Origin of the sequence: Chromobacterium sp. LK1 (assembly GCF_001043555.1) — a bacterium.
GTDB lineage: Bacteria > Pseudomonadota > Gammaproteobacteria > Burkholderiales > Chromobacteriaceae > Chromobacterium > Chromobacterium aquaticum.
This window is the reverse complement of the sequence record NZ_LDUI01000032.1, coordinates 1-112,601: the sequence shown is the minus strand read 5'-3', so window position 1 is coordinate 112,601 and position 112,601 is coordinate 1. Positions and strand designations below refer to the sequence as shown.

Sequence of the window (112,601 nt, the reverse complement as noted above, 5' to 3'; positions counted from 1 at the left end):
GCCCTGGGGCGCGCGATGTGAACACGCTCTAAGTGTATTCCCGGAGTGGTGATATTTCATGCTCAAACCGCTGGACGGTAGTTTTGGCCGCTAAATGGCGATGTTGCCGCGCCAAGCCACAATTAATTGCCAGCGTTCGCTGAAAATCGACATCATTCGTGGTAAATTCGAGTTTGTATTCAAAATACACTAGCGAGAACCGCTGCCCGTCGCCACCCCTGACGCGGTCGCGGCGCTGCCTACTCGGCGGTTTTCTCTCCCTCGCCCGGCTTGCCGGGTCCCTTCCGTTCGTTTCCGGGCTTCATGATCTGGCCTGGCACGAGCCGCGCCCCTTCCGGCGCACCACAGCACCTTTGCCGTTGTTGCGGCCGCGCGTTCATGCGCGCCTTGATTCCGGCGATTCAATAACAATGATTCGGACAAAGAAGCAGACAGTATTATGGCTAGATCACAATGGGGCTCACGCCTCGGTTTCATTCTCGCGGCAGCCGGTTCGGCCATCGGCCTGGGCGCGATCTGGAAGTTTCCCTATGTCGCGGCCACCAATGGCGGCGGCGCTTTCCTGTTCATCTACCTGGGCATCTGCCTGACGCTGGGCCTGGCCCTGATGTTGTCCGAGATGGCGCTGGGCCGGGCCTCCAAGGCCGGCGCGGTGGGCGCGTTCCGGCAGCTGGCCGGCGGCGCCTGGCCCATCATCGGCTATATGAGCGTGTTGGTGTGTTTCCTGATCCTGGCGTTTTACAGCGTGGTGGGCGGCTGGACCATAGCCTATATCGTCAAGGCGCTGGGCGGCAGCATCATGACCTCCGACGCCAAGGTGCTGGGCGGCATTTTCAGCGGCTTCATCAGCGATCCGCTGCAGCCCATCGCCTATCACGCCGGTTTCGCGCTGCTGACCCTGTGGGTGGTGGCCGGCGGCGTGCAAAAGGGCATTGAGAACCTGTCGAAATTCCTGATGCCGGCCTTGTTCGTGCTGATGCTGGTGCTGATCGCCCGCGGCCTGACGCTGCCGGGCGCGTGGGAAGGCGTCAAATACTTCGTCGCGCCGGACTTCTCCAAGGTCAGCGCCGCCATGCTGGTGGACGCGTTGGGCCTGGCCTTCTTCTCGCTGTCGCTGGGCCTGGGCATCATGATCACCTACGGCTCCTACGTGAGCAAGGAATCCAATCTGCTGGGGTCGGCGCTGTGGGTGATCCTGCTGACGGTGGCGACGTGCTTCCTCGCTGGTCTGATGGTGCTGCCGGCGGTGTTCGCCTTCGGTTTCGATCCGTCCGCCGGTCCCGGCCTGACCTTCATCACCATGCCGGCGGTGTTCGCCCATCTGCCGCTGGGCCAGCTGTTCGCGGTGATGTTCTTCTGCCTGCTGTTGCTGGCGGCGCTGACTTCCTCGGTATCCCTGCTGGAAGTGGTGACCAGCTTCGCGATCGACGAATTCGGCCTCAAGCGCGGCCAGGCGGCCTGGGTGATGACGCTGGGGATCTTCCTGCTGGGCATTCCGGCGTCCCTGTCCCTGGGCGTGTGGAGCGAGTACCAGTTGTTCGGCATGGGCTTTTTCGATCTGCTGGACTACCTAACCTCCAAGCTGCTGATGCCGCTGGGTGAACTGCTGCTGGCTCTGTTTGTGGGCTGGAAGGCGTGGCCGGTGGTGCGCCGCGAGCTGGCCGGCGACGGCGCCGGCCGCCGCATGCGGCTGATGCGCGGCTTCTGCATGGCGATGGCGCCGGCTTTGATCGGCTGGATCATGGTGGCCAGCCTGCGCGCCGGCTGATCCGGCCTGAGCGCCCGCTCAGCACGAGCCCGCCGCGAGCCGCGGCGGGCTTTGCGCTACACTTGCGGTTTTATCGCCCCATCGCAAGGAGCCGGCGTGAAGTCCTCCCTTTCCCTGGTCCTGGCAACGCTGGTGTTGACCGGCTGCGCCGCGACCGCTCCCGCGCCGGTTTCGGCGCCCGTTTCCGAACTTCCCGCGCCGATCCCGACAATGACGCCCGAAGCCAGCGCGCCGCTGGCGACGCCGGCGCCGGCTGTCGCACCGCTTCCGCCCGTCGGCAAGCCGGCCAGCCGTCCGGCGCTCACGGACGCGCAGGGCGGCGAACTGCTCAACCGCCTGCTGCCGGCAGGCATTCCGGATCGCAAGGGCTGGAACGCCGACATCATCGGCGCGTTCAACCATCTGAAGATTCCCTATACGCCGCAATATTTCTGCGCGGTGCTGGCGGTGGCCGAGCAGGAGTCCGGCTTCAGCCCTGACCCGGTAGTGCCCAATCTGTCCAAGATCGTCTGGGGCGAGATCGAACAACGGCGGCAGAAATACCTGATTCCCGGCTTCGTGGTGGACGCCGCGATGCAGAAGAAATCCCCGGACGGCCGCAGCTATAAGCAGCGGGTGGACGCGCTGCGCACCAAGCGCGAAATGAACGCGCTGTTCGAGGACATGGTGCGCGAGCTGCCGTTCGGCCAGACCATTTTCGAACACAAGAACCCGATCCGCGACGGCGGGCCGATGCAGGTCAGCGTGGCGTTCGCGGAAACCCATGTCCGCGCCTGGCCCTATCCTTATCGCTACGCCGGCAGCCTGCGCGACGAAGTGTTCACCCGGCGCGGCAGCGTGTACTTCGGCAGCGCCATCCTGCTGCAATACCCGGCGCCTTACAGCCAGATGGTCTACCGCTTCGCCGATTACAACGCCGGCCGCTACGCCAGCCGCAACGCCGCCTTCCAGCAGGCGGTGGCTCGTCTCAGCGGCCGCAAGCTGGCGCTGGACGGCGACATCATGCTGTACAGCGACAAGATGAACCGGGCCTTGTCCGGCGAGGCCAGCGAAACCCAGAAAGCGCTGCAGGCCTTGTCCGGCCGGCTAGGCATGAGCGCGGACGAAATGCTGCGCGACCTGCGCCTGGAGAAACTGTCCGGTTTCGCCCAGACCGCGCTGTACCAGAAAGTCTTCGCGCTGGCCGGCGCCAAGGCGCCGCGCGAGATCATGCCGCAGATCGTGCTGGTCAGCCCCAAGTTCACTCGTCGGCTGACCACGGAGTGGTTCGCCCGGCGCGTGGATGGCCGCTATCAAAATTGTCTGGCGCGCGCGGGGGCTTAGAACGTGTTTACGATCTAGCGAGCAAGAGCGAGACACGAGAACCGCTGGGGTTTGGTTAGCGGGTCTTAATGCCTTTGGGCTTGCCTTGCCCGGCCACCTATAGTTAGAACGTGTTTGCGATCTCGCGAGCTCGCGCGAGGCATAGAACCGATTCCTCGAACAGCCCTCCGCTTTCAAGGCGGAGTCTTCGTCCATGCACGCGAACAGGAGTTCCGATGCGCGTACGTCTGAAGCTGGCGCACAAACTGGCCTTGTTGATCGCACCGCTGGTGTTGCTGTTGCTGGGCGGCGCGCTATGGCAGGCCCATGAGCAATGGCAGCTGGCGCGCGCGCTGCAGCGCGACGAGGCGCTGGCGGGCAGCGTGCAGAGCGTGGGCGAACTGATCCAGGCCTTGCAGATTGAGCGCGGCTTGAGCAACCGCTTCCTGAGCGCGCATCAGCCGCCGCCGCCGGGCTTGCAGCAACAGCGGCAGCGGGCGGACGAGGCGCTGGCGCGGCTGCGCCGGCAGCGGGGCGAGGATATCTCCGCCAAGCTGGCCGGCTTCCTGGATCAGCAACTGCCTGCCTCGGCCGCGCTGGCCAGCCTGCGGCGCGAGGTGGATACGCGGCATGTTTCGCCCTTGCCGGCTTTCGATCGCTACACCGACATCATCGAAAACCTGTCCCGGGTGATCACCCTGTTTTATTCGCAGAGCGACGAGGTGCGCGCGCTGGTGCAGCAATGGGCGGCGCTGCATTGCCAGAAGGAGTACACCGGCCGCGCGCGCGGCTTGATCGGCGGCGTGCTGGTGGTGGGCAACTTCAATCTCACCGATTTCCGCCTGGCCAGCGGCATGGTGTCGCAGGAAGCCTTGTGCCGCGGCCTGTACCGGCAGAGCGGCGGCGACGAGGCCCTGCTGGCGCGGGCGCTGAACGCCAGCTCGCAATACGAGACCGCACGCGACGGCGTGCTGGCGCGCGGTCCCGGCGCGATGCAAAGCCTGGGCAGCGAGGAGTGGTTCCAGCTGGCCAGCGCGCGGATCGACGCCTTGTTCGGGGTGCAGGGCCAGTTGCTGGACCGCATCCGCCAGGCGCTGGCGCGGCAGGCGGACGCGGCGCGCTGGCAAAGCTGGCTGGCGATCGCGGTGTTGATAGGCGTGCTGGCGCCGATAGGCGCCGCGGTGTGGATGGCGCGCAATATTCTGAAAACATTGGGGGCGGAGCCGGATGAAGTGGCGCAGGGCATGCGCGAGCTGGCTGGCGGCCAACTGGACTTCCGCCTGCCGCTGGCCGCGGCCGACGACAGCAGCCTGGCCGCGCATATCCACCAGATGGGGCGGAAGCTGAGCGGAGTGATTCTACAGGTGCAGCAGGACGCGGACGCGGTGGCCAATGCCGCGCTGCAGTTGAATAGTGCCTCACAGGGCTTGTCCGACAGCGCCTGCCGCACTTCGGCCGACATCGAGCAGACCAGTCACGCGGTGGACGAGATCGCCGGCCAGATGTTCGCGATGGCGCGCGACGCCGGCCGCAGCGGCGATATCGCCAGCGAGGCGGCGCGTCAGGCGGAAGAGGGCAAGCGGGTGGTGGGCGAAACCATAGCGGCGATGCATGTGATCGCCCAGCGCACCGAGATCATCGACGACATCGCCTACCAGACCAATCTGCTGGCGCTGAACGCCGCCATCGAGGCGGCGCGCGCCGGCGAACTGGGCAAGGGCTTCGCCGTGGTGGCCGACGAAGTGCGCAAGCTGGCGATGCGCAGCCAGGCCGCGGCCAAGGAGATAGGCCAGGTGGCCACTGGCAGCGTGCGCTTGGCGGAAGCCGCCGGCAAGAGCCTGGGCGCCATCGTCGAATCCAGCGAACTGACCCGGGAGCAGGTGTCGGCCATTTCCAGGGAAGCCATCGTCCAGGCCCAGCACGTCGGCACCATCAATCAGACCATGCAGGGCCTGAGCCAGCTGTCCCAGGGCAATGCCGCCGCCAGCGAGCAACTGTCGGCGGCGGCGCAGGAAGTGTCGCAGCGAGCCGGCAGCCTGCGCCGGCAGATGGCCTATTTCCGCCGTCCTCCGGACGGCTAGCGCACCTCGCGCATATCGTCGCGGCGGATGCGCAAGCGCACCGGCGCGCCATCGGCCAGCAAGTCGGCCGGACCGTGGTTGAGCCGGTCCACCTGCAGCAGGGTGCCGGCGCTTTCCACCTGGTAACGGATGATATTGCCCAGCAACTGGCGTTGGCGCACCACCGCCGGCAGGCTGTCGCCGGCGTCGGTTTCGGTCAGCAACTGGATGGATTCGGGACGGATCGCCAGATGCCCTTGTATCTCCAGGCCCAGCAGCGCCCGGCTCTCGCCCGCCGACAGCAGATTGTAATTACCCATGAAGCGGGCGACGAACTCGGTGGCCGGCTGGGTGTAGATGGTCTCGGCGCAGCCTTCCTGCTCCACCTTGCCCTGGTTCATCACGAAGATGCGGTCCGACAGCGTCAGTGCTTCTTCCTGATCATGGGTCACGAAAATGGTGGTCAGCCCCAGGCGGCGCTGAATGTCGCGGATCTGCTCGCGCAGATTCTTGCGGATGCGCGCGTCCAGCGCCGACAGCGGCTCGTCCAGCAGCAGGATGCGCGGCTCCACCACCAGCGCGCGCGCCAGCGCCACCCGCTGGCGCTGGCCGCCGGACAACTGGTGCGGATAGTGGCCCTCCTTGCCGGACAGCTCCACCAGCGCCAGCGCCTCCGCCACCTTGCGGCGGATGTCGGCGGCGGGCCGCTTCTGCATCTTCAGGCCGAAGGCGATGTTCTCGCCGGCGTTCATATTGGGAAACAGCGCATAGCTTTGAAACACCATGCCGATGCCGCGCTTCTGCGGCGCGCAGGCGGTGATGTCCTCGCCCTGCATGCGGATCACGCCACCGCTGGGCGTCTCGAAGCCGGCGATCATGCGCAGCACCGTGGTCTTGCCGCAGCCGGACGGGCCCAGGAAAGTGACGAACTCGCCGGCTTCCACGCGCATATTGAAGTCATGCACCACGGTGTGCTGACCGTAGCGCTTGTGCAGATGTTGGATGTCCAGATAAGCCATGTATGAATGCGTTCCCAGGTTCAGTGAGAGGCCGCCTCGCGCAAGGCGCGGCGATGGCGGCCGGCCACCTGCAGCAGGCCCATGGCCGCCCAGGTGATCAAAAAGGCGATGATGGCCAGCGCCGCCGGCTCGTAAGCGCGGTTGGCGCCGATCAATTGCAGGTAAGGGCCGAAGGCCGGCCGCGCCAGTAGGCTGGCCATGGTGAATTCGCCGATGACGATGGCGAAGGTCAGAAAGGCCCCGGATAGCAGCGCGGACTGGATATTGGGGAAGATCACCCGCAGCAGGATCACCCGCCAGCCGCCGCCCAGGCTTTGCGCCGCCTCGGCCAGCGACCGCACGTCGATGGCGGACAGGCCGGCGTCGATGGAGCGGTACAGATAGGGCAGCGCCAGCGTCACATAGCTGCAGACCAGCAAGAGATCGGTGCCGCGCTCGCTGCCGGTCAAGGGCAGCCAGGCATCGCTGCCGAACAGGCGCAGATAGCCGAACACGATGACGATGGCCGGAATCACCAGCGGTAGCAGGGTGATGAATTCCACCAGCGGCCGCAGCCGCGGCAGCTTGAGCTGGATCCAGAACGCGGTGGGCGCCACCAGCAGGATGCCGATGACGATGGTGAGCAAGGCCATCAGCACCGAATAGGCGAAGCTCTGCTGAAAGCCTGGGTCCTGCAGCACCGCCTGGTAGGCGGCGAAGCTATAGCCCTCGCGCAGCATCTTCAGGCTGAATTCGAAGGTGGCCAACAGCGGCAGCAGGAAATACAGGCCGCCCACGACGACGGCGATCCAGGCGCCCAGCCGCGACGGCTGCTGCTGGACAGGAGGCTGGTGTTTCATGAGCGGTTCCTTTCCGCGCGGCCGCGCAGCCAGATATAGGCGGCGTTGGACAGGCCGGTGACCACGATCATGCCCAGCGCCAGCGCATAGCCCAGGTTCTGGTCGTGCAGCACGTCGCCGCGGATTTGCGCATAGAGCAGGATGGTGACGATGTTGAGCGAACTGCCGGTCAGCGCGTAGGCGGTGGCCACCGCGCCGAAGGCGTTGGCGAACAGCAGCAGCGCCGCGCCCAGGATGCTGGGCCACAGCACCGGCAGCGCGATGCGGCTCCAGTAGGCGAAGGCGGAGCCGCCCAGGCTGTCGCAGGCCTCGCGCCATTCGGTCTTGAGGCCGTCTATGGCCGGGCTGACGATCAGCACCATCAGCGGAATCTGGAAGTACAGATAGGTCAGCGTCAGGCCGCTGAAGCTGAGCACGCTGAAGCCGCCGGCGTAGAGATCGAAATCCAGGTAGCGGCGCAATAGCACCGTCACCAGGCCCATGCGCCCCAGCGTGGCCAGGAAGGCGAAGGCCAGCGGCACGCCGGCGAAATTGGACGCCACCCCGGAAAAGGTGGTCAGCGTCGGCCGTATCCAGCCGGGCAGCCGGCCGCGGATGGCGGCCAGGGCCAGCAACAGGCCGAAGACCGCGCCCAACAGCGCCGAGGCGGCGCTGATCTGCAGGCTGATCTTGTAGGCGTCGAGAATCGCCGGCTCGAACAGCCGGGCGATATTGTTCAGCGTGAAATGGCCGTCGGCGTCCTGGAAGGCGCCCAGCAGCAAGCGCGCGGTGGGCAGGAGCAGGAATAGCAGCGCGAACAGAAAGAACGGCGCCACGCCCAGCCAGGACAGCGAGACGAAGCCGCCGCCGGCGCGGCGCGGCGACGCCGGGCCGGAACGGGCGGCGAGGGGGTCGGAAGATGCGGACATGAGGGCGTGTTTCCAAAGAGAGCCCGCGCGCGGCGGAAGCGCCGCGCGCCAATCAGGGCGAAACGGCTTACTTGACGTTGCTGCCCACCACGCTGTCCCACTGCTTGGTGATCACCGCCTTATAGGCTTCCTGCTGCTCCAGCGTCGGGAACAGGGCCTTCTTGTAGGCGCTGGCGTCCGGCATCTTGCTCAGCAAGTCCTGCGGGATTTTCTTGCGCGCGGCCAGATCGTTGAAGCGGGTGGGGTGGCAATAGCCCTTGAGCCAGCCCAACTGGCCCTCGTCGGAGAACAGATACTCCTGCCACAGCTTGGCGGCGTTGGGGTGCGGCGCATAGGCGCTGATGCCCTGGGCGTAGACGCCGGCGACCACGCCGCTCTTGGGCACCACCACTTCCACCTTGGGGTTGCCCTTCAGGGTGTCGCGGTCGGCCAGCGCGTTATAGTCCCAGCGGATCACGATGGGGGTGCTGCCCTGGGCCAGCGAGGCGGCCTTGCCGATCACCGGCACGAAGTTGCCGCTCTTGTTCAATTGCGCGAAGAACTTGAGGCCGGCGTCGGCGGCCTTGGCCGCATTGCCCTTGGTTTGGGACAGGCCGGCGGCGAACACGCCCTGGATCGCCTGGTTGGCGACGCGCGGATCGCCGGCCAGCGCCACCGCGTTCTTGTATTCCGGCTTCAGCAGATCGTTCCAGTCGGTCGGGGTCTTGGCGACCAGGTCCTTGTTCACTTCGAAGGCCAGCACACCGTAGTAATCGCCGTACCAATAGCCGTCCTTGTCCTTGACGCTGTCCGGAATGGTCTTCCAGTTGGATACCTTGTACGGCTGCAACAGGCCGGCGGCCTTGGCTTGCGGGCCGAAGGACAGGCCCACGTCGATCACGTCCGGCGCCTGCGGACCCTTGTTGTTCTTGTTGGCCTTGATCGCCTCCAGTTCGTCGGCGGAGCCGGCGTCCGGATTCAGCTCGTTCACCTTGATGCCGTACTTGGCCTTGAAGCCGGCAATCATGCCGCCGTAGCCGCACCAATCGTGGGGCAGGGCGATCACATTCAGCTCGCCTTCCTTCTTGGCGGCCTGGATCAGCGCGCTCAGGTTGTCGGCGAAAGCGGTGTTGGCCAGCAAGGCCAGCGCGCCCAGCACGGCGCAGCGCAACGGTTTGTTCATGGCATCCATCCCTTTGGACTAGGTCAAATAAAGGCGATGCTGATGGTATGCCGCCTTGATGACATTCCGGTTTACGACACATGGCAGTTTGATTGCAAAAGAGTGACGAATCGGTTCCGGCCCGGTTTGCGGCGCGCGCGCGCATTCATTTCCTTGTCATTTTCGCTTGTTAAAAAGCCGGCATCGATCTGATTGCTGGACTAGTCCTGATGCTTGAAGCGAAACCGCTTTCCCAGGCCGCGCGCATCCGCGCCGCCTTATTGCAGCAAATCGACGGCGGTCTGCTGCGGCCGGGCGACCGCCTGCCGTCGGAACGCGCGCTGGCCGATCTGTTCGCCACCACCCGCATCACCTTGAAAGAGGCGCTGAGCGTGTTGGAGGCCGAAGGCCGGGTTTACCGCGAGGAAAGACGCGGCTGGTTCGTCGCCTTTCCGCGGCTGGAATACGCGCCGGTGTACGGCAACCATTTCCAGCGCATGGCCGACGCCCAGCAGCGGAGGGCGGAAACCCGGCTCTTGAGCGTGGAGACCGTGCTGGCCTCGCCCGAGCTGTGCCGGGCGCTGGAGGTGCCGCCCTTGAGCTCGCTGTGGAAAATCTGCCGTCAGCGCAGCCTGGACGGGCGGGTGGCGCTTTACGTCGAGCACTTCCTGCGGCCGGAGCGCTTTCCCGGCATTCAGGAGCAGGACCTGCGCCAATCGCTGACCGGCCTGTATCGCCGCCATTACGGCATCGAATACGCGGCGGCGGCCTTCGACATCCTGCCGGCGGCGGCGCAGGGCCGCGTGGCGCAGGCGCTGATGCTGGCCGAGGGCAGCCCGGTGCTGCTGATACGCCGCGTCAATCGCGACGCCGCCGGCGCCGCGCTGGACTGTGATTTTGAATACTGGCGTCACGACGCGGTGCGCGTCAGCGTGCGCAGCGCATGAAACCGGTGGCTCCTTCATCTCTGTTTGCAATTCAGGCGCCGACTTCACGCCAGCTTAATCATTGGCGGTTTTTGGCCGGCTTCCTGCTACAAACGCTTACATGCCGACACCAGATCGCTGCTGACAGCGCGGCGGCGCCGGGCGATGCTGAATGGATCAAGCCGTTGCCATAAACGGTGTTTTTACTGGAGAGGAAACATGCCATTCATTACCCGCCGCCTCCTGCCCGCGGCCATCGCCTTAGCTTGCCTGGGCCTCAGCGCCTGCGTGGTGACGTCGCCGCGCACCCAGATCGTCTACCGCAACCCGGCGCCGGCGCCGCATGCCTGGCGCCCGGCCGAGCATCCCTATTATCTGCACGCGATGAGCGACCTGCGCATGGCGCGCGCCTATCTGGCGCGGCCGGATTACGAGCCGGTGGCCAGCGATGAGCGCCGCGCGGTGGCGGAAATCGACGCCGCGCTCGACGAAATGCGCCGCGCGGCGATCGAAGACGGCAAGAACCCGTGGCAGGGCGAGCCGCCGGACGCCAATCTGCCCGCCAGCGACCGCTTCCACAAAGCGATGTCGCTGCTGGATTCGGCGCGCCGCGACGCCAGCCACGCCGAGGACGATCCCTGGGTGCGGGACTTGCAACACCGCATCGTTCACCACATCGACGAAGCGAAGCGCGCCACTCAACAAGCGGTGGCCGACGCGCTGCGCTAAGAGCCTGTTTACGATCTAGCGAGCTAAGGCGAGACAAGGCGAAAACGGCTGAGAAAGCGAAATGTACGCGTGGTACATGAGTATTTTGAAGCCGTACACACCGTGTAATGCCCCACGACGCGCAGCAGATCGCAAACATGTTCTAAGCCAAAAGGAGCACATCATGCAATTCACGACCGCGCGCGGCCAGCTGGCCGCCTTGATCCTGTGCGCCGCCGCCAGCCAGGCGGCCCAGGCCGCCGACCCCTGGCGCGATGGCGATCCCTGGAACTGGGAGCAGCACCACTGGCAGCCGGAGCAACACCCCTACTATCTGCACGCGATGAGCGATTTGCGCATGGCGCGCGACCTGCTGGCGCGGCCGGACTCGCCGCAGGTGAGCAATGACGAGCGCCACGCCGTCGACGAAATCAACCAGGCGCTGCGCCGGATGCGCGACGCGGCGATCAACGACGGCAAAGACCCGTTCGAACGCATGCCGCCGGACGCCAGCTGGCGGCCGGAGGATCGCTTCCACCAATCGCTGCTGTTGCTGGACAAGGCGCGTCAGGATGCCGGCCATCGCGAGGACGATCCCTATCTGCGCTCCTTGCAGCGCGACATCGTCCACCATATCGACGCCGCCAAGCGGGCGGTGAACATCGCCATTTCCGACGCGCTGCGCTGACGGCGTTCCGCGATCATTGCTCCCGCCGCGCCGTCGCGAACCACTGCAGAAATCCGGTTCGCGGCGGCGCGGCGCATTCGTTCCGCCCCTCGTCCCTTGCGCCAGGTCTGCCGCCGTCGCCGCCGCGAGCGCGGAGAATTGCGCTACCATGCCATCCCTGACATTCGCCCTTCGCAGGAGATCGCATGAGCCGCGTTTTAGTGTTGTACACCGGTGGCACCATAGGCATGACCGAAACCCCGGACGGCCTGGCGCCGTCGCCCGGGCTGCTGCCCGGCCTGCTGGAGCGCTTCCGCCGTCCCGGCCTGGATTTCGACGTGGTCGAATTCGAGGAATTGATCGACTCCTCCGCCATCGAGCCGCGCCACTGGAACCGCATCATCGCCGCGCTGGCCGAGCGTTATCACGACTACGACGGCTTCGTCGTCATCCACGGCACCGACACCATGGCCTATACCGCCGGCGTGCTGGCCTTCGCGCTGCGCGGCCTGGCCAAACCGGTGGTGCTGACCGGCGCGCAACTGCCGCTGCTGCACCCGCGCTCCGACGGCTGGAACAATGTCGCCGACGCGCTGGAAGCGGCCTGCCAGCCGGCATTGCACGAAGTCGCCATCGCCTTCGACCGCCTGCTGCTGCGCGGCTGCCGCGCCCGCAAGCTGGACGTCGAGCATTTCGCCGGCTTTGGCGCGCCCAATGCCGAGCCGCTGGCCCGCTTCGCCATCCACCCGCATTGGAACCAGGCCGACTGGCTGCGCGGGCAGGGCGAATTCCAGGCGCTGACGCTGCGCGAAGACCTGAGCATTGCCTGCCTGTTCCTGAGCCCGGGCCAGGGCGCGGCGCTGGCCGGCCGTCTGATGGCGGACCCGGCGTTGGACGCGGCGGTGCTGATGAGCTACGGCAGCGGCAACGCGCCGGCCGATCCGACGCTGCTGGCGGGGGTGCGGGCCTTGACCGCGCGCGGCGGCGTGGTGCTCAACATCACCCAGGCGCCGCGCGGCGCGGTGGAAGTGGGCGCTTACGCCGCCAGTCAGCCGCTGGCGCGCGCCGGCGCGGTGGCCGGGGCGGACCTGACGCCGGAAGCGGCGCTGGCCAAGCTGCATGTGCTGCTGTCCACCGGCCTCAGCGGCCCGCAACTGGCGGCGCAATTGGCCCGGCCCTTGCGCGGCGAGATGAGCGCGCATTAAGACGCCGTTCACTACCCGGGCTGCTTATTTTTTGAGCAGCCTTTTTTTGTGCCGGTTTTTCAGGGCCTTGCCGCGCTTGTCCACAGCTCGCCCACATGGCTTTACACCTTGGGTGTGGGCAAGCGGCGCTGGCGGCCAGCCACGGCCGGCCATGGCCGGGCTAGGCGTTTTCGTATGCCTTCATCCTGAAATGGCGTGCTGTTTTGCCTAAAAAATAAGCGGTCGAAAATGCGCTTGGCGGAACAAGGACTTGGCGGCCTTATCCACAATTGTCCCACACGGCTTTTCACGCTGGATGTGAGTAATCCAATGAATTGCCTGTTTTTTGAGCAGGTCGAGCAAATCCATTTCACGGCAAGGGCTTAGCGTCATTGTCCACAGCTGGCGCACAGGGCTGTCCCCCTGGCTTGTTGAGAACAGCGGTCCGGCTGTTGATAGCGCGGCAAGCGGCGTATAATTGAACGCTTTTCCGTATGTTCGAGAGCAGCAGGATGTCAGAAGGCGCGGCGCGGCCGTTGAAGATCGCCATCGTGGGGCCGGAGTCCTGCGGCAAGACCACGCTGGCGCGCGCGCTGGCGGATGCGTTGAACGCGGCCGGCATTGCCGCCGCCTGGGTGCCGGAATACGCGCGCGATTATTTCGCCACGCGGCCGTACCGCTCCACGCCGGAGATCATCGAGGAGGTGGCGCGCGGACAGTTGGCGGCGGAACAGTCATTGGCCGGCGGCGTCCAAGTCTTGTTGTGCGACACCACGGCGTTGAATTGCAAGATCTGGAGCGAAGTGGCGCACGGGCATTGCAGCCCCGGCTTGCTGGCGCTGTACCGGCCCGGCGATTATGCGCTGACCCTGCTGGCCGAGGCTGACATCCCCTGGGAGCCGGACCCGCTGCGCAGCCACCCGACTCAGCGTGACTGGCTGTTCGGCCTCTACCGGCAGGCGCTGCAAGACGCGGGCGTGAACGCGACGCGGGTGCATGGCGCGCACGCGCAGCGGATGGCGCAGGCGTGGACGGCATTGGCCGCCATCTGGCCGGGCGAGTTGCCTAAATTTTGAGCGGCAAGAATAAAGCGCTGGAAATTCAGCAAATTGCCGCAATTATCCACAACAGGCCCACAAGCTTGTCCTGCCTGGGCGTGGATAGTTGTCGGCGGTAGATTAAAAAATAAGCGACAGTAAAAAGGCGTGAAAAATGAAGGCGCTGCGGCTCTTGTCCACAGCCCGCTCACAGCCCTGTCCCAATCGAGTGTGCAAAAATGAACGAAACCTTTGAATTGAGCGGCGAATACATCGCCTTGTGCGACCTGCTGAAAGCCTGCAATGTCTGCGATTCCGGCGGCGCCGCCAAGCATTTCATCGCCGAAGGCAATGTGCGCGTGGACGGCCAGGTGGAACTGCGCAAAACCTGCAAGATCCGCGTGGGCCAGCAAGTCAGCGGCGATGGCTTTGCCATCCACGTCGTGGCGCCATGAACGACGACGACTTCGACCCGCCGCCGGAAGCGCCCGAGCCCCCGCCGGACGACGCTTGCTGCGGCAGCGGCTGCGACCCGTGCATCTGGGACAGCTATAACGCGCTGATGACGGAATACCGCGCCAAACTGGCCGCCTGGGAGTTGCGCGAAGCCGCGCGCCAGGCCGCCGCAAACGGACAATGAGCATGGCCAGCATCGATCTGCACTTTCATTCCCACGCCTCCGACGGCGCCTTGCCGCCGGAGCAGGTGATCGCGCGCGCCGCCGAGCGCGAAGCCACCCTGGTGGCGTTGACCGACCACGACTGCACCCACGGCCTGGCCGCGGCGCGGGCCGAGGCGGCGCGGCGGGGCCTGGCCTTCCTCAACGGCGTCGAAGTCTCGGTCAGCTGGGGCAAGCACACCGTGCACATCGTCGGCCTGGGCATAGACCCGGAACAGCCGACGCTGGCCGCCGGCCTGCAATCGATACGCGACGGCCGCGTCAACCGCGCGCGGCAGATGTCGGACGAACTGGTCAAGGCCGGCATTCAAGGCGCGTTCGACGGCGCGATGGCCTTGTGCGACAACCCGGAAATGATAGGCCGCACCCATTTCGCCCGCTTTCTGGTCAACAGCGGCCAGGTCAAGGACGTGCGCACCGTGTTCCGCAAATTCCTGACCCCGGGCAAGCCCGGCTATGTGGCGCATGAATGGGCCAGCCTGGAAGACGCGGTGGGCTGGATCCGCGCCGGCGGCGGCGAGGCGGTGATCGCCCATCCCGGCCGCTACGATATGGGCCGCACCCTGATCGAGCGGCTGATCAACGACTTCAAGCAGGCCGGCGGCCGCGGCATCGAAGTGGCCAGCGGCAGCCACAGCCTGGACGATATGCACAAGTTCGCGCTATTGGCGGACCGCCACGAGCTGTACTCCAGCGCCGGCAGCGATTTCCACGCGCCGGGCGAGGGCGGCCGCGACGTCGGCCGCACCGACGACCTGCCGCCGATCTGCAAACCCATCTGGAACGCGCTGGCCGCGCGCATCATCCGGCCCGCGGACCTGGCACAAGGCTGACCTCACATGGCACAGTTTTTCATGATCCACCCGGACAATCCGCAGGCGCGGCTGGTGCGCGAAGCGGTGAAGATCCTGCGCGAGGGCGGGGTGGTGGTCTATCCCACCGACTCCTGTTACGCGCTGGGCTGCATGCTGGGCGACAAGCCGGCGATGGAGCGCATCCTGGACATCCGCCAGCTGGACCTGCGTCATCACCTGACCCTGGTCTGCCACAATCTGTCCGAACTGGCCAACTACGCCAAGGTGGACAACAGCCAGTTCCGCATGCTGAAAGCCGCCACCCCCGGCAGCTACACCTTCATCCTGCAAGCCACCCGCGAAGTGCCGCGCCGCACCCTGCATCCCAAGCGCTCCACCATCGGGCTGCGGGTGCCGGACCACAAAGTGGCGCTGGCCTTGCTGGAAGAATTGGGCGAGCCGATTCTGTCCTGTACCCTGATGCTGCCCGGCGACGAGGAACCGTTGACCGATCCGTATGAAATCCGCGAGCGATTGGAGCACGCGGTGGACGCGGTGATAGACGGCGGCTGGTGTGGCACCGATCCCACCACCGTGATCGACATGACCGAGGGCGTGGAGCTGTTGCGCCGCGGCAAGGGAGATCCGGCGCCGTTCGGTCTGTAAGCACCGCCTTTGCCTCATCACTACACTGTTTTCAACCCACAAGAGACATCATGGGCGACATTAATCTTCTGATTCAGAAAATCACCATTTACGCGCTGCCGGTGCTGTTCGCCATCACCCTGCACGAGGCCGCCCACGCTTACGCGGCGCGCCGTTACGGCGACAGCACCGCCTATATGATGGGACGGATGACACTGAATCCGCTCAAGCACATCGACCCGATCGGCACCGTGCTGCTGCCCTTGTTGTCGGTGACGCTGGGCGGCTTCATCTTTGGCTGGGCCAAGCCGGTGCCGGTCAACTTCGGCGCGCTGCGCAAGCCGCGCGAGCATGGCCGTTTGGTGGCCGCAGCCGGGCCGGCCTCCAACCTAGTGATGATGCTGATGTGGGTGCTGCTGTTCAAACTGGCCATCGGCATGGATACCAGCTATAGCGAGCCGCTGGCGCTGATGAGCCAGGCCGGCATCAGCATCAATATCTCGCTGATGCTGCTCAATCTGCTGCCCATTCTGCCATTGGACGGCGGCCGCATCGTGGAGAGCTTCCTGCCGCCGGGCATGGCCTGGAAATATTCCAGGCTGGAGCCCTACGGCATGTGGGTGTTGCTGGCCTTGATTTTCACCGGCCTGCTGTCCACCATTTTGCGGCCGTTCTATGGCCTGATGTACGGGCTGGTGCGCGCCCTGATTTAAAGCGGCCTGGTTCATCCCCATCCTGACGCGCCGGAAATTCGTTTCCGGCGCAGTCGCGCTCATTACCTGAAACGGAATTCACATATGTTCGCCAACCGCATTCTCTCCGGCATGCGCCCCACCGGCAGCCTGCACCTTGGCCACTACCACGGCGTGATCAAGAACTGGGTGCAATTGCAAAGCACCCACGACTGTTATTTCATGGTGGCGGACTGGCATGCGCTGACCACCAATTACGACGACGTCTCCATCATCGGCAAGAGCGTGTGGGACATGGTGATAGACTGGCTGGCCGCCGGCGTGGACCCGGAGCAGGCCACCGTCTTCATCCAGTCCAAAGTGCCGCAGCACGCGGAACTGCACCTGGCGCTGTCCATGGTGACCCCGCTGTCCTGGCTGGAGCGCGTGCCCACCTACAAGGACCAGATCGAAAAACTGTCCACCAAGGATCTGGGCACTTACGGCTTCCTCGGCTATCCGCTGCTGCAAGCCGCCGACATCCTGATCTACAAGGCCGGCCTGGTGCCGGTGGGCGAAGACCAGGTGCCGCATATCGAACTGACCCGCGAAGTGGCGCGCCGCTTCAACAACCTGTTTGGCCGCGAACCCAACTTCGAAGAACTGGCCCGCGCCGCGGTGAAGAAGATAGGCAAGGCCGGCAAGGAATTCGACCGCCTGCGCACCGCCTATCTGCAAGACGGCAACGCCGAAGCCTTGGCCGGCGCGCGCGAAATCCTGGCCGCCAGCCAGAACCTGGGCGCGGCGGACCGCGAGCGGCTGTTCGGCTGGCTGGAGAACAAGGGCAAGAGCATTCTGGCCGAATGCGAGGCGATGCTGACCGAGGCGTCCAAGATGCCGGGCCTGGACGGTCAGAAGATGTCCAAGTCCTACGGCAACACCATCACCATGCGCGAAGACCCGGCCACCGTCACCAAAAAAGTGCGGGCGATGCCGACCGATCCGGCCCGCGTGCGCCGCACCGATCCGGGCAGCCCGGACAAATGCCCGGTATGGCAGCTGCACCAGGTGTACAGCGACGTCGATACCCGCGAATGGGTGAAGCAGGGCTGTACCAGCGCCGGCATCGGTTGCCTGGACTGCAAGCAACCGGTGATAGACGGCGTACTCCGCGAACAGCAGCCGATGTTTGAACGCGCCGAGCAGTATCTGAGCAATCCCAATCTGGTCAAGGAAGTGGTGGCCGCCGGCAACGCCAAGGCCGAGCAAGTGGCGCGCGCCACCATGCAGGACGTCAAGGACGCGATGGGGCTGGGCTACTGAGCGCCGTTGTCTGGATGGATGCGAAACGCCCGGCTTGCCGGGCGTTTTTCTTGGCATGGCGGACGCCGGCGGCGCGGACCACGCTGTCTTGACTTATCCATCCGCCTCGCCAACAATCCCCGCGTGCCGTCGCAATCTCGGCACAAGGGGTTTAGCAGCCCTTCTTGCATCTTGGCAGACCAAGCGACTTCGTCGTGGCTTGGTTTGTGTCGGCGCACGCATAGATGGCAGGCGCTGGCGGGGAGCCCCCCGTGGGCTGCCGGTTCCAAGATGCCGGTCTGCTAACCCTGTCAGGTGCCTGCCGCTCCCGTTTAGCAGCGGGGAGCAGGCTTAACCCATCTTGGAGGTGTAAGTCATGATTGATTCGAATCGCGTTCCGCGAACCTTGTTTTCCCTTGATCCTGACAGGCTGAAAGCCGGCTACCGCCGCGCCTAAGCGCTGACTGCTGGCTGCGCCTGTCCGGCCTGTATGTCGCCGCGCCGCATGGGAAGACGGTGGCGGTGCCTTGGCCGGGGTGCGCGGGCGTCTCAATAGCGCGCCGGCCTGGCGTGGCAGGCGGCGGGGATTCCGCCGCGGGAAAGCTTGAGCCGTCGTTTGGCGACAAACGGCGGCTTTTTGCATCGTTTCGGCCGCGCGGCTCAGGACGACGCGAGGCAGATCGTGAACAGGCTCTTAGAGCCTGTTCAAAGTCTCGCGAGCAAGGGCGAGACAAGGCGAAAACGAGCGAAAAAGCGGAATGTACAAGTGGTACATGAGCATTTTGAGCTCGGTTTCAACGCCGTATCGCCGAAGCGCAGCAGACTTTGAACAGGTTCTTAGGCAAAAGCCTGGCACACATCCACCCAGTCGGCCTGGGTGATGTGGTGCAGCTGCTGCGGCGATAGCCGCACCGCGCTGTGGACGGCGCCGGCGGCCGGCAGCACTTCGTCGTAGGCTTGCAGCGACACGTCCAGATAGATGGGCAGCTCGGTGGCGAGGCCAAACGGGCAGACGCCGCCCACCGGATGGCCGGTGATGGCTTCCACCTCGTCCGGCGGCAGCATCTTGCCCTTGCCAAAGGCGTCCTTGAACTTGCGGTTGTCGATGCGGGCGTCGCCGCGCGCCACCAGGATCACGTCGCGGCCGTCGTTCAGGCGGAAGGCCAGGGTCTTGGCGATGCGGCCGGGCTCCACGTCGTGGGCGGCGGCGGCTTCCGCCACGGTGGCGGTGCTGACTTCCAGCTCTATGATGGGGATGTCCAGCTGACGGGCGGCGAAAAACGCCTGGACGGACGCTAAGCTCATGTCTGGCCTCGAAGCGAAGGGTGGGGCGTTTCATTATTCCGCCCCATCCTTTGCTTGTGAAGCGTTTTTACTTCAGTCCTGCCGGGTGATGTCGCTGAGCTTATCGGCGATGTCCTGCGAGGTGGCGGCCTGTTCTTCCGCGGCGTTGGCGATTTCCACCACGAAATTGCGCATGGTGTTGATCTCGCCGACTATGGTTTGCAAGGCGCCCTCGGCGCGCTGGAAGTCGCTTTCCGTGGTCTGCACCTGTTCGCGGCCTTGCTCGATGGCGCGCACGTTTTGCTGCACCTCGCCCTGGATCGCGCGGATCATGTCGCCGATTTCCTGGGTGGCCTTGGTGGTGCGCTCGGCCAGCTTGCGCACCTCGTCCGCCACCACGGCGAAGCCGCGGCCCATCTCGCCGGCGCGCGCCGCCTCGATCGCCGCGTTCAAGGCCAAGAGATTGGTCTGGTCGGCGATGTCCTTGATCACGTTGACGATGTGGCCGATGGCTTCCGAGCGTTGGCCCAGCGAGACCAGGCTGTCCGCGGTCTGGCGCACCATGGCGCCCACCTGCAGCATGCCCTGGTTGGTGTCGCTGACGATGGCCATGCTTTTCTTGGCCTCGCCCAGCATCAGCTCGGAGGATTCGGAGGCGGAGGCGGTTTGCACCGCCACGTTCTGGATGGTGGCGCTCATCGCCTGCATGTTTTCCGACAACTCGTTGATGCGGACCTCCAGGAATTCGCGGCGCTGATTGCCTTGATCCTGCAGTTGCTGGGCGCGCACTTCGGCGGACACGTCCTGAAAACTGGCCATGAAGCACAGCAGTTGATCGGGATGGGCGGTGTCCCAGATTGGAAACACCTTGGTCTTGAACATGACCTCGCCCACCGGAATCATCGCGATATGCTGGTCTATCTTGCGGCTGGCCAGATCGGCCAGGATGCGGCGGTTGTGCTCCGGGTCGCGGTGGAATTGGTGGATGCTGTGGCCGTGGGCGTTCTTGACGTCGACGCCGGCGCGGAATTTCTGGTTCATCATTTCTCGATGCCGGCCCAGAATCTCGCGCGCGGTCTTGTTCATGTAAAAGATTGTGTTGTCGCGGCTGGTGTCGCACAGCATGATCAGATTGTCGGCGTGGTCCAGCACGCTTTCCAATTGGCGCACCTGGCGCGCCGCGTCCGCGGTCTTGTCGACCGCCTTCATGAAGCCGAACATCCTCATCTCCCGCCTAGGTAGTTTCACTCAAGCAACAGCTGCTTGTGGTTTGGCTGAGACGGAAGGGGAATGCAAGCCTTTTTTGATTTAAATCAAGTGCAATCGCATGATTTTAAAGGGTTAATTTATTCTCCCAGCGGTAGTTGCAGCGTCTCCTTGACCTCTTCCATCACCACATAGCTCTTGGATTCCTTGGCCGAGGGCAGTTGCAGCAGGATGTCGCCCAGCAGCTTGCGATACATCGACATGTCCGGGATGCGCGCCTTGATCAGGTAGTCGAATTCTCCGGACACCAGGTGGCATTCCAGGATTTCCGGGATACGCATGATTTCGCGGCGGAAGGCGTCGAAGATATTGCCGGATTTGGCTTCCAGCTTGATCTCCACGAACACCAGCAGCGCCGCGCCCATCGCATGCGGATTGAGGCGGGCGTAATAGCCTTCGATGATGCCGTCGCGCTCCATGCGGCGTACCCGCTCGGTGCACGGCGTGGTGGAAAGTCCCACCTTTTCAGAGAGTTCCGTCATCGAGATGCGGCCGTTTTTCTGCAGCAGGCGCAGGATTTTCAGGTCGGTTTTATCCAGCGCTTTGTCGCTGCTTGAACTTTTCTTCATGTTTTCACTATGTATATAAAAGTTTGCAGTTTAAAAATCTGTAGTCTGACGCTACTTTGGTGAAAAAACCCAGTGTTTCATTAATATACTACGCAAAATCACTATAGCCATGTAGTGCTGCAAACGGAGAGAGAAAATGAAGGTGATCGTGCTGGGCGGCGGTGTTCTGGGTGTGTCCACGGCTTGGTATCTGGCCAAGGCGGGCTGCGATGTGACGGTGCTGGAGCGCCAGGAAGGCGTGGCCTTGGAAACCAGCTTTGGCAACGCCGGCCAGATTTCCCCCGGATATTCCACCCCCTGGGCCGCGCCGGGCATTCCGCTGAAGGCGGCCAAATGGCTGTTCCAGCGCCACGCGCCGCTGGCGGTGAAGCCGGATGGCAGCCTGTACCAGCTGCAGTGGATCGCCAAGATGCTGGCCAACTGCAATGAAGACGCTTACGCGGTGAACAAGAGCCGGATGATGCGTCTGGCCGAATACAGCCGCGACAAGATGAAAGAGCTGCGCGCCGAAACCGGCATCGGCTACGAGGCGCGCCAGGGCGGCACGCTGCAGCTGTTCCGCAGCCAGGCCCAGGTCGATGGCGTCAGCAAGGACATCGCCGTGCTCAAGGAATGCGGCGTGGATTTCAAGGTGCTGGACCGGGACGGCTGCGCCGAGGTGGAGCCGGCGCTGGCCAGCGTCAAGCACAAGCTGACCGGCGGCCTGCAACTGCCCAATGACGAAACCGGCGATTGCAATCTGTTCACCGCCAGCCTGGCCGAGATGGCGCGCGCCAAGGGCGTGGAGTTCCGCTTCGGCGTGAGCGTGGGCGGCATCGAGAGCGACGGCAAGCGCATCACCGGCATCCGCGTCGGCGACGATTTGCTGACCGCCGATCACTACGTGGTGGCGATGGGCAGCTTCTCCCGCGACATGGTCAAGTCGCTGGGCATCGATATTCCGGTTTACCCGGTCAAGGGCTATTCGCTGACCGTGCCGATTACCAATCCGGCCGGCGCGCCGGTGTCCACGGTGCTGGATGAAACCTACAAGGTGGCGATCACCCGTTTCGACGACCGCATCCGCGTCGGCGGCATGGCCGAGCTGTCCGGCTACGATCTGTCGCTGAACCCGCGCCGCCGCGAGACGCTGGAAATGGTGGTGGGCGATCTGTATCCGAACGGCGGCGACATCCCGGCCGCCAGCTTCTGGACCGGTCTGCGCCCGATGACGCCGGACGGCACGCCCATCGTCGGCGGCACCCGCTTCGCCAATCTGTCGCTGAACACCGGTCACGGCACCCTGGGCTGGACCATGGGCGCCGGCTCCGGCAAGGTGCTGGCCGACATCATCACCGGCGCCAAGCCGGAGATCAGCCTGGACGGCCTGTCCATGCAGCGCTACGCCAAACAGGGCGAGACCCTGGTGGTGCCGGCCGCGCGGCCGGCCGTGGCGGGCGCTTGAGCATGCGGCCGCTGATCGCCACCATCCGCACCCAATACCTGCGCGACAACTACCTGCTGGCCAAGCGCCAGCACGGCGGGCGGGTATTGGCGGTGCTGAAGGCCAATGGCTACGGCCACGACGCGGCGCGTTGCGCCCAGGCGCTGGCCGATGTCGCCGACGGTTTCGCCGTCGCCTGCCTTGAGGAGGCGCTGCACCTGCGCGCCGCCGGCGTGAGCGCGCCCATCCTGCTGCTGGAAGGCGTGTTCGAGGCGGCCGAGCTGGCCGAAGTCGAGCGCCACCGGCTGTGGCTGGTGGTGCAGAGCGAAGAACAGCTGCGCATGCTGGAAGAGGCCCAGCCGGCCGCGCCGTTCCGCGTCTGGCTGATGCTGGACAGCGGCATGCACCGCGAGGGCTTTTTGCCGCGGCATTACCGCGCGGCCTGGGAGCGTTTGCAGGCCAGCGGCAAGGCGGAGAGCATCGTCAAGATGACCCACTTCGCCCGCGCCGACGAGCCGACGGTGCCGATGACCTTGGCGCAGATCGAAAGCTTCGACGCCGCCACCGCCGGCCTGCCGGGGGAGGAGAGCGTGGCCAATTCCGCCGGCATCCTGTGTCATCCGCGTTCGCGCCGCGACTGGGGCCGCGCCGGCATCCTGCTTTACGGCGCCAGCCCGCTGCCGGCGGGCTTCCCGCAGGGCGATGAGCTGAAACCGGTGATGCGGCTGAGCAGCCGCATCTTCGGCGTGCGCGAGCTGGCCGCCGGCGAGCCTATCGGCTACGGCAACAACTTCGTTACCGAACGGCCGACCCGGGTGGGCCTGATCGCCGGCGGCTACGCCGACGGCTATCCGCGGCTGGCCTCCAGCGGCAGCCCGGTGGCGGTGGACGGCCGCCGCTCGCGCATCATCGGCCGGGTGTCGATGGACATGATCACCGTGGACCTGAGCGAACTGCCCGCCGCCGGCATCGGCAGCGAGGTGGAGCTGTGGGGCGACACGGTGTCGGTCAACGAGGTGGCCGCCACCGCCGGCAGCATTTCCTATGAATTGCTGTGCAATATCAAGCGCGCACGCTTTGTATTCGAATAAGTTTTTTCTGATCTTCTGAAAGATATTTCAGAATCAAACGACTAAGGGATAAGCCCGGCCATTGGCCGGGTTTTTTTATTCGTATTGAATTTTCTGTTGCGCTAAGGCCGCAAGGCTGGCATCAAGTCTGGGTAATAGTGTCATTATTTGATAATTATTCTCATTAGTCTGGACGCGTCATGGAATTTCTGTTTTCCTTTATTTAAAAATAGTTACGAATCCGATGATGATTAAATACAAAAAACCATCGCCAGCTCAGTTCTGGCAGATGGCGGGGATCGTCTGCTGGGGCGTGGCGGCGCAGGCCGCGGAAGTGCCCGGCATGTCTGGCAGCATGCATCAGCAGATGGAAAACGATTCGCGGCGCCTGTTGCAGGACAACAGCCGCCGTTTCGACGCCATCATCCAGCAGCAGCGCTTGCGGCAGATGCTGCCGGACAGCAATACCATGCACCGGCCGGAAGCGGCGGAGATGGGCGAGATGGACTGCCTGCGCGTCAAGGGCGTGCGCCTGGCCGGCATCAAGCTGCTGAGCCGCAAGGAAGTGGCCTCGCTGGGCGAACTGGCCAGCGATTGCCTGAACAACGAAGAGTTGAACCGCTATAGCCGCGGCTTGACCCAGCTCTATCTGAAGAAGGGCTATATCGCCGCGCGCGTGGCGGCGGAAGGGCCGGACGAGCAGGGCGTGCTGATCTTGCGCGTGCACGAAGGACGGGTGGAGAAGATCGTCAGCGACGACCGGCGCAGCAATCCGGCCACCTTGTTTCCCGGCGTGATCGGCCGGCCGTTGAACATACACGACGCCGATCAGGGTCTGGACCAGGCCAACCGCCTGCCGTCCAGCAAGGCGACGCTGGACATCCTGCCCGGCGAAACCGTGGGCGGCTCCATCCTCAGCCTGCGCAACAATAAGGACGCGCCCTGGCGCTTGAACTTCAACGCCGACAACACCGGCCGCGATAGCACCGGCCGGGTGCAGGCCGGCGTGGGCCTGTCCTGGGACAGCCCGCTGGGTCTGTCCGATTTCGTCAGCGTGTCGGCGCAGCGCACCAGCAACGACAACGCGGTGCGGCATAGCCGCAGCGAATCGCTGTTTTATTCCCTGCCTTACGGCTATTGGACTTTCAGCGCCTTCGCCAGCCGCGCCGATTATCTGAACCCGCTGCAATTGCAGTACAGCGCGGTGAATTTGTCCGGGCGCACCGCACAGAGCGGCCTGCGCGTGGACCGGGTGCTGAGCCGCGGCCAGGACCAGACCACTTCGCTGATGGCGCAACTGACGCATAAGCGGGTGCGCAATTATTTTCTCGACAGCGAGATCGAGATCACCAGCCCGACGCTGAGCGTGGCCGAACTGGGCCTGTCGCGCTTGCAATTGCTCAGCGGCGGCGTATTGATCGCCGACGCCGGCGTGCAGCGCGGCACGCGCTGGCTGGGCGCCAGCGCGCCGGACCCGCGCGCGCCGGACGGCCCCAATCCGCAGTTCACCAAGTGGAAGGCGTCGCTGAACTGGTTTCAAAGCCTGGGCCTGCCTGGCGGACCGTATCAGCTCAATAGCGCGCTGACTGGCCAGACCAGCCGCGATTATCTGCCCGGCGTCGAACAGATGGATGTGTCCGACGCCAGCGCGGTGCGCGGTTTCCGCCGCAACACCCTGGCCGGGGAAACCGGCTGGTCCTGGCGCAATACCTTGTCGCGCCGCTTCGAACTGGCCGGCATCGGCGTGACGCCGCGTATCGGCCTGGACGGCGGCCGGGTGTTGCCGCATCGCTCGGTTCAGCAATGGCAGAGCATTGCCGGCGCCAGCCTGGGTCTGGCTTTCAGCTACCGCAAGGCCAGCCTGGACCTGGAGTACAGCCGGCCCTTGTACAAGCCGGCCGGCTGGCAGCAGGAAGGACATCAGCTATTTGCCAAACTGGCGCTGTCCTGGTGATGTCGTTGTGATTTATTTTTTGACGTGAACTTTTTTTGAAAGAAATTCGCCGCGAAGGCGACTAAGCGATATTGGCAGTATTTCATTTGAATTGATTTAAAAAGAGACGTAGATTCGAAATCAAACGTATGTTTCATTGCGGGCTAGTCCGGCTGGCAGGCTGGAAAGGCCCACGGAACATGGGTTGTCTGGATAGACGGTTTTGGACCGAATCTGCTTGTTCTCTGAATGAACGGGACTCAAATCATGAAGAAAAAAATAAATTTCGGCTTATCGGTAACGGGGAAAGTGGCCGCGGCGCTGACCCTGGCGTTTTGGGCGGTGGAAGCCGCGATGGCGGCCGGCATCGTCGCCGGCGGCAGCGGCGCGCAGCCGCAGGTGAGCAACGCCGCCAATGGCGCGGCGGTGGTCAATATCGTGGCGCCCAGCGCCGCGGGCCTGTCGCATAACCAATACCAAGATTTCAATGTCGGCAAGCCGGGCGCGGTGTTCAACAACTCCACCGCCGGCGGCCAATCGCAACTGGCCGGCCAGTTGGGCGCCAATGCCTTGCTGGGCGGGCGCGAAGCCAGCGTGATCTTGAACGAAGTGATCAGCCGCAACCCGTCCTTGCTGCTGGGCAAGCAGGAAGTGTTCGGCAAGGCCGCCGACTATGTGCTGGCCAACCCCAACGGCATCACTTGCAGCGGCTGCGGCTTTATCAACACGCCGCGCGCGTCGCTGCTGGTGGGCAACGCCAATATCGAAAACGGCGCCATCACCTCCTTGCAGGCGGCGATGAACGGCAACGCGCTCAGCGTCAACGGCGCCGGTCTGAGCGGCGTCAATGTGCTGGACCTGATCGCGCCGCGCATCGATGTGCGCGGCAATGTCGCCGCGCGCGAGCAGTTGAATGTCCGCGCCGGCTTCAACCTGGTGGATTACCAGGGCCAGGACGCCAAGGTGCTGCGCAGCGATAAGGCGCCGGAAGGCGTGGGTTCGCTGGACAGCGTGTTCCTGGGCGCGATGCAGGCCGGCCGCATCAATATCATCAGCACCGCCGACGGCGCCGGCGTCAATGTGGGCGGCAGCCTGAACGGCACGCAGGAAGTGTCGGTGGACGCGCGCCAGGGCAAACTGGCGCTGGAAGGCGCGCAGATCCGCGCCAGCGAAGGCAAGGTGGCGCTGGCCGCGCGCCAGATCGACAGCCGCGGCCGGGCGGAAACCTCCACCACCCAGGACAGCAGCCACGACGAGAGCTGGTTTATCTGGAAGACCGGTGAAACCAATACCGCCAGCAACAGCAGCGACACTCGCATCAAGCGTAGCGTCATCAGCGCGCGCGACGATGTGAGCCTCAGCGCCGGCGACGCGGCGACCTTGGCCGCCACCGACATCAATGGCCGCAATGTGGCGCTCAGCGGCAAGGATCTGACACTGGACAGCCAAGTGGCGGACAGCGCGTCCAGCAGCAGCAATCACGCCTGGAAAAACTCCTGGGCCTATAACCGTGACCAAAGCGAAACCAGCCAGCGCCAGGAAGGCGTGCGCATCCGCGCCGAGCAGGACGCCACGCTGACCGCGGCGGCGACCGCGGCGGATAACCAGGCGGTGGACGGCGCGCAGCCGCGCGGCCAGATCGCCATCCGCGGCGGCAGCGTCAGCGCCGGCCAGGACATCCGCCTGCAGGCCGACGGCGGCGTGAAGCTGAGCGGCGTGACGGAAACCGATACCCGCAACGACCGGGGCAACCGCAAGAACGACGGCGCCAGCCTGGAAACCGGCTCTTGGAACCATGCTTCCAGCGAGCAGCGCCTGGCGCAAAGCCAGCTGCGCGCCGGCCGTGATCTGGATATCCGCGCCAGCGGCGATATCGACGCCAAGGCGGCCAAGCTGGCCGCCGGCCGCGACGCCTCCCTGGACGCGGGCGGCGCGCTCGGCCTGGGCGTGCAGCAGACGACGAACCAGAACAGCCAGCGCAACGACCAGGTGTATTGGGGCGGCATCGGCGGCGGCGGCAACCGTGACAACGGCAAGACCGACACCGTCAACAACGGCAGCGATCTGACCGCCGGCGGCAAGCTGACGCTGCGCGGCGACAGCGTGGCGATCGCCGGCAGCCGCGCCCGCGGCGAGCGGGACGCGGTGGCGATCAGCCGCAACGGCGACATCAGCATCGACAGCGTGGTCAATCAATCGCAAACCCGTACCGATCAGCGCAGCGGTACTGCCTTCAACATCACCAAGAGCAGCAGCAAGGGCAATGCCAGCCAGCAGCAGGCGGTCAACGCCGAGCTGAAGTCCGACACCAATCTGAGCATCCAGTCCGCCAAGGACGTGGCGATCAGCGGCAGCCAGGTGCGCGCCGGCGGCGAATTGAACGTGGCCGCCAACGGCGACATCAAGGTGGCGGCGTCGCAGACCCGCGACACGGTGAAGAGCAAGGATACCGAGCTGGCGCTGCGCGGCGTCGGCGAGATCACCGGCGACAAGCAGTACCGCGGCGGCGTGCGCATCGAGCACAGCAGCAACAGCGTGGACCGCGACGCGACCCAGAACCAGGCGGCGACGCTGTCCGGCGACAAGGTGGCGCTCAATGCCCAGGGCGATCTGACCGTGACCGGCTCCAAGCTGAACGCCGGCGCCGGCGGCGCGGCCCTCAGCGGCCAGAACGTCAGCCTGAACGCGGCGCAGGACACGGTGAAGGAAAGCAAGAGCAGCAGCGTCACCGGCGGTGGCATCTATATTGACGCCGGCCTGGACAAGACCGGCGTGGCGCTGGGCGTGGACCAGAAGAACAGCCGCAGCCAGTCCGACAGCAGCACCGCCCAGGTCAGCGCGATCAACTCCAAGGGCGGGGTCAGCATCGTCGCCGGCAATGGCGAAGGCGACATCCGCAACCAGGGCACCCAGGTCAAGGCGGATGGCGACATCAAGCTGGCTGGCGGCCGCATCGACAACCAGGCGGCCAACAGCACCCAGAAAACCACCACCGACAGCAGTCATTGGGGCGTGGAAGTGGGCGTCAACGCCGATTACAGCGGCGTGACCCGTCCGCTGGTGGCGGCCGGCGAAAAAGTGGTCAAGGGCGATGTGATCGGCGCGGCCGGCGCCGCCGGCGATCTGGGCGCGGCCAATCTGGGCGTGGATGTCGGCGTCAAGGCCGGCGTCGGCTCGGAAACCCGCCAGTCCAGCACCGCGCAGGCCAGCAGCCTGAACGGTGGCAATATCAAGGTGGACGCCAAGGCCGGGCTCAGCGATCAAGGCACCCAGTACCAGGCCGGCAACACGGTGGAGATCAAGGCTGACAGCCACCAGTTCAGCGCCGCGGCCAATACCCAGAGCCAGAGCGGCAGCAAGACCGAGGCCGATGTCGGCGTGCGCGTCTACACCACCACCGGCGAGGATGTGAACGTCAAGGCGGCCGGCAGCGGCAGCACGGTGACCAGCGCCTCGTCCAGCTCCACCGCGGTCACCGGCGGCATCCGCGCCGGCAACGGCGTCAAGGTGGACGTGGACAACAACGCCGCTTACCAGGGCGTGGCCATCTCCGGCGGCAAGGCCGCGGCCAGCGTCAATGCCGGCGGCGACCTGAGCTTCAGTCAGGCCAATAACAGCAGCAGCAGCGAGCAGCACACCGTGGGCGGCAAGGCCAATCTGGCCATCACCACCAGCCCGATCGAGGGCGGCGGCAAGAATGTCGGCGGCAGCGGCGGGGTGGCTGTGAACGTGGACAAGCAGCAAGCCAAGTCCAGCACCGCGGTGACCGGCGGCGTGGACGCCGACGCCGGCGTGAGCTTGACGGCCGGCGGTAAGCTGGGTCTGCAGGGCGACAAGATCGCCAGCCGCGGCGATGTGACCTTGCAGGGCGACAAGGTGGAGTTCAAGGCCGCCGAATCCAGCGCCGACAAGTCCGGCAGCCAGTGGGGCTTCGACCTCAAGGCCGGCGGCAGCCAGAGCAATGGCCAGGACAAGGCGAGCAAGGGCTTTAATGTGGGCGCTGGCGGCAATTACGCCAGCACCGACGAGTCCAGCCGCAGCCAGGCCGGCGGCAGCGTGGTCAGCGGCGGCAAAGCCAGCATCGAGTCCGGCAGCGGCGGCATTCGCCTGAGCGGCGCCCAGGTGCAGGGCGACAGCGCCAAGCTGGACAGCCAGGGCGATATCCGCCTGGAGTCGGCGCAGTCCAGCAGCCAACGCAACAACTGGAGCGTGGCCGGCAATATCGGCGGCGGCAACAAGGCCAGCAGCGACAAGGAAAACGGCCAGATCAAGCCTGACAGCACCAAGAACGTGCATGACATCAAGGCTGGCCTGGAGGTGAAGGTGGATCAGCAGGACAAGCTGAGCAACGCCAACGCCAGCGTGACCGCCAAGCAGCAAGTGGAACTGAACGCCGAGGGCAACGCCACCCTGGCCGGCGCCAATGTCAGCGGCAAGACCGTCACTGGCCAGGTGGGCGGCAAGCTGGCGCTGGAAAGCCGTCAGGATCGCGACAACAGCGTGAAGGTGGACGTGGCGCTGGGCGTCAACAGCTCCAACGGCAAGGAGGACGGCCTGGTCGATCAGGTCGCCGACAAGGCCGGTCCGCTGAAGGACAAGGTGAAGGAGAAGGGCACCGAACTGGTCAACGCCGCGTCCGACAAGGTGAAGGAGAAGTACGACAGCTTCGCCTTCAACAAGGGCCTGAAGGAAGATACTACCAATGCGGTGAGCTTCAACGCCAACAGTGAAACCGTCACCCTGCCCGAGCAGCCGACTTCCGGCCCGGCCAAGTCCGGCACGCTGGACACCCTGGCGCGCAAAGGCGGCAACACGCTGAAGGACAAGCTGCTGAACGCCCAGGACAAGGGCACCGAGCTGAAGGCCGACGTGGACGTCAGCGTCAAGCGCGACAACTCGGTGGGCACGGTCACCGGCATCGCCGGCACCGACGGCGTGACGCTGCAAGTGGGCGGCAAGACCCAGCTGACCGGCGCGACCGTGTCGTCCGCCAATGGCAAGGTGGACCTGGGCGATTCCAAGGTGGAAACCGCCGACATCGCCACCGAACGCTACAACGGTGGCGGCGGGGTCAAGCTGAACAGCACCCCGTCCGGCATCCTGAAGCAGGCGGTCAGCGATGTGACTTCCGGCAAGGCGCCGCTGATCCGCGCCGAGCATCAGAATACGTCGACCGTGGTACAAGGCGGCATTCAGAGCAAGTAAGGCGTTCGATCCGAGCGAAAACCCCCGTCAGGAAACTGGCGGGGGTTTTGTTTTGGGGCTGTTCCCTTAGAACGTGTTTCCGATCTCGCGAGCCAGGGCGAGACAAGGCGAAAACGGCGGAAAAAGCGGAATGTACACACTGTACATGAGCATTTTGAAGGCGTTTTCAACGCCGTATCGCCGAAGCGTAGTAGATCGTAAACAGGTTCTCACAGGGGAATGAACTCCGTCTCCCCCGGCACCATCGGGAAGCGCTGCGCAATCCAGTCCGCGCGCGCCTGAGCCAAACGATCGCGGTTGCTGGACACGAAGTTCCAGTCCAGATAACGCGGGCTGGCCGGCGGCGTGCCGCCTAGCAGCATCACCCGGCTGTCGCTGAGCGCGAGCAGTTCGCCGCCCTGGCCGGTTTGCAGCAGGCCCAATTCGTTGACGTTCAGCGTGGCGCCGTCCACGTCCAGTTCGCCGGCGGCGACATAGGCGGCCAGTTCGTCCACGCCTTGCGGCAGCGCCAAGCGCGCGCCGGCCGGCATGGCGGCGCTGGCGTAGAACACCGGCAGCGGATAGGCGACCGGCGAGCGATGGCCCCAGCCTTCGCCGATCAGCAGGTTCAGTTCCACCCCGTTCTGGTTCCAGCGCGGCAAGTCCTCGGCCGGGTAATGGGCGAAGGCCGGCTCGCATTCCTCCAGTTCATCCGGTAGCGCCAGCCACAACTGCATGCCTTCCACCGCCACGCCTTGCTGGCGGATGTCGGCCGGCACCCGCTCGGAGTGGGTGATGCCGCTGCCGGCGGTCATCAGATTGACCGCGCCGGGCGCGATGCGCTGCACCGTGCCCAGGCTGTCGCGATGCATCATCGCGCCGGAAAACAGATAGGTGACGGTGGCCAGGCCGATGTGCGGATGCGGCCGTACATCACCGGCGCTGCCTTCGGCGGCGAAATGGGCCGGGCCCATGTGATCGAGAAACACGAAGGGGCCGACGCGGCGCGCCTGGCGGGTGGGCAGCAGTCGGCGTACCGGAAAGCCGATGTCGCGGTCCAGGCTGGCGATGGTTTGGGTGAGTAGCGGCATAATGCCTCCAGGCAATGGCATGCGGGTCAGAAGCGTCCGTCGCGGAAATCGCTGATGGCTTCTTCCACTTGCTCGCGGGTATTCATCACAAACGGCCCCCACTGGGCGATAGGTTCGCCCAAGGGCTTGCCGGCAATCAGCAACAAGCGGCTGTCGATCTCGGCGCGAACGCTGACGCCGTTGCCGCCGTTGCGATTGTCCAGCACCGCCATCTGCCTTGCCTTGACGCCGCGTTGCTGCGCACCGACGGCGACCTCGCCCTGGTAGACGTAGATGAACGCGTTGTGGCCGGAGGGTATCTCCAGCGCCTCTTCGCCTCCGGCGTCAAGATGCAGATCCAGATAGAGCGGTTCGGTGAGCTCCCGCTCCACCGCGCCGGCCTGGCCGCGCCAACGCCCGGCGATCAGCCGCGCCGCGCCGTCGGCAGGGGCTGTTGGAATCTCGGCTGCGGGAATGTCGCGATACCACGGCGCGCACAGCTTGCGTTCCGCCGGCAGGTTCAGCCACAGCTGGAAGCCATGCATCAGGCCGTCTTCCTGTTCCGGCAGCTCGGAATGGACGATGCCGCGGCCGGCGGTCATCCATTGCACGCCGCCGGGTCCGAGCAGGCCTTCGTTGCCGGCGTTGTCGCGGTGGCGCATGCGGCCTGCCAGCATATAGGTGACGGTTTCGAAGCCCCGGTGCGGATGGCTGGGGAAGCCGGCGATGTAATCACCGGGATTGTCGGAGCGGAATTCGTCCAGCATCAGGAATGGGTCCAGCCGTCGCTGCAGATCGGCGGTGAGCACGCGAAGCAGGCGCACGCCTGCGCCGTCGGTCACCGCTTGGCCGTCGACCAGGCGCTCTGCTTCCCGGCTGATGAAAGAGTGTTGCATGACCATGTCTCCCTGTGGGGCCGGACTCGCGTCCGGCGGTTGGCATGATCGGATTATTACGCGCCGCCATGGCGCTTGATAGCGCAAAGAATTGCGCGCCAGGTTCAAATAATTTGAAGACGGAGCGGCGGGTTTCAGCTCAAGGCGTTCTGCGGGCTTTGGTTGCGCAGGTAGTCTTCCAGCGCGTGGCCGGCGGACAGAATGTGAAAGCGGATGAATTCCGCGGCTTCATCTGCCTTGCCTTGGCGTGACAGCTCCAGCAGTTTGCTGTGTTCCTCGTGCGCCCGTTCCATGGTGCGGGTGAACAAGATCTGCATCCGGGTGTAGCGGTCGGTTTTATTGTGCAGTTGCTCGATCAGCGCCAGCGTGTTTGGCCGCTTGGCGGCTCGGTACAGCGCAAGATGGAAGCGAGAGTTCAATTCGCCCCAGTGGCGCACGTCGTTGTTGCGCAGCGCTTGTTCGAATTCGCGCAGGGTTTGCTGGGCCAGATCGTGATCGGCCCTGGTGTGACAGGGGATGGCGGCTTTGAGCACCGAACCTTCCAGCATCGCGCGGATTTCCAGCAGTTCCAGCACGTCTTCCAGCGACAGCTTGGACACCAGCGCGCCTTTGTGGTCGATGATCTGGATCAGGCCTTCGGCTTCGAGCTGGCGCAGCGCTTCGCGCACCGGCACCCGGCTGACGCCGTATTCATTGGACAGCGCTTCTTGGCGCAGCTGTTGGCCATCGGCGAATTCTCCGGAGAGAATGCGCTGGCGCAGGGATTCGGTTACGGCACTGGTGAGCGTCTGGCGCTTGATTGGCTGCAAGGTGGTCATGGTGGTGGGTGTCTTAGGTCAGTCAAGCGGTGTCATGCGAATGTATTCGATTATACGGAGCTTGAACTGTCAGACAAGGCCCAAAACTGACCTTAGGGGTCGCCAAAATGAAAAAACCCGGCGTTTAGGCCGGGTTTTTAAGGCTTGGGGTGGATGATGGGGCTCGAACCCACGACAACAGGAATCACAATCCTGGACTCTACCAACTGAGCTACATCCACCGCAGAAAGCGGTGAGTCAACGCCCTAGGGCGGCAACTTGAATAGGGTGGGGTGGATGATGGGGCTCGAACCCACGACAACAGGAATCACAATCCTGGACTCTACCAACTGAGCTACATCCACCACTGAAACAACGACTGCATTGTACTACAAAAATCTTGGCGCGCCCGACAGGACTCGAACCTGTAACCCCCGGCTTAGAAGGCCGGTGCTCTATCCGGTTGAGCTACGGGCGCTCGGTCGGGCTCCGTCTTACTGCTGGTCGGGGCGGCGGGATTCGAACTCGCGACCCCCTGATCCCAAATCAGGTGCGCTACCAGGCTGCGCTACGCCCCGACGACAGAGAACGCAACTATACGGATGGCGATTTAGGCTGTCAACACCCGTTTGCAATTAAATTGCGGTCGCTGAGAGGCGCAATATCGGGAAAGTGGAAGGCTGGATGGCGGTTTTCTTTATTTATCTTGATGTTAAGTAAGTTTTGTTGCGCAGCGCCATTTCAGAAGCAGCGGAAAAATGCGAGAATATGCGCCTTCTTTTTCAGCTTCTTTTATGGAATCGGCCCATGGCAGCACAACGGATTGACGGTAAAGCGGTAGCGGAAAAACTGATCGCCAAGGTGGGCGAGGGCGTGCAGGCGCGCGTGGCAGCGGGCAAGCGCGCCCCGGCGCTGGCGGTGATCCTGGTGGGCGAGGACCCGGCGTCCGCGGTCTACGTGGGCAGCAAGAAGCGCTCCTGCGAGAAAGCCGGCATCCGTTCGCTGGCCTATGACCTGCCGGCCAACACCAGCCAACAGGAGCTGCTGGACATCATCGACCGCTTGAACGCGGACGCGGAGGTGGACGGCATCCTGGTGCAATTGCCGCTGCCCAAGCAGATCGATCCGCAAGCGGTGATCGAGCGCATCGACCCGAAAAAGGATGTCGACGGCTTCCATCCCTATAATATGGGCCGGCTGGCGATCAAGATGCCGCTGCTGCGGCCGTGCACGCCGCGCGGCGTGATGACGCTGCTGGAAGAATACGGCATTGATCCCAAGGGCAAGAAGGCGGTGATCGTCGGCGCGTCCAATATCGTCGGCCGTCCGCAAGCGCTGGAAATGCTGCTGGCGCGCGCCACGGTGACGGTGTGCCACAGCGCCACCGCCGATCTGGCCGCCGAAGTGGCTGCGGCCGATATCGTGGTGGCGGCGGTGGGCATCCCCAACTTCGTCAAGGGCGAGTGGATCAAGCCGGGCGCGGTGGTGATCGACGTGGGCATCAACCGTCTGGACAGCGGCAAGCTGTGCGGCGACGTGGAATTCGCCACGGCGGCCGAGCGCGCCGGTTTCATCACCCCGGTGCCGGGCGGCGTCGGCCCGATGACGGTGGCCACCCTGCTGCAGAACACCTTGGATTCCGCCAATATGCATGCTTGAACGGCTTGCCCGTTCGGCCGAAAACGCCATCGCCGCCACCGCGGCGGTGGCGTTTTTGTTTCTCGGCGCCATTTTGGTGGCAGGCGCTTGCAAACAAAGCGAGACGCTGGCGGCCCGGCTATCGTAAAATCGACGGTTTTAGTTTGCAGTAACGACAGAATTCGATCATGAGTCAAGACAAGCAATCGGCCACGCTGTTGATCAGCGCGCCGGACAAAAAGGGCCTGGTGGCGGCGATCGCCAACTTCCTGATGACCTACAACGCCAACATCATGCACGCGGACCAGCATCAGGACACCAGTGAAAACCTGTTCCTGATGCGGGTGCAGTGGGATGTGGACGGCTTCACCCTGCCGATGGAGAACTTCGCCGCCGCCTTCCAGCCGATTGCCGACGAGCACGCGATGAACTGGAAGGTGTCGCTGTCCACCCGCAAGCCGCGGATGGCCATCTTCGTGTCGCAGTACGAGCATTGCCTGGTGGACCTGATGCACCGCTGGCGCATCGGCGAGCTGGACTGCGAGATCCCGCTGGTGATTTCCAATCACGAAACCTGCCGCCGGCTGGTGGAGTTCAACGGCATTCCCTTCCATGTGATCAAGGTCACCAAGGACAATAAGGAAGAGGCCGAGGCCGAGCAGTTCCGCCTGCTGGAAGAGGCCGGCGTCGATTTCATCGTGCTGGCGCGCTATATGCAGATCCTGTCCCAGGGCTTCGTCGAGCGCTATCCGGACCGGGTGATCAACATCCATCACAGCTTCCTGCCCGCCTTCGACGGCGCCAAGCCCTACCATCGCGCGTTTGCGCGCGGGGTGAAGCTGATCGGCGCCACCAGCCACTATGTGACCGAGGATCTGGACGAAGGCCCGATCATCGAGCAGGAAGTGACTCGCATTTCTCACCGCGACGAAGTGGACGACCTGATCCAGAAAGGACGCGACCTGGAAAAGGTGGTGCTGTCGCGCGCCGTGCGCTGGCATATGGACAACCGCGTGCTGTCCTATAACAACAAGACGGTAGTCTTTGACTGAGAGCGGACATGCGCCTGCTGATTGACGATGTGGTGGATTTGCTGCGCTTCCGGGTCAAGCCCCTGGATGCCTATCAGTATCCACGCTGGCAGACCCTGGTGTTTCTGATCTTGCTGGGCCTGGTGGCGAGCGCCGACACCGCGGAGCTGGGCGACAACCTGACCGGCCGCATGCTGTTCATGGTGCTGTTCACGCTGGCGGAAACCCTGTGTTTCGCCGCTTTCATCGGCCTGTGGCTGCGCTTCGCCAAGTGGGAAGGGCGCGAGTCCCTGTTCGGCCTGGTGGCGGTGGCCAGCGGCCTGCAGTTCATCGAGCCGCTGACCAGCTGGCTGCCGGACGATGTGGCGCTGGCGGTCAACGCGGTATTGTCCATCTTCGGCATCCTGGTCTTGGTGAATGCGCTGGCCGTGGTGTCGGGCATCCACCGGCTGCGAGTGGCGCTGGGGGTCTTGCTGTTCGCGCCGGTGGCCATGGTGCTGTTGGCTGGCGCCTTGTCGCTGGGCTCGGCCGCGGGCTGGGTGGATCTGCCCGCAGGCGTGGCGGACAGCGCGCGCGGGGCGGAGAGTTCGGCGCCGATTACCGGCATCTGAGCCGTAGCCTGAGCCGGAAAATGAAACAGGACATGCCAAGGCATGTCCTGTTTTGCATCGCGGCGGTGGCGTCAGTCCACTTTGGCGATATAGCGCGCCAGGCCCAGCAGCGCGCGCAGCGCGTCGCCCTTGGCGGTGACTTCGCCGCGCAAGCGCGCGTAGCGGCGCAGGATGGCGCGGCCCTCGATGAACAGATCCATGTCGGTGTCCGGCGAGGACACCAAGGCGATGCGTTCGATTTCTCCCTGCGGGCGCGGCTGGCCCTGAGCGATGCACAGATAGACCTTGTGCGCGTTGAACGGGGTGATGTGATCGAACAGATACAGCATGGAGTTGATGCGCAGGCCGGTTTCTTCCCGCACTTCACGGATCAGCGCCTGGGAGCGCAGTTCGCCGCGGGCGGCCTTGCCGCCAGGAAGATTGTACCGGCCGCCTCGGGCCGCCGTGACCAGCACGCCATCGGGCAGTTCGATGATGGCGGTTGCGCGCCTGGCCAGGTCGGCCGGCAGACGCTCGTTTCTTTTTTCTTCCAAAACACTCATTCTTCAAAAAAATTAGTTAGGGCCACCGCTATGGAGTGGCCCTGGATCTTATTTTTTCATTCTAAAGCACTAGACCGATCAGTCCAACACGCTGTGGTCAAGTTTTGCCCAGATATCTGTTTTGAATGGTGTTTGCGCGCGACTCATGCATAACGGCATGTGGTGTCACAGCAGCTTGACGAGCAGGCCGCCCACGCCGACCAGCAGGCAGTAGTAGCCAAACGGGCGCAAGGATTCGATTTCGCTTTTCTTGAAGTAGCGCATCAGGAACCAGGTGCTGGCGTAGGCGCAGGCGCCGGACAGCAGGCCGCAGGTCAGCAGCAAGCCGGTCGGCGCCTGGCTGTGCGCCAGCTTGGGCACTTCCAGCACGCCGGCCGCGGCGATGATGGGGGTGGCCAGCAGGAAGGAGAAGCGCGCGGAAGAGGCGTAGTCCAGGCCATGGGCGAGGCCGGCCACCAGGGTGGCGCCGGAGCGGGAGAAGCCGGGCAGCAAGGCCAGCGCCTGGCCGGCGCCTATCTTGATCGCGCCGGACAGGCTGAGCCGCTCCAGATCCAGGTGGGCTTGTTTCTTTTTCAGGCGGTCGCCCCACAGCAGGAGCAGGCCGTTCAGGCTGAGGAAGATCAGCACCGCGGTGGCGCTGGTGAACAGCGCGCGCAATTGCTTCTCCAGCAGCAGGCCGAGCAGGCCGGCCGGAATGGTGCCGGCGATCAACAGCCACAATAGCCGGGTGTCCGGGTTGGACGCCTTGCCGCCGGCCTTGAGGAAGCCGCTTATCAGTTGCAGCCAGTCGCGGCGGAAGTACAGCAGCAGCGCGGCGGCGGTGCCCAGATGCAGCACCACCATGAAGGGCAGGAAGTCCGGGCTGGTGCGGTTGATGGACCAGTGCAGCCAGTCCGGAATCAGCACGCCGTGGCCCAGGCTGCTGACGGGGAAAAGTTCGCTGATGCCTTGGATGATGGCGAACAGCAGGGCTTCGATGGCATTCATGGTGGGTCCTGTGGCGGTGGGAGGCGGCGTGAGCCGGCCTGCTTATCAACGTCGCCGCCGCCATCCGGTTGACCAGGCGCGCCCGGCGGCGGCTCAATGCCTTTGTTGCCGCTCCAGTGCTTCTTCTTCCTGCTCCAACTGCTGGCGGATGGCGGCGAAGAAGCGGTAAATGCCGTGCACGGCGTCGGACAGCGCCGCCAGGCATTGCTCGCGCTGTTCCGGCGTCAAGGCCGGCACTTGCACTTCCGGGTCCGGATTGCGCTCAAAGGCCAGGGTCAGGATGGGTTCCAGCAGCGGCGCCTGTTCCGGATCGTCGAACAGCAGGCCCCAGTCCTCGTTCAGCAACTGCATGCCCTCGGCGAAGCCCTCGGCCCAATCGTTGCCGCGGATCTCGCCGGCGGCATCCGCGTCCAGCCACGGTTGAAAGCCGCTGTCCTCGCGCAGCGTGGCGGCGATGTCCAGCCAGTGGCCGCCCAGTAGCCGGACAAACTGTTCCAGCGCTTTGTCGCTGGTGAAGGCTGCATCGTCGTCGAAGGCGTCGCCGATGATGGCGGGCAGGCATTCGGTCGGCTTGATCTGCTCGGGGCCGCAGAGCAGGGCGGCGAAAAAGCCGTCCAGGCGCTCCAGGTTCATGCCTTGCTGCGGCAGGAAACGATTCAGCGTGGCGGCCAGGCGTTGGTAGTCGGCGTCGGAAAGCGGAGTATGGCTCATGGCGGGCGGAGGCTAGGGTAAAAGCCCATTATCCGCGATCTGGCCGCCGCGCGCATGGGCGTCCGCATAATCGCGGTGCGGAGGGCTTGACGGCTCTGTTACAATTGTCCTTTTTTGACCCAACCTCATAATAGGTTTCCATCATGTTGACCGTGTATAACACCCTGACCCGCCAGAAAGAAGAGTTCAAACCCATAGAGCCCGGCAAGGTGTGTATGTACGTGTGCGGCATGACGGTGTACGACCTCTGTCATATCGGCCATGCGCGCATGCTGACGGCCTTCGACGTGATCTACCGCTGGCTGGACGCGTCCGGTTACGACGTCACCTATGTGCGCAACATCACCGATATCGAGGACAAGATCATCAAGCGCGCCGCCGAGCGCGGCATCCTGCCGCAGCAGCTGGTGGAAGAGACCATCGCCGACATGCATCAGGACGCCGCCGCGCTGGGCCTGCTGCCGCCCACTTTCGAGCCGCGCGCCACTCAGCACGTGCCGGGCATGGTGGCCTTGATCGAGAAGCTGATCGCCAACGGCAAGGCCTATGCCGCCGACAACGGCGATGTGTATTACGCGGTGCGCGAATTCGAAGGCTACGGCAAATTGTCCGGCCGCACCCTGGACAAGCTGCGCGCCGGCGAGCGGGTGGAAGTGGACCCGCACAAGCGTGATCCGCTGGACTTCGTGCTGTGGAAGGCGGCCAAGCCGGGCGAGCCGTCCTGGGACAGCCCGTGGGGACAGGGGCGTCCGGGCTGGCATATCGAATGCTCGGTGATGAGCTGTCATCATCTGGGCGAGCATTTCGACATCCACGGCGGCGGCGAGGATCTGCAGTTCCCGCACCATGAGAACGAAATCGCCCAGTCCGAGGGCGCCCATGGCCACCAGTACGTCAATTACTGGCTGCACAATGGCTTCATCAATGTCGACGGCGAGAAAATGTCCAAATCGCTGGGCAATTTCTTCACCATCCGCGACGTGCTGGGCCATTTCGACGGCGAGGTGATCCGTTTCTTCATCGTGCGCAGCCATTACCGCAGCCCGGTGAACTATACCGACAGCATCCTCGCCGACGCCAAGCACGGCCTGACCCGGCTCTACACCGCCTTGCGCGGCCTGGAGCTGCCGGCCTCCGCCGGCATAGACTGGCAAGACCCGTTCGCCGCGCGTTTCCAGGCGGCGATGAACGACGATTTCAACTCCTCGGAAGCGGTGGCGGTGCTGTATGAACTGGCCGGTGAAGTCAACAAGAGCCGCGACCCGCTGCAGGCGCGCCTGCTGAAGGATCTGGGCGGCGTGCTGGGCCTGCTGCAGCGCGACCCGGAGGACTTCCTCAAGGGCGGCGTCAGCGCCGGCGAATTGTCGGCCGAGGAGGTCGAAGCGCTGATCCAGGCGCGCAAGGACGCGCGCGCCGCCAAGAACTGGGCCGAGTCCGACCGTATCCGCGACGAGTTGACCGCCAAGGGCATCGTGCTGGAAGACGGCGCCCAGGGCACCATCTGGCGCCGCGCCTGATCCGTGGCCGCCGCCATTGACAGTGGATTTGGCACTTGTCAAGCGGCGGCAAAGCGCGGATAATCGATAGTTTCGCAAGCAGTACAGGCAAATCCCCTGTACCCGATTTGAAAGGAAGACACATGAAAACCGATATTCACCCGACTTACAAAGACCTGACCGTTACCTGCTCCTGCGGTAGCCAGTTCGTGACCAAGTCCACCATGTCCAAGGACGCGTTCGGCATTGAAGTTTGCTCCAACTGCCACCCGTTCTACACCGGCAAGCAAAAGATCGTCGATACCGCCGGTCGCGTTGACAAGTTCAACCAGAAGTTCGGCGGCTTCTTCAAGCGCTAAGCGCCGAGGATACGTTGGACACCCAGAAAAAGGCAGCTCAGGCTGCCTTTTTTCTATGATTCCGGCGCGCCGGCGGCGGCAGGGCCTGGCAGCTCCCGGCCGGCGGCGCGCGCATCCCTATCTGCAAGGTTGAGGCCATGGCGATCCACATCGTTTACCTGTCCCACGGCGGCAAGAAATACTACGACCAGACCCGCTTTTCCGTGTTGAGCCTGTTGCACCTGTTGCTGAAGCAACAGCGGCAGGACGTGAAGATCATGGTGTACACCGACGCGCCGGACAGCGTGCCCGCGCATCCGCTGGTCCGCACCGAAACCCTGAGCCGGGCGCAGTTGCAGGCTTATCGCGGCCAGTTCGACTATGTGCACCGCATCAAGCTGGAAGTGATGCTGAAAGCGGCGCGCGAACTGGGCACCGCGGTGCTGTACGTGGACTGCGACACCCGCTGGCTGCGCGTGCCGGACGACTTGTTCGCCCGGCTGGAAGCAGGCAACGCCAGCTGCATGCACGTCAACGAGGGCGTGTTCGGCCCCGGCTTCTTCCCGGACTATTTGGCCGCGGTGGACAAGCACGGCGCCGAGCTGCGCAAGATGGGGGTGGCCGATACCCAGGGCCTGGCGATGTGGAACGCCGGCGTGGTCGGCGCCTCCGCCGGCATGGTGGCTTTCTTCGAAACCGCCTTGCGCGTCAACGATTTCCTGCTGCCGCGCGTGGAAGCGCGCAACTGGACCGAGCAACTGGCGTGGTCGCTGGTGGCCTGCGACGGCCGCCAGCCGCTGGCGCTGGGGGATGCGCTGCATCACTACTGGAACTACAGTTACGAGGCGCCGCTCTACCTGGCTGAGGTGTTCGCCGGCATGGCGCCGGACTGGGATGTGGCGCGCCAGGCCGAGTTCTGCGGCGAATTCGCCTGGGACGAGGCGCGGCTGAAGACGATACAGGCCGATCCCGAGCACAAGCGCCAGCGCCGCCGCAACAAGCTGCGCAATTCCATCGCCAAGCGCAAGGTGGATTGGCGCATCCTGCTGGCCCGCCTGTGCGGCACGCTGCCGTCCGCCGACTGAGGGGAAGCTCGAACGCCAACGGCGCCCGGCCGCGATCGGGCCGCGCTCCAGGCCGGTTCGAGCTCTCCTGAAACCGTTTGAACGAGACTCATGCTTACTTATTCGGAACAATCGCAAACCCTGGCCAAGCCGACGGAAAAGCCGTGGATCTTGCTGCTGCTGTGCTTCGTATGGTTGTGGCCGGGCATCATGGGCCACGACCCGTGGAAGCCGGACGAGCCCTTCGTGCTGTCCGCGGTGCAAGGCATGCTGGACACCGGCAACTGGCTGCTGCCGACGGTGCAGGGCGCGCCTTACCTGGATAATCCGCCGCTGTATTACTGGGTGGCGGCCTTCATGGTCAAGCTGTTTTCCCCCTGGCTGCTGGCGGCGCACGACGCCGCGCGGCTGGCCACGCCGCTATTCATGTCGCTGGCCCTGCTGCTGGCCGGCATGGCCGGCCGCGACCTGATCGGCCGCCGCCACGGCCGCAGCGTGGTGATGGTGCTGATAGGCTGCGTCGGCCTGGTGGAAACCGGCCACCAACTGACTTCGGTGGTGGCCAGCTTCGCTGGCTTCGCCGCCGCCTTTTACGCCTTGTCGCTGACGCTGCGCTCGCCCGGCCTGGCCGGCGCCTTGCTCGGCACCGCCAGCGCGGTGATCTTCCTCAGCGCCAGTCTGATGGAGCTGATGCTGGTGTGGATGGTGGTGCTGTTGCTGCCGGCCTTTTCCGCCTGGCGCTGCAAGCAATACGCGATTACCGTGCTGCTGGCGCTGCTGATCGCCGCGCCCACCTCCCTGGTGTGGCCGCTGGCGCTGGCCAAGAGCCATCCGGAGGCGTTCAGCCTGTGGTGGAACGACTACTCGCTGGGCCAGCTCAACGGCTTTGGCCGGGTGCAGCTATTCCACGACTTCGGCTATTACAGCATCAACGCCTTGTGGTTCGCGTTTCCGGCCTGGCCGCTGGCCGGCTGGACGCTGTACCGCAACTGGGGGCGGCTGGACCAGGCGCGGCTGCAACTGCCGCTGATGTTCTTCGCCGTGGTGCTGATCCTGCTGACCCTGTCCAGCCGGCCCAATATGACTTACGCGATGCCGCTGCTGCTGCCGCTGTCCCTGCTGGCGGCGGTGGAGTTGGACAATCTCAAGCGCGGCGCGGCGGCCTTCCTCAATTGGTTCGGCCTGATGACCTTCGGCTTCTTCGCGCTGCTGGTCTGGGCCGGCTGGGCGGCGATGAACTTCGGCTGGCCGCAGGGCCTGGCCGGGCGCGCCCAGTACTTCAGCCCTTATTACCAGGTGCAGGTGTCCAGCCTGGCCGCGGTGTGCGCGGTGATCGCCACCCTGGTGTGGCTGTGGGCGCTGACGCGCAAGCATTTGCGCGGCCGCCAGGCCATCAGCAACTGGGCGGCGGGCCTGACCCTGCTGTGGGGCCTGGGCATGACCTTGTGGCTGCCGTGGTTCGACGCCGCCAAGAGCTATCGGCCGGTGGTGGAACGGATGATGAAGGCGCTGCCGGCCAATGCCGCCTGCGTGGCGACGGAAAGCCATAACCAGCTGGCGCTGATCAGCTGGCGCTATTACGCCGGCCTGGACCTGGTGTCCTATCCGGCCGGCAATGCGCCGCCATGCGATTATCAGCTGGTGGTGCGCGCCGAGCGCGAGGGCCTGGCCGAACCGGGCTGGGAAGTGCTGTGGTACGGCTCGCGCCCGCGCGAGGACAATATGAAGTTCGCGCTATTGCGGCGCGTCCATCCGCGCTGAGCGCGGAGGGAATGGACAAAACCCCCGAATCGGAACCGATTCGGGGGTTTTTCTTGGGCCGCGCGCCGGTTCAGCTTTGCAGTTCGTCCAGATTCTCGAACAGTTTCAGCGCTTCCGGATTGGCCAGCGCGGTGAGATTGCTGACCGGTTGGCCGTGGATCACGTTCTTCACCGCCAGCTCGACGATCTTGCCGCTGATGGTCTTGGGGATGTCGGCGACGGCGATGATCTTGGCCGGCACGTGGCGTGGGCTGGCGCCGGTCTTGATCTGCGCCTTGATCCGCTGCTGCAGGTCCTCGTCCAGCCGCGCGCCGGCGCGCAGGCGCACGAACAGCACCACGCGCTCGTCGTCCAGCCATTGCTGGCCGACGGCGATGCTTTCCAGCACCTCGTCGAACACCTCCACCTGGCGATAGATCTCCGCGGTGCCGATGCGCACGCCGCCGGGGTTGAGCACCGCGTCGGAACGGCCATAGATGATCATGCCGTCGTGGGCGGTGAGCTCGGCGTAGTCGCCGTGGCACCAGATATTGTCGAAACGGCCGAAATAGGCCTGGCGGTATTTGCCGCCGTCGGCGTCGTTCCAGAAGCCCACCGGCATCGACGGGAACGGCCGGGTGCACACCAGCTCGCCTTTTTCGCCGCGCACCGGCCGGCCGTATTCGTTGTAGATGTCCACCGCCATGCCCAGGCCGCGGCATTGCAGCTCGCCGCGGTAGACCGGCAGGCTGGCGCAGCCCAGCGCGAAGCAGGACACGATGTCGGTGCCGCCGGACACCGAGGCCAGATTGATGTCGGCCTTGATATTGGCGTAAACCCAGTCAAAGCTTTCCGCCACCAGCGGCGAGCCGGTGGAGAACACCGCGCGCAGCGAATCCAGCTTCCATTCCCGCATCGGCACGATGCCGCTCTTGCGCAGGCCGTCTATGTATTTGGCCGAGGTGCCGAAGTGAGTGAAGCGCTGCTGTTCGGCGTAGTTCCATAGCGTGCGGCCTTCGCCGACGAAGGGCGAGCCGTCGAACAGCATCAGCGCCGCGCCGGACGCCAGGCCGGAAACCAGCCAGTTCCACATCATCCAGCCGCAGGTGGTGAAGTAGAACAGGCGGTCGCCATGGTGCACATCGCCGTGCAGCTGCTGTTCCTTCAAATGCTGCAGCAGAGTGCCGCCGGCGCCGTGGACGATGCACTTGGGCTTGCCGGTGGTGCCGCTGGAATACAGGATGAACAGCGGGTGCCGGAAGGGCAGCCGTTCGAAGCTCAGCGCTTGCGCTTGATACGCGGCGGTGAAGTCCGCCAGGGTGATGGCCTTGGGCACGTTTTCCGCGAACACGCCGGTTTCGCCCAGATACGGCACCACGATGATTTGCCGCACCGAGGGCAGCGCCTCCGCCAGCGCCGCCATCTTGGCGCGGATGTCCACCGCCTTGCCGGCGTACCAATAGCCGTCCGGGCAGAACAGCAGCTTGGGCTCGGTCTGGCCGAAGCGCTCCACCGCGCCGTCCACGCCGAAGTCCGGCGAACAACTGGTCCACACCGCGCCCAGGCTGTTGGCGGCCAGCATGGCGGCGATGGTTTCCGGCATATTGGGCATGAAGCCGGCCACGCGGTCGCCGGACTGGATGCCGGCACCGCGCATCGCCTGCTGCAGCAAGGACACCTGGGTGCGCAGCTCGCGCCAGCTCCAGCGCCGCTGCAGCTTGTCCTCGCCCCAGAACAGCAGCGCGTCGCCGTCGTCGTCGCGGCGCAGCAGGTTTTCGGCATAGCTCAGCCGCGCTTCCGGGAAGAAGCGGGCGGCCAGCATATTGTCGCCGTCGCTCAGCGCGGTGGCGCCCTTGTCGCCGATCACGCCGCAGTAATCCCAGACCAAGGACCAGAAGCGCGCCGGATCGGCCACGCTGGCGCGCCACAGCTCGGCGTAGCCGTTCAGCTTGCGGTCGTAGGACAGTTCGGCCAACTTGGTGAAGGCGGTCAGATGAGCGCCGGCCAGGCGGCCGGCGGAGGGGGTCCAGATGGGCGTGTCGGGGGTCATGCTTTCTCCTGATATTTTCTCCGCGCGCCAGCCCATGGACGGGCGGCGGCTTGTTATCGTTCCAGCCCGGCGGCGCGTTTTCCGCCGATGGCGTGCGCCAGCTTGGAGGCCGGCGGCTTGCCCAGCGCGTCGGCGATGAACCAGGCGGTGTCCACCAGCGCGGCCAGGTCGATCCCGGTGTCGTGGCCTTCGCCGTGCAGCAGATAGACCACGTCCTCGGTGGCGACGTTGCCGGAAGCTCCCTGAGCATAAGGGCAGCCGCCCAGGCCGGCAACCGAAGAATCGAATGTCATCATTCCTGCGCGCAAACACGCATGAATATTGCTGATCGCCATGCCATAAGTGTCGTGAAAGTGGCCGGCCAACTGCGCCATTGGCACAGTCTTGCTCACCGCGTCCAGCATCGCCAGCACGCTGGACGGCGTGCCCACGCCTATGGTGTCGCCCAGCGAAATCTCGTAGCAGCCCATGTCCAGCAGCCGCGCCGCCACTTCCGCCACCTTGGCCGGCGCGATGCGGCCCTCGTAGGGACAGCCCACCACGCAGGACACATAGCCGCGCACCGGCACGCCGGCCGCCTGCGCGCGCGCCATCACCGGCGCGAAGCGCTGCAGGCTTTCGGCGATGCTGGCGTTGATATTGCGTTGGCTGAAGCTTTCGCTGGCGGCGCCGAACACGGCGATTTCGCGCGCGCCGGCCGCCAGCGCCGCGTCCAGTCCCTGCTCATTGGGCACCAGCACCGGGTAGGATGCCGGCCCGCTTTGGTCCAGGCCGGCCAGCACCTCGGCGCTGCCGGCCATCTGCGGCACCCACTTGGGCGAGACGAAGGCGCCCGCTTCTATGGTGTTCAGGCCGCTGGCGGCCAGGCGGCGGATTAGCTCCAGCTTGACGGCGGTGCTCACCGGCTGTTTTTCGTTCTGCAGCCCGTCGCGCGGGCCCACTTCCACAATCTTCACTTGCGGCACTTCGGCTCTCCGTTAGCGGCGGCGCGGCTGCACCGGGATGTAGATGTCCATCTGGCGTTGCGGCAACTCCGGCGCGCAGCGACCGTCGTAGCGCTCGAAAGAGCCCAGCGGCGCTTGCTCCCATTGCTTGGAGGCCGGCAGCCAGTCCTGCATGATGTAGCGCCAGGCCGCCTGGATCGCCTGGCCGAACTCGGCGTCGCTGCCGGCCGGCTGGGTGGTGAACACCGCGTACTTGGCCGGCGGCGTGCTGCGCCGCGCGCAGCCGGGCGGCAGCGGCAAGGGCTGGGCGCACTCCATCCCTATCATATAGCCGAAGCGGCCGCTGTCCGGGTCGAAGTCGTGGATCAGCCCGTATTCGGCGGCGTCGGCGCGGCCCAGCGCCGCCAGCAGCGGCTGGCGCAGCGTGGCCGCGTATTCGCCCCAGAATTCTGGAATCTGGCGCAGATTGTCGCCGTTCTCCATCCGGGTGGCGATGCTGTAGCCGGCCAGATTCAGGCCGGGATGATTGATGATGATGGGGTCCATGGGGTTCACTCCGCTTCGAAGTCGACCAACTCGTCGCCGTCGTTGACCTGCTCGCCGCTGCCGAAATAGAAAGCCTTGACCACGCCGTCCGCCGGCGCGGGGATGGTGTGCTCCATCTTCATCGCCTCCAGGATCAGCAGCGGCTCGCCCTTGTTGAGCTTGACGCCGGTGGCGGCCAGCAGCGCGACGATGCGGCCCGGCATCGGCGCTTTCAGATGGGTTTCGCCGTGCACGTCCTCGGCGGCCACCGCCAGCGGGTCCAGCCACTGCGCTTCCAGCCGGCGGCCGGCGGCGAACAGCACCCGTTGCGGGCCGCAGCGGGCGACGACGGCTTCCCGTTGTTGATCGCCCAGCCGCGCGCGCAGCGTCGCGCCGTCCAGGCGGCCGCTGGCGGAGAACTGCCTGCCGGTGGCGGTGATTTCGCAGCCGTCGCCCAGATGGCGCAGTGTCACCGGGTAGTCTTGGCCGGCGATGTGGAACACGAGCTTGCGGCTGAGCGCGCCGTTGAGCCGCCAGCCGGCGGCCACCGGGAAGCCGCCGGGCGCGGCCAGCGCCTCGGCCAGCGCCAGCAGCGCCAATTGCTCCGCGTCCGGCGCGGCGGGCGGTGGCAGCAATGCATCGTGATGGCGGGCGATCAGGCCGGTGTCCACCTGGCCGCCGGCGAAGCTGGCGTGCTGAACGATGCGGCGCAGGAAGGGGATGTTGGTGGTGACGCCGGCCACCTGGTAATCGGCCAGCGCCGCGTCCAGTCTTTGCAGCGCTTGGCGGCGGTCCTCGCCCCAGACAATCAGCTTGGCGATCATCGGGTCGTAGAAGGGCGAGATGCTGTCGCCGGCGACGACGCCGGTATCGATGCGCACGACGGCGGATTCCACCGGCGCGCGCAGGTGGTAGAGGGTGCCGGTGGCGGGCAGGAAGCCCTTGTCCGGGTCTTCGGCGTAGATGCGCGCCTCGATGGCGTGGCCGTTGATGCGCAGCTGCTCTTGGCTCAAGGGCAGCGGCTGGCCGCTGGCGACGGCCAACTGCCAGGCCACCAGGTCCTGGCCGGTGATCATCTCGGTGACCGGGTGCTCCACCTGCAGCCGGGTGTTCATTTCCATGAAGAAGAAGCGGCCGGGGCTGCCGTCGGCCAGCACTTCCATGATGAATTCCACGGTGCCGGCGCCGACGTAGCCCACCGCGCGGGCGGCGGCGCAGGCGGCCGCGCCCATCGCTTCGCGGGTGGCCGGCGGCAAGTCCGGCGCCGGCGCTTCCTCCAGCACTTTCTGGTGGCGGCGCTGCACCGAGCAATCGCGCTCGAACAGATACACGCATTGGCCGTGGCGGTCGGCGAACACCTGGATTTCCACATGGCGCGAGCGCGGCAGGTATTTCTCCACCAGCACCTTGTCGTCGCCGAAGCTGGCGCGCGCCTCGCGCTGGCAGGAGGCCAGCGCCGCTTCGAAGTCGGCGGAAGCTTCCACGATGCGCATGCCCTTGCCGCCGCCGCCGGCGCTGGCCTTGATCAGCACCGGGTAGCCGATGGCGTCCGCCTGGCCGCGCAGGAAGTCCGGCTCCTGGCGCTCGCCGTGATAGCCGGGCACCAGCGGCACCCGGGCTTGCTCCATCAGCGCCTTGGCCGCGGATTTGCTGCCCATCGCGGCGATGGCGGAGGCGGGCGGGCCGATGAAGGCGATGCCGGCGGCCTCGCAGGCGGCGGCGAAGTCCTCGTTTTCGGACAAAAAGCCGTAGCCGGGATGGATGGCTTGCGCGCCGCTGCGGTGGGCGATGTCCAGGATCAAGTCCCCGCGCAGATAGGATTCCGCCGCCGGAGCCGGGCCCAGCCGGTAGGCCTCGTCGGCCAGCTTGACGAAGCGGGCGTCGGCGTCGGCGTCGGAATGGACGGCGACGGTGGCGACGCCGAGCGCGCGCGCGGTCTTGATCACGCGGCAGGCAATTTCACCGCGGTTGGCGATGAGTATCTTATTGAACATGGCGGTCTCCCGCGCTGAAATCGCCACGGCGCATCCGCGCCTTCAGGCTATTTTGCTGCGCAGCTGCACAGCCTGAAGGCTGTTGGTCGCCGCGCTTGGCGATCAGTATTTTATTGAACATGGTGATCTTTCATGGTCGGACCCCTCTCCCCCAGCCCCTCTCCCGCGAGGGGAGAGGGGAGTGATCAAGCGTTGTTGCCGTTTCAACCGCCGAATCTTGTTTTGGTCAAAGTCACTTGTCGACGTCGCCACCCAAAGCCTCTTTACTCGCGAAGTGGGGAGAGGGGTGATCAAGCGTTGTTGCCGTTTCAACCGCCGAATCTTGTTTGGTCAAAGTCACTGGTCGACGTCGCCACTCAAAGCCCCTCTCCCCTTGTGGGAGAGGGGTTGGGGAGAGGGGGCGTCCAGGCCTGCTTCCAGCCAGCTCGGCGCGCGTTTTTCGAAGAAAGCGGCCAGGCCCTCGCGCGCCTCGGCGCCGGCGCGCACGCTGGCGATCTGGCCGGCGGTATCCTCCAGCAATTGATCATCCCAGGGCGAGCCCTCGCGCAGCATGGCCAGCAAGTCCTTGGCCGAGGACAGCGCCTGCGGCGCGCCCTGGGCCATCGCCTCGGCGATGTCGGCCACGCGCGCGTCCAGCGCCTCGGCCGGCACCAGCTCATGCACCAGGCCGATACGCAGCGCGGTGGCGGCGTCGATGCGCTCGGCGGACAGGAAATAACGCCGCGCCTGACGCCAGCCTATCGCGTCGGCCACATAGGGGCCGATGGTGGCCGGCACCAGGCCCAGCCTCACCTCGGTCAGGCCGAACTTGGCGGCCTCGGTGGCGATGGCCACGTCGCAGACCGCGGCCAGGCCGGTGCCGCCGGCCAGCGCCGCGCCGTGGATGCGGGCGATCACCGGCTTCTTGCTGCGGTAGATGCTCTTGAGCATGGCCGCCAGCCGCTGCGCGTCGGCCAGGTTCTGCTCCTCGCCGTAGCCGGCGGCGCGGCGCATCCAGTCCAGGTCCGCGCCGGCGGAAAAGCTCTTGCCGCGGCCGGCCAGCACGATGGCGCGGCAGTCCGCCTGCAACTGCAAATGGGTGAAGGCGGCGGTCAGCTCGGCGATCAGGGTTTCGTTCATCGCATTGTGAACGTCCGGCCGGTTCATCCAGATCGTCGCGGTCTTGCCGCTGTGTTCGATTTCAAGCGTGGAGTAACTCATCGGTATCGCCTTTCGCCGTCACATCCGGAACACGCCGAAGCGCGTGTTTTCAATCGGCGCGGACAAGGCCGCCTCCAGCGCCAGGCTCAGCACCTCGCGGGTTTGCGCCGGGTCTATCACCCCATCGTCCCACAAGCGCGCGCTGGCGTAATAGGGGTGGCCCTGACGTTCGTACTGCTCGCGCACCGGCGCTTTCAGCGCTTCTTCCTGCTCGGCGCCAAAGGCGTCGCCCAGCTGTTCCTTCTTCACCTGGGCCAGCACGCCGGCCGCCTGCTCGCCGCCCATCACCGAGATGCGGCTATTCGGCCACATCCACAGGAAGCGCGGCGAATAAGCGCGGCCGCACATGCCGTAATTGCCGGCGCCGAAGCTGCCGCCTATCAGCACGGTGAACTTGGGCACGCGGGCGCAGGCCACGGCGGTGACCAGCTTGGCTCCGTCCTTGGCGATGCCGCCGTTCTCGTACTTCTTGCCCACCATGAAGCCGGTGATGTTCTGCAGGAACAGCAGCGGAATGCCGCGCTGGCAGCACAGCTCGACGAAGTGCGCGCCCTTGAGCGCGGACTCGGAGAACAGGATGCCGTTGTTGGCGATGACGCCGACGCGGTAGCCGTTCAGCCGGGCGAAGCCGGTGACCAGGGTGGCGCCGTAGTTCTGCTTGAACTCGTCGAACTCGGAATCATCCACCAGCCGGGCGATGATCTCGCGCACGTCGAAGGGTTTTTTCGGGTCCGCCGGGATCACGCCGTAGATTTCCTCGGCCGCGTAGCGCGGCGGGCGCGGCTCGGCGCGGTCCAGCTCGCCCTGCTTGCGCCAGTTGAGGCCGGACACGATGCGGCGGGCGATGGACAGCGCGTGGGCGTCGTTTTGCGCCAGATGGTCGGCCACGCCGGACACGCGGGCGTGCACATCGCCGCCGCCCAGCTCCTCCGCCGTCACCACCTCGCCGGTGGCCGCTTTCACCAGCGGCGGGCCGCCCAGGAAGATGGTGCCTTGTTCCTTGACGATGACGGTTTCGTCCGACATTGCCGGCACATACGCGCCGCCGGCGGTGCAGCTGCCCATCACCACCGCGATCTGCGGAATGCCGGCGGCGGACAGATTGGCCTGGTTGTAGAAGATGCGGCCGAAGTGCTCGCGGTCCGGGAACACCTCGTCCTGCAAGGGCAGGAAGGCGCCGCCGGAATCGACTAGATACACACAAGGAAGACGGTTGTCGCGCGCAATCTCCTGAGCCCGCAGATGCTTCTTCACCGTCATCGGGTAATAAGTGCCGCCCTTGACCGTGGCGTCGTTGGCGATGATCAGGCAATCGACGCCGGCGACGCGGCCGATGCCGCTGATCAGGCCGGCGCCGGGCGCGTCGTCGTCGTACATGCCGAAGGCGGCCAGCTGGGACAGCTCCAGAAAGGGCGCGCCGGGGTCCAGCAGCAGATCAATGCGCTCGCGCGGCAGCAGCTTGCCGCGGGCGGCGTGCTTGGCGCGCGCCTTGTCGCCGCCGCCCAGCGCGGCCTTGGCCACCTTGTCGCGCAGGTCGGCCACCAGCGCGTGCATCTTGTCGGCGTTGGCCTGGAAGTCCGCCGCGCGCGGCGAGAGTTTGGATTCGAGGATGGGCATATCGTTTTACCTTGTCATTCGCCGTCGACGAAGCGTGCGGTCAGTGAGCATTGGGCTTGCCGGGTGGGGCTGAAGCGCAACGCGGCATCAGGCACTGTATCCGCCGCGATTACCGGGTTTCCGCCATCAGTTCGCGGCCTATCAGCCAGCGGCGGATTTCGCTGGTGCCGGCGCCGATCTCGTACAGCTTGGCGTCGCGCAGCAGGCGGCCAGTCGCGTATTCATTGATATAGCCGTTGCCGCCCAGGCACTGGATGGCGTCCAACGCCATCTGAGTGGCGCCCTCCGCCGCGTACAGGATGGCGCCGGCGGCGTCCTTGCGGGTCTGGCGGCCGGTTTCGCCGCGGTCCAGCGCCTGGCCCACCGCGTAGACATAGGCGCGGCTGGCGGACAGCTTGACGTACATATCCGCCAGCTTGCCCTGCATCAGCTGGAAATCGCCGATGGCCTGGCCAAACTGCTTGCGGTCGTTCAGGTAAGGCACCGTGATGTCCATGCAGGCCTGCATGATGCCCAGCGGGCCGGCGGCCAGCACCGCGCGCTCATAGTCCAGGCCGCTCATCAGCACCTTGACGCCGTTGCCTTCGCCGCTCAGCACATTGGCGTCCGGCACGAAACAGTTGTCGAAGAACATGGGGTAGGTGTTGGAGCCGCGCATGCCCAGCTTGTCCAGCTTGCTGCCGTGGCTGAAGCCGGCGAAGCCGCGCTCCACGATGAAGGCGGTGATGCCCTTGGCGCCGGCGCTGACGTCGGTCTTGGCGTAAACCACCATCACGTCCGCGTCGCCGCCGTTGGTGATCCACATCTTGCTGCCGTTGAGCAGGTAGCCGCCGTCGGCCTTGTCGGCCTTCAGCTTCATGCTGACCACGTCGGAGCCGGCGTTGGGCTCGGACATCGCCAGCGCGCCGATGTATTCGCCGGACACCAGCTTGGGCAGCAGCCGGTGCTTCTGTTCGTCGTTGCCGTTCTTGTGGATCTGGTTGACGCAGAGATTGGAGTGCGCGCCGTAGGACAGGCCCACCGAGGCGGAGGCGCGGCTGATTTCCTCCATCGCGATCATATGAGCCAGATAGCCCATCTGGGTGCCGCCGTACTGCTCGTCCACCGTCATGCCCAGCAGGCCCAGATCGCCGAACTTGCGCCACAGATCGGCCGGGAACAGATTGTCGCGGTCGATGTCGGCGGCGCGCGGGGCGATTTCGCTTTGGGCGAAGTCGCGCGCGGTTTCGCGCAACATATCGTAGGTGTCGCCAAAGGCGAAGCGCAGGCTGCTGTACATGGTTTCTCTCCTCTGATGGGCGCGCGTGATTCGCGTGATATGCTCTATCATTACTTACGTTTACGTAAACGTCAACATGGCAACGACGGAAACCGGCGCGAAACCGTTATCATGGCCGGGTTTGCATGCAGAGAACAGACATGACGATATGGGTGGACGCGGACGCCTGTCCCAAGGTGATCCGCGAAACATTGTGCCGGGCGGCACAGCGCACCGGCGTGGAGCTGGTGTTCGTCGCCAATCAGCTATTGACGGTGCCTAAGGCGCCGAATATCCGCGCCTTGCAAGTGCCGAAAGGCTTTGACGTGGCCGACAACGAGATTGTCCGTCGCATCACGGCGAACGATCTATTGATCACCGGCGACATCCCCTTGGCGTCCGAGGCCTTGGGCAAGGGCGCGCAGGCGCTGAACTGGCGCGGCGATGTGTATTCGCCGGACACCATCGCCGCGCAGCTGACGATGCGGGATTTCATGGACACGCTGCGCGCCAGCGGCGTGCAGACCGAAGGCCCGCCGCCCTTGAGCCAGGCGGACCGCCAGGCTTTCGCCCGGCAACTGGATATCTGGCTGGCCAAACGAAAATCCTGACAAAGCCCCCGCGTGCGGGGGCTTTAATACGATTGGCTCTTCCCTATGCTTCCCGTCCCATATCATCTTCGCCACTTTGCCAACTGGTTGGTGCTGACGTTACACGATTTATGCGATAACAATATCGGCACAGGCTATGAATAAAATATTGCTGGCCTGAATGAGTCGATGTAGCTGGGAAGCTATGCAATCGCTAGAGATGCTAAGGGGAGACTCACATGCGTGCTTTACCTCTGATTTGCTTTCTCACCATCACAGTATCAAGTTCTTACCCTGCTTTGGCGCAAGCCTATAAGTGCAAAACGGAGGGAGGTACGGTTTTATATTCTGATAGGCCTTGCAACGGAGAGAGCCATCCCATTACCTTGCATGATAGCCATTTAGGCTTACCACCGCCGATTGAGAAGAATACTGTTCGTTCCCCGAGTGCTAATGCAAACTCAAACGAAAGTGATTTAAATAAATTACATAAAAACATGTGTAATCAGGTTGTTGCCATGTATGAAGGTGCTGAGAAAAAAATAAAATCGGACAGTTTTAGCGAATACACTGATGGGGTAAAAACAAAGAAACGCCTGATGTCTGCATATATCCAATGTGCGGCTGAAGCACAGAGTGGTAACTAAGCTACCGAGCTTTGTCTTGTGTTATCACCAACTGACCGCTTCCTCATATCACTCCATGTTCACGATATGAGGAGCGGTCAGCTTACATGCCGATAGGCCCTAGCCTTTTTTCTTCCGCCGTGGCTTCCTCTGCAAGGTGTTCAATTCGTCCAGGCTGAGATGGAAGCGTTGCACCGCCTCCACATGCTTAGGCAGGTCAAGCTGTTGCACTCCCAAGTTCAGCAGTATCTCCAGATAGTTGAAGAAGCTTTTGCACATGCTGCGGCGGTGGCCGCGCTCGCTGAAATCCATGTCGTTAGTGATGCGGAACAGCAGTCCGCGCCCGGAATGCTGGCGGTTGAGCTTCAGCAACTGCGCCAGATGGGCGGCGTACTGGCGACCCAAGGCGCAGGCTTCGAACTCATCCTTGGCCTCGGCCGGCTGCCAGTAATGCGGATAGGTGCGGCCTTCGATACGGCGTATGAAGGGCAGGCTGAGGTCTTTGGCGTGGGGACCGGCAAACCGGTAGCGCGAGCGCGGGCCTAGCGGTGGGAGTGGGGATACGGAGTCCAGACGGATGTCTTGGGTTTCAGCAGAGGACGGAGAGAGTTCGATGCCTAGCACCGGATGGACAGGCTTTACCATTTGCAACCTCCTGAGCAGAAGGGCCTAGCCGCAAGGCGGCAAGGCGGGCACATGACAAGGTTAGTCTCACCGGCTTTCAGTCCAGCGCGCCCAAGGGCGCCCTTGCCACGGCCCGCCCAGATTTAGGCAAAGCAATAGCAATCGGACACGAAAAAGCCGCAAAACGCGGCGTGTCCGCTGAAAGTAAAACGGGAGACTAATCCCGGCGCTGTTTGTGTAGCAGCGCGGTGGCCATTGTTGGCGAGTGGGTGAAGGGCGTCAAGTCTTCGAGGTCTACAAGAGGCTTTCAGTGGTTTTCAACACGGACTGTGTGGTAGGGCTGGATGCGAAGCACACTACGTATCCGATGTGCCCCGGTCCCTTCAAGCCTGCCGTCGGGTGGCAGGCCCGAGGTTTTAAGCGGCTGCTTGTTCGAGCACCGCGACGTTAGCGCGGTGCGAGTTCAGCCGCGCCTCGGGCCTGACGGGACCCGGCGGGAAGCCGCAGGCCAGGCTTGCAGGGCGGCCTTTGGGGTGAAGGGGAATTTGGCCGAGCAAATTCCCCTTCCTGCCCGCCGGGCAGCCCCGGCAATCAAAATCATCATCCGCGCAGCGGATTCAATCAAACAACAACGCCCCCAAAACGGGGGCGTTGCGGCGAGCGGCGCGGGAATCAGGCCTTGCCCAGGTGCGGCTCGGCTTCGAACTCCGCTTCCTTGCTGCTGCCCGGCTGACGTATGGTCAGCGAGAACAGCAGCGCGACGATCAACAGCGCCAGGATCAGATGGAAGGTGGCCAGGAAGCCGCCGAACAGCGAAGCGACGATGGAGCCGACGATGCTGCCGATGCCGAAGCCCAGATAGATCACGCCGTAGTTCTTGGTCAGATTGTTGAGGCCGAAGAAATCGCTGACCAGCGAGGGGTAGACGGTGATGGTGCCGCCGAAGCTGAAGGCGACGCAGGCGATGGCCAGGAAGAACAGGGTGGCGTTCAGGGGCACAAACAGCAGGGTCAGCATGCCGGCCAGCGCGGCAATCTGGGCGATGGTGATCACCCGGATGCGCGGCATCTTGTCGGAGAGAATGCCCAGCACCAGGCGGCCGGACAGATTGGCCACCGCGATCACCGCTACGGCGTTGGCGGCGGTCAGCGCCGGCAGGTGCACATAGCTTTCGCCGATGTCCTTGGCCACGCCGATCACGTACAGGCCGCTCATGCACACGGTCAGGAACATCAGCGCCAGCATCCAGTACTGCGGTTGGCGCATCGCCTCGGCCAGGGTGTAGTCATGGCTGGCGTTCTGCTGCGCGGCGGCTTGCTGCTGCGGCGCGTCGCGCATCAGCAGGCTGCCGGCCACCACCATGGCCATGGCGATCAGGCCCCACAGCTCAAAGGTGGTTTCCAGGCTGAAGCGGGCTAGCAGCGCCAGATTGATGTATTTGAAGCCCAGGCTGCCCAGGCCGTAAGCGCCGATGGCGCAGGCGGATACCAGGCCCTTACGCTCCGGAAACCATTTGACGCAGTTGGACAGCGTCAGCAGGTAGCCGGCGCCGTCGGCCAGGCCCACCAGCACGCCGGCGCACAGATAGAGCATGACCAGATTATTGGCTTGGGCGGTGAGGAAGAAGCCCAGGCCCAGCATCAGGCCGGCGCCCAGGGTGACGCGCTGCACGCCGAAGCGTTCTTGCAGTTTGCCGGCCAGCGAGGAGGCCACCGCCAGCGCCAGGCTGAGCAGGCCGAAGGCGAAAGCCACCTGGCTGACCGGCTCGGACAGCTTGGCGGAGAGTTGGGCGTTGAACAGGCTCCAGGTGTAGACGGAGCCCAAAGCGAATTGGGTGAGGACGGTGCCGGCCAGGGTACGGTAGCGGATGGAGTTTGAGGCGTTCATGGCGCTGCTCGCTTAAAGTCATTACTGTTGGTGTGACTATAAGCCTGTGCTTATGTAGGGGGCGCGGCGGCGGCATGAGATGCAGGCGGCGCGGAATGAAGTGCAGACGGCGGCGAACCAGTTGCAGGCCCTGAAAATGGCGCGCGTGGGCGCTTGGCATTTACGCTACGATGCTGGCTTGCCAATGGAATTGGCGGGGAGAGTGGTTGGGTGGACTTTCAGTTTGAGTTTGATGGCAATGGCGTAGACGAGGGGCTGCCTTTGCTCTATTTGTGGGAAATCGGCGGTCTGCGTTATATCGGGAAAGCGAGTAGGGGAAGCCGACGACCATTGAAGCATTACTCGAGAAATGTACGTCGCTTATTGGCCGGCCTGCCATACCGGCGAAGTAAGCCGGAGGGCTTTAGAAACGTGCATCGAGCATTGCATGCCGCAGTATTGCAGTCGCTGCCGATCAAGCTGGTGTTGTTGAAGAATGTTGAATTGGCGCGGATCAATGAAGAAGAGCAGGTGGCAATTCGACAGTACGGCTGTGAATTGAATCAGTAGTCGCCGCCGGCAGCCCTATTGGGCTGCTTTGGCTGTCTTGTTTTTCAAAGATGCATTAACTGCCGGAAGGCCTTGATATTGCTGCGGCTGACCGGAATCTCGGCTTTCAGGTCGTACAGCTTGATGATGTAGGTGCTGTTGAGCCAGGGCGCGATCTCGCGGATTTTGTGGATGTTGACGCAGTAGGAGCGGTGGCAGCGGAAGAAGCTGTCGGCCGGCAGGCGGGCGACGAATTCGCTGATGCTCATCGACATCACGTAGCGGTCGTGCGCGGTGTAGACCAGGGTGACTTTCTCGTCGGCCTCGGCGTAGTAGATCTGCTCGCAGGGGGTGACGATGATGCTGTCGCCCTTGACCAGGTTGACGGTGCGGCTGGCGGCCGGGGCTTCGGCCGGCGCGGCGGCGGCCGGCGGCGTCTGCGCTTCCAGCTTGGCCAGCAGATTGATGATGCGGGCCTCGTTGTAAGGCTTCAGGATGTAGTCGAAAGCCTCCACCTCAAACGCTTCCACCGCAAACTCCTTGTAGGCGGTGACGAAGACGATGCGCGGCGGCCGCGACGATTTGTGCAGGTTCTTGGCCAGCAGCAGGCCGTCAATGGATGGGATGTTGATGTCCAGGAACACCACGTCCACTTCGTGTTCCTGCAGGAATTTGAACGCTTCCAGCCCGTCTTCCACGCTGGCGACGATGTCGATGCGGCTGTGCTCGCGGATCAAATAGGCCAGCTCTTCGCGCGCCAGGTATTCGTCTTCCACGATCAGGGCTTTCAGCATGTCGGCTCCTCGGCGGCGGGCAGGTCGAAACAAACGGCGGTGCCGGGCTCCAGCCGGGTCAGCCGCAAGCCCTCGCCGTACAGCAGTTTGAGCCGCTGGTTGACGTTGCTCAGGCCGATGCTGCGGCTGGACAGCGTGCCGGCGGCCACGCCGTCCAGCACTTCCTGGCTGACGCCGTAGCCGGTGTCGCGCACGCAGACATGGACCTTGCCGCCGTCGCGCTTGACCGCGATGCTGACCCGTCCCGGCTCCTTGCGCGGCTGGATGCCGTGCAGGATGGCGTTTTCCACCAGCGGCTGCAACAGCAGGCTGGGGATGCGCACGTGCACGTCGTCGATGTCGAAGTCCACCGTCAGCTTGGCGCCGAAGCGCGCTTGTTCTATCGCCACGTAGTCACGTACTTGCTGCAGTTCTTCCTGGATGTCGATCAGCCGGTCGCCCAGCGACAGGTTGTAGCGCAGGTAGTCCGCCAGGTTGGCGATCAGCTGGCGCGCCTGCTGCGGCTGGATGCGGATCAGCGAGGAGATGGCGTTCAGGGCGTTGAACAGGAAGTGCGGGTTGATCTTGCTTTGCAGCGCGCTGAATTCCGCCTTGCGCGCCATTTCTTCCAGCTGTTTGACCCGCGACACTTCCATCTGGGTGGAGATCAGCTGGGACAGACCCACCGCCACTTCGCGCAGCGGCGTGCTGATGCCGTGGCTCTTGCGGTAGAAGATTTTCAGGGTGCCGCTGACGCCGGCCTTTTCGCGCAGCGGGATGATGATGACGGAGTGGAAGTCCGCCAGGTGGTATTGCTGCAGATTGTTCTCGATGATGATCTGGTCGCCGGCGATGGCCTGGCGGGTGATGGCGCCGATGGCGGAGTGCTCGTCCATCTCGTAGTAGTCCTTGCCCAGGCCGACATAGGCCAGCACGTCCGAGGTGTTGGTGATGGCCACCGCGTCGGCGTCCAGCTGGTCGCGGATCACGGTGCAGACCTGGACCATGGCGTCGCGGTCCAGGTTCTGGAAATAGGGCAGGGTGCGGTTGGCGATGGTCAGCGCCAGCTTGGCCTGACGCGCGGCCAGCAGTTCTTTTTCGTCGTTCAGGTCTTGCACCAGCTTGATGATCAGGCCGACGCAGACGGTGCCGACAATCATCGGGAAGGCGATGTGGCGGACGATGGGCACGCCCACCGCCGGCTCGGTCAAGAGCAGGATCAGGCCCATGGTCAGCCCTTCGCACAGCATGCCGGCCAGGATGCCGTACAGCCACAGCCGCCCCCGGTCGGCGCGGCAGTGTATCCAGGTGGCCAGCAGGCCGGCGCAGACGCTGGAGATCAGGCAGGGCAGCGAGGTGTAGCCGTTGATGTCTATCAGGTAGCGGTGCAGGCCGGAGACGATGCCGGCTGGTATCCCCACCCAGGGGCCGAACAGGATGCCGCCGGACAGGATGGCGATGATGCGCACATTGACCAGGGAGCCGTCCACCGGAATGCCGGTATAGGTGCTGAACACGGCGAACAGGCAGAACAGCAGCGACACCGCCGCCAGTTCGGCCGGGCTGTGGTCCTGTTTGCGCAGCAGGTGTTGAAACGGGCGGGTGCGGGTGAGGAAGAACAGCGCCATCAACATCAGCGCCGCCCGTTCGAACACCGCCAGCAGCATGGCTTGGTTTTCTATCATGGCGTCGGGAGTGGGGCGGCCGCGCCCGCTGGGGCCGGCCTCAAGCCCTGATTTTAAGCCATGCGGCGCGCTTTGGCCGCAGGCGGGCGCAGATTAGGCGGGCGTCATGACGCTGGAGGCTCCAAGGCCGCCAGCAACTCCGCCAGCTTGCGGTCCAGCGCGTCCTGGCTGCGCTGGTTGAGGCCGGACAGGATGGCGTGCTCGTTGGCCACGTGGGCGGTGACGGCACGGTCTATCAGTTCCAGCCCGCGCTCGGTCAAGCGCACCAGGGTGCTGCGCGCGTCCTCGGCGCAGGCGGCGCGTTCGATCCAGCCCTTGCTTTCCAGCACTTTCAGCCGGTGGGTCATGGTGCCGGAGCTGATCATCAGCGAGGAGAACAGCGCGGTGGGCGCCAGGCTGTGCGGCGCGCCGGCGCGCCTGAGCGTGGCCAGCACGTCGAACTCCCAGCCGCTGAGCCCGAATTGCTCGAAAGTGGCATCCAGCCTGTGCTGCAGCAGTACGGAGCAGCGGCGCAGCCGGCCGATCAAGCCCATCGGCGCCACGTCCAGGTCCGGCCGTTCCCGGTGCCATTGCGCCAGGATGGCGTCCACGGCGTCGCCGGCATTCTGTTGCGTCATGCGCATTCCTTTATCTTGAATTCAAGATTTTATTTGTCTTGAATTCAAGGCAATGTTATCTTGAATTCAAGTCAGTTTTCGATGCGATTATAAGCGATTGCGAAAGGAATGCCCATGTCTGCGCGCCTGATGGCCTCCCGTTGGAGCGATGTGTTGTTGACCGCGCTGGCTCCGGCGATCTGGGGCTCCACCTATATCGTCACCACCCAGCTGCTGCCGCCGGACCGGCCGTTCACCGCCGCCTTGCTGCGGGTATTGCCGGCCGGCTTGTTGTTGATCCTGGCCAGCCGCCACTTGCCGCGGCGCGGCGAGTGGGGCCGTCTGCTGGTCTTGTCCGCCTTGAACATTGGTGTGTTCCAGGCGCTGTTGTTCGTGGCCGCCTACCGTTTGCCGGGCGGCCTGGCCGCGGTGCTGGGCGCCACCCAGCCGCTGCTGGTGATGGGCCTGGCCTGGGGGCTGGACGGCCGCCGCCCGGCGCGGACGGCGGCCTGGGCCGGCATCGCCGGGGTGGCGGGCATGGCGGCCTTGCTGTTGTCGCCGGGCGCGGTCTGGGACGGCGTCGGCATGTTGGCGGCGCTGGGCGGCGCGGTGGCTATGGCCAGTGGCACTTATCTGACCCGGCGCTGGCGGCCGAGCGCGCCGCTCGCCGCCTTGACCGGCTGGCAACTGGCCCTGGGCGGGCTGATGCTGGCGCCGCTGGCCTGGGCGCTGGACCCGGCCTTGCCGGCGCTGGGCGCGACGCAGTGGCTGGGTTACGGCTATCTCTGCCTGTTCGGCGCCTTGCTGGCCTATTTATTGTGGTTTCGCGGGCTGGCGCGGCTGTCGCCGGTGGCGGTGTCCTCGCTGGGCCTGCTCAGTCCGCTGACGGCGGTGCTGTTGGGCTGGCTGCTGCTGGGGCAGGTCTTGGGGCCGCTGCAGCTGGCGGGCCTGGCCACGGTGCTGGCCAGCGTGCTGGCGGTGCAGCGCAGCATGGCCGCGCCGCCGCCGGCGGAGAAGCAGATCATGGCCGGCGCGGCGCGCGCGCGGTCTTGAGCGGTAATGGAATCAATCAGCAGCAATCAAATAAGGAGTCTGTTCATGAAGAGCGCTTTGCAAACCCTGCTGGAGCAGCGTGTGTCGGCCAATCACTTCGATCCCTCCCATGTGTTGGCGGACGCGGAGATCGAGCAATTGCTGAACGCCGCCACCCGCGCGCCGTCGGCCTATCATTTGCAGAACTGGAAGTTCGTGGCGGTGCGCAGTGCCGAGGCCAAGCGCCGTTTGCAGGCGGCCAGCTACGGCCAGCAAAAAGTGGCGGATGCGGCGGTGACCTTCATTTGCTGCGGCACCTTGAACGCGCATCGCGGGCTGGAGGCGTCGCTGCGGCCGGCGGTGGAGGCCGGCATTCTGCCGCCGGAGGTCGGCGACAGCTGGCAGCGCGCGGCGGAGAGCGCCCACCGGGACGACGCGCGCGCGCAGCGCGACGAGGCGATCCGTTCCGCCTCATTGGCGACGATGATCTTGCTGCTGGCGGCGGAGGCGCGCGGCCTGGCCAGTTGCGCGATGGGCGGTTTCGACGCGGCCGCGGTGGCGCGGGAGTTTGGCCTGGGCGCGGACGAGTTGCCGGTGATGCTGGTGACGGTGGGGCGGGCGGCGGCCGGCAATTGGCCGCAGAAGCCGCGTCGGCCGGTGGCCGAGGTGATGGTGTGGGCTTGATGGCCTGCTTGATCGTGAACTGGTTTTGAGAGCCAGCTCAATATCCGCCGCATTCGCGCAGGCGGGACTTTGAGCCGGTTCGCCGCGATCGGAACGTGTTTACGATCTCGCGAGTTAAGGCGAGACGAGGCGCTGTGGCTGAGAAAGCGGAATGTCCGCGTGGTACATGAGCATTTTGAAGGCGTACTCACCGTGTAAGGCTCCACGACGCGCAGCAGATCGTAAACAGGTTCTCAGGCGCTGCGCGCGGCCGGCGGCTGCGCCAGCACCGCGCGGCAGTGGTTTTCCAGGCGGGTGATTTCTTCCAGTACGGCGTCGATGTCGCGGCGCTGTTCTTCCAGCAGGCGGCGGCGTTCCAGCACCAGATCCAGCAGTTTTTGCGACTGGCTGGCCTCGTCGTGGGCCTGTTCGTACAGGTCCAGGATTTCGCGGATGTCGGACAGCGACAGGCCGATGCGCTTGCCGCGCAGGATCAGCTTGAGCCGGGCGCGGTCGCGGCGGTTGAACACCCGCTGGCGGCCGTCGCGCTGCGGTTCTATCAGGCCCTGTTCCTCGTAGAAGCGGATGGTGCGCAGGGTGACGTCGAAATCGCGCGCCAGGTCGGAGATGCTGAAGAATTCGGGTTCGGTCATGGTGTGTTCCAGGGCAAGCGGCGATTGTAGCTTTTTTTTAACGCGTTCTCAGCCCTAGCATGATTTACGTTTACGTAATCGTCAACTTGTGGGATGAATGAAAAAAACAACAGCAATGCGTACCGTCCACCAGGAGAGAGAGATTCGATGACCTTGCCCAGCTATGTCCACGGCGCCAGCCCGCAGCCCTTGATCGGCCAGACCATAGGCCAGTTGTTCGACCAGACCTGCCGCGAGCACGCCCGCCGTGAAGCGCTGGTGGTGCGCCACCAGCAGATACGCTGGAGTTACAAGGAATTGCACGAACAGGTGGAGCGGCTGGCTTGCGGGCTGATCCGGCTGGGGCTCAAGCCCGGCGACCGCATCGGCATCTGGTCGCAGAACAACGCGGAATGGGTGTTGACCCAGTTCGCCACCGCCAAGGCCGGCCTGATCATGGTCAATATCAATCCGGCTTATCGCCGCTCCGAGCTGGAATACGCGCTGAGCAAGGTGGGTTGCCGCGCATTGATCCTGTCGCCCAGCTTCAAGAGCAGCGATTATCTGGCGATGGTGGCGGATCTGCTGCCGGAGCTGGCCGCCAGCGAGCCGGGCCGGCTCAAGTCCGCGGCCATGCCGCAGCTGGAAATCGTCATCCGTCTGGGGCAGCAGCGCACGCCGGGCATGCTCAATTTCGCCGATCTGATGGCGGCGCCGTCAGCCGAGGAAAAGCAGGGCCTGCAAGGCCTGGGCGAGACGCTGCAGTTCGACGACGTGATCAATATCCAGTTCACCTCCGGCACCACCGGCAGCCCCAAGGGCGCCACCCTCAGCCATCACAACATCCTGAACAACGCATACTTCGCCGGCGCGGCGATGGCCTTCGGCCCGGACGACCGGCTGTGCATCCCGGTGCCGCTCTACCATTGCTTCGGCATGGTGCTGGGCACCTTGCTGTGCCTGAGCCACGGCGCGACCATGGTGTTTCCGGCGGAGAGCTTCGACGCGCAGGAGGTGTTGCGCACGGTGCAGGAGGAGGGCTGCACCGGCCTGCACGGGGTGCCGACGATGTTCATCTCGGTGCTGGACCGGCCGGACTTCTCCGATTATGACGTGTCCACGCTGCGCACCGGCATCATGGCGGGCAGCCCGTGTCCGATCGAGGTGATGAAGCGGGTGACCAGCCAGCTCAATATGAGCCAGGTGACCATAGGCTACGGCATGACCGAAACCAGCCCGCTGAGCTTCCAGAGCGCCACCGACACGCCGCTGGACAAGCGCGTGGCCACGGTGGGACGCATCCATCCGCACGTGGAGGTGAAGATCGTGGACGTGGAAGGCCGCATCACGCCGCGCGGTCAGAGCGGCGAATTGTGCACGCGCGGTTATTCGGTGATGCCGGGCTATTGGGGCGACCCGGCCAAGACCGCGGAGGCGATAGACGCCGCCGGCTGGATGCGCACCGGCGATCTGGCGGAGATGGACGCGGACGGCTATGTCAACATCGTTGGCCGGGTCAAGGACATGGTGATCCGCGGTGGCGAGAACATCTATCCGCGCGAGGTGGAGGAGTTTCTCTACCGCCACCCCAAGATTCAGGACGTGCAGGTGATCGGGGTGCCGGACGAGCGCTTCGGCGAGGAGTTGTGCGCGTGGATCCGGCTGCGCGACGGCGAAAGCGCCGATGCCGACGATATCCGTGCTTTTTGCCAGGGGCAGATCGCGCATTACAAGATTCCGCGCTACATCGAATTCGTCGATAGTTTCCCGATGACCATCACCGGCAAGATCCAGAAGTTCGTGATGCGCGAGAAAATGAAGCAGAAGCTGGGGCTGGCGGACGGCAAAACCGCCTGACCCGTCTCAAACAATGGGCGCAAAAGCCCCGGCTCGCCGGGGCTTTTTGGCTTACAATGCCGCCAGACTGATCTTTAAGCTGAGGAATCCATCATGACTACCGTATTCAACGACGCCGATCTGCTGCGTCTGGAAAACCTGCTGACCCCCTTGTCCGCCAGCGGCAGCACCATGCGCCCGGACGAAGTGCAGGGCTTTTTCGCCGCGCTGGCGTGCGGTCCGGACGCGGTGGACGCCGATTTCTGGCTGGAGGAAGTGCTGGGCGACGCGCCGGCCTTCGAGAACGCGGACGACGCGGCGGAACTGAAAACCCTGCTGCAGAAGCTGTACGACGCCACCGCCGCCGCGCTGGCGGCCGGCGATGAGCTGGACCTGATCCTGTACGCGGAAGACGACAGCGACAGCGACGAGCCGGATTACTGGCCGTGGGCCAACGCCTTCCTCTACGCGCTGGACGTGGTGGACACCGATTGGTTCGAAGTGGCCGACGAGGACGAGGGCTTCGAAAGCCTGATGATGCCGATGCTGGTGTTGGGCGGCGCTTTCGAGCAGGAAGACGGCGAAGACCTGCTGACCTTCAGCGATGAGGAAGTGGAAGGCTACAAGGAAGAGCTGCTGGAAGCGCTGGGCGCGGTTCATACCTACTGGCGCGCCAAGGCGCAGGCGCCCAGCACCGTGCGCCGCGAAGGCGACAAAGTGGGCCGCAACGATGCCTGCCCGTGCGGCAGCGGCAAGAAGTACAAGGCCTGCTGCGGCCGCAACTGATTCCGCCAGCCGGAAGCAGGATCAAAAAAGGAAGCCCGCGGGCTTCCTTTTTTCATGCGCGCCGCGGCGATCAAACCGAGGCCGCGGCCTTGCGCTGCCGCGCGCGGGCGGCTTCCTGGGCGTTGAGGCGGTCGATGTAGTCGAACACGTCCAGCAGCGAGGTGGTCATCGCCAGCACTTGCCCCAGGGTATTGAAGAAGCCTTCCCAATAGCCGCTGGCGGCGCTGTCGTCGCTGAAGTCGATGTCGGCGGCGATCTGGCCCAGCAGGGTATGGGTTCCGCAACCGGGGTTGTCCTGCAGATACTTGATGAAATGTCCGGCGAACTCGCGGCCCAGCAGGCGCGCGGCGTGGCGGTCGTCCGTGGGCGGCACTTGCCAGCAATGGAAGCCGCGGCGGTTGGACGCGCTGGCGGCGAAGGGCAGCTCCGCGCGGGGCACGGGGTCCGGGTCCGGGCGGTAATGGCGGCGGGATGGGGTTGTGATCGACATGATCTCCTCCGTGTAGCGGTTTTTCATCGCCACCTCCGCGGCCAAGCAGAGGTGGCAGACCGAACAGGGTTGGCCGACCGGACTACACGACTCCGGCACACCCGCGAGGGTGTCCCCACCCGGCCCGCCATTGTGAGCGCGCACGAGTGCAGCGATCCCGGCGCAAAGGTCAAGCGCGTGATCGCAGTGTAGTTTGTCGGACGGCCAAGTCCGGTGCCGCGAGGAACGGCACGGCAGCGATTGTGCACAGCCGGCGATGGACCGGTCAAGGCGCAGTCTGGGCGCAAACGCCCGTCAATGCTCGCTTACGCGGCCGGTATCGGCGCTGGGCGGCAAATAGCCTGCCGGCAAGCCCGGATGGATGCGGCGATGAAAAAGCGGCGCGCTCCCGTGGAGAGACGCGCCGCGTGCCTGGCGGTGAGCTTAGCTGTTCAGCGCCGGGTAGTCGGTATAACCGTGAGCGTCGCCGCCGTAGAAGGTCGCCGGGTCCGGCGGGTTCAGCGGCGCGCCGCTTTGCAGGCGCTCGGCCAGGTCCGGGTTGGCGATATAGCTGCGGCCGAAGGCGGCGGCGTCGATATAGCCCTGGCGGATCAGGGTTTCCGCTTTTTCCGCGGTATAGGCGCCGGCGCCTATGATCACGCCCGGATAACGCTGGCGCAGCGCCTGGCGGAAGCTCTCGTCCAGCACCGGGCCGCCGGCCCAGTCCGGTTCCGAGATGTGCAGGAAGGCCAGCTTGCGCTTGGCCAGTTCCTCGGCCAGATAGAGCGCCATCTCCAGCTGATCGGTATTGCTGATGCCGTTGAAGATGCCCAGCGGCGAGATGCGGATGCCCACGTGATCGGCGTCCCATTCCGCCACCACCGCGTCCACCACTTCCAGCAGGAAGCGCGCGCGATTGGCCACGCTGCCGCCGTATGCATCGGTGCGGACATTGGCCTGCGGCGACAGGAACTGGTCCAGCAGATAGCCGTGGGCGCCGTGGATTTCCACCAGGTCGAAGCCGGCGCGGCGCGCGTTGTCGGTGGCGCGGCGGTAGTCTTCCAGGATGTCGGCCAGCTCGGACACTTCCAGCGCGCGCGGGGTGTCGCACTGCTCGCGCACCAGGCTGCCGTCGGCGGCGCGGATATTGGTGCGGCTGTCCGCCTGGATCGCCGACGGCGCCACCGGCGCTTCGCCGTCCGGCTGCAAGGAGCGGTGAGAAATGCGGCCGGTGTGCCACAGTTGCAGCGCGGTCAGGCCGCCCTTGGCGTGCACCGCGGCGTTGACCTTGCTCCAGGCGTCCACTTGCGCCTCGCTGTAGATGCCGGGCGCGCCGGCATAGCCCTTGGCGGTGGGGGATATATGGGTGCCTTCGGCCACGATCAGGCCGGCGCCGGCGCGCTGGGCGTAATAGGTTTCCGCCAGCGCGGTGGGCACGTCGCCCGGTTCGGTGTTGCGCAGCCGGGTCAGCGGCGCCATCGCCACGCGGTTTTTCAGGGTCACGGCGCCTACGCGCAGCGGGGTGAACAGTTTGTCAGCTTGCATTGCGGTTTCCTTGGCTCATTGCGAATAAAGACGGGCGGGCGCGATCACTGATCGAAGCCGAAACCCTGTTTGCGCGCCACCGGCGCGACCTGCGGGAAATACACCTGGCGGTAGTACTGCGCGGTGTTGGCCGACCAGGGCTGGCCGTCGGCGCGCTGGATGGTTTGCCAATAGTCCATGATGGCGGCGTCGTATTGCGCGATCATGGCCGGCAGTGCCGCCGCCTGGTAGCGTTCGCGGTGCACGAAGCTGGCGCGCGGCAGCCGCGGTTTGATCGTGCTGTCCTGATCGGCGTAGCCCAGCACCACGCCGACCAGCGGGAAGGTCAGTTCCGGCAGCTCCAGCAGTTCCACCATGGCCTGCGGGTCGCGGCGGATGCCGCCGATGGGCACCACGCTGAGGCCGGCGGAGCGGGCCGCGGTCATGATGTTGCCCAGCGCGATGCCGGCGTCCACCGCGCCGACGGCGAAGGCTTCCACGCTATTGTGTATCACTTGCTCGGCGCCGGCCTTTTCCACGCCGATGCGGGTCTTGTAAAAGTCCGGGACGATGGCGACGAAGACCGGCGCCTGGGCGATCCAGGGCTGGCCGCCGGCGATCTCGGCGATTTTCCGGCGACGCTCCAGGTCCTGTACCACCACCAGCGATACTTGCTGGCCATTGATGGAGGTGGGGCTTTTCCAGGCGGCGTCCAGCACCGCGTCCAGCACCTCGGTCGGGATGGGCTTGTCCTGGTAGCTGCGCACGCTGCGGTGTTCCCGCATCAGTTGCAGTGTCGAGTTCATGCTCGGTGTTCCTTAAAGTAGACCAGTCGTCTAGTTGTTGCTTCAAAATAACCCGCTCCGGGGAGCGGGGTGTGTTCGGCGCTGTTCCGTCTTGTTTACGGAGCGCGCAAAATCTGTTGCGTGTGCGCCATCGCCGCCAGCAGCGGCGCGCGCGAATGTTGGGTCTTGAACAGCAGCGCGCTGCCCACCCACAAGCTGTACAGCGCGCTGGCTGTTTCGTCCGGCAGCAGGTCCGGCAGCAGCGAGCCTTCCTGCTGGCCGCGGCGGATGCAGGCGGCCAGGTTGCGCACCACGAAGCTCATGCCCTCGGCCAGCGCTTCGCGCATCGGCTCGGACAAATCGGACACCTCGGCGGCCAGCTTCACCGCCAGACAACAGCGTTGCGGCTCGTCGCAGCGATGGGTTTCCAGCCAGCCGTCGAAATAATGCAGTAGGCAATCGCGCGCGCTGCCGGCGTCCTTGGACAGAAACTGCACCAGCCTGCCGTCGTAAGTCTCGAAGTAACGGCGCAGCAGCTCCACTCCATAGCCTTCCTTGCTGCGGAAGTAATGGTAGAACGAACCCTTGGGCACTCCGGCCGCGCCGAGGATTTCCGCCAGTCCCACGGCGGAGAAGCTCTTGCCGAGGATGATGGCTTCGCCGGTGGCGAGCAGGTGTTCGCGGGTGTCTGAAAACTGCTTGGGTCGTGACATGGGCTGAAGTCTACTAGACCGGTCGTCTAGTTTCAAGGGGAAATTGCAAACGGCGGCTATTGTATCAGTATGGCATTACAGTCGCCACTATTGATAATAAGAATCATTTTTAATTAGAATGCCGGTTTTTGCGCCTGAAGCGCGCCGTTGCGAGAGGAAATCGCTATGAAGTCGATCTGGAAACTGCTGCTTATCGCGCTCTTGAGTGGCTGTGCCACGCTGGCGTCGGAAACCGAGCCGGCCGGCGATCCGCCCGGCCGCATCGTGGACCTGCGCAGCGGCGCGATGCTGCAGCCGGCGCAACTGCTGCGGCAATTGGCGGACACGCCGCGGCTCTTGGTGGGGGAGAAGCACGATAACCGCGAGCACCACCGCATCGAGCGCTGGCTGGCGACGGAGCTGGCGGCGCGGCGGCCGCAGGGCAGCGTGCTGCTGGAGATGCTGACCCCGTCGCAGCAGGCCAAGGTGGAACAGGCGCAGGCCGGGCTGCGCGCCGGCCAATCCTGGTCCGGCGAGGCGCTGGCGCAGGCGGTGGACTGGCAGCCGGGCTGGCCGTGGCCGCTGTACGGCAAGCTGGCCGAGCATTTGCTGCGCGCGCCTTACCCCTTGCTGGCGGCCAATCTGGATAGAAACGAGATGCAGGCGGTGTACCGCAGCCAGGTGCAATTGCCGGGCCAGGCGTCCACGCGGCCGGAAGTGCGCGCCAAGCTGAGCGAATTGATCCGCGAGGAGCACGGCGGGGAGCTCAAGGCCGAACATCTGGCTTCGATGCTGGCGGTGCAGCAGGCGCGGGACCGGCGCATGGCGGAACGGCTGCTGGCCGCGCCGGCGCCGGCCTTGCTGATTGCCGGCGCCTACCATGCCGCCGCCGATATCGGCGTGCCGCTGCATGTGCGCGATTTGCAGCCGCAAGCGCCGCTGCGGGTGCTGATTCTGGCGGAGGAGGGCATGAAGCTGGACGCGCGCCAGGGCGATTACGCCTGGTTCGTCGCGCCGGCGCGGCCTTGACCCTGGTCTTTGCGCTGCGGCAATATATTGATAATGATTCTCATTACGTATAACATTCTCAACTCGAACAAATAGACTTTCGCTTGGATTTCCGATGATGAACACCATGAAACGAGCGGCGGTGGGCTGCGCGCTGGCAGGCGCGTGCTGGCCGCTGACGGCGCTGGCGGGGGCCGGCGCGCCCCTGCCGGCCGACCTGAGCGCGCTGGGCATGTACCGCGCCGCCGATCCTGTCGTCAAGAGCGTGATCCTGGGCCTGCTGACGGCGGCGCTGGCTTGCTGGGTGGTGCTGCTGGTCAAGGGCGCGGAACTGTGGCGCGCCGGCCGCGAAACCGGCCGCGCGCTGACGCTGCTGGGCGGCGCCGCGACGCTGGCCGACGCCCGCGAGGGCTGCGGCGCCTTGCCGGCGCATGCGCTGACGCGCAGCCTGCTGGCGGAAACCGAGGCCGAGCTGCGCTTGTCCGCGGCCAGCGCGCCGCGCGACAGCGTGCAGGCGCGGGCGGGCTTCCGGCTGGAGCAATGGCAGGCGGAGCGCGGGCGGCGCTTGGCCGCCGGCATCGGCTTGCTGGCCACCATAGGCGCGGTGGCGCCCTTCATCGGCCTGTTCGGCACGGTATGGGGCATCATGAATAGCTTCGTCGGCATCGCCCGCAGCGGCAGCAGCTCCTTGGCCACGGTGGCGCCGGGCATCGCCGAGGCCTTGCTCGCCACCGCCATCGGCCTGGTGGCCGCCATTCCCGCCGTGGTGATCTACAACCTGTTCAGCCGCGCGCTGGCGCGGCACAAGGGCCGCAGCCAGCAGGCGGCCGGCCTGGCGCTGTTGCTGCTGAGCCGCGAGCTGGATGTCCGCGCGGAGACCGTTTGAATGGCCGGCGGGTTTCCCAGCAGTCAGGACGAGGAACTGGCGGAGCTGTCCGATATCAACGTCACGCCCTTCATCGACGTGATGCTGGTGCTGCTGATCATCTTCATGGTGGTGGCGCCGCTGTCCACGGTGGATACCCGGATCGAACTGCCGGCCTCCAGCGCGCGCCAGCAGCCGCGGCCGGACAAGCCGCTCTACCTGTCGATGAATCAGGACCGCTCGCTGCAACTGGGCAAGCAGCCGGTGACGCTGGCCGAGCTGGCCGCGCGGCTGGACCGCGACAGCGGCGGCCGTCGCGACACGCCGCTGTTTTTCCAGGCCGACCGCCAGGCGCGCTATGAAGACGTGATGGCGGTGATGGACGCCTTGCGCGAGGCGGGCTATCTGAGCGTGGGCCTGGTCGCCCGCGAAGGTGATTGAGATGGCGGCCGCATTGGAAAGGCCGCCGCTGCCCTTGGCCAGCTGGGGCAATGCCTCGCTGCTGGTTTTGGGCGCGCCGCTGCTGGCGCTGCGTCTGTATCTGTCCGTGGCCGAGCCGGCGCCCGCTCCGGCGGCGCCGGCCGCGGTGATGCAGTTGTGGGCGGCCGAGGTCAGCGCCGCGCCTAGCAATCGGCCATTGCCGAGCGGCGCGCGGCAAAGCCTGGCCGCCGCGGCCAGCCGGCCCAAGGCCGCGCGCCGTCCTGAGCGGCTGCCCAAGCTGGCCGAGGCGGAAGCGCCGCGCCTGTTGGCGGCGCGGCAAAGCCGGGATCGGCCGGCGGACAAGGCGGAGGAGCGGGACAGCGAGCAGGCCTCGCCATCCGCGGCCGCCAGCAGCAGCGCCGCGCCGCGCGCCGACGCAGGCGAAGTCGCCGCCGCGCCGTTCAATAGCGAGGGCGCGGCGCGCGCGCTGAAGCTGAGCTGGGAAGGGCGGGTGCAAAGCCATCTGGCCCGCTTCCGCCGCTATCCGGAAGACGCCAGCCGCCGCCGCCGCGACGGGGTGGTGAAGATGAGCTTCATCGTCGACGCCGACGGCCGGGTCTTGTCCAGCCAGCAATTGGCCGGCTCCGGAACCGCCTCGCTGGACCGCGAGGCCGCCGCCATGTTGCAGCGCGCCCAGCCCTTGCCGGCGCCGCCGGCGGATCTGCTCAAGGGCGGCCGGGTCAGCGTCAGTCTGCCGATGCGTTTCGAGCTGAATGAATCTTAAGCCCGGTTCCGCTCCCGTCCTGTAGCGCCTATCCATCCGGTTTTCCGCGTCGCCGCCGGTGGCGCGCAACCTGAATCGAGGTTCGCATGAAATTGAATTCCCATCTGTCCGCCGCGGCGCTGGCCGGCGTCTTGCTGGCGTCCGCGCTGGCCGCGTCCGCGGCCGAAGCTCCGCAGGCCGAACGCCGGCCGCAGCGGCTGGAGGCGCACGGCGATGTGCGCGTCGACGACTACGCCTGGCTGCGCGACGACAGCCGCAGCCGGCCGGACGTGCTGGCCCACCTGGAAGCGGAAAACCGCTACGCCGAGGCGCAATTGGCGGCCGCCGCGCCGCTGCGCCGCACGCTGTTGGCCGAGATGCGGGCGCGCATCGGCGAGCGCGACAGCTCGCAGCCCTTTGTCGACGGCGGCTGGCGCTATCGCGAAAGCTATGCGCCGGGCGGCCAGCAGCCGCGGCTGGAGCGTCAGCCCGCCGCCGGCGGCCGCTGGCAGTTGCTGCTGGACGGGGCCGAGCGCGCTGCCGGCCAACGCTACTACCGTTTGGGCGCCTGGAGCGTGGCCGCCGGCCGGCCGATGCTGGCGGCGGCGGAGGACCTGGGCGCGCGCGGCGCGGCGCGGCTGTCGCTGCGCGATCTGTCCAGCGGCCGCTGGCTGCCGGAAACGCTGGAGCAGGCGTCCGGCAGCCTGCAATGGAGCGCAGACGGCGGCAGCCTGTTCTACGTCAAGCTGCACCCGCAAACCCTGCGCCCCTACCAGCTCTACCGCCATCGCCCCGGCCAGCCGCAGAGCCGGGACGCGCTGGTTTACCAGGAGGACGACGAGGCCTTCTCGCTGAACCTGTCCAACACCGCCTCGCGCCGCTATCTGCAGTTGATCGCCAGCAGCGCCGACAGCTCGGAAACCTGGCTGCTGGACGCGCATGCGCCGGATGCGCCGCCGCGGCGCTTCGCCGCGCGCCGGCCGGGCCGCGAATACTATCTGGATCACTACCGCGACCGCTTCTACCTGCGCTCCAACCACGCGGGCGGCCGCTTCGGCCTATACCGCGCGGCGGCGCCGGGCGCGGATTGGGAAACGGTGCTGGCGCCCGACCCCAAGCGCGAGCTGGACAGTTTCCAGCTGTTCCGCCGTTACCTGGTGGTCAAGGAGCGTGTGGACGGGCTGACCCGCATCCGCCGCATCGCCTGGCAGGGCGGCGGCGAGCGCAGCCTGGCTTTCCCGGACCCAAGCTACCGCGCCTGGCTGGCCCATAACCCGGACCCGGACAGCGGCCGTCTGCGTTACGGCTATTCCTCGATGAGCACGCCGACGTCCACCTATGAATGGGACATGGCCGGCGGCGGCAGCCGTCTGTTGCAGCGCAAGGCCATCGCCGGCTATCGGGCCGGGGAGTATCGCAGCGAGCGAGTCTGGCTGACGATGCGCGACGGCGCGCGCGCGCCGGTGTCGCTGGTCTACCGCAAATCCTTGTTCCGCAAAGGCCGCAATCCCTTGCTGGCCTATGGCTATGGCGCTTACGGCACCAGCATGGACGCCGCCTTCGGCAGCCAGCAGCTCAGCCTGCTGGATCGCGGCTTCGTGTTTGCCATCGTCCATGTGCGCGGCGGCGGCGAGCTGGGCGAGGACTGGCACCGCCAGGGCAAGCTGGAACGCAAGAGCAACAGCTTCAACGACTTCGTCGACGCCGGACGCGGCCTGCTGCGCCAGGGCTATGCCGCGCCCGGCCGCTTGTACGCGATGGGCGGCAGCGCCGGCGGCCTGCTGGTGGCCGCGGCGATGAACCAGGCGCCGGAGTTGTTCCGCGCGGTGGTGGCGCAAGTGCCCTTCGTCGACGTGCTCTCCACCATGCAGGATCCGACGCTGCCGCTGACCACCGGCGAATACGGGGAGTGGGGCAATCCGGAGCGAGCCGACGCCTATCGCTGGATCAAGGCTTACAGCCCCTATGACAATGTGGCCGCGCGGCGCTACCCGCATCTGCTGGTCAGCGCCGGCTTGCACGACGGCCAAGTGCCGTACTGGGAGCCGGCCAAATGGGTGGCCAAGCTGCGCGAGCGGCAATGGCCGGGCCAGCGCCTGCTGCTGTTCACCGACATGAGCGCAGGCCATCGCGGCCAGTCCGGCCGCTTGAACCGGCTGGAGGCGGCGGCGCGCGATTACGCCTTCTTGCTGACGGTGGACGCCGAGCCGCCGTCCCCGCCCGCGGCCGAAGCCGGAACCTAGTGTCGATGCCCGCCGCCGGCCGCGCCGGCGGCGGGCTGGAGTCCTTAATCATGCCCATCCCGCCCCAAGCCTGGCCGCCTAGCCCGCGCCTCTCCTGTTCCAAGCCGTCCGTTTTCGCGCCTGACGCGGCGGACGGCGATCACTGTGGAGAGTTTGCTTGTGAAAAAGAAAATGATGGTCCGGCTGGTCGGCGCCGCGCTGGCGGTGGCAGCCGCTCCGGCGAGCGCGACGGAAAGCGCCGCCGGACAGGGGAATGTTGAGTTCAAACCCTTGGTGGTGTCAGGAGACGCGCTGAGCGAGGAACAGCGCGCGCTGGAGAAGCCCGGAGCGGTCAGCAGCCGTGGTGAAAACACCAGGCTGCAATCGCTGGACAGCATCCTGCGCGGGATTCCCGGCACCTATACCCAGATCGATCCCGGCCAGGGCGCGGTCAGCGTCAATATCCGCGGTCTGAGCGGCCTAGGCCGGGTCAACACCATGATAGACGGCGTCAGCCAGAACTATTACGGCTCGGCGCCGTCCTCGCTCAGCCACGGTGAAACGCCGTCCAGCGCCTTCGGCGCGCTGATCGATCCCAACTTCATCGTCGGAGTCGACGTCAACCGCGGCACCGGCGGCGGCGCCAGCGGCGTCAACGCCTTGGCGGGCAGCGCCAACTTCCGCACCCTGGGCGTGGACGATGTGATCTTCGACGGCAAGCGGCAGGGCGCGCGCCTGAAGTACAGCGTGGGCAGCAACGGCCTGGGCCGCAGCGGCATGGCGGCCGGCGCGGCGCGGACGGATCTGGCTCCCGGCGTGCGCTTAGGCCTGCTGGGCGCGATCAGCAGCAACTCGATAGGCGGCAATTACCGCAATGCCCAGGGCGCGGACAGCTCGGCTTTCGGTTTCGGCTACGACGAGCACTTCACCCAGAACCCGCAGTCGCAGATGTTCAAGGCCAATCTGCGGGTGGGCGACGCTCACGAGGCGGAACTGTCGGCGCGGCGCTACCGCAACAACTTCGTGCGCCGCGACATCCAGAGCGACGACTTCTACCTGAAGTACAACTACACCCCGCATTCGGAATGGCTGGACTTTTCCGTGCTGGCCAGCCACGGCCGCGGCCGTCAGGCTTATCAGCGCGGTTCGCTGTTCACCTTCTACAACAGCAGCACCGATAATATCGGCGACGCGCTGGAGGCGCGCAACAATAGCCGCTTCCGCCTGGCCGGCGGCGACGCCACGCTGAGCGTCGGCGGCAAGTGGATGCGCAACCGCTTCACCCGCAATGTGAACAGCGCGGTGGAAAACAGCGTCGACAATCCGGACGCCAATCAGCAGGCGATAGAGAACAATGTGTTCGCGCCGGCCGGCCGCCAGGAAATCCGCAGCCTGTTCACCGGCCTGGAGTTCCGCCGCGGCATTTACACGCTGCAGGCCGATCTCAACTACAGCCGCTTCGCGCTCAGCGGCCACAAGCCGGCCTGCGATCCGCGCGTGGAATGCTTCCCGCAAGGCGCGGCCGACATCAAGCTGGAAGAAAGCGCGCTCAACCCCTCGCTCTTGCTGTCCGCCGAAATCAAACCCTGGTTCCAGCCCTTCGCCAGCTATGCGCGCACCATGCGCGGGCCGAATCCGCAGGAGGTCTTCTTCGCCAATTCCGGCGGCCAGTCGATGAACCCCTTCCTGAAAAGCGAACGCGCCGAAACCTACCAATTGGGCGTGACGTCGATGTTCCACGGCCTGCTCAGCGAGCGCGACACCCTGCGCACCAAGGCGCTGTTCTACCGCAGCCGCATCGCCGATTACATCTCCAGCCAGGCCTTCAATGTGTGCAAGGGCGGCCGCAAGTGCACGCTGGACGTGTTTTGGTCCAATAGCTCGGACGACTACAACGACGGCATGACCATCTACACCAACTCGCCAACCCCGGTGCGCACCCGCGGTTTCGAGCTGGAGGCGGACTACGACGCCGGTTTCGTCTACGCGCGCTTGTCTTACAGCCGCGAGCACACCAGTCAGCCGACCTCCTTCGCCAGCGGCATGTTCGCCGCCGGCAATGTCAGCGAACTACCGGACGAGTACTACACGCTGGACCTGGGCAGCCGCTGGCTGGAGCGCAAGCTGGAAGTGGGCGCCTTGTTCAAGCGCGACGGCGCCAACCGCCGGCTGTCGCCGGACCAGTTGCAGGATGACAATACCGGCGCCTATCTCAAGGAAGAGCAGAAGGCCAATCCGGTGATCATCGATCTGTACGCCAGCTACCGCGTCAACAAGCAATGGCTGATCCGCGCCGGCGTGCGCAACCTGGCCAACCGCAGCTACTCCGAGCCGCTGAATACCTTGAATTCGATTCCGTCGCAGTCGTCTTACGAATCGCCGAATAGCACGGCGCGCGGCCGCAGTTATATGTTGGCCACCGAGCTGCGCTTTTAAGAACCTGAGTACGATCTGCTGCGCGTCGGCGATACGGCGTTGAAAATGTCTCGCCTTGGCTCGCGAGATCATAAACAGGTTCAAAGCCAGGTCGTCTCAGGGTAGATTGTCCAGGTTCCGGCATGACTGGAACCTGGACAAGACCAAACGACAAAGGAGATCTGCATGAACAAGCTCAGCCGCGCGGCCATCGCCACCCTGTGTGCGCTCAGCGTGGGACACGGCGCGCAGGCCGCCGAGGCCGACAATCGCAACGGCCCATCCGGCAACGGCGGCAACAATCTGCTGATCGCCGCGGTGGCCTGGAAGCAGACCGCGGCGGAATACCGCGCGCTCTACCATCAGGCTTTCAACCTGGCGCGGATGCGGCTGGATCAGGCGTTGGCCGTGCGCAAGCCCGGCGACAAGCCGCTGGCCGTGATCACCGATATCGACGACACCGTGCTCAACGCCGTCAATTACTGGGGCTATCTGATCCAGCAGGACCGGGATTTCTTCGATGACGCGATCTGGGACAAATGGATTCCGGAAAACAAGCTGACCGCCACGCCCGGCGCGCTGGATTTCTTCAACTACGCCCAATCCCAGGGCGTGGAGGTGTTCTACGTCAGCAGCCGCGACCAGGGCGACAAGACCTATGAATACGCGCTGGGCAATCTGCGAGCCGCCGGTTTTCCCTTCGTCGACGCAAAACACGTGACCATTCTGCGCGACAGCTCAAACAAGGAGCCGCGGCAGAAGGAGATCGCCGCCCAATACAATGTGGTGGCGATGTTGGGCGACAACCTCAACGATTTCCAACGCAAATACTATGTGAAGGATGTGGACGAGCGCGCGTGGCTGATGGAGGAGGACCGCGACTTGTTCGGCCGAAAATTCATCCTGATGCCCAATCCCACCGACGGTCACTGGATGCGCGCGATCTTCGGCGATTCCGAGCCGCCGGCCACGGACCGCAACCGCGAGATTTTCAAAAAAGCGGCCAGCAAATCCGCCTGGCAGCCTGCGCCGTGAGCGGCGGCTTTCCATTGTTGAACCCAGCAGGGCAATGACGAAAGTCCGGACAGTGCTGTAGAAAAGAGATTCGTCATGATAGGCGCGGCTACGAATCGGCCAGATTCGCATCGCTTGAACCGGGCGATCCGTGGTTGGCTAGCCGCGCGCGCGGATGCCGGCCAGGCGCCGGGGACGGATTTGCCCGTGTCGGCTTCTGTCTCTATGATAGCCGGCAGGCGGGGCGGCCTTGTATTGAGCCGGCTTGCCGCGCCGTTCCGCCCCATGTGTCCGCGCCCGCCGGCTAGCCGCCTGACGCGGGTTTGATTTCCCTTGCCGTTTTTGCCGTCGCCGATGCCAGCTGATACCGATACCCCCGCCGTCTTGCCCGAAACCTCCGCTAATTCGCCGGAGCCGGCCATCGTCCCGCACCTGCACTTGCTGGCCCACAGCGCCGGCGCCGACGTGGACCAGAACCGCGCCGGCTTGGGCTTGCTGCTGCTGTGGCTGGGGGACGATGTGCTGAGCGCGGTGAACGCGGACTTGCGCGCGCACGAGATCACCGAGACCAAGTTGAGCGTGCTGATGTTGTTCTCGCTGCGAGAGATGGGCTGGTGGCAGGGCGGGGCGCTGACGCCGTCGGCGATAGCCGATTATCTGGGCGTGACCCGTTCCACCGTCACCGGCCAACTGGACTGGCTGGAACGGCGCGGCCTGCTGCAGCGGCAATTGCGCGACGAGGACCGCCGCAGCCTGGAACTCTATCTGACCGAGGCCGGCAGCGCCTTGCTGCAGCAGGCGCTGCCCGGTTTCTGGCGCGCCTGTCAGCGCTTGACCGTGGCGCTGGACGACAGCGAATGCGCGGTGCTGCGACCCTTGCTCGCCAAGCTGTGGACGCGCTTGAAAACGGATTGAGCGTCAGTTAGGCGCTGGCGGGCTGGCCTGCGCGCCGGCCGCCGCCAAGGCGTCCGCGCGGGCGCGGTCGCTGGCCTTGCAGCGGCAATGGCCGATCTGGTGCAGCTCTATCAGGTGTCCGGCCGGGTCGCGCAGGAACAACTGCGTCAATTCCGGCGCGGCGACGTTGGCTTGCCGCCAGTGGGCGATGCCTTGCCGTAGCAATTCCGTCTCCGCCTGGGCGATGTCCCGCACCGCCAGCGCCACATGATTGTCCACCGGATCCTGATCCGCGCCCTGCGCGTACGGCGACACGCCGTCGTTGCCCAGCAGATGGATCTGGCAGTCGTTGCCCAGGTCCAGGAAAAACCCGGGCACCCCGGGGATGTGCCAGCGGCCGGCGTCGGCGTCCAGGCCCAGCACGTCGCGATAAAACGCGCCCATGGCCTCAACCAGGCTCAGAGGCATGCGCAAGCCATGATGGTGCAATTCCAATACTTCGATAGCCATTAGTTTGCTTCCTTATGTGGAGGGTGACGATGGAGGCGGCCGCCTTACCTAGATAATACGTTATGCGTATTATAAGTCAAACGTATTTTATTTTGACGGCATTGGCAGGGGCAAGCGCGCCGGCAGATGCGATGACGCCGGCTATAGTGAACTATGCCAAAAGAGTAGATGGCTTAGGCTCGGGCTGCTCGGTAAAGTATTTAAAATTATTAATTTAAATAGAAAAATGATTTGCTATCTAATTGAGTGGCTTATACTATTTCTTAAACCACTTGTAACTTGATGTTGGCAGTTGCCAATACGGATCACGCATGACGCGAAATCTATTCGCCAGCCTGGCGGCTGGTTTGTTGTTGGCCGGTGGCGCGGCGGGGGCGGAGCTTCCGCTGTGGAAACAGCCGGAGTACTCGGCGGCCATCGTCCAGGCCCGGGCGGGGCAGACCGCGCCGGCGTTGGCGCTGCTGGAGCGGGAACGCGCGCGCGGACCGCTGCCGGCGCCCTTGCTGGACGATTATCTGACCCTGCTGTGCTGGAGCGGCCGCGGCGCCGAGGCCTTGCGGCTGCTGCCGGGCCACGAGACCGAAATGTCCTTGGATACCTTGACGCGGCTGGCGCGCGCCGCGCGCGACCTGCGCGAAACGGCGACGGCCGAGCGGCTGTACCGGCTGTTGCTGGCGCGCCAGCCATCCGCCGGCTACCGCGCCGGACTGGCGATGGCCCAGTCCGAAGCCGGGCATGGCGCCGAGGCGCTGGCCACCTTGGACGCGGCGCCGGCGGGCACGCCGGCGGATGAACTGGAACTGACGCGCGCGCGCGCCTATGTGCTGCTGCAAGCCGGCGATCTGACCCGGGCGCTGGATTATCTGATCCGCGCCCGCGAGCGTTTTCCCGGCGATGCGGAACTGGAGCGCAGCTATCTGGGCTGCTTGCTGCGCCTGGGCGCGCCCAGAGAGGCCGCCGGCTTGGCCGCGGACGACACACGGCAGGCGTTGCAGATCGATTTCGATCGCGCGGCGACGCTGAGCCGCTGGGGCCGCATCCAGGAAAACCAGGACAGCGGGCCGGGTCGCCATGCGCAGACCGAGGCCGCGCTGGATTTGAACCGGGCGCTGGCGGCGCGCGCCGGTGTCGCCGGCACGTCGTTTGCCGACCTGGCCACCGATGATCGCGTGCAAATGCTGCAACAGCGCGGCTGGTCGCAGCAAGCGATCGCGCTGGACCAAGAGCGCGCCGACCGGGCCTGGTCGCCATACGCGCGCGCCGCGCTGGCGGATGCTTATTTGAATCTGCGCCAGCCGCGGCGCGCGGCCGAGCTATACCGCTCGGCGCTGCGGGACGCGCCGCGGGTGGACGAGGCGCTGGATTGGCGCATCGGCCTGGTATACGCCTTGCTGGAATCCGGACAGTACGCGGCCTGCCGCCAAGAACTGGTGGCCCTGCGCGCGGACACGCCCAGGCTGAAGACCGACCAGGCCTCCGGCCGGCGCGTGTTCAATCCGGATTTCCAGCGCGTGGCCTTGCTGGAAGCGATGGTGAACGCCTACCAGGACGACACCCGCACCGGCTGGCGGCAACTGAACGCGCTGCTGGACGAGGCGCCGTTCAATACCGAACTGCGCCAGAACCAGGGCAGCCTGGCGCTGCTGCGCGGCTGGCCGCGCCAGGCGCGGGGCATGTTCACGCGCTTGAAGGTGGACGAGCCCGACCAGCGCGCCGAAGTGGCCGCCGGCCAGGCCGCCGCGGCGATGGATGTGTTCGAGTTCGATCGCGCCGATCGCCAGCTGGAAAAGCTGCGCGAACTCGATGTCGATACCGGCGAAACGCGCCAGCTGCGCCAGCGCGCGCGCAATGAGCGCCGGCCGGAGTTGGTGGTGGACGCCGGCCGCGACTTGAGCGGTGGCCAGGGCGCCGGCGAGCAGAACGCCTGGGAATCGTCGGAACGGCTGTATTCCTCGCCGTTTGGCCACTGGCGGCTGTTCGGCCTGCACCAGATCCAGCGCGCCAGCTATGTGGACGCGGCGATGGCCTCGCGTTTCGAAGTGCTGGGCATGGGCGCGCAATGGCGTGACGAGCGCGGCAGCGGCGAATTCGGCTTTACCGGCCAGATCGCCGGCGGCGGCCGCGCAGGCGGCTTCGCCGGCTATGACTGGACGCCGGACGATTACTGGACGCTGGGCGCGCGCTTTGAACTGAACAGCGCCGACGCGCCCTTGAAAGGCCGTCTCGACGATGTGCGCGGCAACAAGGCGCAACTGAGCCTGCAATACCGCGCCGACGACTACCGCAGCTACGGCCTGCAGGCGGAAACCTTGTCGCTGTCCGACGGCAATCTGCGCCGCGCCGCGTCCGCCAACTGGGAGGAACGCTGGATCAGCGGGCCGCGCTACAAGCTCAACACCATCCTGAGCCTGGCCGCCAGCGGCAACGACAGCGTGGCGTCCGCCCGCTACTTCAATCCGCGCGCCGACGGCGAGGCCTCGGTGACCGCGTTGCAGGAATGGAGGCTGTGGGGCGATTACGACAACACCTGGCATCAACGCCTGGGCCTGACGCTGGGCCGCTACACGCAGCGGGATTACGGCAGCGGCGGGGTCTGGGGCTTGCTGCTGGAGCAGGAATGGCGCTGGAACACCCGCGGCAGCCTGCGTTACGGCTTTACCCGGGTGCGCCATCCCTATGATGGCAAGCCGGATATCGGCAACAAGGTTTATCTCAATCTGGATTGGCGCTTCTGATGAAAACGATACGATGGCTGGCGGCGCTGCTGCTGGCATGCCTGCTGTGGAGCGGCGGCGCGCTGGCCGCCGCCGGCCAATTGATCATTCTGTGTTACCACGAAGTGGGCAAGACCGATGAGGCCGCGTCCGACCCGTTCGCGGTGGATGCCCGCTCGCTGGTGCGGCAGATGGAATGGATGCGGGGGCAGGGCTATAGCTTTGTCAGCCTGCAGCAAGTGCTGGATGATCGCGCCGGCGGCAAGCCGCTGCCGGACAAGGCGGTGCTGCTGACCTTCGACGACGGCTATCGCAGCGTCTACACCAATGTCTATCCGGTGTTGAAGTTGTTCAAGGCGCCGGCGCTGATCGCGCTGGTGGGCAGCTGGCTGCAAGTGCCGGAAGGGCGCCAAGTCAGCTATGGCGATGGCGTGGCGCCGCGCGACAAATTCCTGAGCTGGGCGCAGATCCGCGAAATGCGCGACAGCGGACTGGTGGAAGTGGCCAGCCACAGCTACGCCTCCCACCTGGGCCTGCAAGCCAATCCGCAGGGCAATATGGAACCGGCGCTGACCACGCGCGTTTACCGCGCCAACGGCTATGAAAGCGAACCGGCCTATCTGGCGCGCATCCGCGACGATCTGCGCCGCAACAGCGCGCTGCTCAAGGCGCAGCTGGGCCAGGCGCCGCGCGCCATGGTATGGCCCTATGGCAGTTACTCCTTGGAAGCGGCGCGGGTGGCGGAGCAGGAAGGCATGCCGGTGACCATGAGCCTGGACGCCGGCATCAACGGCCGCGGCACCGCGCTGTCCTCGCTGCGGCGCGTGCTGCTGGACGCCAATATGAACCTGGCCGACCTGGCCTATCAGTTCAAACAGCTGAACGGCTGGCCGGAAGGCATACGCCCCGAGCCCAGCCGCATCATGCACGTGGACCTCGACTATATCTATGACCCCAACCCCAAGCGCCAGGATGAAAACCTGGGCCGGCTGCTGGACCGGGTCAAGGCCATGGGCGCGTCCACCGTCTATCTGCAAGCCTTCGCCGATCCGGACGGCGACGGCGTGGCGCGGGCGCTGTATTTCCCCAACCGCCATCTGCCGATGCGTTCAGATCTGTTCAACCGCGCCGCCTGGCAATTGCAGACCCGGGCCAATGTCAGGGTCTACGCCTGGATGCCGCTGCTGGGCTTCGCCTTGCCGGCCGGCCATCCGCTGGCCAAGGAGAGGGTGCTGGCGTTGAGCGCCGGCGGCCAGCTCAAGCAGCAAGGCTATGCGCGCCTGAGTCCGTATTCGCAGCCGGCGCGCCAGCTGATCCGCGACCTTTATGAAGACCTGGCGCGCAGCTCGCGTTTCAACGGCCTGCTGTTCCACGACGACGCCACCCTGTCCGATTTCGAAGATGCCGGGCCGGCGGCGGAGCGGGCGCGCCTAAGCCAGGGCCTGGCCGCCAAGGTGGCCGATGTGCGCGCCGATCCGGCGCAAATGGAGCGCTGGACCCGCGGCAAGACCGAACTGCTGGACGATTTCAGCCTGGAACTGGCCACCGTGGTGCGCCGCTATCAGCCGGCGCTGCGCACCGCGCGCAATCTGTACGCGGAAGTGGTGCTGAATCCTGAATCGGAAGCCTGGTTCGCTCAGTCCTTCGACAGCGCGCTGCGCCACTATGACCGGGTGGCGGTGATGGCCATGCCCTATATGGAAAATGCCACCGATCCCAAGGCCTGGATGCGGCGCTTGTTCGACAAGGTGGCGGCCAAGCCCGGCGCGCTGGAGAAAACCGTGTTCGAACTGCAAGCCACCGACTGGCGTGTGCGCAAGCCGATTCCCACCGCGGAAATGGCGGCCACCGTGCGCGAACTCAACACCCTGGGCGCGCGCCACATCGCCTATTACCCGGACGATCTGTTCCAAGACCAGCCGCGGCTGAAGGAATTCCGGCGCGTGTTTTCCATGACCGGGCAGCCGGAGCAGTAAAGCGCCGCAAGGCAGGCATAAGCCAGCGCCTGGGCGGGACTGCTCCGGGCGGCTGGGAAGTCGGGCGCCGCGCCGCAGAGCGCGCCGCCGCGTAGACATGAAGAGCTGTGTTAAGGGGCAAGGAGATTTGTTGTGGACCACGCGTTGACGCTATTGCTGGCGTACGCCTTTTTCTATCCGCTGTTCATGGCCTATCTGTGGATGGTGGGGGCGGTGCATTACTACTTTCATTACGAGCGAAAAGACCCGCCGCTGAACCAGCCGCCGGAGCTGGACTACCCGCCCCTGAGCGTGGTGGTGCCTTGCTACAACGAGGAAGACAATGCGCGCGAAACGCTGGCCTATGCGCTGGCGCTGGATTACCCGGAATTCGAGGTGATCGCCGTCAATGACGGCAGCCGCGACGCCACCGGCGCCATCCTCGACGAAATGGCGGCCGAGCACCCGCGGCTGCGCGTGGTGCACCAGGCCACCAACCAGGGCAAGGCGGTGGGGCTCAACACCGCGCTGGCGCTGTCGCGCCACGAATACCTGTTGTGCATAGACGGCGACGCGCTGCTGGACCCGTATGCGGCCAAATGGCTGATGCGCCATTTCCTGACCTCGCCGCGCGTGGGCGCGGTCACCGGCAATCCGCGCATCCGCAACCGCACCACCTTGTTCGGGCGGCTGCAAGTGGGCGAGTTCACCGCCATCATCGGCCTGATCAAGCGCGCGCAGCGCACTTACGGCCGGCTGTTCACCGTCTCCGGCGTCATCACCGCCTTTCGCAAGACCGCGGTCTATCAGGCCGGCTACTGGAGCGAGGACATGCTGACCGAGGACATCGACATCAGCTGGAAGATCCAGCTCAAGCACTGGAGCGTGCGCTTCGAGCCGCGCGCGCTGGTGTGGATACTGATGCCGGAAACCCTGCGCGGACTGTGGAAGCAGCGGCTGCGCTGGGCCAAGGGCGGCACCCAGGCGCTGATGCGCAATGCCTGGGTGCTGCGCACCTGGCGGCACCGCCACATGTGGCCGGTGTACTCCGAGTACTTCCTCAGCGTGGTGTGGTCCTACACCATGGCCGGCATCATCGTGTACTGGCTGCTGAGCCTGTTCTTCAGCTCCTGGCTGACCGGGGTGGCCTCGCCCTTCGTGCCCGGCTGGCACGGCCTGATTCTGGGCGGCACCTGCATGCTGCAGTTCGCCATCAGCAAGATGATGGACAGCCAGTACGATGCCGACCTCGGCAAGAACTACTACTGGATGGTGTGGTATCCGCTGGCCTATTGGTTGCTGAACATCGGCACCACGGTGGTGGCCTTCCCGCAGGCGGTGTTCCGCAAGAAGGGCAAGCGCGCGCGCTGGGTCAGCCCGGACCGGGGAGTGCGCGCATGAGACGGCCGGGAGAAGGCCTGATCATCCAGGCCGCGCACAATATGAGCGCGCTGCAGCGCCTGCTGTCCTGGCTGCTGACCTTGTTGTGGTGGCTGCTGTGGCTTTATCTGTGGCTGCCGGCGGTGGCTTTCGCCTGCTATCTGATCTGGGGGCGCGAGGTGCTGCCGGTTTCCATCCGCGCGCTGGACGCGCCGGCGCATCTGACCCTGCTGAGTGAGTACGGTCTGTTCATCGCGCTGTTCGGCTTGTGCCTGGTTCTGTGGTCACGCGTCAATTACTGGCGTTTTTCCGGCAAGCAGCAGCGCAGCCGCATCCCCGACGTCACGCTGGAAGCCCTGGCTGCGGACCTGGGCGTGCCCCCGGCCGAGCTATGCAACGGCCGGGCGGCCAAGGTGGCGGTGGTGCATCACTGCGAGGAGGGCGGCATCGCCCACATCGAAACGGTGACGCCGTTACCAACCGCCGAACAAGGGCAGCAGCACTAAGGCCAGCAACAAGGCCCAGGCGGCACCGCCGGCGCACAGCGCACTATAGGCGAAATGCTGCGACTCCACTTCCTCCTCCAGCCCCAGGATGGCCGGCAGGCCGTGGTAGAGCAGGGCGAAGGACGCTGCCAGGCCCAGCAAGGCGCCCAGCAGATTGAAGGCCAGGTCCGGTGCCAGCAAGGCCAGGCTGGACAGCCACAGCGGCACCGCCGCGCCAGCCGCCAGCAGAAAGCAGGCATCGAAACCGGCGCTCAGCTTGTGGCTGGCGGCCAGGGTTTGCAGCACCCAGGCCATCAACGGTACCGTGGCCAGTTCGACGACGAAGAACAGCGCGGCGGCGATGAGCCAGCGTTCCATCCCCGCGGCGGGCGCGTAAAGCGGGCCATGGGCCAGGCCGGCGTAGCAGATCATCAGCGCCGGCAGCAGCGAGAACGGCAGTACCAGCTTCAGCATCATGCTGCGCGGCGACGGCGCATGCCCGCGCAACTCATCCCAGCCGATATGGCTGGAGAACAGCATTTTCGGATAGTGGCTCAGTTTCACGACAACGCTCCTTCAAGAATGGGTTGGACTGGCGGGTGGGGCTTGAAACCTGTTGACGACCCCTTGCGCGTCGCGGACGGGTGGCTTCGGCGAGTCGATCCGCGAAATACGCAATAATGTCTGCGCATTCCGCGTTTCCGGCTGTTTTACCCTGATTCGCAAGATCGCAAGCGGACTCTCATACTCTCAATATGTATCATGATGTGATATAAATTCAAGCATGAACCCCTTTTCAGACTCTCCCATTCTGAGCAAGGCGGATTTCGAGCGCCTGTCCGAGTTCCGCCATCAACTGCGCGTGTTCCTGCGCTTCAGCGAGGACGCCTGCCGTGGCCATGGTCTGACCCCGCTGCAATACCAGCTGCTCTTGCACGTGCAGGGCTATCCGGGCCGTGACTGGGCCACGGTGGGCGAACTGGCGGAACGGCTGCAATCCCACCACCATGGCGTGGTGGCGCTGGCCAGCCGCTGCGAGGAACTGGGCCTGGTGCAGCGCCGGCCCGGCCGCGAGGACCGGCGTCAGGTGGAAATCCACCTGACCGAGGCCGGGCGCAATCAGGCGCAGGCGCTGGCCGGCCTGCACCGCGACGAAATCCGCCTGCTGAGCGACAAGCTGGCGCCGCCGGGTTTCGAGCCGGATCAGTCCTCCAGATAGCGGCGGCGGATCTGCTGCAGCCGGCCATCGGCGGTGATGCGGTTCAAGGCCTTCTGCAGGCGCTGCACCCGCTCCGGCGGCGTGGCGGCGTTGAAGGCGAACCAGTACTGGCCGGTGCTGTCCAGCAGCCGGGCGGGCGCCACCGTGCGCTGCGGCAGCTTCAGCGCCTGCAACTGCCAGTGCATCGCCCAGTCCAGCATCGCCACCAGATCGATGCGGTCCAGCAACAGCTTGCGCAGATTGGCCGCGTCGTCCTGGCCGGCGTCCAGCTGACCGTCACGCATCAGGCCCTGCGCCGCCAATTGATTGAAAGCGGCGGAGCCGGCCAGCGCGCCGACGCGGTAGCGCCGCAAATCGTCGTTCGCGCGCAAGCGGATGTCGCGGCGCGTCGCCAGCCGGTATAGATAGACGCGGCGCGGTCCTATCGGCCCCACCCACTGGAACTGCGCCTCCCGCTCCGGCGTGCGCACCACGGTGAACAACAGCGCGTTGGGCGATTTCTGCACCGCGGCGTAGGCGCGCAGCCAGGGCTGCGCTTCAATGCTGAGGCTGAGCCCGGCTTCCTGCGCCGCCAGGCGCAGCACCTCGGTGGAGTAGCCGCTGATCTTGCCCTTGTCCACATAGTTCAGCGGCGGCACGTCCTCGGTGTAGGCATGGATGTCGACCGCCGCCGCGCTCAGCGCCCAGCACGCGCCGAGCGCCGCCAGCAGCGGGCGGATGATTGTCCCCGGAATGACCATTTTTTGTCCGTTATGCGTGATGGCTCACAGCATGGCAGTTTGCCAGACAAAATCGCGGTATTGATGACAAATGGGGCAGGGGCGCGTTCAGCGCAGCGCCAGCGCGGCTCCCAGCCCGATCAGCGCGCAGCCTATGAAGCGGTTGAGCCCGCGCTGCCAGCGCAGCATGCCGGCGTGCAGCCGCGGCTGGGTGAACAGCACGGCCACCAGCGCGAACCAGGCCAGGTGGGCGGTGGAAATGAACAGGCCGTAAGCGAAGCGCAGCGCCGGCGGCGTGTCCGCGTTCACCGCCTGACTGAACAGGCTGAGCACGAATAGCGAGGTCTTGGGGTTGAGCGCATTGCACAACAGGCCGGCGCGCAGCGCCTGCCAGGCGCTTTGCCGGCCGTGCGCCGTAGCCGGGCCGGCGGCCAGCGGCGGCTGGATGAAGGTGCGGTAGCCGATATAGAGCAGATAGCCGGCGCCCAGCAGCTTGAAGCCGGCCAGCAGCCACGGCGTGCGGCTGAGCAGCAGGCTCAGGCCCAGCAGCGCGCACAGCACGTGGAATTGCACGCCCAGCGCGATGCCGCAGGCGCCCAGCACGCCGTGGCCGCGCCCGTATTGCAGGCTGTTGCGGGTGATGACGGCGAAATCGGCGCCGGGGCTGATCACGGCGAGCAGGGTGAGCACGGCAACGGTGAGGAGTTCATTCATCGCGACAAGACTTTCAGGGTGGAAACGAGGTCGATTGTCGCGGGCTTGGCGCGCGGCCAAAATCGATTTATTGTCAGCGCATTGAGTGAGGAAAAATCACAGATGAGCTATCGCATTCCCGCCTTGAACGCCGTTCGCGTGTTTGAAGCCGCCGCGCGCCACGGCAGTTTCGTCAAGGCCGCCGCTGAACTATGCGTGACCCACGGCGCGGTCAGCCGCCAGGTCAGGCAATTGGAGGAAGGCCTGGGCGTGGCCTTGTTCGAGCGGCGCAACCGGGCGGTCTTCCTCACCGCGGCTGGCGAAAGCTTTTACCACAGCTGCGCCGAGGCGCTGCGGTTGCTGGAGCAGGGCGCGGCCCGCGCGCGGCGGCAGGCGGACGCGCCGCTGCGCCTGTCCTGCGAGCCCACCATTGCGATGCGCTGGCTGATACCGCGGCTGCCGGCCTTTCAGGCCGAGCATCCCGGCATTGAGCTGCTGCTGTCCGCCGCCGGTGGGAAAGTTGATTTTTCCTCACAGAGAATCGACTTGGCCCTGCGCCGCGACGACAGTGGTTGGGGCCTGGGCGACCATGTGGCGGCAGTGGCGCGCGAATGCGTGGGGCCGGTGTGCGCGCCGGCGCGGCTGGGCGCGTCCGGCGGTGATTGGCGCGAACTGCCCCTGCTGCACGCGGACAGCAGGCCGGAAGCCTGGAGCCGCTGGCTGACGGCGCAGGGAGAGATGGCCCGCGCCGAGGCCGGCCGCTTCGAACATTTCTATCTCAGCCTGCAAGCGGCCGAGGCCGGGCTGGGGCAGGCCATCGCCTCGGTCTATATGGCGGCGGACGCCTTGGCATTGGGCCAGCTGACGGCGCCGGCCGGCTTCCGCGCCGACGGCTCCAGCTATGTGCTGTTGTCGCCACGGCCGTTTGAAGGCGACACGCGTCGGCAGGCGGTGCTGGACTGGCTGCGCCGGCAGATGGCGCTGGATCTGGCGCGCAACGGCTGCGCCGATTGAGAGCCCGCGGCCGGACCGTCAGCCGGCGCTGTCGATGGCGGGCAGGCCGGCCTGGCAGCGTTCGAACAGCTCGCGCTCCTCGAAGCGCACATGCGCTTCCAGCAACTCGGCGAAGCGCGCTAGCGTCGTCGCGTCCGGCGCCGCCAGCTCGGCGCTCAGCGCGCGCAGCCGGCGGTGCTCGTCCAATGCCCTGATGGCCAGCGCGGCGTGTTCGCTTTGCGCCAGCCGTGGAAACAGCATGGTTTCTTCTTCGATGAAATGCCGCTCCAGCGCATCGGCGCTCCAGGCTTGCAGTTCGGCGGCCAGGCGGGCCTGCCGCTCCGGTTCGCCGCTGGCGGCGGCCAAGCGCGCCTGACGCGCCATTTTCAGCGCCTGGTGATGTTCGCGGGACAGTTCCAGCAAGGCGGGGTGTCGCTTCATGACGAGGGTTCTTTCAGAGATCGGGACGTCGGCGCGCGGCCGCGGCGCAGGCTGGCCAGCAGCAGGGCGACAAAGGCCAGCACTGTCAACGCGTTCAGCAGGCCGGCCGCGCTGCGCCAGGCGAAGCGGCCGTCCAGCATGCCGCCCAGCCGCAGCAGCAAGGACAGATGCAGGGCCGCCAGCGGCGCGTAGAACGCCGGGCTATAGGGCAGCTTCAGCCGCGTCAGCGCCGGGATGATGATGGGAGCGTGGCCGAACACCATGGAAAACACGAAGCCCAGGCCCAGCGCGTGCAAGGCCGCGTCGCGCCAGGGGTGGCCGGGCAGCAGCGCGCCGGCCAGGCCGAGCGCGCCGGCGACGGCCAGCCAGCCATAGCCGCAGAGCAGGGCTATGGCGATGTAGCGGGTCAGCCCGCGCTGGCGCGCATTGCGGCGGGCGATGTCATGGCGCAGCAGCCAGGCGGCCAGCGCCAGCAGCGCCGCCGCGTACAGGCGCAAGCCGGCGTCCGGCAGCCACAGGCTCAGGGCGGCGGCGGCGCACAGCGCCAAGGCCGCCAGCGCGAAGCCGTGCCGCGCCGACGCGGACAGCGGCAGCAGCCGGGTCAGCTCCAGCCGCTCGCCGGCAATGGTCAGCACCAGGAAGGCCAGCCACCAGGGAATCGCCGGCTGCGCATCGCCGCCGAGCAGCCAGGCCAGATTGCCGAGCAGCCAGCACAGCGCGGCGGCGGCCAGCGTCGCGGTGAAGGCGGCGGGCTGCCGCCGCCATACCAACAGGCTGCCGGCCAGCAGCACGGCGGCCGCCAGCGTCAGCAACAGCGGGGCCGCGGCGGGAGGCAGGCCGGCGATCAGGCTCAGGCCGGCCAATCCGGCTCCGGCCGGCGCCAGCAGCGCCCAGTTCCGCTTCAGCGCCACCGCGCGCTCCAGGCTGATCACGCAGCCGAAGAAGGCGCCTATCATCAAGGCCGCGTGCTGGCCGGCCAGCGCCGCCGCATAAGCCGGCGTGGTCCAGCCCAGGCGCGCCAGGCCGGCCAGCGCGCCGCTGAACAGGGCCAGCGCCGCCAGGGCCAGCCAAGGCAGCCGCAGCGCCTGCGCCGGGCTCATGCCTGCCAGCCGAAGTGACGGCGGCTGTCCTCGCTCATCCGTTCCGGCGACCAGGCCGGCTCCCATACCAGATTGACATGGATGCGGCGCTGCGGCGGCAGGCCATGGGTGAGCGCGAACTCCACCTCGTCCAGAATCATCTCGCCCATCGGGCAGGCGGGCGAGGTCATGGTCATGTCGATCAGCAGCTGTTCCGGCTGCGGCTCGATGCGGTAGACCAGGCCGAGATCAATGATGTTGACGCCGATTTCAGGGTCTATGACCTGGCGCAGCAAGCTGCGCGCCAAGTCCACTTCTTGTTGCTGTTCAGGTGAGAGCGGGTCCGACATGGTGGTCGCCTTTTTAAGGTATATATTTTTTACACCTTATGGATGCTACGCCGCTGGCGGAGGCCGGGCAATAGGCCGTTCAGCCTAAATCACGGTGCTGCGTCTGTTCCCAATCCAGCCCAAAGCGCGCCAGGTATTTGCGCAGCCGATCCGCGTCGTTGGGCTGGGCCTTGAGCTGGCGCGAGGCGGCGAACAGCTTGCGGCCCGCCTCGGACAGAGTGGCGGACTCGGCGCACACGCGCAGCACGCCTTCCAGCTGCATGCGGTCGAACAGATCCAGCCGCGCCAGCCGTTCCGGGTCCAGCAACGCCGGTGTCTGTTCCGGCATGGAATCTTGCCAGCCGTGGCGCAGCCGCGCGATCTCCTCGGCCACGCCGTCCTCGTCGATGCGGCCGGCGTCGGCCAGCGTCGCCATCCGCGTCACCGATGCCGACAGCTCGCGGAAATTGCCCTGCCAGCGCGCCTGCGGCGCGGCGGCGAAGGCGAGGTAGGCGCGGCGCGCCTCGGCGTTGAAGCGGGCGCGGCGGCCGGATTGCGCGGCATGGCGCGCCAGCTCGAATTCCAGATTGGGCTCGATGTCCTCGCGGCGCTCGGCCAGGCCGGGCAGCTCGAAACTCCATAGATTGATGCGCGCGTACAGGTCCTCGCGGAAGCGGCCGTCGCGCACCCATTGGCGCAGATCGCGCACCGTGCCGCAGATCAGCTGAAAATCGCTGCCGGTCTCGCGGTCGCCGCCAAAGGGGAAAAAGCGCTTCTCCTCTATGGCCTTGAGCAGCATCGCCTGCTCGTCCAGGCCCAGTTCGCCGATTTCGTCGAGGAACAGCATGCCGCCGTCGGCGCCGCGCAGCAGGCCGGCGCGCTCGGCGTGCGCGCCGGTGAACGCGCCTTTCACATGGCCGAACAGCGCCGACATCGCGCTATCGCCGCGCAAGGTGGCGCAATTGACCTCGACGAAGGCGCCATCCAGCTGGCGGCGCGCCTTCTTCAACTGGTACAGCCGGCGCGCCAGCTGGCTCTTGCCGGCGCCGGTGGGGCCGCTGAGCAGGATGGGCGCGTCGGAGCGCGTCGCCACCCGCTCGATCTGTTCGATCATGCGGTTGAAGCGCGGATTGCGGGTGGCGATGCCGGCCTTGAGGAAGGACACCGTATCGTCGCTCTCGCGTTGAAAGCGCTGCGCGATCTGGTCATAGCGCGACAGGTCCAGGTCGATGACGCTGGCCTCGCCGGCCAGGCGCTCGCCCTGGCGCGACGGCGAGCTTTGCAGCAGCCGCGCCGGCAAATGGCGGGACTCGGCGAGCAGGAACCAGCAGATTTGCGCCACATGGGTGCCGGTGGTGATGTGGACCAGATAGTCCTCGCGCTCGGTGTCGAAGGGATAGCGCGCGGCGAAATCGTGCAGCGTCGCGTACATTTCCTCGAAATCCCACGGGTCTTGCAGATTGACCGCGTGCAGCCTCACCTCGGTGTCCGGCGACACCGCGGCGATATCCTCGGCGGTCAGCTGCGCCAGTCTCAGATGGTGGTTGTCGTGCAGCAGCTCCAGCCGCCGCAGCGGCATCTGCGGCTGGGCGCAAATACCCACGCTGGGCCGCCATTTCTTCCAGCGTTCGGCGCCATGACCGCGCCGGTCCAGCACCGTGCCCAGGAATCCTATCGCTACCGTATCGCGCATGGCTTATCTTTTTAGATAAAAAACTAGATTATATTATCGCAAAATAAGCGGGCGATTCCAGATGGGTCGCGAGCGGTTTGTGGTGATTTTTAGATTTTATTATTAAATATCAATTACTTGACGGTTTTATTTTCCGGAGTCTAAGCGCTGGCACGCTTCTGGCTAAATGAATGGAGGAGGGAGTGGGAACATCGGCATGGGCCGGTGTTTCCGTCCCCGGGGCGATCCAGAGGCAGCGGCCCGGCTGCCCAAATCTCAACAAGAAAGAAAACAAACCGTGAACCAATATCAAACTCTGCAAGCGCCCAATGGCGCAACTATCAAAATGTGGACGCAAGGCGTGCCGGTGGAAGAAGCCGCCCGCGCTCAACTGCTGCAAACCGCGCAGCTGCCCTTCATCTACAAACACCTGGCGGTGATGCCGGACGTGCATCTGGGCAAGGGCTCCACCATAGGCAGCGTGATTCCCACCCGCGGCGCCATCATCCCGGCGGCGGTGGGCGTGGACATAGGCTGCGGCATGATGGCGGCGCGCACTTCGCTGCGGGCGGCGGATCTGCCGGATCAGCTGGGCGGCCTGCGCAGCGCGATCGAAGCCGCGGTGCCGCATGGCCGCAGTTCCACCCGCTCCGGCCGCGACAAGGGCGCCTGGGGCCGGCCGCCGGCCAGCGTGGACCAGGCCTGGGCGCGGTTGCTGCCGGGCTTCGAGGCCATCGTCGCCAAATACCCCAAGCTGGCGAAAACCAATAACCATGCCCATCTGGGCACGCTGGGCACTGGCAATCACTTCGTCGAGGTCTGTCTGGATCAAGAAGACCGGGTCTGGTTCATGCTGCACTCCGGCTCGCGCGGCGTCGGCAACGCCATCGGCAACCTGTTCATCGAACTGGCCCAGGCCGATATGCGCCAGCACATCGCCAATCTGCCGCACCGTGAACTGGCTTACTTCGAAGAAGGCAGCCGCCATTTCGACGACTACGTGGAAGCGGTGGGCTGGGCGCAGGACTACGCGCGCCAGAACCGCCTGCTGATGATGCGCCACGTGGTGGACGCCGCGCGCACGGTGATCGCCAAGCCTTTCGACGCCGAAGTGGAGGCGGTGAACTGCCACCACAACTATGTGCAGCGCGAAACCCACTTTGGCCAAGAGGTGCTGGTGACGCGCAAGGGCGCGGTGGCCGCGCACAAGGGCCAACTGGGCATCATCCCCGGCTCCATGGGCGCCAAGAGCTTCATCGTGCGCGGCCTGGGCAATGAGGACGCCTTCTGCTCCTGCAGCCATGGCGCCGGCCGCACCATGAGCCGGACCGAGGCCAAGCGCCGCTTCGACATCGAAGACCAGCGCCGCGCCACCGCCCATGTGGAATGCCGCAAGGACGTCGGCGTGATCGACGAGATCCCGATGGCCTACAAGGACATCGACGCGGTGATGGCGGCGCAGTCCAGCCTGGTGGAAGTGGTGCACACCCTGCGTCAGATCGTCTGCGTCAAAGGCTGAGGCTAGCGATGGTTGACGCAATGGCCGGCGCAAGCCGCTCCAGGCGAGGGCGTGACGGCGCGATCCGCGCGCCTTTTTGGCCTGGCGCGGCCGACCACGGTTCAAGGCCGACTCATTAGTCTTGTGCGAAGCTGCAACGCCTGCGCCGCGAGCGACCGCCAGTCGCGTCGCCCGTGCCAGGGTTGGGAAGCGGGCGTCAAACCGTCGGCTTCGCCTAGAACCTGTTTACGATCTGCTGCGCGTTGGCGGGATGGATAGAAATGGGCGTTGAAACCAAGCTCAAAATGCTCATGTACCACGTGTAGATTCCGCTTTTTCGCTGGTTTTCGCCTTGTCTCGCCTTAGCTCGCGAGATTGTAAACAGGCTCTTAGAACCTGTTCAATGTCTGCCGCGCCTCGTGAGGTGTGACACGGTGGGCGCGCCTTCGGAATGCTCAATGTGCCGCCTGCGCATCCCGCTTCTGCAGGCGTTGCCGCCTTGTCTTGCTCGGGTCCGCGATAGCGTGAACAGGCGCCTGAAAATCAAGTATCTGTCGCCGGCATGTCCGCCGGGGCCGCCTTGTCTCAGGCCCTGGCCCTGCCGGCGCTCTGGAGACAGACATGCAAGAATTTTTATTTCAACACCCGCTGGACGACGCCATGCGCGCGCGGGTGCTGCGCGAACTGGACGCACTGGAGCGGCGACACCGGGTGAGGGTGTTGTACGCCTGCGAATCCGGCAGCCGCGCCTGGGGCTTTCCCTCGCCGGACAGCGATTACGATGTGCGTTTTATCTATGTGCACGAGCCGGAGTGGTATTTACGGGTGATGCCGCAGCGCGATGTGATCGAACAGCCGATCAGCGACGCGCTGGACCTCAGCGGCTGGGAGCTACGCAAGGCGCTGCGCCTGTTGCACGACTCCAACCCGGCGCTGAGCGAATGGCTGCAATCGCCGCTGGTCTATCGCGCCGATCCACAGGCGCTGCGGCTGCTGCGCGCGCTGGCGCCGGAATTCCGCTCGGAGCGCAAATGCCGCTGGCACTACCTGGCCATGGCGCGCAAGTGGCCAACACCTATCTGCGTGGCGATCAGGTTCAGCCCAAGAAGTATCTGTACGCGCTGCGCGCCTTGTTGGCGGTGGCCTGGTTGGACGCCGGGCGCGGCATGCCGCCGCTGCGCTTCGCCGAGCTGGCCGCCGCCGGCATAGAAGACGCGGAACTGGCCGCCGACATCAACCGGCTGCTGGCGGCCAAGCTATCCGGCGCTGAAACGCTGGCGGGGCCGCGCCGGCCACGTATCGACGCCTTCATTCAGGAGCGGCTGGAGCAGTGCGTGCCGGAGCCGCCGCCGTTGGCGCTGCCAGCCGGGGATGGCGCGCGGCTGGATCAGGTGCTGTGGCGGCTGGCCAGGCCCTTAGACCAATCGCCGCAACGGGTGTCCAGCTGAAAGGACAGCATTATTTATCCAAATGGAATAATAAGATGACCGGGTCGGCGGTACGGCGTCAATGCCGGCCGCTGGCCCTTTATCACTTAAATAGAGCCTGTTCCACGGCCCGCGCGCCAGGGCGAAATCAGCGAAAGAAATAGAATGCCCATACGCTATATGAGCATTCCGCCGCCGTTTTCAGCATGGCATTCCGGCGGCGCGGCGGACTGTGAAGCGGCTCTCAGAACGTGTTTATGATCTCGCGAGCTAAGGCGAGACAAGGCGTTGCGGCTGAGAAAGCGGAATGTACAAGTGGTACATGAGCATTTCGAAGCTGTGCTCACCGCGTCACGTTTCACGACGCGCAGCAGATCGTACACAGGTTCTTCAACCGGGGGTATCGTGATGAGCTTCTCTAATGTCCAATCCAGGCCGGGCCAGCAGCCGCGCCATGGCCAAGTATTCAAGCCGGAATCGCGTGGCCAGTTCTGCGTGGATGGCGTCAACGCCCAATGCCCGCTGCAAAGCTGGCATGTCAACGGCCTGGAAAGCGGCAAATTCTTCCCCGCCGCCGTGGGTGGTCTGCGCGATCCGCTGGCGCCGGACGATGTGGCCAATGTGGCGCCGCCGGCGGACGGCAAGATCGCCAGCGCCGGCCAGGCTTTCGCCGCGGTGCTGGACGAACAGAGCGCCGAGCGTTGGCACAAACACCCGGTCAAGCCCGGCCAGAGCCTGGACTTTCAATGGAGCTATCACGCCATCCACCTGACCCGGCGCTGGAACTACTTCATCACCAAGCCGGACTGGAACCCGAACCAGCCGCTGAGCCGCGCCCAGTTCGAGGCCGAACCGTTCCACAAGGTGGAACTGACCGCCCAACCCTATTGGTCGCACAACGACGCGCTGACACCGCCGGATCCCACCATTCACCAAGTCAGGCTGCCGGAGCGCAAGGGCTACCACGTGGTGCTGGCGGTATGGGAAGTGGCCGACACCGGCAATGCCTTCTACCAAGTGATCGATTTCGACTTCGGTTGAGCCGGCGGCCGGAATGAAAAAACCGCCCGCCGCGCGGCCGGAATACCAGGCCGTGACGACGGGCGGTTTGACTGGGTGCGGGAGGCAGGAACGGCTTAAGTCATTGCCTCGAAACGCTCGCCCACGAACACCCGGCAGGGATTGCCGCGCGCCACCTGATGATGCAGCAAGCGCCGCGCCGCGCGCGCGCCGGCCGCGTCCCGCTCCGCCAGTTGCTCCAGCTTCAGCGCGATCAGGCGCAGCGCCAGCCGCTTATTGGCGTGCTGGCTGCGCTCCGATTGCACCTTGACGCTGATGCCGCTGGCGATATGCGTGGCGCGCACCGCTGATTCCGTACGGTTGACGTGCTGGCCGCCGGGGCCGGACGCGCGCAGGGTTTCGAAGCGGATTTCCCCGGCCAGTTCTGCGGCCGGCTCCGGGCAGCGCGCCACGCCGATGAACCAGTTCTTGCGCGGATGGCGCGGCCGGTACGGGCTGGCGGCGCGCCATTGCAGCGTGCCTATCCATCGCGCCGCCAGCGCCTCGGCGGCTTCGCCCTCCAGGGCCAGCAAGGCCGAGCGCAAGGTGCCGGCTCGCGGGCCGTCTTCCTGCTCCAGTAGTGTCAGCCGCAGGCCATGCGCCTCGGCTTCCGCCTGCACGCGCGCCAGCGCCTTGGCCACAGCCAGGCAGCACTCTTCCGGCCCTTGGGCGGCGGAGATTTGCAGCAGAATCATCAGCAGCACTCCCCGCGGGTTTTATAGGTGAGCACCGGCGCCAGCCGCGCCAGCGGCCGCACCAGGCCGGCCTGGACCAGGGTGTCGACAATGCTGTCCACCGGCTTGTAAGCCTCCGGCGCCTCCTCGTAGATCAACTGCCTATCCTGGCAGATCACCTGGCCGCCCAAGCGGGTGCGCACCAGCTGCGCCGGGCTGAAACGCCGCGACAGCCGGTCCTTGCACTCGCTGCGCATCCATTTGCGGCCGGCGCCGTGCGCCAGCGACAACAGGCTCAGCTCGCTGGGCAGCGGCTCCACCAGATAAGTGAAATCCCCGCGCGAACCGGGAATCGCCACCAAGCCGGCATCCGCCGGCGTGGCGCCCTTGCGGTGCAGCCAGCCGTCGACGCCGCCGATGCGCGCCGGCGACACCAGGTTGTGATTGACGTCCAGCAGCGCTTCGCCGTCGGCGCGCAGCCGCTCCAGCATGCGCCGCGCAATCAGCAGCCGGTTGGCCTCGGCGAAGCGCAGGCCGGCGTTGTGGCGTGTGAGGTAGGCGGCGCAGTCCGCGCTGTCCTCCAGCAGGCCGGCGTGGCCGTGGCGGTCCACCTGCTCGCGCAGAATGGCCTGGCCCAGGCCGCGAGAGCCGCTATGCACCAGCAGCAACAGCCGCTTGGGGTCCAACGCCAGCGCGGCGGCGCGCTCGGCGTCGTAAATCCGGTCCACGCGTTGCAGCTCGGCGAAATGATTGCCGCCGCCTATGGTGCCCAGCGCGCTGTCGAAACCGCTGGCCGGCAGCGCCAGCGCCGCCACCCGTTCGCGCCAGTCCTCACCCAGCGGGCCGTCCAGATTGCCCAGCCGCTTGTCCAGTTTGTCCGCGCTCAATTTGCTTACGGCGAGATCCGTGCGCCACAGCGCCATGCCGCAGCCGATATCCCCGCCGATCAAGGCTGGATACACCCGGCCGACGGCGAAGAAGGCGGCGCCCACCGGATAGCCGCGGCCGGGGTGCAGGTCCGGCATGCCGGCCACGCGGGCCATGCCCGGCAGCGCGGCGCTAGTGTGAAGTTGCTGGATCGCGGAGCCCTCGATCCAGGTGTCGTCCGAGGCCAGCAGAGTGACGGTCTCGGACAGGGTTTGCATGCAATTGCCCATGAGTAATCCCACCCAATCCGGCGCGACGGCGGCGGCCTGGCGCAACGAGCGCGCAGGCGCAATGCGGTCCTGAGCCGGAGGGTTCAGTAAAACAGTATTGAAGGAAATGCGTTGGCTAGGGCAGAGCCGGGGCCGGAGGCCATTCGACGCGCGCGGCGGCAATGCCGGGCGCGGGGGAATCGATCAAGCTTGGGCGCGCTCTGCCAGGAAGGATGCTGTATGCCGCATGAAGGTCTCCTTGGCTGCGTGATGAAAGAAAGGCAGGCATGGTAACGCAGAAGCCGCGGCGATGCAATACGCATGCGCCGCGGCAGTGCCATCAGCCGGCGATATGCGCCGTCAGGCCGCTGGCGCAGGCGGCGACCTGCTCGCCCAAAGTGTGGCCGTCCGGGTAATCGCCGCCGTTCTGGCGGCGGAAGGGAATCTGCGCTTCATCCCACACCCCAAGCAGCCTCCGCCGCCAGGCGTCCTTGGCCGCATCCAGTTCCGCGCCGGCAAGGCGGTTGGCGTCGTACACCGCATGGGTGGGCAGCACCTCCATGCCGGGGTAGAACAGGCAGCCATGTGTCACGGGAAACAACAGTTGCTCCAGCGGCCCGTTGATGCCGCGCCGACCGTAGTCCCGCTCCGGCCCGCCCACCATCGCGGCCAGCATTGCGCGTTTGCCGCTCAGCGCGCCGTCGCCGTAGCGCCAGCGGTTGCCTTCGTTGCGATAGCCATAGGCGAAGCCGTAAGCGTAGACTCGGTCAATCCAACCCTTGAGCAAGGCGGGCAAGCCGTACCACCACAGCGGAAACAGCATGATCACCAAGTCCGCCGCCAGCAGTTTTTACTGTTCGGCCGCCACATCGGCGCTCTGCCGGCCATTGGCGTAAGCGTGCTGGGATTCGGAGATCAGGAATAAGCGCTGTGGATTGATCCGGTCCGGGAAATCCTGCGCGTCGGCGCCGGCTTTCCAGCTCATTGCGTAGAGATCGGACTCCATGACCTCGCAGCCCTGCTGTTGCAAGGTCTGCCGCGCCAGCGCGGCGAATTGGGCGGTTAGCGACGCCGGGTCCGGGTGGGCGTGGATGATCAGGGCGTGTCGGTTCATGCGGCCTCCAAGCGTTTAAAGGTGGAAAGCCGTCAGTCTGACGCGTGGTCAACAATTCGTGAAATCACGGTTTTTATTGCTTACTATTCATCAGATGGATACCAAACGACTCGACCTCAATCTGCTGGTGACGCTGGAAGCCTTGCTGGTGGAACAGAACGTGACCCGCGCGGCCGCGCGGCTGAGCCTGAGCCAGCCGGCGGTGAGCGCGCAATTGAACCGCCTGCGCGAGTTGTTTGACGACCCGCTGCTGGTGGCCGTCCACCGCGGCATGTATCCCACGGCCAAGGCGCTGGAACTGTTCGAGCCCTTGCGCAAGGCGCTGAACGAAGTGCGCGCCACCGTGGCCGGGCATCAGGATTTCGAACCGGCCAGCGCCGAGCTGACCGTGTCCATCGCCTGCACCGATTACCTGCAAGCCGCGCTGCTGATCCCGCTGGCGCGGGAACTGCGCAAAAGCGCGCCCGGCGTGCGGGTGGCGGTGCGCGCGCTGGATCTGCACCGGCTGGAAGCGCAACTGGAGCAGGGCGATCTGGACCTGGCGCTGCTGACCCCGCCGGCGGCCCCGTCCAAGCTGAACAGCTGCCGGCTATTCGACGAACACTATGTGCTGATTGGCCGCCGTGATCACCCAAGCTTGAAAGAAGGGCTGAGCGTGGAAGAATACGCGGCGCTGGACCACGTCATCGTGTCCTTGGACGGCAACGGCTTCTTCACCCCGGTGGACCGCACGCTGGCGGCGCTGGGCCTGCGCCGCAACGTGGCCTTGTCCGCCGCGTCCTTCCTGTTTGTGCCGGAAATGGTGGCGCAGTCCGACTTTGTCGCGCTGGTGCCGCAGCGCCTGGTGCAAGAACGCGGCGACGCGCTGAAGCAAGTGGAGTTTCCGCTACCCACCGAAAGCTTCGAAGTGGGCATGGCCTGGCACGACCGCACCCAGCAGCATCCCGGCCATCGCTGGATGCGGGACTTCATCGTCACCCTGGTCAATGCCCAGGCGGGATCGGCGGCGGATGCGGTGCCTCTCTCTTAAGAACCGGTTACGTTCTGCTGCGTAATGGCTTGTTCCCGCCGGGACTGGCGGCTGGTGGGTACCCACCGGAAACACATCGAATCACCCTGGCGGCCACGCAGAGACAGTCTGGCGATACCCACGCGGAACCCCGCTGCGCCACACAAGATGATGGCTGCAACTCCCCTTGCCGGACCCCGCCGGCTTGACGCCCTCCCGCTCCTCCCCAACAATAGCCCCCGCGCCGCAGCAATCGCGGCGCTCGGGATTGGTCTCCTGAATTGTGCTACCGTCGCGGATCCGCTGTTTCCACAGCGTATCCGCGGCCATTGCTTTGCCTATTCGGGCGGGCCGTGGCAAGTGGCGCCCTCGCGGGCGCGCCGGCTTTGTACGGTAGCACACCGGTAGACCAACTCTTGTCATGTGCCCGCCCTGCCGCCTTGCGGCCGGGCCCTTCTGCTCAGGAGGTTGCAAATGGTAAAGCTTGTCCGTCCGGTGCTAGGCATCGAACTCTCTCCGTCCACGACTGAAACTCAAGATGTCCATCAGAACGCCTCTCCACTCCCCCCGCTAGGGCCTCGCTCCCGTTACCGGTTTGCCGGCCCCCACGCCAAAGACCTCAGCCTGCCCTTCATCCGCCGCATCAAAGGCCGCACCTATCCGCATTACTGGCAGCCGGCCGAAGCCAAGGATGAATGTGAAGCTCGCGCCTTGGGCCATCAGTACGCGGCTCACTTGGCGCAGATGCTGAAACTCAACCGCCAGCACTCCGCGCGCGGACTGCTGTTCCGCATCGCCAGCGATATGGATTTCAGCGCCCGCGGCCACCGCCGCCGCATGTGCAAGAGCTTCTTCAACTATCTGGAGCTGCTGTTGAACCTGGGGGTGGAACAGGTGGACCTGCCGAGGCATGTGGAGGCGGTGAACCGCCTCCATCTCAGCCTGGATGAGTTGGAAGCCTTGCCGCGTAAGTTGGGGCGGAAGAAGAGGGGGTAAGTCTTCCGGTGTTAAAAAGGGGGCCCCTGATGAGATCGATTGGGGGCCCTTCTGTACTCCGCGTTCTCTCAGAGTGTTGAAGTGCTTTCTTTGGCCGTGGATATAATGATGGGTTTTTGAAAGCGAGTTCGGTCTCAAGGTTTTTGATTTACGTTTCCATAAATTCAATAGAACCGTAGAGAAAGAGTGATATCCAAAGAAATGAAAAAATCCTTGATTATTAACTTGATTGTGGCTGCTATTGCTGTCGCGGCTACCTCCTTCTATTTTATGCGTCAGGTTCCTGGCTTTTGGGGGGAGCATCTGGAGCTGAAAAAATTTGAGATCATGAGCGCTACGCCGACTGAGGTGTACGAATCTTCTGAGCTAAGCAAGGCAAGCTTTAAGGTGAAGAAGGGAGATCAATGCTTTTATATAAAAGAAGGTAGCTTTTCTTTTGGTGAAGTAACGGCGGATATGGCATGGTATAAAAAATTGATTATCATCTGCCCGGAAAAAGGTATTGGCTGGATTGAGAATGGAAAGTGATGGACGATCTCTCCTCTTATCTGGCGGTATTAGCCGATAGTGATCTATTTGGCACATTGGCTTTGATCTGCTTGAGCGTTTTCTTGTGTGGTCTTTCCCGAAGGGTGCGGGAGTCCAAGCAGTATGTCTGGCTGGCAATGGGGTGCTTGCTGTTCATGCCGATGCTACATTTTGTTGGAACGTACTTTATCAATGCTGTGAGGTATTGATTTTATTGAGTCATTGTCGCTCCCCTGATGATCAGGCAGCTATCTGAGAGGCCGTGTGCTGTGATGCCGGCGCATTGGAAGCCTTACCATGGAGGCGCGCCGCGCAATGAAGGGGGAGCCGGGGAGGGCTTCGCCAGAAAATAGCTGCATCCATATCCAGCAAACCGGGGCGTTTCGGTTGACACTCCCCCGCTGAACTGAGACCCTTCCCGCTTCCATTTTTTTGTTATTGCTCGCCATGAAAATCACCGCCAACACCGCTGTCACCCTGCGCATGAAAGTTACCGACAGCCAGGGCCTGGTTTACGACGATGGCAAGAAGCCCGTCTCTTACCTGCACGGCGATTACGACAACCTGTTCGCCAAGCTGGAAGCCGCGCTGGAAGGCCAGGAATCGGGATTTCAAACCACGCTGGAACTGGCTACCGAAGACACCTTCGGTGAACGCGACGAAGCCCTGGTCACCACCATGCCCAAGTCGGACTTCCCGCCCGGCGTGAAGGTCGGCGGCCAAATCCAGCGCATCGGCCCGGATGGCGAGCCGCGTTACTACTTCGTTACCAAGATCAAAGGCCCCACGGTATTGTTGGACGGCAACCACCCGCTGTGCGGCAAAGCCCTGCGCTTTGTCGTCAAAGTGGTGGATGTACGCGCGGCAACGGCTGAGGAAATCGCTCACCAGCATGTGCATGGCGAGCACGGGCATCAGCACTGATTCCCCCGCTTCATACAGACAAAGCCCTCCCCATTGGGGAGGGCTTTGTTTTGTCTGGAGTCTGGCGGTTTGGGTGGTGATTGGTTGCTGAGATGAGGAGGAGGTGAATTAGAGAGGGCTACTATCAGTCCAAAGTAGTGGGTTGAGGCAAATTTGTTAAGCGTCTCTAACTCGGCCAAAGCTGCCTTTCGATAAAGGAATGGGTAACGGCTGGTTTGCACAGAATTCCGGACACACTCCACAGTTGTAAAACAGTTAAGGCATTTCATTCGGCGTAGCTTACGATCAAGATACTCTTACCTATGTTTCGCCCACCTCATAGATCATAATTACCACTGTCAGCATTTGCTGGGACAGCTAATTATTTTTTAGCTATTTGCCATCGATAAAGCCAGAAAATAACCCCTGGAGCCATGATGAAATATACTGTCACTCGTACAAGGCCAATGAATTCAAGTGAAACAAATGCTCTATTAAGAGAGTTTTCGGACGAGTGTGTTGCCATGTTGAGTGCAAGGGAAATCGATTGGTAAATATTCCCCAAGCCCATTAATAATAAATATGAAAATACTAAAAATGTAAATTTGGCCTCAATGTTTTTATGAAAATACAAGAGAAAAATAACTGGCATAAAAATAGAAATGGACTCTATTATTTGTATTGCGTATTGGCTGATCATTTTCCTAACCTAAGCTTGCTAGCGTACATAAATGCGAAGTACTGTATTGGTTAATGTTTCTGTCAATCATTGATGCGCCTAGGTAATGAAATTTCTCATCTGAGTTCCACGTGACTAGCATGGCACTTTCGAGCCGCAGCTTATCCCGAAACTCCAGACCCACTAGGTGGTTTTTGATGACTAGATATGCTTAGTTAATACATGGTTTTCTTCATGGCTTATTAGAGTCCATCATGACTGCCTTTATTTGGTCAAGGCAATTACGCTGCATATACCCAACAAACCAGTCTTTCTGTTTGGTTCGGAGTGGTTCAATATCAGGGTCAAGCATTAACCCTTGTATGCATGTCTGGCTATCAATTTTTTTCAAAGCCTCAATTTTGAGCAACCACAATTTCGCATTTTCAATATCACCAATTTGAATATAGCTGGTTGCGATGTTGTAGAGATTTATTTTATCACTCAAGTCGCCCAATTTGAACGCCTCAATGCTTTCCATTAAAGTTTCTTTGCGTTCTGAGCTGGATATTGAAAGCAATTGCCCTTTCTTTCCGAGTGCGATGCCCAATGGTTCCAAAATAGAACTTCGATCTTTCGCTTTCTTCAGTCCTGCCTTGGCAGAATTTATGGCCTTATCCAACAATAGCAGCCTTTCTTCTACTTTGTTCGCGTATTCAGAAGAATCAATGTAAGCATGGGCGGAAAAATAGTATGCCATGCTCTTTCCATGCTTAAATTCGTCTTTATCATTTTGCAGATAGTCACGTACCAAGGTATCCGCTTCTTTGAAGGTTGCATTAGTGTCAGAGCCATCACTCAATAAAGCTTGAATCATCAAAGTTTGAGCCAATTTCAATTTGGCATCATTGTACATATAAGCACTAACTGGTTGGTGTTTTATGTAATAACCAATCCCTTTAATCTCATTTTCAAGCAATGCCTTTTTGCAAGAAACTTCTTTCACTAAAGGAATCCAATCAAGTCCATCAAAGGCCATATATTGTGCAAAATCTAAGCTAATTCCTTTTTTAAGATTGCCATGATTTAGTTCGATTAAATTTTGGTAATTAAGCATTTCTTTATAGTTTGAGCACCCATATTTAAGCCGATTAAGCATTGCTCCGTAATCGACCTTGTCCTGAGCAAAGGTTGTTCCAAAACAAAAGCACAATAATAGAGCACAAAAACGAGCTAGTAACATTTTTTCACCACATTGGACTTGTAATAAATATCTTGAAGCACTGAAGGTTAGCACAAATGCCAGATGACAGCAGCGTCAGCCACAAGAACAGAGAGAACCGAATAAATAACAATATTGGACGTTGATTTTTTAAAGATGCGGTACCACGAATGGCCGCCTTGGTTGTGAAAAAGAAGAGAAATATCAAAAAACACAGCAAGTAGCATCATAAATATCAAAAATATCCAAGTGGATTGACGGTAATTGAACATCTCGCCTTCATGGATTCACTTTGCATGTCGAGTATAAAAAATAACCTCACAAAATAATGCGACTGACCAATCAAATACTCTTCCCATAAAACCCTAATTAAGATTGGCCCCATAGGCCAGAGATCCGCTCTAGCCGTAGTTAAGCGATCTGACTTTTTTGGGCTGACAGCCATATAGACTGTAGATGGATTGATTATCACCTTGGTTGCATGCTGTCGCAATCGTCAGGAGCAACCTGTCTTTGCAAAAGTACATGAAGGGTGGCATTGCTAACAACACCAGCCGTATTGATCAGAACTGTAGCTGTCTGCTTTGACCGAATAGCCGAACAACAGCACGTCCCACCACAAATCCTTCATCATCTCCTAATCAAACCCCCGCAGCCACCTTCTCCAAACTCGGCAAGGTATGGGTATACAGCTTGGCCAAGTCCTTGGGGCTGGCGATGGTTTCAAAATGCTCCATCTTGATGGCCAGGAATTGCCCATTGCTGCCATCGCGCACTTCACCCACTTCCAGCGCTTTCAGCGCGCTGATCCAGTACCAGTTCTGGCCCATATTCCCTTTGTCACAGTAGGCGTACCACAGCGGCAGGCGGAACAGCCGCTCGAAGGTGAGCGCTTTTTTGAGTTCTTCTTCCAGGCTGAGGGTGAGTTCGCCGCGCGATGGGGTGTAGTTCTTGGCGTCGATGGCGATCATGCCCAGCGAGGGTAGCAAGAGCAGAAAGTCCGGCCGCTTGGCCGTGCCATGGAATAGGGTGGCGAAGCTGTTCTTGTTCTGGCAGATGCCGACATAGGCCAGCTTGTGCTGCTGGAACCAGGCGTTCAGCGCTTTCTCGCCCTCATGGCCTTTTTTCTCCGCCGCGCTTGGAGCGGGCTTGGCGGGAACGGAGGGCTGAGCCGCGGCTGGTGGCGGGGTCGGCGTGGAGGGTTGCGCCGGTGCTGGGCTAGCGGGCGGGATGGAGGCTTGGGGCTGGATTGGCGCTATTGCTTGCGGCGGTGTTGGCACCGCGTTTGGTTGTGTGGCTGGAACTGCTGCCGGTGTAATCGGCTGCTGTGGGGGACGAGGCTTGAAAATATTTGCGAGGGTGAATGCCATGATGTCGTTTGAATTGGTGATTTAGAAAAGGATGGGACGGCTAGCCGGTTTGTCGCGCCAGGTCTGCCTGATAGGCGGCGTCGCGGTCGTCGAACAGGCCGATGTGTACCAGGCGGGCAATGATGGCACCGCGGCTGCGGCCCAGTTGCTTGGCGATGGCCTGGCTATCCGGCTGGGCCGGGCTGTGCCACAGAGTTTTCAGTTGCTGGTCGTCGGCCACGGTCCAGACCGCGCCTTGCTTGTCTGCCGTGGGCGGCGCAGCGGGTTTGGCCGGCGGGGTTTCCGTGGCGGCGGGCACGTCCCAGAGCGGCGGCAGTTGCAGCGCTTGCATGCGCGCGTTGTCGGCTTGCATCGCCGCTTGCTGGTGTTCGTACAGCCCTAGGCGGACCAGCCGCGAGACGATGGCAAGCGGGCTGCGCCCCAGTTTTTCCGATAGCTGGCGCACCGGCGCGGGGGAGGCTTCCCATAGCATGCTTAGGCGGTTGTCTTCGGCTATGGTCCAGCGCTGGCCCTGGCGCGCGCTGCCGGGAGCCGGCTGCGGCTCGGGCGCGGTGGGCGGGTCCGCGGCGTGTTGTTTGGCGACGCGCTTGAGTTGCTCGTAATACAGCGCGCGCGCCTTGTCTAGCGCCGGGTCCTTGGGGGTGCCCAGCGGGTCGCGCCGGCCGGCCGGGTCTAGGCCCAGGACCAGTTGTTCGACGATTTCGAGTTCTCTCATAGGGATGCCCGGAGCCGGTCTCGCATTGCTTGCGGGGCGGGTGCCGCCGTGGATAGGCCATGTTATCGCCGCGGCTGGGTTGTATGCAAATTGAGTTTGCGGCGCGCGCTTTAAGCTTCGATTTCTATCAGGGTGGGATTGGCTGCGGCGGCGGCCTGTTCCAGCGCTTGGTGCAGCAGCGGTTCCGGGGTGCCCAGCGCCAGGGTTTCGGCGCGCCAGCCGTAGGCGCGGGCCAGCGCCGGGAAGTCCGGGGTGTAGAGATCCACGCCCAGCGGTTCCATATCGGCGGCGCGCATCGCGCTTTTGATTTCGCCGTAGCCGCGGTTGTTGAGCAGTAGCACGATCAGGCGGGCGTGGGTTTCCATCGCGGTGCCCATTTCCGCCAGGGTGAACTGGAAGCCGCCGTCGCCTGCCAGGCAGAGCACCGGCCGGTCCGGTTCGGCCAGCGCGGCGCCGATGGCGGCGGGCAGGCCGTAACCCAGCGCGCCGAAGCCGACGGAGGCGTTGAACCAGCTGTTGCCGCGCGGCGCGCAAAAGCCCAGGTTGCCGGCGTAGACCAGGCGGGTGGAGTCCCCCACCCAGCGCGCTTGCGGCAGGATGTCGCGCACGCGGTGCAGCCAGGCCAGATCGGCCGCGTGTTCCGGTTCCATTTCGGCGGCGGCCAGGCGGCGGGTGGCGTCGGCGCGTTCTTCGCCCTGGCGGGCGGCGTCGGTCAGTTGCAGCGTCAGCAGCTGCAGGGTTTCTTTGGCGTCGCCCAATAACGGCAGGTCGGCGCCGCGGCCGCGGCAGAGTTGTTCCGGGTCGATGTCGATGCGGATCAGCGCGCCGGGCAGGCGGAAGCCGCCGTCCACGTACATGTCGAAGTCGGTGGGCCCCAGTTCGCAGCCCACGGCCAGCACCACGTCGCTGGCGGCGATCAGGCGGCGCGCGGCCGGCAGCGAGGGGCTACAGGACAGCGCCAGCGGGTGGCCGTCCGGCAGCGCGCCGCGCGCATTGATGGTCATCAGCGCCGGCGCGTCCAGCATTTCCGCCAGCCGGCTCAGTTGCGGCGCGGCCTGGCGCGCGCCGCCGCCTATCAGCAGCAGCGGCCGTTCCGCGCTGGACAGCAGGCGGGCGGCGCGGTCGATGGCGGCGGGGGCGGCCGGCCCGCGCAGCAGCCGCATCGCCGGCGCTTGCGGCGGCGGCAGGCCGTCGGCGGGCGCGGCCATCAGGTCCAGCGGGATTTCGATGTGCACCGGGCGCGGGCGGCCGCCGTCGAACACGGCGAAGGCGCGCGCCAGCACTTGCGGCAGTTCCGCCGCCGCGGTCAGGGTGTGGCTGAAGGCGGCGATCTGGCTGGCCAGCGCGTGTTGGTCCGGCAGTTCGTGCAGGTGGCCGTCGCCGGAGCCCAGCTTGCCGCGCGCGTTGACGCCGGAGATCACCAGCAGCGGGATGGAGTCGGCGTAGGCCTGGCCCATGGCGGTGGCGATATTGGTGAGGCCGGGGCCGGTGATGACGAAGCAGACGCCGGGCTTGCCGCTGACGCGGGCGTAGCCGTCGGCCATGAAGCCCAGGCTTTGTTCGTGGCGGGCGGCGATGTGGCGGATGCCGCTGCCGGCCAGACCGCGGTAGAGCTCGATGGTGTGGACGCCGGGGATGCCGAACACGGTGTCGACGCCGTAAGCCGCCAGCCAGGCGGTGAGGTAGCTGCCCAGGGTCATGCGGATTCCTTTTGTCTTGGCGCGGCGGCGCGCAGTTGGCCGGCGAAGCGGGCGATGCGGCGGCAGGCTTCGGCCAGGCGTTCGTCGTCCACCACCAGGCCCAGGCGGATGAAGCCGGCGGCGGTGGGGCCGAAGGCGGCGGCGTCCAGTACGGAGACGCCGGTGGCTTCAAACAGTTTCCAGGCGAAATCCCCGGCCTCCAGGCCGCAGCCGCGCACGTCCAGCAGCAGGAACATGCCGGCTTCCGGCAGCGGGCAGTGCAGGCCGTCCACGCCGCTGAGCAGGCTGTGGGCCAGGTCGCGCCGCCGCTGGTACAGCGCGCGGACGGGGTCGACGAAGGCGTCGTAGTCTTGCAACGCCAGCAGCGCGGCTTGCTGGATGAAGCCGGGGAGGCCGTAGAGCATGCACAGGGCCAGGGTGCCCATGTGCTGGATCAGCGGGCGCGGGCCGACGGCCCAGCCCAGCCGCCAGCCGGCCATGGCGTGGGATTTGGACAGGCTGCCCAGGGTCAGCGTGCGCTCGGCCATGCCGGGCAGGGCGGCGATGCTATGGTGCGGGGCTTCGAAGCTGAGGCCGGCATAGACTTCGTCGGCCACCACCCACAGGTCGTGGCGGTGGGCCAGCGCCGCCACCGCGGCTAGTTCGTCCGGGCGCAGCGCCGCGCCGGTGGGGTTGCAAGGTGTGGCGAGGAAGATCGCGCGGCTGCGCGGGGTGACGGCGGCTTCCAGCGCGGCCAGGTCCAGGTGGAAGCCGTCCGCGGGCTTGACCGGCACCGGCACCAGCTCGGCGCCGCTGGCGCGGATGCTGGCTTCGTAAGTCAGGTACATCGGTTCCGGTACCAGCACTTCGTCGCCGGCCTGGCACAGGCAGAGCGCGGCGGAGAACAGGCCGTTTTGCGCGCCGGCCACTACGATGACGTTGTCGGCGTCCATCTCCAGGCCGGTGGCGGCGGCGTGGCGGCGGGCGATGGCGGCGCGCAGGTCGGCGCGGCCGTCCACCGGGCTGTAGTGGGTATCGCCGTCGCGCAGCGCGGCCACCGCGCGTTCAATGATGGGGGCCGGGGTGGCGAACTCGGGGTCGCCCACGCTGAGGATGATCACGTCCTCGCCTTGGGCGGCGGCTTGCTGCGCCGCCAGGTGGATATTCCAGGCATCGACGCGTTCGCCGGCGATGCGTTCGACCAAGGGGGAAAAGCGCATGGAGGTCTCCGTAACAATGGGGTAAGGCGGCACTGGAACCCGTTTTCAAGACGGGATCACCTTCGCGCAGCAGATCGTAAACAGGCTCTTAGAATGCGGTGCGGACCGGCAGCCTCCTCTCCAGCCGCAGGAAGACCCGTTCTATCAGCCAGGCCAGCGCGAAATAGATCAGCGCCACGGTCAGCAGCGGTTCGTAGGTGCGCAGGGTTTGCGCGCGCACCAGATTGGCCGCGCCCAGCACGTCCATTACCGCCACGGTGGAGGCCAGCGCGGTGGATTTGAGCAGCAGCACGGTTTCGCCGGCCAAGGACGGCAGCAGGATCAGCAGCGCGCGCGGCAGCCAGATGCGCCGCGCCATGGTCAGCCGCGGCATGCCCAGCGCGCGGGCGGCTTCCAGTTCGCCCTTGGGCACGGCGGCCAGGCCGCCGCGCACTACTTCGCCCACATAGCCGGCCACGCTCAGCGCCAGCGCCAGGGCCACGTACCAGAAGCCTTCGCGCAGATAAGGCCACAGCAGGCTGTCGCGCAGTGCCGGAAAACCGGCGAACAAGCTGCCCAGGCCGTAATAGAGCACGTAGATCTGCACCAGCAACGGGGTGCCGCGGATCAAATTGGTGAAGGACAGGCTGAGCCAGGCGAGGAAGGGCTGGCGGGACAGCCGGGCAAAGCCCACCGCCACCGCCAGCGCGAAGCCCAGGCCGCCGGAGAGCAGCAGCAATTGCGCGGTGACGGCGACGCCGCGCCAGAGCATGGGGCCGTAGTCTTGCAGCCATTGGAAGTTCATGCGGGTCTCCCGTTCACAGCGCCGGTTGCCAGCGGCGGAAGCGGCGTTCAATCAGGCTGAAGCCGGCGTTGGACAGCAGGGTCATCAATAGGTAGATGGCGGCCACGGTCAGATAGAACAGCAGGTACTGGCGGGTGGAGCCGGCGGCCTGCTTGGTGGTGAACAGCAGTTCGCTGTAGCCCACCACGCTGATCAGCGCGCTGTCCTTGATCAGCACCAGCCACAGATTGGCCAGGCCGGCCAGCGCGTAGGGCATCATCTCCGGCAGGATCACGCGGCGGGCGGTCAGCCAGCGGCCGCAGCCGAAGGCGCGCGCGGCCTCGATGTGGCCGTGCGGTATCGCCTGCACCGCGCCGCGCATGATTTCCGCCGCGTAAGCGCCTTGCACGATGCCCAACACCACGATGGCGGCGGCGAAGCCGTTCACCTCCACCTGCGGCTGGCCCAGCAGCGCCGCCAGCGCGTTGATGGCGTCGCCGCCGGCGTAGTAGAGCAGCAGGATCAGCAGCAGCTCCGGCAGCGAGCGGCACACGCTGGTGTAGGCGTTGGCCAGCCGTTTGAGCAGCGGGTGGCCGCCCAGTTTGACCAGAGCGGTGGCCAGGCCGATGACCAGGCCCAGCGCGAAAGCGCCCAAGGAGATTTCCAGCGTGACCACGGCGCCTTGCAGCAGGGCGGGGCCCCAGTCGCGGACTACGGCGTCGTAGGCTTGTTGCAGTGCATCCAGCATATAGGCTCTCCCTGGGGCGGCTCAGGCGGGCGGGCGGGTCGCTGTCACTTGGCGTCCGGCGAGATGTTGACCTTGAAGTATTTCTTCTGGATGGCGTCGAAGCTGCCGTCGGCGCGCAGTTGCAGGATGGCTTGGTCGAACTGCTGCTTGAGCGCGACGTCGGCCTTGCGCAGGCCGGCGCCGATGCCGGGGCCGAACAGCGGGTCCTTGGGCGCCAGTCCTTTGGATTCCAGGCCGGCGCCGTCCTTGCCGCCGAGGAAATCACTAGCGGCCAGCGCGTCCAGCAGCATCAGGTCCACGCGGCCGGCGACGAGGTCGGCGTTCAGTTCGTCCTGGGTGTTGTAGTAACGGATGACGGAGCCGGCGCCGTAGTATTTCTTCAGGAAGTTGGCGTTGGTGGTGGCGGATTGCACGCCCAGGGTCTTGCCCTTGAGGCCGGCCGGGCTGAGGACGGCTTTCTGGCCCTTGGGGCCGACGAACTCGGAGGCGGTGTAGTAATAAGGCAGGCTGAAGGCGATGACTTTTTCCCGCTCCGGGGTGATGGACATGGAGTTGAAGATCACGTCTATCTTCTTGCTGTTGAGCGCGGGGATGATGCCGTCCCAGGACACTTCGGCGATCTGGCAGCTTTGCTTGAGGCGCTGGCACAGCTTGCGTACCAGTTCCACTTCAAAGCCGCTCCATTGGCCGTTGCTCTGCTTGATGGTGAACGGCGGGTAGGGTTCGGCGGCGATGCCGATGCGTAGCGGGTTGGCGGCCGCGGCGGCACAGTACAGGACGGCGAAGGCGGCGATGAGGGCGCGGAATCGGTTCATGGGGTTTCTCCCTGGGTGTCAGGCGTTGACAAACTGGCGGCAGCGTTCGCTGCGCGGCGCGGCGAAAACCTGTTCCGGCGGGCCGGCTTCCTCGATGCGGCCCTGATGCAGGAACAGCACTTTGCTGGACACTTCGCGAGCGAAGGCCATTTCATGGGTGACCAGCAGCATGGTGCAGCCTTCATCGGCCAGCTGGCGTATCACCCGCAGCACCTCGCCCACCCGTTCCGGGTCCAGAGCGGAGGTGGGTTCGTCGAACAGCATCACCGCTGGCCGGGTGGCCAGCGCGCGGGCAATGGCCACCCGCTGTTGCTGGCCGCCGGACAAAAAGGCCGGATAGGCGTGGCGCTTGTCCGCCATGCCCACTTTCTCCAGCAGCGCCTCGGCCAGCGCCACCGCTTCGGCGCGCGGCTGGCACAGGACGCGCACCGGCACCTCGATCAGGTTTTCCAGCACCGTCATGTGTGGCCATAGATTGAAGTTCTGAAACACCATGCCCAGCCGCGAGCGCAGCCGGTCCACCTGGCGCGGGTCGGCCGGCGCGCGCCGGCCGCGTTTGTCGGTGCGCAGGGCGATCTCCTCGCCGGCGATCAGCACTCGGCCGTCGTCCGGGACTTCCAGCAGATTGAGACAGCGCAGCAAGGTGCTCTTGCCGGAGCCG

Annotated in this window: 103 protein-coding genes, 4 tRNA genes and 2 pseudogenes; 54 read left to right on the top strand and 55 right to left on the bottom strand. The window is 64.8% G+C overall.

The window, feature by feature from the left end; genetic code table 11:
• Positions 1-439 precede the first annotated feature (439 nt).
• From VI26_RS14670 to VI26_RS23300, 3 genes are all read left to right on the top strand, one after another.
• The gene (locus tag VI26_RS14670; protein ID WP_048410485.1) at positions 440-1,768 is read left to right on the top strand and encodes a sodium-dependent transporter; all 1,329 of its coding nucleotides are present in this window, start codon (positions 440-442) and stop codon (positions 1,766-1,768) included.
• Between the two features lie 96 nt (positions 1,769-1,864).
• Positions 1,865-3,091 (top strand): DUF1615 domain-containing protein, encoded by a 1,227-nt coding sequence (locus VI26_RS14665; RefSeq protein WP_048410484.1) that lies wholly within the window; start codon positions 1,865-1,867, stop codon positions 3,089-3,091.
• A 215-nt stretch (positions 3,092-3,306) separates the two neighbouring features.
• A complete protein-coding gene (locus VI26_RS23300) occupies positions 3,307-5,151 on the top strand; it encodes a methyl-accepting chemotaxis protein (RefSeq protein ID WP_053074436.1) in 1,845 nt (614 codons plus the stop codon).
• On the opposite strand, the gene VI26_RS14655 is transcribed toward VI26_RS23300, so the two are convergent.
• The 4 genes from VI26_RS14655 to VI26_RS14640 form a co-directional block, all read right to left on the bottom strand.
• Positions 5,148-6,149, bottom strand: coding sequence for an ABC transporter ATP-binding protein (locus VI26_RS14655; RefSeq protein WP_048410483.1), 1,002 nt, complete (start codon positions 6,147-6,149; stop codon positions 5,148-5,150). The genes VI26_RS23300 and VI26_RS14655 overlap by 4 nt on opposite strands.
• 20 nt (positions 6,150-6,169) lie before the next feature.
• A complete protein-coding gene (locus VI26_RS14650; protein ID WP_048410482.1) occupies positions 6,170-6,988 on the bottom strand; it encodes an ABC transporter permease in 819 nt (272 codons plus the stop codon).
• Positions 6,985-7,896, bottom strand: a complete 912-nt coding sequence (locus VI26_RS14645; protein ID WP_048410481.1) for an ABC transporter permease subunit — start codon at positions 7,894-7,896, stop codon at positions 6,985-6,987. The genes VI26_RS14650 and VI26_RS14645 overlap by 4 nt, the downstream gene beginning before the upstream one ends.
• Positions 7,897-7,963: 67 nt before the next feature.
• The gene (locus tag VI26_RS14640) at positions 7,964-9,058 is read right to left on the bottom strand and encodes an ABC transporter substrate-binding protein (protein ID WP_082151087.1); all 1,095 of its coding nucleotides are present in this window, start codon (positions 9,056-9,058) and stop codon (positions 7,964-7,966) included.
• A gap of 209 nt (positions 9,059-9,267) precedes the next feature.
• On the opposite strand from VI26_RS14640, the gene VI26_RS14635 reads away from it, so the two are divergent.
• The 11 genes from VI26_RS14635 to VI26_RS14585 all read left to right on the top strand — a co-directional run bounded on the left by VI26_RS14635 (position 9,268) and on the right by VI26_RS14585 (position 17,671).
• Positions 9,268-9,984, top strand: coding sequence for a UTRA domain-containing protein (locus VI26_RS14635; RefSeq protein WP_048410480.1), 717 nt, complete (start codon positions 9,268-9,270; stop codon positions 9,982-9,984).
• Positions 9,985-10,182: 198 nt separating this feature from the next.
• Entirely contained in the window at positions 10,183-10,692 is a 510-nt protein-coding gene (locus VI26_RS14630) for a hypothetical protein (RefSeq protein WP_053074435.1), read from the top strand.
• A 163-nt stretch (positions 10,693-10,855) separates the two neighbouring features.
• Entirely contained in the window at positions 10,856-11,359 is a 504-nt protein-coding gene (locus tag VI26_RS14625) for a hypothetical protein (protein ID WP_053074434.1), read from the top strand.
• 185 nt (positions 11,360-11,544) lie between these two features.
• Positions 11,545-12,543, top strand: coding sequence for an asparaginase (locus VI26_RS14620; RefSeq protein WP_048410479.1), 999 nt, complete (start codon positions 11,545-11,547; stop codon positions 12,541-12,543).
• Positions 12,544-13,034: 491 nt separating this feature from the next.
• Positions 13,035-13,598: an AAA family ATPase gene (locus tag VI26_RS14615; protein WP_048410502.1), complete on the top strand. Its 564-nt coding sequence runs from the start codon at positions 13,035-13,037 to the stop codon at positions 13,596-13,598.
• Between the two features lie 200 nt (positions 13,599-13,798).
• Positions 13,799-14,014 carry an RNA-binding S4 domain-containing protein gene (locus VI26_RS14610; protein WP_048410478.1) on the top strand — a complete coding sequence of 72 codons (216 nt, stop codon included), beginning with the start codon at positions 13,799-13,801 and terminating at the stop codon, positions 14,012-14,014.
• On the top strand, positions 14,011-14,199 hold the full coding sequence (locus tag VI26_RS14605; protein WP_019101808.1) for an oxidoreductase-like domain-containing protein: 189 nt from the start codon (positions 14,011-14,013) through the stop codon (positions 14,197-14,199). The genes VI26_RS14610 and VI26_RS14605 overlap by 4 nt, the downstream gene beginning before the upstream one ends.
• Before the next feature lie 2 nt (positions 14,200-14,201).
• The gene (locus VI26_RS14600; RefSeq protein ID WP_048410501.1) at positions 14,202-15,071 is read left to right on the top strand and encodes a 3',5'-nucleoside bisphosphate phosphatase; all 870 of its coding nucleotides are present in this window, start codon (positions 14,202-14,204) and stop codon (positions 15,069-15,071) included.
• A 6-nt stretch (positions 15,072-15,077) separates the two neighbouring features.
• Positions 15,078-15,698, top strand: coding sequence for an L-threonylcarbamoyladenylate synthase (locus VI26_RS14595; protein WP_048410477.1), 621 nt, complete (start codon positions 15,078-15,080; stop codon positions 15,696-15,698).
• A 50-nt stretch (positions 15,699-15,748) separates the two neighbouring features.
• Positions 15,749-16,390 (top strand): site-2 protease family protein, encoded by a 642-nt coding sequence (locus tag VI26_RS14590; RefSeq protein ID WP_048410476.1) that lies wholly within the window; start codon positions 15,749-15,751, stop codon positions 16,388-16,390.
• Positions 16,391-16,474: 84 nt separating this feature from the next.
• Positions 16,475-17,671 carry a tryptophan--tRNA ligase gene (locus VI26_RS14585; protein ID WP_048410475.1) on the top strand — a complete coding sequence of 399 codons (1,197 nt, stop codon included), beginning with the start codon at positions 16,475-16,477 and terminating at the stop codon, positions 17,669-17,671.
• An 816-nt stretch (positions 17,672-18,487) separates the two neighbouring features.
• On the opposite strand, the gene VI26_RS14580 is transcribed toward VI26_RS14585, so the two are convergent.
• The 3 genes from VI26_RS14580 to VI26_RS14570 form a co-directional block, all read right to left on the bottom strand.
• On the bottom strand, positions 18,488-18,955 hold the full coding sequence (locus VI26_RS14580) for a YbaK/EbsC family protein (RefSeq protein WP_043641076.1): 468 nt from the start codon (positions 18,953-18,955) through the stop codon (positions 18,488-18,490).
• Between the two features lie 72 nt (positions 18,956-19,027).
• On the bottom strand, positions 19,028-20,155 hold the full coding sequence (locus VI26_RS14575; protein ID WP_048410474.1) for a methyl-accepting chemotaxis protein: 1,128 nt from the start codon (positions 20,153-20,155) through the stop codon (positions 19,028-19,030).
• Between the two features lie 125 nt (positions 20,156-20,280).
• Positions 20,281-20,769 carry a winged helix-turn-helix transcriptional regulator gene (locus tag VI26_RS14570; protein ID WP_048410473.1) on the bottom strand — a complete coding sequence of 163 codons (489 nt, stop codon included), beginning with the start codon at positions 20,767-20,769 and terminating at the stop codon, positions 20,281-20,283.
• A gap of 136 nt (positions 20,770-20,905) precedes the next feature.
• On the opposite strand from VI26_RS14570, the gene VI26_RS14565 reads away from it, so the two are divergent.
• From VI26_RS14565 to VI26_RS14550, 4 genes are all read left to right on the top strand, one after another.
• On the top strand, positions 20,906-22,213 hold the full coding sequence (locus VI26_RS14565; protein WP_048410472.1) for a D-amino acid dehydrogenase: 1,308 nt from the start codon (positions 20,906-20,908) through the stop codon (positions 22,211-22,213).
• Positions 22,214-22,215: 2 nt separating this feature from the next.
• Complete coding sequence (gene alr, locus VI26_RS14560; RefSeq protein WP_048410471.1) at positions 22,216-23,283, top strand: alanine racemase; 1,068 nt, start codon at positions 22,216-22,218, stop codon at positions 23,281-23,283.
• Positions 23,284-23,509: 226 nt separating this feature from the next.
• Positions 23,510-25,216 carry a ShlB/FhaC/HecB family hemolysin secretion/activation protein gene (locus VI26_RS14555; RefSeq protein WP_048410500.1) on the top strand — a complete coding sequence of 569 codons (1,707 nt, stop codon included), beginning with the start codon at positions 23,510-23,512 and terminating at the stop codon, positions 25,214-25,216.
• A gap of 246 nt (positions 25,217-25,462) precedes the next feature.
• Entirely contained in the window at positions 25,463-30,400 is a 4,938-nt protein-coding gene (locus tag VI26_RS14550) for a hemagglutinin repeat-containing protein (protein ID WP_197081482.1), read from the top strand.
• Between the two features lie 209 nt (positions 30,401-30,609).
• On the opposite strand, the gene VI26_RS14545 is transcribed toward VI26_RS14550, so the two are convergent.
• The 7 genes from VI26_RS14545 to VI26_RS14515 all read right to left on the bottom strand — a co-directional run bounded on the left by VI26_RS14545 (position 30,610) and on the right by VI26_RS14515 (position 33,720).
• A complete protein-coding gene (locus tag VI26_RS14545; protein ID WP_048410470.1) occupies positions 30,610-31,470 on the bottom strand; it encodes a pirin family protein in 861 nt (286 codons plus the stop codon).
• A gap of 26 nt (positions 31,471-31,496) precedes the next feature.
• Positions 31,497-32,345: a pirin family protein gene (locus VI26_RS14540; protein ID WP_156183894.1), complete on the bottom strand. Its 849-nt coding sequence runs from the start codon at positions 32,343-32,345 to the stop codon at positions 31,497-31,499.
• A gap of 134 nt (positions 32,346-32,479) precedes the next feature.
• Complete coding sequence (locus VI26_RS14535) at positions 32,480-33,163, bottom strand: GntR family transcriptional regulator (protein ID WP_048410468.1); 684 nt, start codon at positions 33,161-33,163, stop codon at positions 32,480-32,482.
• Positions 33,164-33,308: 145 nt separating this feature from the next.
• Positions 33,309-33,384, bottom strand: a tRNA-His gene (locus VI26_RS14530).
• A 47-nt stretch (positions 33,385-33,431) separates the two neighbouring features.
• Positions 33,432-33,507: transfer RNA gene (locus VI26_RS14525), tRNA-His, on the bottom strand.
• Between the two features lie 36 nt (positions 33,508-33,543).
• Positions 33,544-33,620: transfer RNA gene (locus tag VI26_RS14520), tRNA-Arg, on the bottom strand.
• Between the two features lie 23 nt (positions 33,621-33,643).
• A tRNA-Pro gene (locus VI26_RS14515) sits at positions 33,644-33,720 on the bottom strand.
• 229 nt (positions 33,721-33,949) lie between these two features.
• Between VI26_RS14515 and folD the strand changes: the two genes are divergently transcribed.
• The 3 genes from folD to VI26_RS14500 all read left to right on the top strand — a co-directional run bounded on the left by folD (position 33,950) and on the right by VI26_RS14500 (position 36,422).
• Positions 33,950-34,801, top strand: a complete 852-nt coding sequence (folD, locus tag VI26_RS14510) for a bifunctional methylenetetrahydrofolate dehydrogenase/methenyltetrahydrofolate cyclohydrolase FolD (protein ID WP_048410467.1) — start codon at positions 33,950-33,952, stop codon at positions 34,799-34,801.
• Between the two features lie 167 nt (positions 34,802-34,968).
• Entirely contained in the window at positions 34,969-35,832 is an 864-nt protein-coding gene (gene purU, locus VI26_RS14505) for a formyltetrahydrofolate deformylase (RefSeq protein WP_048410466.1), read from the top strand.
• Positions 35,833-35,840: 8 nt separating this feature from the next.
• On the top strand, positions 35,841-36,422 hold the full coding sequence (locus VI26_RS14500; protein WP_048410465.1) for a hypothetical protein: 582 nt from the start codon (positions 35,841-35,843) through the stop codon (positions 36,420-36,422).
• A 71-nt stretch (positions 36,423-36,493) separates the two neighbouring features.
• On the opposite strand, the gene VI26_RS14495 is transcribed toward VI26_RS14500, so the two are convergent.
• From VI26_RS14495 to VI26_RS14485, 3 genes are all read right to left on the bottom strand, one after another.
• A complete protein-coding gene (locus tag VI26_RS14495) occupies positions 36,494-36,964 on the bottom strand; it encodes an NUDIX hydrolase (protein ID WP_048410464.1) in 471 nt (156 codons plus the stop codon).
• 165 nt (positions 36,965-37,129) lie between these two features.
• Complete coding sequence (locus tag VI26_RS14490) at positions 37,130-37,951, bottom strand: undecaprenyl-diphosphate phosphatase (RefSeq protein ID WP_048410463.1); 822 nt, start codon at positions 37,949-37,951, stop codon at positions 37,130-37,132.
• 93 nt (positions 37,952-38,044) lie between these two features.
• Positions 38,045-38,662, bottom strand: a complete 618-nt coding sequence (locus VI26_RS14485) for a UPF0149 family protein (protein ID WP_048410462.1) — start codon at positions 38,660-38,662, stop codon at positions 38,045-38,047.
• A gap of 143 nt (positions 38,663-38,805) precedes the next feature.
• Between VI26_RS14485 and cysS the strand changes: the two genes are divergently transcribed.
• The 4 genes from cysS to VI26_RS14465 all read left to right on the top strand — a co-directional run bounded on the left by cysS (position 38,806) and on the right by VI26_RS14465 (position 43,321).
• On the top strand, positions 38,806-40,179 hold the full coding sequence (cysS, locus tag VI26_RS14480) for a cysteine--tRNA ligase (RefSeq protein WP_048410461.1): 1,374 nt from the start codon (positions 38,806-38,808) through the stop codon (positions 40,177-40,179).
• A gap of 122 nt (positions 40,180-40,301) precedes the next feature.
• On the top strand, positions 40,302-40,517 hold the full coding sequence (rpmE, locus tag VI26_RS14475; protein WP_043593861.1) for a 50S ribosomal protein L31: 216 nt from the start codon (positions 40,302-40,304) through the stop codon (positions 40,515-40,517).
• Positions 40,518-40,654: 137 nt separating this feature from the next.
• Complete coding sequence (locus tag VI26_RS14470; RefSeq protein WP_048410460.1) at positions 40,655-41,581, top strand: hypothetical protein; 927 nt, start codon at positions 40,655-40,657, stop codon at positions 41,579-41,581.
• Positions 41,582-41,671: 90 nt separating this feature from the next.
• A complete protein-coding gene (locus tag VI26_RS14465; protein ID WP_048410459.1) occupies positions 41,672-43,321 on the top strand; it encodes a glycosyltransferase family 39 protein in 1,650 nt (549 codons plus the stop codon).
• 70 nt (positions 43,322-43,391) lie between these two features.
• Here VI26_RS14465 and VI26_RS14460 read toward each other — a convergent pair whose 3' ends face one another.
• The 8 genes from VI26_RS14460 to VI26_RS14430 form a co-directional block, all read right to left on the bottom strand.
• Positions 43,392-45,350 carry an acetoacetate--CoA ligase gene (locus VI26_RS14460; RefSeq protein ID WP_048410458.1) on the bottom strand — a complete coding sequence of 653 codons (1,959 nt, stop codon included), beginning with the start codon at positions 45,348-45,350 and terminating at the stop codon, positions 43,392-43,394.
• A gap of 53 nt (positions 45,351-45,403) precedes the next feature.
• Complete coding sequence (locus VI26_RS14455; RefSeq protein WP_048410457.1) at positions 45,404-46,315, bottom strand: hydroxymethylglutaryl-CoA lyase; 912 nt, start codon at positions 46,313-46,315, stop codon at positions 45,404-45,406.
• A gap of 12 nt (positions 46,316-46,327) precedes the next feature.
• Complete coding sequence (locus tag VI26_RS14450) at positions 46,328-46,840, bottom strand: GyrI-like domain-containing protein (protein ID WP_048410456.1); 513 nt, start codon at positions 46,838-46,840, stop codon at positions 46,328-46,330.
• 5 nt (positions 46,841-46,845) lie between these two features.
• Positions 46,846-48,813 (bottom strand): acetyl/propionyl/methylcrotonyl-CoA carboxylase subunit alpha, encoded by a 1,968-nt coding sequence (locus tag VI26_RS14445; RefSeq protein ID WP_048410455.1) that lies wholly within the window; start codon positions 48,811-48,813, stop codon positions 46,846-46,848.
• Entirely contained in the window at positions 48,803-48,934 is a 132-nt protein-coding gene (locus tag VI26_RS25160) for a hypothetical protein (protein ID WP_255360814.1), read from the bottom strand. The genes VI26_RS14445 and VI26_RS25160 overlap by 11 nt, the downstream gene beginning before the upstream one ends.
• Before the next feature lie 215 nt (positions 48,935-49,149).
• The gene (locus tag VI26_RS14440) at positions 49,150-50,013 is read right to left on the bottom strand and encodes an enoyl-CoA hydratase/isomerase family protein (protein ID WP_082151079.1); all 864 of its coding nucleotides are present in this window, start codon (positions 50,011-50,013) and stop codon (positions 49,150-49,152) included.
• Between the two features lie 18 nt (positions 50,014-50,031).
• Positions 50,032-51,630: a carboxyl transferase domain-containing protein gene (locus VI26_RS14435; protein ID WP_048410454.1), complete on the bottom strand. Its 1,599-nt coding sequence runs from the start codon at positions 51,628-51,630 to the stop codon at positions 50,032-50,034.
• A gap of 109 nt (positions 51,631-51,739) precedes the next feature.
• Entirely contained in the window at positions 51,740-52,909 is a 1,170-nt protein-coding gene (locus VI26_RS14430) for an isovaleryl-CoA dehydrogenase (RefSeq protein WP_048410453.1), read from the bottom strand.
• Between the two features lie 140 nt (positions 52,910-53,049).
• Here VI26_RS14430 and VI26_RS14425 point away from each other — a divergent pair, with 140 nt between their 5' ends.
• Together VI26_RS14425 and VI26_RS24605 are read left to right on the top strand one after the other, a co-directional pair.
• On the top strand, positions 53,050-53,499 hold the full coding sequence (locus VI26_RS14425) for a YaiI/YqxD family protein (RefSeq protein ID WP_048410452.1): 450 nt from the start codon (positions 53,050-53,052) through the stop codon (positions 53,497-53,499).
• A gap of 218 nt (positions 53,500-53,717) precedes the next feature.
• The gene (locus VI26_RS24605; protein ID WP_156183893.1) at positions 53,718-54,125 is read left to right on the top strand and encodes a DUF4124 domain-containing protein; all 408 of its coding nucleotides are present in this window, start codon (positions 53,718-53,720) and stop codon (positions 54,123-54,125) included.
• A gap of 99 nt (positions 54,126-54,224) precedes the next feature.
• Here VI26_RS24605 and VI26_RS14420 read toward each other — a convergent pair whose 3' ends face one another.
• Together VI26_RS14420 and VI26_RS14415 are read right to left on the bottom strand one after the other, a co-directional pair.
• The gene (locus tag VI26_RS14420) at positions 54,225-54,749 is read right to left on the bottom strand and encodes a hypothetical protein (protein WP_048410451.1); all 525 of its coding nucleotides are present in this window, start codon (positions 54,747-54,749) and stop codon (positions 54,225-54,227) included.
• Positions 54,750-55,400: 651 nt separating this feature from the next.
• Positions 55,401-56,615: an MFS transporter gene (locus VI26_RS14415; RefSeq protein ID WP_048410450.1), complete on the bottom strand. Its 1,215-nt coding sequence runs from the start codon at positions 56,613-56,615 to the stop codon at positions 55,401-55,403.
• A 210-nt stretch (positions 56,616-56,825) separates the two neighbouring features.
• Here VI26_RS14415 and VI26_RS23920 point away from each other — a divergent pair, with 210 nt between their 5' ends.
• The gene (locus tag VI26_RS23920) at positions 56,826-57,164 is read left to right on the top strand and encodes a hypothetical protein (protein ID WP_156183892.1); all 339 of its coding nucleotides are present in this window, start codon (positions 56,826-56,828) and stop codon (positions 57,162-57,164) included.
• A 44-nt stretch (positions 57,165-57,208) separates the two neighbouring features.
• Here VI26_RS23920 and VI26_RS14410 read toward each other — a convergent pair whose 3' ends face one another.
• The 3 genes from VI26_RS14410 to VI26_RS14400 all read right to left on the bottom strand — a co-directional run bounded on the left by VI26_RS14410 (position 57,209) and on the right by VI26_RS14400 (position 60,218).
• The gene (locus VI26_RS14410) at positions 57,209-57,937 is read right to left on the bottom strand and encodes a LytTR family DNA-binding domain-containing protein (protein WP_048410449.1); all 729 of its coding nucleotides are present in this window, start codon (positions 57,935-57,937) and stop codon (positions 57,209-57,211) included.
• Positions 57,931-59,601: a sensor histidine kinase gene (locus VI26_RS14405; RefSeq protein WP_048410448.1), complete on the bottom strand. Its 1,671-nt coding sequence runs from the start codon at positions 59,599-59,601 to the stop codon at positions 57,931-57,933. The genes VI26_RS14410 and VI26_RS14405 overlap by 7 nt, the downstream gene beginning before the upstream one ends.
• A gap of 104 nt (positions 59,602-59,705) precedes the next feature.
• On the bottom strand, positions 59,706-60,218 hold the full coding sequence (locus VI26_RS14400) for a MarR family winged helix-turn-helix transcriptional regulator (RefSeq protein WP_048410447.1): 513 nt from the start codon (positions 60,216-60,218) through the stop codon (positions 59,706-59,708).
• A gap of 129 nt (positions 60,219-60,347) precedes the next feature.
• On the opposite strand from VI26_RS14400, the gene VI26_RS14395 reads away from it, so the two are divergent.
• Both VI26_RS14395 and VI26_RS14390 read left to right on the top strand, forming a co-directional pair.
• Positions 60,348-61,250, top strand: a complete 903-nt coding sequence (locus VI26_RS14395) for an EamA family transporter (RefSeq protein ID WP_197081484.1) — start codon at positions 60,348-60,350, stop codon at positions 61,248-61,250.
• Positions 61,251-61,295: 45 nt separating this feature from the next.
• On the top strand, positions 61,296-61,913 hold the full coding sequence (locus VI26_RS14390) for a nitroreductase family protein (RefSeq protein WP_048410445.1): 618 nt from the start codon (positions 61,296-61,298) through the stop codon (positions 61,911-61,913).
• Between the two features lie 233 nt (positions 61,914-62,146).
• On the opposite strand, the gene VI26_RS14385 is transcribed toward VI26_RS14390, so the two are convergent.
• The gene (locus tag VI26_RS14385) at positions 62,147-62,545 is read right to left on the bottom strand and encodes a MerR family DNA-binding transcriptional regulator (protein ID WP_048410444.1); all 399 of its coding nucleotides are present in this window, start codon (positions 62,543-62,545) and stop codon (positions 62,147-62,149) included.
• A gap of 147 nt (positions 62,546-62,692) precedes the next feature.
• Here VI26_RS14385 and VI26_RS14380 point away from each other — a divergent pair, with 147 nt between their 5' ends.
• Both VI26_RS14380 and VI26_RS14375 read left to right on the top strand, forming a co-directional pair.
• On the top strand, positions 62,693-64,381 hold the full coding sequence (locus VI26_RS14380) for an AMP-binding protein (RefSeq protein ID WP_048410443.1): 1,689 nt from the start codon (positions 62,693-62,695) through the stop codon (positions 64,379-64,381).
• A 93-nt stretch (positions 64,382-64,474) separates the two neighbouring features.
• Positions 64,475-65,146, top strand: coding sequence for a UPF0149 family protein (locus tag VI26_RS14375; protein ID WP_048410442.1), 672 nt, complete (start codon positions 64,475-64,477; stop codon positions 65,144-65,146).
• A 70-nt stretch (positions 65,147-65,216) separates the two neighbouring features.
• Here VI26_RS14375 and VI26_RS14370 read toward each other — a convergent pair whose 3' ends face one another.
• The 4 genes from VI26_RS14370 to VI26_RS14355 all read right to left on the bottom strand — a co-directional run bounded on the left by VI26_RS14370 (position 65,217) and on the right by VI26_RS14355 (position 68,637).
• A complete protein-coding gene (locus VI26_RS14370; protein WP_156183889.1) occupies positions 65,217-65,636 on the bottom strand; it encodes a hypothetical protein in 420 nt (139 codons plus the stop codon).
• 423 nt (positions 65,637-66,059) lie between these two features.
• Positions 66,060-67,160 (bottom strand): N-ethylmaleimide reductase, encoded by a 1,101-nt coding sequence (nemA, locus tag VI26_RS14365; RefSeq protein ID WP_048410440.1) that lies wholly within the window; start codon positions 67,158-67,160, stop codon positions 66,060-66,062.
• Between the two features lie 44 nt (positions 67,161-67,204).
• On the bottom strand, positions 67,205-67,945 hold the full coding sequence (locus tag VI26_RS14360) for an NADPH-dependent oxidoreductase (RefSeq protein ID WP_048410439.1): 741 nt from the start codon (positions 67,943-67,945) through the stop codon (positions 67,205-67,207).
• A 95-nt stretch (positions 67,946-68,040) separates the two neighbouring features.
• On the bottom strand, positions 68,041-68,637 hold the full coding sequence (locus VI26_RS14355; protein WP_048410438.1) for a TetR/AcrR family transcriptional regulator: 597 nt from the start codon (positions 68,635-68,637) through the stop codon (positions 68,041-68,043).
• A gap of 165 nt (positions 68,638-68,802) precedes the next feature.
• Between VI26_RS14355 and VI26_RS14350 the strand changes: the two genes are divergently transcribed.
• The 8 genes from VI26_RS14350 to VI26_RS14315 all read left to right on the top strand — a co-directional run bounded on the left by VI26_RS14350 (position 68,803) and on the right by VI26_RS14315 (position 78,238).
• Entirely contained in the window at positions 68,803-69,645 is an 843-nt protein-coding gene (locus VI26_RS14350; protein WP_048410437.1) for a ChaN family lipoprotein, read from the top strand.
• 97 nt (positions 69,646-69,742) lie between these two features.
• Positions 69,743-70,510 (top strand): tonB-system energizer ExbB, encoded by a 768-nt coding sequence (exbB, locus tag VI26_RS14345; RefSeq protein WP_231581028.1) that lies wholly within the window; start codon positions 69,743-69,745, stop codon positions 70,508-70,510.
• Positions 70,511-70,930 carry a TonB system transport protein ExbD gene (exbD, locus tag VI26_RS14340; protein ID WP_048410436.1) on the top strand — a complete coding sequence of 140 codons (420 nt, stop codon included), beginning with the start codon at positions 70,511-70,513 and terminating at the stop codon, positions 70,928-70,930.
• A gap of 1 nt (position 70,931) precedes the next feature.
• Positions 70,932-71,693: an energy transducer TonB gene (locus tag VI26_RS14335; RefSeq protein ID WP_048410435.1), complete on the top strand. Its 762-nt coding sequence runs from the start codon at positions 70,932-70,934 to the stop codon at positions 71,691-71,693.
• An 86-nt stretch (positions 71,694-71,779) separates the two neighbouring features.
• Positions 71,780-73,915: an oligopeptidase B gene (locus tag VI26_RS14330; RefSeq protein WP_048410434.1), complete on the top strand. Its 2,136-nt coding sequence runs from the start codon at positions 71,780-71,782 to the stop codon at positions 73,913-73,915.
• 159 nt (positions 73,916-74,074) lie between these two features.
• Positions 74,075-76,330, top strand: coding sequence for a TonB-dependent receptor domain-containing protein (locus VI26_RS14325; RefSeq protein ID WP_197081481.1), 2,256 nt, complete (start codon positions 74,075-74,077; stop codon positions 76,328-76,330).
• A 165-nt stretch (positions 76,331-76,495) separates the two neighbouring features.
• Positions 76,496-77,344 carry a 5'-nucleotidase, lipoprotein e(P4) family gene (locus tag VI26_RS14320; protein WP_082151078.1) on the top strand — a complete coding sequence of 283 codons (849 nt, stop codon included), beginning with the start codon at positions 76,496-76,498 and terminating at the stop codon, positions 77,342-77,344.
• A gap of 333 nt (positions 77,345-77,677) precedes the next feature.
• Entirely contained in the window at positions 77,678-78,238 is a 561-nt protein-coding gene (locus VI26_RS14315) for a MarR family winged helix-turn-helix transcriptional regulator (RefSeq protein ID WP_048410433.1), read from the top strand.
• A 3-nt stretch (positions 78,239-78,241) separates the two neighbouring features.
• On the opposite strand, the gene VI26_RS14310 is transcribed toward VI26_RS14315, so the two are convergent.
• On the bottom strand, positions 78,242-78,727 hold the full coding sequence (locus VI26_RS14310) for a VOC family protein (RefSeq protein ID WP_048410432.1): 486 nt from the start codon (positions 78,725-78,727) through the stop codon (positions 78,242-78,244).
• Between the two features lie 311 nt (positions 78,728-79,038).
• On the opposite strand from VI26_RS14310, the gene pgaA reads away from it, so the two are divergent.
• From pgaA to pgaD, 4 genes are all read left to right on the top strand, one after another.
• Positions 79,039-81,462 carry a poly-beta-1,6 N-acetyl-D-glucosamine export porin PgaA gene (gene pgaA, locus VI26_RS14305; RefSeq protein WP_048410431.1) on the top strand — a complete coding sequence of 808 codons (2,424 nt, stop codon included), beginning with the start codon at positions 79,039-79,041 and terminating at the stop codon, positions 81,460-81,462.
• Positions 81,462-83,417 carry a poly-beta-1,6-N-acetyl-D-glucosamine N-deacetylase PgaB gene (pgaB, locus tag VI26_RS14300; protein ID WP_048410430.1) on the top strand — a complete coding sequence of 652 codons (1,956 nt, stop codon included), beginning with the start codon at positions 81,462-81,464 and terminating at the stop codon, positions 83,415-83,417. The genes pgaA and pgaB overlap by 1 nt, the downstream gene beginning before the upstream one ends.
• A gap of 132 nt (positions 83,418-83,549) precedes the next feature.
• Entirely contained in the window at positions 83,550-84,797 is a 1,248-nt protein-coding gene (pgaC, locus tag VI26_RS14295; protein ID WP_048410429.1) for a poly-beta-1,6-N-acetyl-D-glucosamine synthase, read from the top strand.
• Complete coding sequence (gene pgaD, locus VI26_RS23295; protein WP_053074430.1) at positions 84,794-85,282, top strand: poly-beta-1,6-N-acetyl-D-glucosamine biosynthesis protein PgaD; 489 nt, start codon at positions 84,794-84,796, stop codon at positions 85,280-85,282. The genes pgaC and pgaD overlap by 4 nt, the downstream gene beginning before the upstream one ends.
• Here the strand turns inward: pgaD and VI26_RS14285 are convergent.
• Positions 85,250-85,825 (bottom strand): DUF1282 family protein, encoded by a 576-nt coding sequence (locus VI26_RS14285; protein ID WP_048410428.1) that lies wholly within the window; start codon positions 85,823-85,825, stop codon positions 85,250-85,252. The genes pgaD and VI26_RS14285 overlap by 33 nt on opposite strands.
• Before the next feature lie 220 nt (positions 85,826-86,045).
• Between VI26_RS14285 and VI26_RS14280 the strand changes: the two genes are divergently transcribed.
• Positions 86,046-86,480, top strand: coding sequence for a MarR family winged helix-turn-helix transcriptional regulator (locus tag VI26_RS14280; protein WP_048410427.1), 435 nt, complete (start codon positions 86,046-86,048; stop codon positions 86,478-86,480).
• Here VI26_RS14280 and VI26_RS14275 read toward each other — a convergent pair.
• The gene (locus VI26_RS14275; RefSeq protein ID WP_082151077.1) at positions 86,465-87,220 is read right to left on the bottom strand and encodes an ABC transporter substrate-binding protein; all 756 of its coding nucleotides are present in this window, start codon (positions 87,218-87,220) and stop codon (positions 86,465-86,467) included. The genes VI26_RS14280 and VI26_RS14275 overlap by 16 nt on opposite strands.
• Positions 87,221-87,307: 87 nt before the next feature.
• Positions 87,308-87,913: a LysE family transporter gene (locus VI26_RS14270; protein ID WP_048410426.1), complete on the bottom strand. Its 606-nt coding sequence runs from the start codon at positions 87,911-87,913 to the stop codon at positions 87,308-87,310.
• 102 nt (positions 87,914-88,015) lie between these two features.
• On the opposite strand from VI26_RS14270, the gene VI26_RS14265 reads away from it, so the two are divergent.
• Positions 88,016-88,906 (top strand): LysR family transcriptional regulator, encoded by an 891-nt coding sequence (locus tag VI26_RS14265; protein ID WP_048410425.1) that lies wholly within the window; start codon positions 88,016-88,018, stop codon positions 88,904-88,906.
• An 18-nt stretch (positions 88,907-88,924) separates the two neighbouring features.
• Here the strand turns inward: VI26_RS14265 and VI26_RS14260 are convergent, their stop codons facing one another.
• From VI26_RS14260 to rtcR, 4 genes are all read right to left on the bottom strand, one after another.
• Complete coding sequence (locus VI26_RS14260) at positions 88,925-89,326, bottom strand: hemerythrin domain-containing protein (RefSeq protein WP_048410424.1); 402 nt, start codon at positions 89,324-89,326, stop codon at positions 88,925-88,927.
• Positions 89,323-90,426, bottom strand: coding sequence for a hypothetical protein (locus VI26_RS14255; RefSeq protein WP_048410423.1), 1,104 nt, complete (start codon positions 90,424-90,426; stop codon positions 89,323-89,325). Before VI26_RS14255 ends, VI26_RS14260 begins: the two co-directional genes overlap by 4 nt.
• Positions 90,423-90,755 (bottom strand): metal-sulfur cluster assembly factor, encoded by a 333-nt coding sequence (locus tag VI26_RS14250; protein ID WP_048410422.1) that lies wholly within the window; start codon positions 90,753-90,755, stop codon positions 90,423-90,425. Before VI26_RS14250 ends, VI26_RS14255 begins: the two co-directional genes overlap by 4 nt.
• A gap of 79 nt (positions 90,756-90,834) precedes the next feature.
• Positions 90,835-92,427: an RNA repair transcriptional activator RtcR gene (gene rtcR / locus VI26_RS14245; RefSeq protein ID WP_048410421.1), complete on the bottom strand. Its 1,593-nt coding sequence runs from the start codon at positions 92,425-92,427 to the stop codon at positions 90,835-90,837.
• A gap of 277 nt (positions 92,428-92,704) precedes the next feature.
• Here rtcR and VI26_RS14240 point away from each other — a divergent pair, with 277 nt between their 5' ends.
• From VI26_RS14240 to VI26_RS14230, 3 genes and pseudogenes are all read left to right on the top strand, one after another.
• Positions 92,705-93,925 (top strand): RtcB family protein, encoded by a 1,221-nt coding sequence (locus VI26_RS14240; RefSeq protein WP_331282573.1) that lies wholly within the window; start codon positions 92,705-92,707, stop codon positions 93,923-93,925.
• Between the two features lie 600 nt (positions 93,926-94,525).
• Positions 94,526-95,352 (top strand): annotated as a pseudogene (locus VI26_RS14235) (nucleotidyltransferase domain-containing protein).
• 387 nt (positions 95,353-95,739) lie between these two features.
• Positions 95,740-96,372, top strand: coding sequence for a lytic polysaccharide monooxygenase auxiliary activity family 9 protein (locus VI26_RS14230; RefSeq protein WP_048410420.1), 633 nt, complete (start codon positions 95,740-95,742; stop codon positions 96,370-96,372).
• A 95-nt stretch (positions 96,373-96,467) separates the two neighbouring features.
• On the opposite strand, the gene prfH is transcribed toward VI26_RS14230, so the two are convergent.
• The 3 genes and pseudogenes from prfH to VI26_RS25025 all read right to left on the bottom strand — a co-directional run bounded on the left by prfH (position 96,468) and on the right by VI26_RS25025 (position 99,314).
• Complete coding sequence (gene prfH / locus VI26_RS14225) at positions 96,468-97,085, bottom strand: peptide chain release factor H (protein ID WP_048410491.1); 618 nt, start codon at positions 97,083-97,085, stop codon at positions 96,468-96,470.
• Positions 97,085-98,209, bottom strand: a complete 1,125-nt coding sequence (locus tag VI26_RS14220) for an RNA ligase RtcB family protein (RefSeq protein WP_197081480.1) — start codon at positions 98,207-98,209, stop codon at positions 97,085-97,087. Before VI26_RS14220 ends, prfH begins: the two co-directional genes overlap by 1 nt.
• 331 nt (positions 98,210-98,540) lie before the next feature.
• Positions 98,541-99,314: pseudogene (locus VI26_RS25025) on the bottom strand (NAD(P)H-dependent oxidoreductase).
• A gap of 94 nt (positions 99,315-99,408) precedes the next feature.
• On the opposite strand from VI26_RS25025, the gene VI26_RS14210 reads away from it, so the two are divergent.
• From VI26_RS14210 to VI26_RS14190, 5 genes are all read left to right on the top strand, one after another.
• Complete coding sequence (locus tag VI26_RS14210) at positions 99,409-100,344, top strand: LysR family transcriptional regulator (protein WP_048410418.1); 936 nt, start codon at positions 99,409-99,411, stop codon at positions 100,342-100,344.
• A 453-nt stretch (positions 100,345-100,797) separates the two neighbouring features.
• Positions 100,798-101,319 carry a hypothetical protein gene (locus VI26_RS24600; RefSeq protein ID WP_156183888.1) on the top strand — a complete coding sequence of 174 codons (522 nt, stop codon included), beginning with the start codon at positions 100,798-100,800 and terminating at the stop codon, positions 101,317-101,319.
• Between the two features lie 201 nt (positions 101,320-101,520).
• On the top strand, positions 101,521-101,847 hold the full coding sequence (locus VI26_RS14200) for a hypothetical protein (protein WP_156183887.1): 327 nt from the start codon (positions 101,521-101,523) through the stop codon (positions 101,845-101,847).
• Positions 101,847-102,056, top strand: coding sequence for a hypothetical protein (locus tag VI26_RS14195; protein WP_048410415.1), 210 nt, complete (start codon positions 101,847-101,849; stop codon positions 102,054-102,056). The genes VI26_RS14200 and VI26_RS14195 overlap by 1 nt, the downstream gene beginning before the upstream one ends.
• Before the next feature lie 238 nt (positions 102,057-102,294).
• Positions 102,295-102,771 (top strand): peptidylprolyl isomerase, encoded by a 477-nt coding sequence (locus VI26_RS14190; protein ID WP_048410490.1) that lies wholly within the window; start codon positions 102,295-102,297, stop codon positions 102,769-102,771.
• A gap of 890 nt (positions 102,772-103,661) precedes the next feature.
• On the opposite strand, the gene VI26_RS24595 is transcribed toward VI26_RS14190, so the two are convergent.
• From VI26_RS24595 to VI26_RS14140, 9 genes are all read right to left on the bottom strand, one after another.
• Complete coding sequence (locus tag VI26_RS24595) at positions 103,662-104,651, bottom strand: hypothetical protein (protein ID WP_156183886.1); 990 nt, start codon at positions 104,649-104,651, stop codon at positions 103,662-103,664.
• Between the two features lie 620 nt (positions 104,652-105,271).
• Positions 105,272-105,910 (bottom strand): hypothetical protein, encoded by a 639-nt coding sequence (locus tag VI26_RS14175; protein ID WP_197081477.1) that lies wholly within the window; start codon positions 105,908-105,910, stop codon positions 105,272-105,274.
• Between the two features lie 130 nt (positions 105,911-106,040).
• Positions 106,041-106,715 (bottom strand): hypothetical protein, encoded by a 675-nt coding sequence (locus tag VI26_RS14170; protein WP_048410412.1) that lies wholly within the window; start codon positions 106,713-106,715, stop codon positions 106,041-106,043.
• 110 nt (positions 106,716-106,825) lie between these two features.
• Entirely contained in the window at positions 106,826-108,415 is a 1,590-nt protein-coding gene (locus tag VI26_RS14165; protein WP_048410411.1) for a 5-guanidino-2-oxopentanoate decarboxylase, read from the bottom strand.
• Positions 108,412-109,614, bottom strand: a complete 1,203-nt coding sequence (locus VI26_RS14160) for a pyridoxal phosphate-dependent aminotransferase (RefSeq protein ID WP_048410410.1) — start codon at positions 109,612-109,614, stop codon at positions 108,412-108,414. Before VI26_RS14160 ends, VI26_RS14165 begins: the two co-directional genes overlap by 4 nt.
• 88 nt (positions 109,615-109,702) lie before the next feature.
• The gene (locus tag VI26_RS14155; protein WP_048410409.1) at positions 109,703-110,398 is read right to left on the bottom strand and encodes an ABC transporter permease; all 696 of its coding nucleotides are present in this window, start codon (positions 110,396-110,398) and stop codon (positions 109,703-109,705) included.
• Positions 110,399-110,411: 13 nt separating this feature from the next.
• The gene (locus tag VI26_RS14150; protein WP_019101254.1) at positions 110,412-111,125 is read right to left on the bottom strand and encodes an ABC transporter permease; all 714 of its coding nucleotides are present in this window, start codon (positions 111,123-111,125) and stop codon (positions 110,412-110,414) included.
• 44 nt (positions 111,126-111,169) lie between these two features.
• Entirely contained in the window at positions 111,170-111,940 is a 771-nt protein-coding gene (locus tag VI26_RS14145; RefSeq protein ID WP_048410408.1) for a transporter substrate-binding domain-containing protein, read from the bottom strand.
• Between the two features lie 18 nt (positions 111,941-111,958).
• The coding region (locus VI26_RS14140) for an ATP-binding cassette domain-containing protein (RefSeq protein ID WP_048410407.1) at positions 111,959-112,601 on the bottom strand (643 nt) is incomplete at its 5' end.

Excerpts from the sequence above, each read along its gene's own strand:
- VI26_RS14670 (WP_048410485.1), top strand. The coding sequence starts at position 440 with ATGGCTAGATCACAATGGGGCTCACGCCTCGGTTTCATTCTCGCGGCA.
- VI26_RS23300 (WP_053074436.1), top strand. The coding sequence starts at position 3,307 with ATGCGCGTACGTCTGAAGCTGGCGCACAAACTGGCCTTGTTGATCGCA.
- VI26_RS14655 (WP_048410483.1), bottom strand. The coding sequence starts at position 6,149 with ATGGCTTATCTGGACATCCAACATCTGCACAAGCGCTACGGTCAGCAC.
- VI26_RS14650 (WP_048410482.1), bottom strand. The coding sequence starts at position 6,988 with ATGAAACACCAGCCTCCTGTCCAGCAGCAGCCGTCGCGGCTGGGCGCC.
- VI26_RS14645 (WP_048410481.1), bottom strand. The coding sequence starts at position 7,896 with ATGTCCGCATCTTCCGACCCCCTCGCCGCCCGTTCCGGCCCGGCGTCG.
- VI26_RS14640 (WP_082151087.1), bottom strand. The coding sequence starts at position 9,058 with ATGAACAAACCGTTGCGCTGCGCCGTGCTGGGCGCGCTGGCCTTGCTG.
- VI26_RS14635 (WP_048410480.1), top strand. The coding sequence starts at position 9,268 with ATGCTTGAAGCGAAACCGCTTTCCCAGGCCGCGCGCATCCGCGCCGCC.
- VI26_RS14630 (WP_053074435.1), top strand. The coding sequence starts at position 10,183 with ATGCCATTCATTACCCGCCGCCTCCTGCCCGCGGCCATCGCCTTAGCT.
- VI26_RS14625 (WP_053074434.1), top strand. The coding sequence starts at position 10,856 with ATGCAATTCACGACCGCGCGCGGCCAGCTGGCCGCCTTGATCCTGTGC.
- VI26_RS14620 (WP_048410479.1), top strand. The coding sequence starts at position 11,545 with ATGAGCCGCGTTTTAGTGTTGTACACCGGTGGCACCATAGGCATGACC.
- VI26_RS14615 (WP_048410502.1), top strand. The coding sequence starts at position 13,035 with ATGTCAGAAGGCGCGGCGCGGCCGTTGAAGATCGCCATCGTGGGGCCG.
- VI26_RS14610 (WP_048410478.1), top strand. The coding sequence starts at position 13,799 with ATGAACGAAACCTTTGAATTGAGCGGCGAATACATCGCCTTGTGCGAC.
- VI26_RS14605 (WP_019101808.1), top strand. The coding sequence starts at position 14,011 with ATGAACGACGACGACTTCGACCCGCCGCCGGAAGCGCCCGAGCCCCCG.
- VI26_RS14600 (WP_048410501.1), top strand. The coding sequence starts at position 14,202 with ATGGCCAGCATCGATCTGCACTTTCATTCCCACGCCTCCGACGGCGCC.
- VI26_RS14595 (WP_048410477.1), top strand. The coding sequence starts at position 15,078 with ATGGCACAGTTTTTCATGATCCACCCGGACAATCCGCAGGCGCGGCTG.
- VI26_RS14590 (WP_048410476.1), top strand. The coding sequence starts at position 15,749 with ATGGGCGACATTAATCTTCTGATTCAGAAAATCACCATTTACGCGCTG.
- VI26_RS14585 (WP_048410475.1), top strand. The coding sequence starts at position 16,475 with ATGTTCGCCAACCGCATTCTCTCCGGCATGCGCCCCACCGGCAGCCTG.
- VI26_RS14580 (WP_043641076.1), bottom strand. The coding sequence starts at position 18,955 with ATGAGCTTAGCGTCCGTCCAGGCGTTTTTCGCCGCCCGTCAGCTGGAC.
- VI26_RS14575 (WP_048410474.1), bottom strand. The coding sequence starts at position 20,155 with ATGTTCGGCTTCATGAAGGCGGTCGACAAGACCGCGGACGCGGCGCGC.
- VI26_RS14570 (WP_048410473.1), bottom strand. The coding sequence starts at position 20,769 with ATGAAGAAAAGTTCAAGCAGCGACAAAGCGCTGGATAAAACCGACCTG.
- VI26_RS14565 (WP_048410472.1), top strand. The coding sequence starts at position 20,906 with ATGAAGGTGATCGTGCTGGGCGGCGGTGTTCTGGGTGTGTCCACGGCT.
- alr (WP_048410471.1), top strand. The coding sequence starts at position 22,216 with ATGCGGCCGCTGATCGCCACCATCCGCACCCAATACCTGCGCGACAAC.
- VI26_RS14555 (WP_048410500.1), top strand. The coding sequence starts at position 23,510 with ATGATTAAATACAAAAAACCATCGCCAGCTCAGTTCTGGCAGATGGCG.
- VI26_RS14550 (WP_197081482.1), top strand. The coding sequence starts at position 25,463 with ATGAAGAAAAAAATAAATTTCGGCTTATCGGTAACGGGGAAAGTGGCC.
- VI26_RS14545 (WP_048410470.1), bottom strand. The coding sequence starts at position 31,470 with ATGCCGCTACTCACCCAAACCATCGCCAGCCTGGACCGCGACATCGGC.
- VI26_RS14540 (WP_156183894.1), bottom strand. The coding sequence starts at position 32,345 with ATGCAACACTCTTTCATCAGCCGGGAAGCAGAGCGCCTGGTCGACGGC.
- VI26_RS14535 (WP_048410468.1), bottom strand. The coding sequence starts at position 33,163 with ATGACCACCTTGCAGCCAATCAAGCGCCAGACGCTCACCAGTGCCGTA.
- folD (WP_048410467.1), top strand. The coding sequence starts at position 33,950 with ATGGCAGCACAACGGATTGACGGTAAAGCGGTAGCGGAAAAACTGATC.
- purU (WP_048410466.1), top strand. The coding sequence starts at position 34,969 with ATGAGTCAAGACAAGCAATCGGCCACGCTGTTGATCAGCGCGCCGGAC.
- VI26_RS14500 (WP_048410465.1), top strand. The coding sequence starts at position 35,841 with ATGCGCCTGCTGATTGACGATGTGGTGGATTTGCTGCGCTTCCGGGTC.
- VI26_RS14495 (WP_048410464.1), bottom strand. The coding sequence starts at position 36,964 with ATGAGTGTTTTGGAAGAAAAAAGAAACGAGCGTCTGCCGGCCGACCTG.
- VI26_RS14490 (WP_048410463.1), bottom strand. The coding sequence starts at position 37,951 with ATGAATGCCATCGAAGCCCTGCTGTTCGCCATCATCCAAGGCATCAGC.
- VI26_RS14485 (WP_048410462.1), bottom strand. The coding sequence starts at position 38,662 with ATGAGCCATACTCCGCTTTCCGACGCCGACTACCAACGCCTGGCCGCC.
- cysS (WP_048410461.1), top strand. The coding sequence starts at position 38,806 with ATGTTGACCGTGTATAACACCCTGACCCGCCAGAAAGAAGAGTTCAAA.
- rpmE (WP_043593861.1), top strand. The coding sequence starts at position 40,302 with ATGAAAACCGATATTCACCCGACTTACAAAGACCTGACCGTTACCTGC.
- VI26_RS14470 (WP_048410460.1), top strand. The coding sequence starts at position 40,655 with ATGGCGATCCACATCGTTTACCTGTCCCACGGCGGCAAGAAATACTAC.
- VI26_RS14465 (WP_048410459.1), top strand. The coding sequence starts at position 41,672 with ATGCTTACTTATTCGGAACAATCGCAAACCCTGGCCAAGCCGACGGAA.
- VI26_RS14460 (WP_048410458.1), bottom strand. The coding sequence starts at position 45,350 with ATGACCCCCGACACGCCCATCTGGACCCCCTCCGCCGGCCGCCTGGCC.
- VI26_RS14450 (WP_048410456.1), bottom strand. The coding sequence starts at position 46,840 with ATGGACCCCATCATCATCAATCATCCCGGCCTGAATCTGGCCGGCTAC.
- VI26_RS14445 (WP_048410455.1), bottom strand. The coding sequence starts at position 48,813 with ATGTTCAATAAGATACTCATCGCCAACCGCGGTGAAATTGCCTGCCGC.
- VI26_RS25160 (WP_255360814.1), bottom strand. The coding sequence starts at position 48,934 with ATGTTCAATAAAATACTGATCGCCAAGCGCGGCGACCAACAGCCTTCA.
- VI26_RS14440 (WP_082151079.1), bottom strand. The coding sequence starts at position 50,013 with ATGAGTTACTCCACGCTTGAAATCGAACACAGCGGCAAGACCGCGACG.
- VI26_RS14435 (WP_048410454.1), bottom strand. The coding sequence starts at position 51,630 with ATGCCCATCCTCGAATCCAAACTCTCGCCGCGCGCGGCGGACTTCCAG.
- VI26_RS14430 (WP_048410453.1), bottom strand. The coding sequence starts at position 52,909 with ATGTACAGCAGCCTGCGCTTCGCCTTTGGCGACACCTACGATATGTTG.
- VI26_RS14425 (WP_048410452.1), top strand. The coding sequence starts at position 53,050 with ATGACGATATGGGTGGACGCGGACGCCTGTCCCAAGGTGATCCGCGAA.
- VI26_RS24605 (WP_156183893.1), top strand. The coding sequence starts at position 53,718 with ATGCGTGCTTTACCTCTGATTTGCTTTCTCACCATCACAGTATCAAGT.
- VI26_RS14420 (WP_048410451.1), bottom strand. The coding sequence starts at position 54,749 with ATGGTAAAGCCTGTCCATCCGGTGCTAGGCATCGAACTCTCTCCGTCC.
- VI26_RS14415 (WP_048410450.1), bottom strand. The coding sequence starts at position 56,615 with ATGAACGCCTCAAACTCCATCCGCTACCGTACCCTGGCCGGCACCGTC.
- VI26_RS14410 (WP_048410449.1), bottom strand. The coding sequence starts at position 57,937 with ATGCTGAAAGCCCTGATCGTGGAAGACGAATACCTGGCGCGCGAAGAG.
- VI26_RS14405 (WP_048410448.1), bottom strand. The coding sequence starts at position 59,601 with ATGATAGAAAACCAAGCCATGCTGCTGGCGGTGTTCGAACGGGCGGCG.
- VI26_RS14400 (WP_048410447.1), bottom strand. The coding sequence starts at position 60,218 with ATGACGCAACAGAATGCCGGCGACGCCGTGGACGCCATCCTGGCGCAA.
- VI26_RS14395 (WP_197081484.1), top strand. The coding sequence starts at position 60,348 with ATGGCCTCCCGTTGGAGCGATGTGTTGTTGACCGCGCTGGCTCCGGCG.
- VI26_RS14390 (WP_048410445.1), top strand. The coding sequence starts at position 61,296 with ATGAAGAGCGCTTTGCAAACCCTGCTGGAGCAGCGTGTGTCGGCCAAT.
- VI26_RS14385 (WP_048410444.1), bottom strand. The coding sequence starts at position 62,545 with ATGACCGAACCCGAATTCTTCAGCATCTCCGACCTGGCGCGCGATTTC.
- VI26_RS14380 (WP_048410443.1), top strand. The coding sequence starts at position 62,693 with ATGACCTTGCCCAGCTATGTCCACGGCGCCAGCCCGCAGCCCTTGATC.
- VI26_RS14375 (WP_048410442.1), top strand. The coding sequence starts at position 64,475 with ATGACTACCGTATTCAACGACGCCGATCTGCTGCGTCTGGAAAACCTG.
- VI26_RS14370 (WP_156183889.1), bottom strand. The coding sequence starts at position 65,636 with ATGTCGATCACAACCCCATCCCGCCGCCATTACCGCCCGGACCCGGAC.
- nemA (WP_048410440.1), bottom strand. The coding sequence starts at position 67,160 with ATGCAAGCTGACAAACTGTTCACCCCGCTGCGCGTAGGCGCCGTGACC.
- VI26_RS14360 (WP_048410439.1), bottom strand. The coding sequence starts at position 67,945 with ATGAACTCGACACTGCAACTGATGCGGGAACACCGCAGCGTGCGCAGC.
- VI26_RS14355 (WP_048410438.1), bottom strand. The coding sequence starts at position 68,637 with ATGTCACGACCCAAGCAGTTTTCAGACACCCGCGAACACCTGCTCGCC.
- VI26_RS14350 (WP_048410437.1), top strand. The coding sequence starts at position 68,803 with ATGAAGTCGATCTGGAAACTGCTGCTTATCGCGCTCTTGAGTGGCTGT.
- exbB (WP_231581028.1), top strand. The coding sequence starts at position 69,743 with ATGAACACCATGAAACGAGCGGCGGTGGGCTGCGCGCTGGCAGGCGCG.
- exbD (WP_048410436.1), top strand. The coding sequence starts at position 70,511 with ATGGCCGGCGGGTTTCCCAGCAGTCAGGACGAGGAACTGGCGGAGCTG.
- VI26_RS14335 (WP_048410435.1), top strand. The coding sequence starts at position 70,932 with ATGGCGGCCGCATTGGAAAGGCCGCCGCTGCCCTTGGCCAGCTGGGGC.
- VI26_RS14330 (WP_048410434.1), top strand. The coding sequence starts at position 71,780 with ATGAAATTGAATTCCCATCTGTCCGCCGCGGCGCTGGCCGGCGTCTTG.
- VI26_RS14320 (WP_082151078.1), top strand. The coding sequence starts at position 76,496 with ATGAACAAGCTCAGCCGCGCGGCCATCGCCACCCTGTGTGCGCTCAGC.
- VI26_RS14315 (WP_048410433.1), top strand. The coding sequence starts at position 77,678 with ATGCCAGCTGATACCGATACCCCCGCCGTCTTGCCCGAAACCTCCGCT.
- VI26_RS14310 (WP_048410432.1), bottom strand. The coding sequence starts at position 78,727 with ATGGCTATCGAAGTATTGGAATTGCACCATCATGGCTTGCGCATGCCT.
- pgaA (WP_048410431.1), top strand. The coding sequence starts at position 79,039 with ATGACGCGAAATCTATTCGCCAGCCTGGCGGCTGGTTTGTTGTTGGCC.
- pgaB (WP_048410430.1), top strand. The coding sequence starts at position 81,462 with ATGAAAACGATACGATGGCTGGCGGCGCTGCTGCTGGCATGCCTGCTG.
- pgaD (WP_053074430.1), top strand. The coding sequence starts at position 84,794 with ATGAGACGGCCGGGAGAAGGCCTGATCATCCAGGCCGCGCACAATATG.
- VI26_RS14280 (WP_048410427.1), top strand. The coding sequence starts at position 86,046 with ATGAACCCCTTTTCAGACTCTCCCATTCTGAGCAAGGCGGATTTCGAG.
- VI26_RS14275 (WP_082151077.1), bottom strand. The coding sequence starts at position 87,220 with ATGGTCATTCCGGGGACAATCATCCGCCCGCTGCTGGCGGCGCTCGGC.
- VI26_RS14270 (WP_048410426.1), bottom strand. The coding sequence starts at position 87,913 with ATGAATGAACTCCTCACCGTTGCCGTGCTCACCCTGCTCGCCGTGATC.
- VI26_RS14265 (WP_048410425.1), top strand. The coding sequence starts at position 88,016 with ATGAGCTATCGCATTCCCGCCTTGAACGCCGTTCGCGTGTTTGAAGCC.
- VI26_RS14260 (WP_048410424.1), bottom strand. The coding sequence starts at position 89,326 with ATGAAGCGACACCCCGCCTTGCTGGAACTGTCCCGCGAACATCACCAG.
- VI26_RS14255 (WP_048410423.1), bottom strand. The coding sequence starts at position 90,426 with ATGAGCCCGGCGCAGGCGCTGCGGCTGCCTTGGCTGGCCCTGGCGGCG.
- VI26_RS14250 (WP_048410422.1), bottom strand. The coding sequence starts at position 90,755 with ATGTCGGACCCGCTCTCACCTGAACAGCAACAAGAAGTGGACTTGGCG.
- rtcR (WP_048410421.1), bottom strand. The coding sequence starts at position 92,427 with ATGCGCGATACGGTAGCGATAGGATTCCTGGGCACGGTGCTGGACCGG.
- VI26_RS14230 (WP_048410420.1), top strand. The coding sequence starts at position 95,740 with ATGAGCTTCTCTAATGTCCAATCCAGGCCGGGCCAGCAGCCGCGCCAT.
- prfH (WP_048410491.1), bottom strand. The coding sequence starts at position 97,085 with ATGATTCTGCTGCAAATCTCCGCCGCCCAAGGGCCGGAAGAGTGCTGC.
- VI26_RS14220 (WP_197081480.1), bottom strand. The coding sequence starts at position 98,209 with ATGCAAACCCTGTCCGAGACCGTCACTCTGCTGGCCTCGGACGACACC.
- VI26_RS14210 (WP_048410418.1), top strand. The coding sequence starts at position 99,409 with ATGGATACCAAACGACTCGACCTCAATCTGCTGGTGACGCTGGAAGCC.
- VI26_RS24600 (WP_156183888.1), top strand. The coding sequence starts at position 100,798 with ATGGTAAAGCTTGTCCGTCCGGTGCTAGGCATCGAACTCTCTCCGTCC.
- VI26_RS14200 (WP_156183887.1), top strand. The coding sequence starts at position 101,521 with ATGAAAAAATCCTTGATTATTAACTTGATTGTGGCTGCTATTGCTGTC.
- VI26_RS14195 (WP_048410415.1), top strand. The coding sequence starts at position 101,847 with ATGGACGATCTCTCCTCTTATCTGGCGGTATTAGCCGATAGTGATCTA.
- VI26_RS14190 (WP_048410490.1), top strand. The coding sequence starts at position 102,295 with ATGAAAATCACCGCCAACACCGCTGTCACCCTGCGCATGAAAGTTACC.
- VI26_RS24595 (WP_156183886.1), bottom strand. The coding sequence starts at position 104,651 with ATGTTACTAGCTCGTTTTTGTGCTCTATTATTGTGCTTTTGTTTTGGA.
- VI26_RS14170 (WP_048410412.1), bottom strand. The coding sequence starts at position 106,715 with ATGAGAGAACTCGAAATCGTCGAACAACTGGTCCTGGGCCTAGACCCG.
- VI26_RS14165 (WP_048410411.1), bottom strand. The coding sequence starts at position 108,415 with ATGACCCTGGGCAGCTACCTCACCGCCTGGCTGGCGGCTTACGGCGTC.
- VI26_RS14160 (WP_048410410.1), bottom strand. The coding sequence starts at position 109,614 with ATGCGCTTTTCCCCCTTGGTCGAACGCATCGCCGGCGAACGCGTCGAT.
- VI26_RS14155 (WP_048410409.1), bottom strand. The coding sequence starts at position 110,398 with ATGAACTTCCAATGGCTGCAAGACTACGGCCCCATGCTCTGGCGCGGC.
- VI26_RS14150 (WP_019101254.1), bottom strand. The coding sequence starts at position 111,125 with ATGCTGGATGCACTGCAACAAGCCTACGACGCCGTAGTCCGCGACTGG.
- VI26_RS14145 (WP_048410408.1), bottom strand. The coding sequence starts at position 111,940 with ATGAACCGATTCCGCGCCCTCATCGCCGCCTTCGCCGTCCTGTACTGT.